Below are 115,343 nucleotides of genomic sequence, written 5' to 3' on the forward strand. Positions count from 1 at the left end.
ATCCAGAAATGAAGTGGACTGGAAATAAGTCCTGGTGCATAGCTCGATTTAGGAAGATCATACGACAGACGATTATTTACAAAATCTGCCATACGCTGTGCAGGAGCTGTCTGTTTGCGGTTTCCCTGCTGCCATGTGTCTCGCTCTAACTGTTCCTGATAACGCAAAATACGCAAAACATCATCGCCTTCAACATCCTCTGGATTTAATTGAACAACCATACCCGAGTTAGACCATTGCGTTCCACGATTGGCAGGACTCATACCATTGGTTACAGTTTGCTCTGGACCAGTTGCTGAAGGAATCACAAAACCACCGGGACACATACAGAAAGAATAGACACCACGACCCTGTGCTTGTGTCACAAAAGAGTACTCTGCTGTTGGAAGATATTTACCCTTTCCATTTTTATTGTGATATTGTATTTGGTCGATTAAGTGAGAAGGATGCTCCAATCGTACTCCAACAGCGATTCCTTTTGCTTCCATCTCAATTCCTGCCTCTGCAAGATAGCGATAGACATCGCGTGCAGAGTGCCCCGTAGCAAGAATGACTGGACCATGAAACTCACGCTTCACACTCACAGCTCCACTGTTATCAACAGCCTCAACACCAACAACTTTATCACCATCGAGTATCAAGGAAGTCATCTTTCTTTGGAAATGAACCTCACCACCACAGTCAAGTATTGTGTTACGCATATTCTCTATGACACGAGGAAGCTTGTCTGTACCTATGTGTGGATGGGCATCAGCGAGGATAGAAGGTGATGCACCATGCTGACAAAAGACATTTAGAATCTTATCAACAGGGCCACGCTTCTTACTTCGTGTATAAAGTTTTCCATCCGAATATGCTCCAGCACCACCTTCACCAAAGCAGTAATTTGACTCAGGATCAACCTCTTGTGTCTTTGAGATTAAAGCCATATCTAACTTACGATCACGTACATTCTTTCCTCGTTCGAGAACTATTGGGCGCAATCCTAATTCTATTAGCTTCAGAGAAGAGAACAAACCTGCAGGACCAGCACCTACCACAACGACCGAAGGACGATTGCTTACGTCTTGGTATTCAGTCTTCACATAAGGGTCGTCTTGTGGAAATTCGTTAATATAAACACGAATTTTCAGATTAACATATATGTCACGATGGCGTGCATCAATAGAACGCTTCAATACTCGAACACGATAAATTGTACGCTCATCCAGCCCCTTTTCTTTTGCAAGATATGCCTTCATGTTGTTTTCATTATAGGCAACTTGGGGCAAAACGCGTAACTGATATTCCTCTGTCATATATAGTATAACTTCTTCTTTTTGCCACAAATTTACTCAAATATATCGAGAAATTCGTTGGCTATTGCAATATTTCTTATTATTTTTGTGGCTAAGTTTTGCACCTCCCCCATTGTAAAGGGGATGCCAAATAATAACAAAATAAACATCAGGAATGAAAGTATTAAAGTTTGGTGGAACATCCGTAGGTTCTGTATCGAGTATTTTAAGTCTACAAAAGATTGTAGAAAAGGAGGCTAAACATCAACCAATTATTGTGGTTGTTAGTGCCTTAGGTGGTATAACAGATCAGCTCATAGCTACTTCTCAACTTGCCTTGAAGGGTGATGAAAGTTGGAAAACAGAGTTCGATTCGATCGTTGCACGACATCATAAGATGATTGATGCGATTATTACCGATCCACATGACCGTGAGATGCTATTCAACAAAGTGGATAGTCTTTTCGAGCAACTTCATTCTATTTATTACGGTGTATTCTTAATTCACGACCTCAGTCATAAGACAGAAGATACTATTGTAAGCTATGGTGAACGTCTAAGTTCAAGAATAGTAGCTACACTTATTCGTGGAGCAAAGTGGTTTGATGCACGTGAGTTTATCAAGACTGAAGAGAAATTGGGCAAAAGAAGTCTCGATTCAGAACTAACCAACAAACTTGTAGTAAATACTTTCTCTGACCTTCCTCGCATCTCTCTTGTACCTGGTTTTATAGCACAAGACCGTGACTCTGGCGATATTACCAATCTTGGGCGTGGTGGAAGTGATTATACGGCATCCATCCTTGCCGCATCTCTAAACGCTGAAGTATTGGAGATATGGACGGATGTTGACGGCTTTATGACAGCTGACCCTCGCGTCATCAAGAGTGCCTATACCATTAATGAACTTTCCTATACGGAGGCTATGGAGCTTTGTAACTTTGGTGCAAAGGTTGTCTATCCTCCAACGATATACCCTGTCTGTGTAAAAAACATCCCAATCAAGGTAAAAAACACATTTAATCCTGATGGACAGGGTACGATTATTAAAGCACACATAGAGAACAATCAAAAACCTATTAAGGGTTTATCATCTATCAAAGGTACTACGGTTATTACCGTGACTGGTCTTTCTATGGTGGGTGTTGTTGGTGTCAACCGTCGTATCTTTAGTTCTCTTGCCAACAATGGTATTAGTGTCTTCCTTGTATCACAGGCAGCCTCAGAGAACAATACCTCTATCGGTGTGAAGGATGAAGATGCCGACAATGCAGTGAAGGTACTTAATGAGGAGTTCCGACTTGAGATAGAAGATGGGCGTATGTTCCCTATGCACGCTGAAAGTGGACTTGCAACAGTGGCGGTCGTTGGTGAGAACATGAGGCGAACACCGGGTATAAGCGGTAAGCTCTTTGAGGTTCTTGGTCGTTCTGGTATTAGTGTTATTGCTATTGCGCAGGGTGCATCTGAGATGAATATCTCATTTGTTGTGAAAGGCTCTGACCTAAGGAAAGCACTGAATGTACTCCATGATTCACTTTTCTTATCGGAATATAAAGTATTGAATCTCTTTATTTGCGGCATTGGTACAGTAGGTGGTAAGCTCATTGAACAGATCAAGAGCCAGTATGAAGAGTTGAAGCAAAATTCTAACTTAAAGTTGAAAGTGGTGGGAATTGCTTCATCTAAGAATGCTATTTTCAATCACGACGGCTTAAATCTTGATAATTATCGTAAAGAACTAAAGGAGAGTGAGCCTTCTAATCCAGAACATTTGCGTGATGTTATCCTAAAGATGAATATCTTTAACTCGGTATTTGTGGATTGTACTGCTTCTAAGGAAGTGGCTGCACTCTATCAGTCTTTATTGGAAAACAATATCTCTGTGATTGCTGCCAACAAGATTGCAGCATCTGGAACATACGATGATTATTACCATTTAAAGCAGACAGCCATTCAACGTGGTGTCAAATTCCGCTTTGAAACAAACGTGGGTGCAGGTCTACCTATCATTGGTACAATCAATGACTTGCGCAATTCGGGTGACAAAATACTTAAGATTGAAGCTGTATTGTCTGGTACACTAAACTTCATCTTTAACGAGATTGGAGCAGATGTTCCTTTCTCTGAGACTGTAAAACGCGCTAAAGAACAAGGTTATAGCGAGCCAGATCCACGCATAGACCTTAGTGGAACGGATGTCGTTCGTAAGTTAGTTATCCTTACACGTGAGGCTGGATACAAGGTGGAACAAGAGGATGTTGAGAAGCATCTATTTGTTCCTGATGATTATTTCCAAGGTTCAGTAGAAGACTTCTGGAGGCGTCTTCCAGAACTTGATGCTAACTTTGAACAACGTCGTCAGCTATTAGCAGAGGAGGGTAAGCGTTGGCGTTTCGTTGCCACTATGGAACATGGTAAGACTAATGTTGCATTAAAGGAGGTGGATTCTAACCATCCTTTCTATAATCTTGAAGGTTCTAATAACATAGTTCTACTGACAACTGATCGTTATAAAGAATACCCTATGCAGATTCAAGGCTATGGTGCTGGTGCATCTGTTACCGCAGCAGGTGTGTTTGCAAACATTATGAGTATTGCGAACATATAATGATACTATAAATCCAAACGAGAAGGGCATACGCAATGTATGCTCTTTTTTTGTTTTTCTCTCGAAATATGAAGTTAATATGCCCCTTTGCTCCCCACACAGCCGATGACTCTATGGACTACGTATCCATAAATAAAACATCCGTTTACACCATGCCTCTGTGTCAGATTTACGTACATTCAATTAGTAAATGCGAATATTCTCGGCAAGAAATATATTTACAAAACATTCAAGGAAAAGGTAGAGAAATGGATAAAATGTGAGTTCTTTTAATATATTTGTAAGTTATTAGTTATCAAAATGTTACAAAGTAAGGCTTTAAAAGGTGCTTAATTGGACTTCAAAAGGGCGTTACTTGGACTTCAAAAGGGCATCTTTTGCAAGCCAATTGGACGTTATTTGCAAGCCGTTTGGTGGTCTTTACAAAATCAACATATGAAAAATACGAACAAAACAGCATCTTTTGAGGTTGGGAGTGATAAGGTTTTTCTTTTGGGTTTAGCATTTGAGAAATAACACACAGAGCATCGTTAAGTTTCTTATTGCAAACTTAGCGTTGCTTTGTGTGCCTTATTCTATAATAGCATTAGCTTACCATTCTATATTTCTAAAGAGCTTTTTTTTATAAGTACAACTAAAAGCTATAATAACAGATTCCATTCAACTTTCTCTGTTTTCATGTCATTCGGCTCTTCATTCAACGTAAAACCCTGTGGCTTTTGTCCTTCTACCCTTATTTCAACGACGGTCATGACATTACGTTTTAACACTAACTGCTTACTTTCTTGTTCGACAGTCCCATCGTCTTTCGTCCATGTTACCTTCACCTCCATCGTCAATTGATATCCATCTTCACACGCTTTTGGAATGTTAGAAAAGGAGTAGACGGAACTATGATCATATTCATTACTACCCTTTGTTAAAGAGATACGCCACCCGATATAGTTAATTACCAGACTACCTTCTTCTGGTGGCGACACCTTGAAATGCAACCCGAACACCGACCTTTTCATATCAATGGTCAGTTCCTTTGATGTTTTTGGACTGAAATCATTGATAGTACCATAGAGTTTCACAAGGCGTGGATATTGAACAGTACGCCCCTTAGCTACAGTCGTTTCGCCTTTTGTTAGACTATTCAAGTTTTCTTCTTTTGAGAATACAAAGCTATTAGTAACTTTTGTAGCCTTATTTGCCCCATGCAAGAAAGGAGCTGAAAACTCATCTTCATTTGCGAAAAGTTCATCATCACCTTCCTCTACAATCAAACACTCTACTTTATAAAGATTGTTCACATTCATCTTTAGTGCAATCTTTGAAAGGCTGGTAAACAAACCATAAGCATACATTGAGTAGTTTTCATCATTAGATTTCTTCTCGTAGACATTCACAGCATAAAACTTCCGTTTCCGGTCTTCGCTAACAGCCCTACTCAAAGGTTGATATTTCGCCCCTATAGCTTCTTCTATCGTTTCTATACGTAATTCTTTGGGGTGAATACGCACGACTCTTGTCAACTTTTGCTTTGCATTATTCGATTTTTTACCATCTTCACCATTGTCTAAAACTGGCTTTTCGCAGGCTGCAAACAATAGTAAGCACAACAAAAGTCCAATCCATGTTACTTGTTTTTTCATATCGGTAATTGTTTAAGTTATAGTCATTCATCCCAATCCGTCTGCGTGTCAGAAAGATTAAAAGCGGAGAAAGAATCTTCTTTTGATAATTGCTGAATACCAGGCCCTGTCTGATTATTAATCAGTCCTTCTTCATTCGTCAATGTATTTGTTCCTTCCCCAGGTGAGCCACCCAGCAAATGACAAGAAGTTAAAACGTGATACTCACTTATTAAAGGCTTGATATATGTTTTCATGTTTACTTATTAAAAATCAATTATTTATCATGGTTTTGTGTACAAGTACAAGAAGGCTTATCTATTAAGATACTTCTTACCATTCACGATTATAATCCCCTTATAATCTTTATCTACTCTTTGCCCTGCAAGGTTATAAATAGGACCATCGAAAGTTGTCTTTTCTCTCACCATAGGACCTTGTATTTCTAATGCTACATCAAAGCCAAGGAAACTCTTTGCGTTTGTAGTCTTTGATGGCGTATAAACGAGATAGGCTTTATGTGCTTCGGTCGTAAAGGCTTTTCCATTTGCTTCTTTCCAATAAAAGCCTACTCCGTTACTGCCTTTTCCAAACACATAGTACACCTCTCCGCCTGACGTTATAGTCGTACTATCCGAGCCACACAACGCATTATGAGGGTCTGTTTCACCTGTCTTACTTGTTTCTTCAAAGATATACTTACCTTTCTTTGCTTCTAAAACAACAGCTGTACCCTTGGGAAGAACATCTCCTTTTTTATATTCCCGACTTCGAGAGAGGATATTACCTTCAATCTTATAGGTACGAGCAACAACCCCTTCAGGAATAATAAACGACCTGTCACTATAATAAAGTGTTGCTCTCTCAGCAGAAGAAACTGCAAGAGAGACGCCCTTAGGCTGAACTTTCTCGTAAGATATTTGTATTGTCATTATATGAAGCCCCCCTGTAGAACAAGGAGTAAAAGAAACTTTAGTACATTCACCTTTCCATTTTCTCTCGACAATTTTCCTATTAAGTTGAGAAATAGTTCGTTTCCCGATTTTACCTACTTCCTCTAAATAGAACTTCAGATCATCCTTATCATCAGCGAGGGTAAACTTTATAGATGTAATTTTACTGTTAAAACTCTCTATAGTTAATATACCTTCTACATCAATTTTTAGACATTTGAGATTATTTACTCTTGTATATTTAGGTTGAGTTACATCTGCTTTAGTAGCACTAAACTTCAAGGAAATACCATCCTTCTCCATCACTGTTGGTACAACATCACCTGGAGAAGAACTTGAGAAATCGAATGTAACGGAATTCTGCGCCCATATCATTACAGGCAATAACAACATTAGGAATAATACAATAAACTTTTTGGTCATAGTTATTAAGTTATACGTTTTATCAATCAAGTTTGTAGCCAACGTTATTCATGTTCCTTCAAGTAGAAAATAGGTTTCTGTAGACTACTCTTTATCAATAAGTTGTTTAGTTCTTAATGGTGCAAAGATAAATAAAAATCAACAAAAACAAACAAATTTAAACAAAGAATATACAAAATACGGATTAAACTCTTTAAAAATAAGATTTACATCTATGGTTCTTTTCTATTCATCACACCCTCTTTACACTTAAAAAGAACTCTATGTAAAAACTCAAACTACCAACGGTAAAACGGTAATAATCCTTATCTATCGAATTATTTTCACGAAAAGAAATAATTATTTACGTGAACAAAAAGATTTCTTTTCATGAAGAAAAATCTTTTTCTTCATGAAAAGAAATCAGAGGTATTGGTATTTAACTAAGAATTAGTCTTTTGAAACAACAGCCTTGAAGCTCATATCAAGTCCTTTAACACTGTGTGTTAGTGCACCAAAGGAAATAAAATCAACACCAGCTTGCGCATAAGGAATCATCGTATCAAAGGTGATTCCTCCACTTGATTCCGTCTCACAGCGTCCAGCAACCATCTCAACTGCTTTGCGAGTATCCTCTGGTGTGAAATTATCAAACATAATACGGTCGCAGCCTTCATTCAATGCTTCTTCCAACTCGGTAAAGTTTCTTACCTCACATTCTATCTTAAGATCATTCTTACCATGGTCTTTACAATACTGCTTTGCCATAGAGATCGCATTATGTACACCACCACAGAAATCAACATGATTATCTTTCAGAAGAATCATATCAAAGAGACCAATGCGATGGTTCATACCACCACCAATCTTCACAGCCTCTTTTTCCAGCATTCTCATACCCGGTGTTGTCTTACGTGTGTCTAAAACGCGTGTCTTTGTACCTGCATCAATGAGTGCTTGCTGATACTTGTTGGTCATTGTTGCAATACCACTCATACGCTGTAAGATGTTAAGCATAAGGCGTTCTGTCTGCAAAAGGCTCTGCGTTCTGCCCTTCACACTCATAACAATATCGCCAGGCTTCACATGAGCACCGTCTTCTACATAGACTTCTACCTGTAGATCAGGGTCAAAAAGATGGAACACCCTTTTAGCAACATTAACTCCTGCCAAGACTCCTTCTTCCTTAATCAGTAATCTACTTTCACCCTTAGCATCAGCAGGGATGCAGCAAAGCGTTGTATGGTCACCATCACCTATATCCTCACTGAAAGCGAGTTCGATAAGTTTATCGTTTAGTTCTTCTACTGACAACATAATAATATATTTAAATTATAAACCTAATCTGTTTGAGATATCCAACATTCTATGAATTGATTTGACAGCCTTCTTTGCCATTTCTGGCTCAACCTCAATAGCAGGCCACTCATACTTCAAGCAATTATACAGCTTCCTCAAAGTAATATATTTCATATACTCACACTCATTACAAGGGCTATCGCTATCATTAGGAGGAGCAGGAATAAAGGTCTTTTGTGGAGCCAATCGCTGCATTTCAACAAGAATACCACTCTCCGTCACCACTATAAACTCCTGAGCATCATTCTCAACACTATACTTCAATAAGGCAGATGTACTTCCAACCTTATCAGCTAAGCAGAGTACAGTAGGTGGACACTCAGGATGAGCCAGTACTTTTGCTGCTGGATGCTCGCGTTTTAACTGCTGAATCTTCTCTACAGAGAATCTATCATGAACTTCACATGCACCATCCCAAAGCAACATCTCACGTCCTGTTTGCTCGCTGATATAATGTCCTAAGTTCCTATCTGGTCCAAAAATGATAGGAGTATCCTTTGGTAAAGATTCAACAATCTGTTTTGCATTACTGCTCGTCACCACAACATCTGTCACAGCTTTGGTTGCTGCAGTTGTATTGACATAGCTTACCACGGTATGATTAGGATGTGCTTTTACAAACTTCTCAAACTCATCGGCTGGACAACTCTCTGCCAACGAACAAGAGGCGTTAAGGTCAGGGACGAGTATTGTCCTCTCGGGACATAAGATTTTATTTGTCTCACCCATGAAATGTACACCGCACATAACGATGATATCGGCATCTGTAGTAGCAGCCTTTTGTGCCAAAGCCAAACTATCTCCTACGAAATCTGCCAACTCCTGAATTACGCCTTCTGTATAATAATGTGCCATGATAAGTGCATTCTTCTCTTTACACATCCTGCGTATTTCAGCCTTTACATCAGTCCCTTCTGGAATAGGTTCATCTATAAACCCCTGTTCCAGCCATTTTTTATCTATCATGTTATTTTGTATTATAAGCTGAGAGTACAATGGTTATTGTGCTTCTCTCATCATCTATCTATACTCTTTTACTACTTCTCGTCATATGCATGCTTCGGATAATCTACCGTGTAGTGCAATCCTCGACTTTCCTTTCGCTCTATGGCTTGTCGTGTTATCAGATAACCGACATTTATCATATTACGGAGTTCGCATATATCCTTCGTTGCCGTCACACGCTTAAAGAGGCTTTCTGTCTCCTCATACAATAAGTCGAGTCTTGCCCAAGCACGCTTCAAACGCAAATCACTTCGAACAATACCGACATAGTTGCTCATGATTTCGCCAACTTCCTTAATACTCTGTGTGATTAAAACATGCTCTTCATTGGTCATTGTGCCTTCATCGTTCCACTCAGGAATATTTGTGTTAAAGTCATAGTTGTCTATCATCCGTAGTGTATGTTCTGCAGCAGACTTAGCATAGACGACTGCTTCTATCAGCGAGTTGCTGGCAAGTCGGTTTCCGCCATGCAATCCCGTACATGAACATTCACCAACGGCATAGAGTCTATGAATAGAACTTTCTGCATTCAAATCGACCTTTATACCCCCACAGATATAGTGAGCACTTGGACAAACAGGGATATATTCTTTTGTTATATCAATCCCAATGCTCAAACATTTCTCATAAATATGTGGAAAATGATGCTTCGTTTCTTCAGCATCTTTATGTGTTACATCAAGACAAACATGATTTAGCCCGTGAATCTTCATTTCATGATCAATAGCTCGAGCAACAATATCACGTGGAGCAAGAGAAAGACGTTTATCATACTTCTGCATGAACTCTTGACCATTCGGAAGTCGCAACACCCCACCATAGCCACGCATAGCCTCAGTAATCAGAAATGCTGGATGCGTCTCAGAAGGATTATAAAGAACCGTCGGATGGAACTGTACGAACTCCATATCCTTTACCGTTCCCTTTGCTCGATAAACCATTGCAATACCATCGCCAGTAGCTATCTCAGGATTAGATGTCATTGCGTAGACTGCCCCCACTCCACCTGTAGCCATGAGTGTTACTTTACTTAAGAAGGTATCTACCTTTTTCGTTTCAGGATTGAGGATATACGCACCATAACATTCTATATCTGGGGTTCTGCGTGTCACCTTTATACCCAAGTGGTGTTGCGTGATAATCTCAACAGCATAGTGATTTTCGAAGACTGTAATATTTGGGTTAGCTCTCACCGCATTCATCAATCCACGCTGTATCTCAAAGCCTGTATCATCAGCATGATGAAGAATACGAAAGTCGCTGTGCCCTCCTTCACGATGTAGGTCGTATGTACCGTCTTTATGCTTATCAAAATTTACACCCCAGTTAACAAGCGCCTTGATAGCTTCTGGCGCATTACACACAACTTGTCTTACAGCTAAAGGGTCAGAAATATAATCACCAGCGACCATAGTATCGTTGATGTGCTTTTCAAAATTGTCAATGGCAAGGTTCGTTACTGCTGCTATTCCTCCTTGTGCTTTAGCCGTATTGGCTTCGTCCAAAGAAGTTTTGCAAACAAGGGCAACCTTTCCCTTACCACTATTTGCCACACTCAGTGCATAACTCATTCCTGCTATACCGCTGCCGATAACCAGGAAATCGAATTTGTGTATCATAATATGATTCCTTCTGATATCAAAAATTAATCGGTACAAAAGTAATAAAAATTACCATAACAATGGTAAGAAAAGAGCATATATATTTGTGCGTGCATGAGAAAAGTTTTTCTTATCCTATCGAACACGAGAACCTTTTTCTCTGAATTAAGTATAAGCAATCCTCTTTCAGCACGTTTCCAATCCCAGTATTGATGCTTTTCATATGCTGTCCGAATACTGCGCACATCATGTGCGGGGGCTTAACACATATAGTGCGAAGGCTTAACACCATTGGTGCGGAGTACTAACACATAATAAGGATTACTATAATTTATGATATACTAACGAGGTTTTCATCTTTACTTTATACAAAATCCTTATCCTTCCACTTCCATATTGAACAAGAAAAAACGCTATTCAATCCCCTTAAAAGAGGAAAGAGTAGCGTTAATATTTAGTGGTTCTGTAAAGAGAAACTTACAGAATAAAGTTTTTACTGCTCGTCTGGAACGATGAGTTTATAACCCTTACCATGGATATTAATAATCTCAATCTGTGGGTCTGGTTTCAAATGCTTACGCAACTTAGTAATGTAAACGTCCATTGAGCGAGCATTAAAGTAGTTATCATCAATCCAAATAGTCTTCAAAGCATAGTCACGCTGAAGAATCTCGTTAGAGTGTGCGCAAAGCAAAGCGAGCAACTCATTCTCCTTTGTCGTAAGCTTAGTAGCCTTCTCTGGATTGTTATCCAGTGTAAGCAACTGCTTCTGTGTATCGAAAGTAAAGCGACCAATGGTGTACATTGTTGACTCCTTAGTCTTCTTTCCTCTTACACGACGGAGGATAGCCTCAATACGGAATACGAGTTCCTCCATAGAGAATGGCTTAGTGATATAATCATCAGCACCAATCTTGAAACCTTCCAAGATATCCTCTTTCAACTGCTTTGCAGTAAGGAAGATGATAGGAACTTCTGCATTTGCCTGACGAATCTCCTGTGCAAGGGTAAAACCATCCTTCTTTGGCATCATAACATCAAGCACACAGATATCATACTTGCTCTTCAAGAAGGCTCTGTAACCAACCTCACCATCAGGGCAGAGGTCAGCCTGAAAGCCTTTTGCCTGCAGATATTCACTCAACAGTGTTCCGAGATTCTCATCGTCTTCACACAACAGAATTTTCAATTTATCATCCATAACTTATACGTATTAAATTGTTTATACTCTTAATTATCTTTTATTCTTCATCCTCCTCATCGCGAATAACGGGGAGTTTTATGACGAATTTTGTTCCTTTACCATATTCGCTCAGCACCTTAATCTCACCTTCATGTAAGTCAACCATTTTCTTTACATATGCCAAGCCTAATCCAAAGCCTTTGACATCGTGGAGATTTCCAGTGTGAACACGATAGAACTTATCAAAGATCTTCTTTAAGTTCTCCTTCTTTATTCCTTGACCAGTATCACGAACAGAGAGATAGAGATTCTCATTCGTATTCCAAGTCTTCAAATAGACATCTAATGGTTGGTCGGGTTTCGCATATTTAACAGCATTATCCAAGAGGTTAAAAATGACATTCTGGAAATGCATTTCATCAACATACATTAGCGAATCAACCGCTTCTATCTCTGTATACACCTTACCGCCAGTATGCTCAACACGTAAACTAAAGGAGTGAGCAATCGTCTCAACCATCTCGTTAAGGTCGGTGTATTTCTTCTTTAGAACAGCCTTTTTGCGGTCGTACATACTCATCTGTAGTACCTTCTCTACAAGGAAACGCAGACGTTTTGACTCATCATTGATAACACCTCCTAAGTGTTCTATCATCTTCGGACTCTTTGTCAACGTCTTATCGTTCATCATCTGAGCTGCCAAAGAGATACTTGCGATAGGCGTCTTAAGCTCATGCGTCATGTTATTGATAAAGTCATTCTTTATCTCACTGTACCGTTTCTGTCGGAAGATGGTTACAATCGTGAAGATAAAGGTAACCAACAGTACGAAAGTAAAGATGATTGACGGAATCATAAACCGTACACTGGAGAAGATGTAGTTGTTCATCTGTGGGAAATGAACCTTTACAACACCCATTCTGTTTACAGGATCGTTACGGAACAACACCTGAGAATAAGTATTCTCCTCACCATCACTTACATAATCAGGACATTTATAGACCTCTCGACCGTCTTGAGTCGTCACCGTGAAATGATAAGGAATATTGATTCCATTGTTCATCATCTCCGCCTTTAAGTCCTGGTCTAAGAGCTTAAAGTTTATTCTATTGCGTAAAGGCTTGTCTGAAGCAGAATAGAGAATATTATAGATAACCTCCTCTAACATAGCTTTCTGATAGACATAACGATTACGAACAATCTCTTGCATATTACGTTTTGTAGCAGACAAAGAACTACTATCACTCCGTAAAATAGAACCTTTCGGAACTAAAGAAGGCTTCGATTGCTTTAGTTTTGCTTCAAAAGAGGTGTAGACATCACCCTGATTATCTGTCGACGGAGCCTGATGTGCAGCAGTAGATGTATCTTTATCAGTGTTCTGCTCATCGTCTTGTGAGCGTTCCTTCTTGTTTACATCATCCTCCAAATAACGAAGAGTCTCATTCAACTCCATATTGCGTGATGCCTGATAGAGGGCACGGTTGACAGATTCGTCAAACTGTTCCTTCTTCATCTCAGCCATCTCTTCAATATAGTTGAGTTGGAGCAGAAGCAAACCAAGGAACGAAAGTCCCATGATTATGGCTATTGTCCAAATTGTTTTCTTCTTCATTACTCTCTGTTTATATTCATACTGGTCATGGAAAGACTCCACTCACAGCACCATATATTTATTTTCGAATGCAAAGATAGGATTTCCTTAAACAATTAACATCTAAAAGTTAAGAAATAACTCATAATTGATTTTCATTAACCAAATATTACTTTTTAATTTAATAATTATCAAGTATAATCTTTAAACATACAGTTTTGATTACTCCAAAAGATATACAAGAAAGTAAAAGAGCTAATAAAACATTTGTTTAGATCCACAAAACAAAAGTAAGTAAGTCTTTCTATAAATCAATAAAAAGCATTAACTGAAAACAAAACGTTTATTTTTTATACAAAAAACACCTAAGAAATATATTATTTTATTATCTTTGTAGAATCATTAAACCTATTGCCTATAAACAAAAATAAATTAATATGCTATCCTGTAAACATCTCTCACATAAGTTAATCTTTCATGTATTACAATATTATAATGATAATAATAACCTAACTTCTCATATTTTACCGATGTGTTGATGCCCAGCACGAGTGGTGTTGATGGTAAACACCAAGCGTGTTGAGTGCTTAGTATACTATAAAAATAGCTATAAATATAACAAACCTCATGACAATTCAAAGATTACAAACAAGACCTTTCGCAACACACATCATCTTAGTTATAACTCTATTGTTACTGAACCCATCTAATCTTATGGCTCAACAGACCGTAACCTTTAGTATCCAACAACAAACAAAGGAACCTATTGATGCAGCAACAATTATCATTTCTGATCAGAAGACAGGAAAAGTAATTGCCAATGGACTAACTGAGACGGACGGAAAGTTTAATTACACCCTTATTGATGGTAGTTATCAACTATACTGCGGAGCTATCGGATGCCGTGATACTACTATTCTTTTCTCCATTCCAAATAACCATTCCATTTATAACATCTATTTATATCCTGACGGTACAGAGCTGAAAGACGTTATTGTCACAGCCCGCAAACAACGCTCACTCATTAAAATGGAAAGTGGGAAGATAAGCATTTCTGTTGCAGAATCCTATCTTGCTAACCTTGGCAACTCTTTAGATGTTCTGCGCCACACCCCAAGTGTAAGGCTTGATAATAAAGGAAATCTATCGCTTTCTGCCCTTGGCAATGCCGCCGTTTACGTGAACGGAAAACGCATACGACTTCAAGGTGAAACGCTTACAGCCTATCTGCGTACTATTCCATCTTCTAACATTGCAAGCATAACTACTTCAACCAACCCTGATGCAAGTTATGATTCAGAAGGGGCAAGTGGTATTATTGACATAAAACTAAAAGACAACAACGAACGAGGACTTTACATTTCGACCTCTCATGGTATGTCTTTTTGGAATCACATACGCCAAAGTTCTGATTTTAGTATGACTTATAACAAACAGACATGGCAGCTGGGCATCAACTATAGTCATAACATTGGACACTATGACATGGAGTATGGTACTGATAGAATGCAAGAAGGAGACCGAAACTTCTCAGAGACCAATGATACAGACAAGCGTAACACTTACGCAGGAGGACTGGCTTTTGTATACCAACCTAACAAGAAACACAAACTTATGCTAAATGCATCAGTTGATGCCTTAACAGGTCCCGGAGTGACAGCAACAACTACTTGGATATATAAAGGTAGAGACACGCTTCATGAAATACTTAAAGCAAGGAATGATTATACCAAGCAAGAGAATACAAAATATACGACAGGCATAGGCTATCAGTTCAATATTACAGAACAGCAGACCATCACTGCAAATGCAGACTGGATTCACGTTGATGTTGCAAGTAATAACAATCAGCCTAATACGTTTTACTCTCCAAATGGAACATTACTAAGGGAAGACAACTATCCAGCTAAATCCAAGAAGAATATAAACATCATATCATCTGCTATTGACTATAAACTGAAGAATAGCCATGACGGAGAGCTCCTTACAGGTATTAAAGTTGCCAAGGTAGAAAGTAACAATCGCTTTGGCTTCTATGCAAAAGGTGTGCTTGACAACACAAGGTCTAACAGGTTTACCTACCAAGAGTCAAACCTTGAAGGCTATATACAATATGCCCAGAAATGGAAACATGTACAGGCAACTGCAGGTATGCGGATTGAATATATGCAGACTATCGGGACTTTAGAATCCTATTTGGACGGAAAACTGATGGAGGAGAATAAGAACAATCACACAAGACTCTTTCCTAATCTTTCTATCAGTTATGATCTTAACAACAAAGCAAAGCTCACACTTGCCTATAGCAAACGACAAGACAAAGCAAGATACGAAGACCTTAACCCCATTGAATATCTGTTAGATGAACTAACCTATTGGAAAGGGAATCCATTTATTCAGCCACAAATAAATCATAGGGTATCTTTAGATTACACAAAGAATAATCTTAGTGTAACGCTCTCTTATAATCAGCTAAACAACTATTTTACGCAGCTTCCCGATGCATACAAGAAAGACTGCATAGTCATGACAACCAAGAATATTGGTAAACAGAAACAGCTGGCACTTGACCTTATCTATAACAAACGTCTCACCTCGTGGTGGGATGTAAGTGCAAACATCGGTGCTTACTACTTTATCAACCATCTTGATTATGAATCTTATAGAGAAGACTACCGGCGCCCCTCATGCAATCTTTCACTTTCAAACGACATACAACTACCTGCAAAAGTTCGTATGGAACTGTCAGCAAGATACGCAAGTAAACGACAAGGCAGAAGTTATGAGGTTTTCAAACCAAGTGGAAGTATAGATATCGGACTAAGTAAACAATTACTCCGAGACAGACTCTCCCTATCTTTGATGATTACCGACCTACTTCACACTGAGCGTTGGGATAGCTATGGACGTAAGGGAGCATTAGAATTAGATATTTGGGGGCACAGCGAAAGCCGTCAAGTTATCTTCCGTGTACATTACAATTTCGGAAGTAGAAAGTTTGAAACAAATAAGAACAAAGTAAAAGAGGCAGAACGTCTGTAGTTATCTGCTACCTTTTTGATTAAAACAGTCAACCTTTTTTGCAAAAAACGTCAACCCTTTCTGTAAAAACAGAAATGGTCGACCATTTTGTTTATGATTATTTTAAGCCCATTCCTTCACTACACAAGTAGATAAAGATTAGAATAAACAGAAAGTTCTTCTACATTACAAGATTTCTATACGCAGGCAAGAAGTGCTCTGTGGGGTCAACTTAAAACGGTCATTGATACGAAGACCGAGGACCCAAAGGATAGTACCTGTAGCATCAAGGAGGACCAACTGGTTACGTTTCTCAAAGCGGTTACGTTTGAGATTGGTGAGAAAATCACTCACAAGTTGAGTACCACGCATGCCAAGAGGAGTAAATCGATCGCCTTCTGCAACCCGTCTTAAGGTCAAAGGAAATCGGATAGAGGATGCATCAAGGTCAACAACAGTAGGAACCTTTGAGAATGAAACGTTTGAAGAAGGTGTCAATACTCGTTCAGTCAGTCGAAGAGACAGTTGCTCATCATAGACATAACGCCCTGTTTCGGGGATAACAAGCTGACGTGGTTCAGCTTCCTCACGAGGTAAAACCATGAAGACACCACGATCGTGTGTAAGTTCATGCGATGGGGAATACCACAGTTGCCCCGTCTGTCCATCAAGATGTGAAACCATCTCTGCAATCTGAGATGATGAAAAACCGAGTGGTTTTAGTATATAAAAGAGGAGAAAAGAAGGAGAAGGAAACGCACGAACAACAGACAAGTCGAGCTGAAATGGTTCGTTACTTAAACTGTTTGAACTAACTTGAGTTGCAGAATTAATAAAGCTAACAGCCTTTCCCAAAGCTGTTTTAAGTGACTCCTGCACAATAGCATCTACCTCAGAGAGATGATTGGAAGTAGTAAGAATAGCATCCGTAACCGATGGGTTAATCTCAGATAACTGTGGAAGGACATTCAAGCGAATCTTATTCCGCACTACATCATCTATTAGGTTAGTGCTATCAGTAACGAAAGAAACAGCGTGTTGATGAAGATAGTCTTCAATTTCTTGGCGTGTTACACAAAGCAAAGGGCGGATAACATCATGATTACGAGGACGAATACCCATCAAACCACTCAGTCCTGTTCCACGAACGAGATTAATGAGAATTGTTTCTACAGAGTCTTCTTTATGATGACCTACGCATACTCCGTCAGCACCTAACGCCTCCTTCAACTGAAAGAAATAACGATAACGCAACTCACGTGCAGCCATCTCAATGCTCACCTTATGCAAATCGGCATAAGCCTGTGTATCGAAATGGACTTTATGGAGTGGGATATTCTCACGTTGACAGAGGTCCTCACAAAACTGTTCATCCCTCAGACTCTCCTCTCCACGTAAATGGAAATTGCAATGAACAGCCTCAACACGATAGCCCAACTCCTTGATACATAGCAAAAGGGCAACACTATCTGCACCACCAGACAGCGCTACTAAATAAAGAGCATCTACCCGTAGCAGATGCTCAGAAACTATGAATCGTTTGATTTTATTCAACATAAAGGACTAATCCCTTCAAATATTCGCCTTCTGGATGATAAATATTAATTGGATGATCAGCAGGCTGATGAATCTGATGCAGGATGCGCACCTTACGTCCAGCTTGTGCAGCAGCGGTGAAGACAGCCTGTCTGAAATTATCTTTAGTGACTACCTGCGAACAACTGAAGGTAAACAAGATTCCTCCCGGCTTAATCTTTTCAAATCCTTTGACGTTCAATCGGGTGTAACCACGCAAACCATTCTTCAATGCGTTACGATGCTTTGCAAAGGCAGGTGGGTCAAGAATGATAAGATCATACTTACCATCGTTATCATCAAGATACTTAAAAGCATCCTCACAGATAGCCTCATGACGTGAATCATTAGGAAAGTTGAGTTCAATATTCTTATTCGTCAGTTCGATAGCCTTAGCCGAACTATCCACAGAATGTACCACTTCAGCCCCACCACGCATAGCATAAACAGAGAAACCACCCGTGTAACAGAACATATTCAGTACACTTCTTCCCTTTGCATAATACTCCAAGAGAGAGCGGTTCTCACGCTGATCGATAAAGAAACCCGTCTTCTGACCTTTCAACCAGTCGATATGAAACTTTAAGCCATTCTCAATCGCAATGTTATTGTCAGTATCTCCATAGATAAAACCATTCTCTTGACCAAGATCTGCCTTATAAGGAAGCGTTGTCTCGCTCTTATAATAGATGCTGTCCAACTTATCGCCCATCACTTTAACAAGAGCTTTCGCAATTACCTCACGGCATACGTGCATACCTACAGAATGGGCTTGCATAACGGCAGTCTTGCCATATATGTCAATAATCAATCCTGGAAGATTGTCGCCCTCACCATGAACAAGACGGTAAGTTGTGTTTGGGAACAGTCCTGTTCCTGTTGATTCTTCTCGAATTACACCAATCGCCTGACGCACTTGAAGAGCCGCTTTCAAACGACTTTCCCAAAACTTATCATCTATCTTCACGTCGTGGAATGAGAGCACACGGATAGCAATAGAACCTATTTGGAAATGACCAACAGCAATAAACTTCTTGTCATGCGTCATAACACGCACAATATCACCTTCCTCAAGTCCTTCTTCTATCTTGTTGATAGCACCTGAGAAGATCCATGGATGGAAGCGAAGAAGACTCTCTTCTTTGCCCCTTTTCAAATATACTTGCTTATACATAAAGTTCCTTTTTAGAGTTTATTGGTTTCCACTTCTTGCCGATTAGCGAATTATTTTCATGAAGATAATTATTTATTTACGTGAAAAGAAATCTTTTTCTTCATGAAAAAAAATATTTATCTTCACGATAATAATTTACATAGAGACGTTATTCTGATGTCACTTCTGGTGTAGGTTTCACCTTTGGAGGAACGACAACGAGTTCGTAATTACCACTATGTTTCAATTCATGCAGACGCTCATAGAGTTTGATACACGTCCAAGCATCTGTAGAAGCATATATTTTCTGCTTATCACTTAATATCTCGTTCTCCCAATTAGATAATTGTTCACGTTTTGTTATACGCTCATGAAAGACATTTGCATAGAGTTTCTGAAGACTCATATCTTCAATACCTAACGACTTAACATAGTCTTGAAGGTCTATAAAATAACCCGGCTTGAAGTCGAGTCGCTGATGCAACATCAACATATCATCGCCCAAAGAGAGTCCCACTTTAGGCACTGTTGTATCTTCAAGAAAACGTTTAATACATTCAGGTACACCTATGAGATTCAATCGAAAGAGGAAACACACTTCATGGTCGCAGGCTTGCAAGAGTGCAACCTTACGACGTTGCCCTTTCTTAAAGACAGGACGTGTTTCCGTATCAATACCGATAATGTCCTTAGAAAGCAAATAATTAACTGCCTTCTCAGCTTCAGCTTCATTTAAGACAACAACAATCTTCCCGGGGAAAGTAACCCTTGGCAACTGTGATATTTTACTCTTATCGAATCTATTGTATAATACTGTACTCATTTCGGATTGCATACTAACTTGCAAAATTAAAAAAAAAGTTTGAAAAACGGCACTTATGTGGCACTAATTTATTACTTTTGCAAGTATAAAAGAATAGCGATAAATGGCAAAGAAGAAAACAGAACATAAAAGAAAGACTTTCACCGAGGCGATCGGACTAAATAACATTATTAACGACAAGACTGGATTTATTGCCGGACTTATCCTTTTATGCGTTGCTATCTATATCTGTGTAGCTTTTTTTAGCTATTTCAGTACAGGTGCAGCAGACCAAAGTTTAGTAACAGACCTTCGTCCTGGAGAGGTAGAAAACACAAGTAGAGTTTTCCAAAATGTATGCGGTTCACTCGGTGCAATCATCTCATACGGACTTATTTCCCGCTGTTTTGGTATTCCAGCCTTTATCATTCCAGCCTTCATTGCACTTTGTGGTCTCCGCATGATGGGAGCCTACAAAAAGCTGAACCTAACGAAATGGTTCATGGGTATGGCTTTGGTAATGATATGGTCGTCTATTACTTTTGCCAAAGCACTTACCCCACTGATGGGTGACCAAGTCTATAATCCAGGAGGAGACCATGGTGCTTTCTGTGTTCAATACATGGAAAACCTTGTTGGTACACCGGGATTAATCGCTATCTTAGTGATTATCATGTTGGCTTACCTCACTTATCTTACTTCCGAAACGATTACTGTCGTACGCAAGATGATTAACCCATTTGGTTATATTCGTGACAAGGTAAAGTTTACGGTGGTACATGATAGTAAGGGAGACAACACTGAAAACGTCTATGATGATGAGGTGGTTATTGAGGAAGAACCTGTAGAGCCAGCAGAATATGTTGACCCTACCCTCGCTGAACCTATCGACTTGCCAACAGAGCCTGCAATCGTTCCACAAGAGCCAGACTCGCTCTATTCACCTAATGGTGGTGACAAGGCTAAGAATACAGCAGAGAAAGAAGGTCCAGGCTTTGAAGTTGAGGAGGAGAAAGTTGAGGAGAAAGCAAATAGCAAGACGCTTGCTAACAACAACCTTCCACTGACTCCTATCAATCCTCGTGAGCCATTTACAAAGTGGAAGTTCCCTTCACTTGACCTATTAAAGGAATATACTTCTGATTCTAAGACCAACTACGTTAGTCAAGAGGAATTAGAAGCAAACAAAGACCGTATCATCAAGGTGTTAAACGACTTTGGTGTACAGATTCGTAGTATTCGCGCAACAGTCGGTCCAACGATTACTCTCTATGAAATTACACCTGCCCAGGGTGTTCGCATCTCTAAGATTAAGAACCTTGAAGATGATATTGCACTGAGTTTGGCGGCTATCGGTATCCGTATCATTGCTCCAATGCCAGGCAAGGGTACGATTGGTATTGAGGTACCAAATGCTAAGCCAAACATTGTGTCAATGTTCTCTATTCTGAACTCACGCAAGTTCCAAGACTCTACAATGGAGTTACCAATCGCATTGGGTAAGACGATTACTAATGAGGTGTACATGGTCGACCTTGCTAAGATTCCTCACCTACTCGTTGCGGGTGCTACCGGACAGGGTAAGTCTGTCGGTCTGAATGCTATTATCACCTCCCTTCTTTATAAAAAGCATCCTAACGAGCTAAAGATTGTACTGGTTGACCCAAAGAAGGTAGAGTTCAGCGTTTACTCTCCTATAGCCAAACCATTCATGGCAGCTGTTGAGGAGAATGAAGATGAACCAATCATCACAGACGTTCAGAAGGTTGTAAAGACGCTGAAAGGTCTTTGTGTATTGATGGATGAGCGTTACGACTTACTGAAGGCGGCTCGTGTTAGAAATATAAAGGAATATAATCAGAAGTTCCTCAGACACGAACTGAACCCAGAAGAAGGCCATGAGTTCATGCCATACATCGTTGTCATCATTGATGAGTTTGGTGACTTGATTCTTACTGCGGGCAAGGAAGTGGAGATGCCTATCACACGTATCGCACAGTTGGCACGTGCTATCGGTATTCACATGATTATTGCAACCCAGCGACCAACAACAACAATTATCACTGGTAACATCAAAGCAAACTTCCCTGGACGTATTGCTTTCCGCGTTGGAGCGATGATGGACTCACGTATCATCCTCGACCGACCAGGTGCACAACAGCTTGTCGGACGTGGTGATATGCTTTATCTCAATGGTGCTGACCCTGTTCGTGTGCAGTGTGCCTTTGTTGATACGCCTGAAGTAGAGAATATTACCAAGTTCATTGCTAATCAACCAGGTCCTGTTCGCCCATTGGAAATCCCAGAACCATTGTCTGAAGACGAAGCTGGAGGAGGTGGTGCACTGGATACTCACAACCTTGATCCATTGTTTGAGGAGGCTGCACGTGCTATTGTTGTCAGCCAACAAGGTTCAACAAGTATGATTCAGCGTCGCCTGTCTATTGGTTACAACCGTGCTGGTCGACTGATGGATCAAATGGAGAAAGCAGGTATCGTTGGTGCAGCAAAGGGTTCAAAACCACGTGAGGTACTGATAAGTGACGAGGTAAGTCTTGATAATATGCTTACTATCCTCCGTGGATAACAAAGAATAAAAGTATAGGAAATCAGAATAAAAACGATAAAACAATGAAACAGATTAAATATTTGCTATTGCTCGTAGCCATCTTTATGGCAAATAGTATTTTCGCACAGAATGCTAATCAGGCTAAGGCTTGTATGGATAAAGCTGCAGCTAACATTTCTAATTTGGGTGGTTTTACGGCTCGCTTTGAACTTTCCAGACCTGGTGCTGTAGGTAGAACTGCAGGTACTATTTCTGTGAAAGGTGTTAAGTTTATTGCCACAACGCCACAGACAACTGTATGGTTTAATGGAACAACACAATGGTCATACATGAAGTCTACTGACGAAGTGAATGTTTCTACACCTACAGAAGCACAGCGTCTTTCAATGAACCCTTACGCATTGATGACATTGTATCGTCAGGGTTACAACCTTTCAATGACAAATGAAGGTGGTTCTTACGTGGTACACATGAAGGCAACCAACCCTAAACGCAATATTCCTGAGGCTTATGTAACTGTAAACAAAGCCTATCAGCTACAAAAGATCAAGATTAAGCAGGCTAATAAGTGGACTACTATCACTGTTTCTGGTATTCAGCGCAAGAACCTTTCAGACAATATCTTTACTTTCAACAAGAAGAACTATCCGTCTGCTGAGGTGATAGACTTGAGATAAATGACTTACTGGGAAGCTATACAAACATTACATAAGCACTTCTGCCTATCGGGTAGAAGAAATAAAATATGGCAAGCCAACAACGTAGCAAAGTACTTTTACTACGTGTTGGCTATTTTTCTTTGTTCTTATTTTGTATGGATAGGATGTGAATTGGCAGACCTCGTTATCGAGGATAATCTTGGCGGTTATCGTTTCATCTATGCCCTAATACCTGTGTTTCTGTTCATTGATTATCTTTTCAGATATACGACAGACCACCGATTACTGATGCATATCCGTCCTTACCTACTCTTACCGCTTCCCAAACATAGCTATACAGATTATCTGATTCTGCGACAACTGATAGTTTTCAAGAATGTAAACCTTCTCTTTATCTGTATTCCCTTTGGTGTTAAAACAGTCATTCCAGAGTTGGGTGCATCGGCTATGATTGGTTATACTGCAGGACTTTATCTCCTTCTACTTATCAATGGACAGTTCTTCCAATTTACACAAGTACTGACTGCACGTGGACTGTGGTATTGGCTCGTACCTATTCTTACCTATTTATTTATCGCCATAATAACTATCTTCTTCCCATCTCCACAAAGTTACCTCCAACGTTGGGCAGAGATTGGTAATGCAATGATAAGAGGAGAAGTGTGGATATATGCTGTAATGATATTGCTTCTAATAGGAATGATATTGCTAAATCGCAACGTCCTTGAGCATCGTATTCTCCAAGAGCAATACACAGCAGCACCAGTGAAACATGACAAAAATAGCATAAACCTTACTTTCTTCGACCGATTCAACCAGATTGGTGAGTATCTTAAGATTGAAGTGTGGGGTATTCTACGCAACAAAAGACTCCGTTTGATCTTCTTTCTCAACACCTTTGGTATCTTTATCTTTAGTCTAATCACAGCCTTTGACCCAGAGAGTGACATGGTTAAGATTAACGGCTTTGTCTACTATAGCTTTATCGTCTACGGACTAAGCTCACTCTCAAGAATCATGTGTTATGAAGGAAATTACTATGAATGCCTACTGATGCAGCGTAATAGTATCCAGAACCTTTTGCTTGCAAAGTATTATTTCTATACTGCCCTACTCTTAATACCGCTGCTCGCTTTCCTCCCTGTAGCTATAATTGGGAAGATAAGCTTTTGGACAATACTATCTTATGCCCTCTTTGCGGCTGGTGTCGCCTATCGTATTCTATTTCAAATGGCAATATATAATAAGGTAACATTCTCTATGCAAGCTACCCACACGGGCAAGAATGCGAATACTAACTATATACAACTCATCGTTACAATCATTACCATCATCAGTCCATTCCCAATTACCGCATTAGGTACATGGTGGCTAAACCAACCGATCCTCTCCAATACTATCCTCTCCCTCCTTGGTATCATCTTCATAACCACTCATCGTCGTTGGATTAGTAGTATCAGTCGAAAGATGAAAGACAACCAATACGAACAACTTGAAGGGTTTCAGAAGAGTAGATAAAGAAAACAACTTTCCGTTAAAACCAAAACTAAAAAAGAGCAGTTAGACTGAGTAATCACTCACAACTTGCATCTTCTTCACCAACTTTTTACATAGTACTAAACATCAGCACCACATGTGTTAAGCATCAGCACCAAATGTGCGCAGCGTAAGCACCATATGTGCGCAGCCTCAACCCCACAATAAAAGTACTAAAAATAAGATGAACTTTAGGGTGAATAGAACCGCCAAATAACAATGAATAAGGTGACAAGAGGAATACTTATAAACCAAGCATAGCCAATATAATCTAAGAAACTCTTCTCTTAACAGGAAAATATCTACAATCATTAGAAAAACAACTATAGTTAATTCAACTCAACACAGAACAAAATAAGTAATATAAATGTTTTTGACTTATAGAAGTTTTTTCGTAACTTTGCTCTCAGAAACAAATTAAAATAAAGATTAGAACGTTATGCTTACATTAAAGCTCATCAGTGAAGAAACTGAACGCGTCATCAAAGGACTGGAGAAGAAACACTTCAAAGGTGCACGTGAGGCAGTTGAGAAAGTATTGGAATATGACCGTTTGCGTCGTGAGACTCAGCAGAAGCTTGACACAAACAAGCAGCAGCAGAATCAGCTCTCGAAGCAGATTGGTGGACTGATGAAAGAAGGAAAGAAAGACGAAGCTGACAAGATAAAGGAAGAGGTAGCATTATTAAAATCTTCTGACAAGGCTCTTCAAGAGATAATGGATATGGCTCAGAAGGATATGACAGACGTGTTACTGACAATTCCTAACATCCCTAACGAGATTGTACCTGAAGGTAAGGATGCTGAGGATAATGTTGTTGTAAAGGAAGGGGGCGAGAAGCCAAACCTACCTGCTGACGCATTGTGCCACTGGGACTTGCTGAAGAAGTTTAACTTGGTAGATTTCGATCTTGGTGTGAAGATTACTGGTGCTGGTTTCCCACTCTATATCGGTAAGATGGCACGCTTCCAACGTGCCTTAGAGGCATTCTTCCTCGATGAAGCTCGTAAGAGTGGCTACTTGGAAGTACAGCCACCATTGGTAGTAAATCAGGAGTCTGGTCAGGCTACTGGTCAGTTGCCAGATAAGGAGGGACAGATGTATCATGCTAATCTTGACGACCTCTATCTCATCCCAACAGCTGAGGTTCCTGTTACAAATATCTTCCGTGACGAGATTCTCAACGAGCAAGACCTGCCTATTAAACGTTGTGCTTACTCTGCTTGTTTCCGTCGTGAGGCTGGTAGCTATGGTAAGGACGTACGTGGTTTGAACCGCTTACACCAGTTTGATAAGGTTGAGATTGTACGTATCGATAAGCCAGAGCACTCTTATCAGTCATTGGATGAGATGTTAGACCACGTTGAAGGTCTTTTAAAGAAGCTTGAATTGCCTTATCACATCCTCCGTCTTTGCGGTGGAGACATTAGCTTCACAGCTGCTCTCTGCTATGACTTTGAGGTGTGGAGTGCTGCACAAGAGCGTTGGTTGGAGGTTTCAAGCGTTTCAAACTTCGAAAGCTATCAGGCAAATCGTCTGCATTGTCGTTTCCGTCATGCCGAAGATAAGAAGATTGAACTCTGCCATACATTGAATGGTTCAGCCCTTGCTCTGCCACGTATCGTTGCAGCTATCATCGAGAACAACCAGACCCCAGAGGGTATTCGTGTACCAAAGGTACTCGTTCCTTACTGTGGTTTCGAGATGCTCGACGACAAGATGGACTAAAAAATACAGCCCCTCCCTTAAAAAGGAGGGGCATCATTACCGCGAACAACTAATAAAACAACAAAAGCTACTTACCCTTATCAATCTTTTATACGACTCTTTACAATAGAAGAACACCCAAAGTATAAAGAACACATAGGGTCAGTACTTTTAATATCTATTACCACTCCATGAACAAGATTATCCGTAAACAACAGTTTTCAGAGAAGGTTTTCTGCTTAGAAGTAGAAGCACCGCTCATTGCACGAAGCTGCCGTCCAGGTAACTTTATCATCGTGCGTGTTGACAACCACAGCGAACGTGTACCTTACACCATTGCGAAATCGGACCCAGTAAGGGGTACGCTCACCATGGTTATCCAAGAGGTAGGACGCTCATCAACAAAGCTTTGCCAGTTGAATGAAGGCGATGAGATTGTTGATATTGTCGGACCACTCGGTACTCCATCCCATATTGAGAACTACGGTACGATTATCTGTGCGGGTGGTGGTATTGGTATCGCTGCCATTCTCCCTATCCTTACAGCACTGAAGCAGGCTGGTAACAGAGTCATCTCTGTCCTCGCCGGTCGTACTAAGGAGTTAGTTATCATGGTAGACGACGTAAAGAAATACTCTGATGAGGTTATCATCATGACCGATGATGGTTCCTACGGAGAGAAAGGTGTCATCACCGTGGGCGTAGAAAAGGTGATACAGCGCGAACACGTAGACAAGGTGTTAGCTATCGGACCTCCTATCATGATGAAGTTCACCTCTCTTTTAGCAAAGAAATACGGCATTCCTAACGATGTTTCACTCAATACTATTATGGTGGACGGAACTGGAATGTGTGGTGCTTGCCGTCTAACGATTGGTGGTAAGACTCGCTTTGTCTGCATTGATGGTCCTGAATTCGATGGCGACCTCGTCGACTGGGATGAGATGTTCAAGCGAATGGGGACGTTTAAGGATATTGAGACCTCCCCCAACCCCTCCGAAGGAGGGGAGTGCCTGGCGGGAAACAAGTCAGAAAAAGAGGCTCAAGGGAAGACAGGAGATAAGAACAACGCAGAAAATGGAGCAGCAAACTGTCAAGAAGAAAACACCTCATCACCTACAGCCCACCTATCAGAAGAAATGGAGGGAGCTGATTGGCGTGCCACATTACGCAAGGAACTTAAGCCAAAGGAGCGCACAGCTATTGAACGTGTGAAGATGCCTGAACTGGATGCCGACTATCGTGCGAAGACCCGTTTAGAGGAGGTAAATATCGGACTAACGCCAGAGATGGCTATGCAAGAGGCTAAACGCTGCCTCGACTGTCCGAAACCTTCTTGCGTAGAGGGCTGTCCTGTAAACATTCACATACCAGACTTCATTAAGAATATAGAGCGTGGCGACTTCCTCGAAGCAGCCAAGATACTCAAGGAAACATCTGCCCTACCAGCCGTATGTGGTCGTGTTTGTCCACAGGAGAAGCAATGTGAGAGCCGTTGTATTCATTTGAAGATGAACTCACCAGCCGTAGCCATCGGCTATCTTGAGCGTTTCGCAGCCGATTATGAGCGTGAAAGCGGACACATGGCATTGCCAGACGTTGCACCATCCAATGGTATCAAGGTAGCTGTTATCGGTTCTGGTCCTGCAGGATTAAGCTTTGCTGGCGACATGGCAAAGCGTGGCTTCGAGGTTTATGTATTTGAGGCACTGCACGAGATTGGCGGTGTTTTGAAATATGGTATCCCTGAGTTCCGTCTACCAAACAAGATTGTTGATGTCGAAATAGATAATCTTCGTCGCATAGGCGTACACTTCCAGACCGATACAATCGTCGGTAAGACCATCAGTATAGAAGACTTAAAGGAGAAAGGCTTCAAGGGTATCTTCGTTGGTTCAGGTGCCGGATTGCCTAACTTCATGGGTATCCCAGGCGAGAACGCTATCAACATCCTTTCAAGTAACGAGTATCTGACACGTGTAAACCTCATGGACGCAGCCAATCCAGAGACCGACACACCAATCATTATGGGTAAGAAAGTCTTGGTTATCGGTGGTGGTAACACGGCTATGGACTCTTGTCGTACTGCCAAACGATTAGGCGCTGACGTCACACTTGTATATCGTCGTTCTGAAGCCGAGATGCCTGCACGTCTTGAAGAGGTGAAACATGCTAAAGAAGAGGGTATCAACTTCCTCACTCTTCATAATCCACAGGAATATAAGGCGGATGAAAAAGGTCGTGTATGTGCTGCTGTCTTAGATGTGATGAAACTCGGAGAACCAGACGCAAGTGGTCGCTGTCGACCAGAATTGACTGGCGAGACTGTCACAGTCGAGTGCGACCAGGTCATCGTTGCCGTAGGTGTATCACCTAACCCATTGGTACCTAAGTCTGTAAAGGGACTTGAGTTAGGTCGTAAAGACACGATTGTTGTCAACGAACAGATGCAGAGTTCACAGCCAGAAATCTTTGCTGGTGGTGACATCGTACGTGGTGGTGCAACGGTTATCCTTGCAATGGGAGACGGAAGAAGAGCTGCTGCAAACATGGCAGAACAACTATTAGCAGCCCACTAATCACCCTGCTTGTTGTTTGTATTGGTTAGTAGCACGTTTTATTAATAACAGTTACTCCCTTTCCAACAACAACAAACAGTGGTGCCAAGCCTTAGCACGAATGGTGTTGTACGTAAGCACCATTCGTGCGAAGCATCAGCACAAGTGCATAGAGGCATAAACAGCTTACTTTCTGTACACATAATAAAGGGCAATATACTCACAAACAATGTATATGAGAAGCGTGTACAGAATAGTACGAAGCCCTATAATCGAAACAGTCGGATTGAGTTCTTCAATCCGACTGTTTTAGTTTTTGAAATTAAGAGGCAAGCAATAATAGGACAATCCTATCAATCCATGCTATAAATCGTCGGGTCCTTCACTCCCGCCGCTTCAAAGGCTTCCTTACGTTCAACGCATGTTCCACACTTACCACAGTGGATATCAGCACCTTTATAACAACTCCAAGTCTTAGAATAGTCTATTCCCAACGCAGCACCACGCGCCACAATCTCAGCCTTAGTAATCTCCGTATAAGGAGCCTCAACACGCACCTTCACAAAGGTTCCAGCCTCCGTAGCACCATTCATCGCATGAATAAACTCAGGACGGCAGTCAGGATAAATCGTATGATCGCCACCATGATTAGCAATATACACACGCTTCAACTCATGACTCTCGGCAATACCCGTCGCTATCGCAAGCATAATGCCATTACGGAAAGGAACAACCGTCGACTTCATATTCTCCTCTTCATAATGACCCTCTGGGATAGCATCAGCCCCATCAAGCAACGAACTCTTAAAATACTGGTGCATAAAAGACAGTGGAATCGTTATATGAGGAATCCCCAACTTCTCACAATGATACTGAGCATAAGGCAGTTCCTTAGCCCCATGGTTCTGACCATAGTCGAAAGAGATTGCTAAAGCGATCGTCTCCGCCTTATCATAAAGCAACGTGATAGAATCAAGTCCACCACTAACAATAATAACCGAATCTTTCATTACAATCTTATTTTTCTGCAAATTTACAAAAAAGATAGTGTTTGATTTCACCAATCCATCAAAAATTAGTATTTTTGCGGATAGGAATATTATAACGTTACAAATAATAAAAAACAAATGAAAATTAACGATTTTAACTTCGCTGGACATAAGGCTATCGTCCGCGTAGACTTCAATGTGCCTTTGGATGAGAATGGTCATGTAACTGACGAGACACGTATCCGTGGTGCTTTGCCAACACTGAAGAAAGTATTGGCTGACGGTGGTGCTCTCATCATGATGAGCCACATGGGTAAGCCAAAGGGCAAAGTGAAGCCAGAGCTTTCATTGAGCCAGATTGTTAAGAACGTAAGCAATGCCCTCGGCGTTGAGGTTAAGTTCGCTAAGGACGCTGGTAACGCTGAAGCTGAGGCTGCTGCATTGAAACCAGGCGAGGCTCTCTTGCTTGAAAACCTCCGTTACTATCCAGAAGAGGAAGGCAAGCCAGTAGGTGTTGAGAAGGGAACTCCAGAGTTCGACGCTGCAAAGGCTGAGATGAAGGAACGTCAGAAGGACTTCGCTAAGAAGCTCGCTTCATACGCTGACGTATATGTAAACGATGCATTCGGTACAGCTCACCGCAAGCACGCATCAACAGCAGTTATCGCTGACTATTTCGATGCTGACCACAAGATGTTGGGTTACCTCATGGAGAAAGAGGTTACAGCTATCGACAACGTATTAAAGAACGCTCAGCATCCTTTCACTGCTATCATCGGTGGTTCAAAGGTAAGCTCTAAGCTCGCTGTAATCAAGAACCTCCTTGACAAGGTTGACAACCTCATCATTGGTGGTGGTATGGGTTATACCTTCATCAAGGCACAGGGCGGTAAGATTGGTAAGTCACTCCACGAGGACGATTTGATGCCAGAGGCATTGAACGTAATTGCTGCAGCTAAGGAGAAGGGCGTAAACCTTTCACTCTCTGTTGCTACTGTTTGTGGTAAGGACTTCTCTAACGATACAGAGCGTAAGGTATTCCCAATCGACCAGATTCCTGATGAGTGGGAAGGTATGGACGCATCAGAGGAGAGCATCGAGGAGTGGAAGAAGATTATCCTCGCTTCTAAGACAATCCTTTGGAATGGTCCTGTAGGCGTATTCGAGTTGGAGAACTTCGCTAAAGGAACTGGTGAGATTGCTAAGGCTGTTGCACAGGCAACTCAGGAGAACGGCGCTTACTCTCTCGTTGGTGGTGGTGACTCTGTTGCAGCTGTTAACAAGTTCGGTCTTGCTGACAAGGTTTCTTACGTATCTACCGGTGGTGGTGCTATGCTCGAGGCTATCGAGGGTAAGGTACTCCCAGGTGTAGCTGCTATCGAGAAGTAAGAGATTTATCTATCTCTCAAATATACACAAGCCGTTGCTTCATCATGAAGTGACGGCTTTCTTTATATAGAGAACTAAACGAGAAAACGAACCATATACGAGAGTAGTATCTAATGATTTACAGAAAACTAATTAACGATTTACAACTTAACAACAGGTTATAATCTTCATCAATCGACACTCTTTTGTAATAAAAACTTCATGCCTACAATTTTAGTAGATGCCTAATCGGAGTTGAATTAACGCCTAATTGGCTTCTAAAAGATGCCCTTTTGCACCCTTACTAACGCCCTTTTGCACCCTTACTAAGCACCTATTGAAAATCGCGCTCACAACTATTTGATAACAAACTACTTACAAAGGCACTAAAATTGTACCCTTATAGAGCTTTTATCTGCATCTTCCCCGCACCTTTTTGTAAACATTTATGCCCTTTAAACCTCATTCCCTTTGAACATTGAAGTTTGAACTTTGAACTTTATGATTTGAACTTTATGTTTTTTCCTTTAAACTTTACCTTTATCGGTAATCATAATTATGGATTGTGAATTATGAATTATAAATTAATGTAGTAATCATAATTATGGATTGTGAATTATGAATTAAAAACTTGCAGTTTCATACACCCTCAGCACCATTTCATCAGCAGGTGGACAAAAGATAAGAGTAGATAAGAGATAAACATTAACTTTGCATCGAGATAATTAAAAGACCCTATCAAAACTATCGCACTTACATGCGCAAAGCTTTGATACATAGAAAAAATAAACAGATGAAAAGAAACAAACAAAGGAAAAAGCAAATCATTCTTTCCACCACCGCTATCATTGCCCTACTTGGAACTATAATCTTATTGTGCAATATTATTGTTGACAAGAATGCAAAAGGTAGAACATTCAATGATATCAATGAAGTTCCCACCATGCAGACAGCCTTACTGCTCGGCACTAACCCAAAGGCAAGAGACGGTAAAAGACCGAGTTCCTTCTATATGGCACGCATCAAAGCGACTACAGAACTTTACAAACATGGAAAGTTCAAACAACTTATTATCAGTGGAGACAAGCGGGAAGGATATGACGAACCGCAAACAATGCGCCACGACCTTATAGAAAGAGGTGTCCCTGATAGTATCATCACAATGGACGGACAGGGTTATCGTACCCTACTGTCTATGAGAAATATCAAACAAAACTTTCGGGTTAACAATATGATTATCATCTCACAAAAGTGGCACAATGAGCGTAGCATCTTCTTGGCAGACAAGATGAATATTAAAGCAGTAGGATATAATGCTGATGACGTACGACATCCAAGGGCTATATGGACACATATAAGGGAGTTATTGGCAAGAGTTAAACTCTTTATTGACTTGTATATTACACATCGAAAAGACTTCTGTGAGTAGCTATCCTAAGCCACTAATAGGGTGCAAGAAATAGATTTTCTATACAAAGCAACAAGAGTATAGCTTTTTATTACTAAATTTGCAGTACTATAACAATTTGTTGACAATAAGTAGTGAAACAGCTGTTAATCATACAAAACGGAAGCACAGAAATGATGCGACTGGCGTTTGACGAGATTCTTTATATCCGATCAGACGGCAACTACTGTGTGATGACGCTTTCAAATGGTGAGGAGATACAGTTATGGATGAACCTCAAAGCCATTACAGAACTCATTGATCAACAGATGAGACAGCAAGAAATTGTATTCGTAAGGGTGGGTAAACAATACGTTCTCAACCTTCACTATATCAGTAGAATTGACACGAAGAAGGACCAGCTGAGCCTGTGGAGAAAAGAACTATCACAGAAGATAGTACTCGACTCTATCTCACACAAAGCGTTGCAGCTCCTTGAAGAGGGTATAAAACAAAAGCAGAATGAGTTATAGTGACGACGATATTCAGTTCTTAGGAGGTACGGAATTCAAACCTTCTCAGCTAACAGACAAGCAGCAACCAGCATCCCGAAGATGGTGGATAGGAATTGTTGCACTTGCTTTTATCGCCCTTTCTGCAGCAACCTTCTACTTCTGGCAGAAAGCAAACAGCCGTACCCTCGCTTTTGATTACCCATTAAGTCGCACGTCAACAGAAATCATTCGTGACTTGGAGAAGATGCCAACAGACTCTTTACAAGGGGTAACGATGAAGGTAGATTCACTCTATGGCGTGAGTATGAGACTATACGAACTGCATGGACTCACACCTACCCTATCTCGCACTGCCCCTTCTGACAGCGACTCTACCGTCTGTCTTGTCACACATGGTTGGGACTTCTATTGGGATGAAAACCATCAATATAAATACATTGGCGACTTTATCTATCATGGTAAGGAGTATGCCAGCAACCATAATAAGGCTGGCTTTGTAGCTATTGTTGGCGACAAGTGGCAAATAGGCATCGGTCAAGACGATTCCATAAAGGAGTATATCAAAGCCCACAATGGAAGTCTGTTCCGCCAATTTGCCCTCGTATCGGCAGGACAAATATGTGAGGAGCAGTTTGCCTTAAAGGGAAAAGTGACACGCTGTGCATTAGCACGTAAGGCAGGCTCTACAACGATTTGGTATGTTGAGACTATACACAAAGAGTCCCTCTACGACTTTGCACAAGCCCTTGCTGACTATGGCTTTACTGATGCCGTTTATCTGACAGGTGGAAACAACGGCAACACCTTCTATCGCACCCCAACAGATAGTATCTGTGGAGTGGCTGACTGGAATGGGTATGAAGATAACTTATTGATATTCAAAAATTAAGAGAACTTCATTCTTATATTCATTAGCTTATAAAACAACAAAACTGGAGGAATTTATATGAACGAACAAATTTCACAATACCTAAATAATTACATGACTAATCCTGACCCACAGTACGCAGTAATGCTTAAAGGTAAATGGGGATGTGGAAAAACATTTTTCATTTCTAACTGGATAAAAGAATATAAGAAAGATTTCCAAGAAGGTGAAAATACACTTGACCCAATATATGTATCTCTATATGGCTTAAACAAGACATCACAAATTACAAAAGCCATAGATAGTGCTTTACATCCCTATTTATATTCAAAAGGTGCAGAGTTTACAAAGAAACTTTTCAAAGTAGCTGGAAAACTTGCATTCAAAACATCGCTTGACTGGAATAATGATGGTAAAGACGACATTTCTTTAGATGCGACTTTGGACTCTTTTTCACTTTTAACATCAGACCTTAAGCAAACCATTGAAACAAAGTTAATAGTATTTGATGATTTAGAACGATGTCTAATAGATATGAAACTTCTATTAGGATATATCAACAATTTTGTAGAACATGGCTCTTGTCATGTAATACTTGTAGGCGATGAAACACACGCGTGTGATAAAACAAAACAGATATTAGTAGAATTCAAAGAAAAAACTGTAGGTCGTGAATTTGAACTTGAACCTGATATTGACACTGCTATTACCCATTTCCTTACTAACGACATCCCTCTATCAAAATGGTTACAAAATCAAAAAGAGCTAATTACAGACATCTTTAACGCTACAAACTGTAACAACCTTCGCATTTTAAGGCAGTGTTTATATGATTTTGACACCTTATTTTTAGAAGTTGGAAAAGAATTAACTGAAATGAATGTCCAATTGATGCAATCAATTTTAGCAACATATATTGCGACTTACTGTGAATATCGTGGTGAGTATCATGACTTATTTACAGAATGGCATTGGAATTATACAACAGCAGTAGCAGGGGATAAAGAAACGCAGGATAGGCTAAGTAATTTACAAAACAAATATAGAGAGGTAGTAGAAAAATATAATTTTGAAATTCTCAATCACAACCATATTAATAACATTGTATATGAAATAGAAACTGGCAATAGTCTTCAAACATACGTTAAGAATTTACTTGAGCAAATACAACATGTAACTACACCACAAAACAAACTATCTGACTTTATTAACATGTCATCTGAAACTTTTGAAACAGAGTGCTCTGCATTAATTGATGATATAGAAAATAATAAAATTCCAAATATGTATATGTGGGGACAATCAGTTTCTCTCCTATCATTCTTTGACGAAGAAGGGCTCTACTGTTTTAAGTCAGAAACTATATCATTAGCTAAAATCTATATTAAAGAAATCTATTCCAATCAGACAAACAAAGAAGAACTTTACGAATTAAGAAATTCATTTTACCAAGGAATACATTATATCAACAACTTAAAAAGATCCAAAATCGAAAATGACTTCTTAGATTTTACAAAAGAAATATTTGAAACATACGAAAAAAATATAAAGGACAAGTTTGAAAATGCACTATTAAATCTCACTGACGAAAATATCGAATCATTAGTAGGATTAAGCCAAGAAGCCACATCCGACCATCAATGTTCTTATGATATGATTTCCGCGTTTAAAAATATTAATGTAGATTGTTTATACAATAATGTTCGCCAATTGAGTAATAAAAGTCTTGCAATATTAGGACGTTTTTTTAGTAAGCATTATATCTTTTATGCTCAATTAGGACAAGGATGCAACAACTATTCAGACGACTTACCTGTTCTTTCTGAACTGAAAAGAAAATTAGAAAAAGAAAGCCAAAGAAGAAAGCCGCTTGATAAATATTGCCTCTGTAGGCTTATGAAATACCTTGATGGCGCGATAAGAAGAGCAAAAGGGGATAATGGAGTAATAGAGATCTCTTAGGCAAGGCTGCACTGTGTTTAAACATAAAAACAACTATTTAAGACTGAAATTTTGCACTATATTAAAGTAATCTACTTTATTCAATGCATTTATTACATAAAAGTAAGAGGGTATCTTACTTTCACAAAAAAATAACTTTCATTATTCTATCAATGCATTGTTACCAAAGACTTGTAATAAAGCTCTCCATTCCAAAATCCTATCCACTATTTATCAAACAAATACAAAACTTAGAATAAAATAAAATATTGCTGTCCGGTAAAAATAAACTGAAAGCTATGTATCTCTTTACCCATCGGTGTTGCAGCCGTTTTACTTATCCAGGAGCTTGGTTTTCACTTTCAAACTGTAAGCATTATAAAATATGCTTATATTGACAAGGAAAGCCCTATAATAACCAGATAAATTAATGAAATCATAAGTTTAAGTTTATTTTAACTAACACAGATAACTCCAAAAAAGTTTTATCGGACACAAAAAAAATAAAAAAGGACACACAACCTGTGCGTCCTTTTTTATATAACTTATTGCAATAAGCCTAAGAATAATAGCCTACTCTCTTAATCGGTACAAACCAATCTCAGAGATAGCAGGTACGGCACGCACCTCACTGATGATAAGGCGTACCTCCTTAGCAGTCTCAACAGGGAACTTAAGCAAACGCTTATGACCAACGGTCGTACCCTCTGTTACTTTCTTCCAGTTGCCCTTAGCATCTTTTACTTCGAGTGAGAACTTCTCCACACGCTGTCCCTTACGGATATCCTCTTGCACAGAAAGGACATTGAAAGTAGCAGGTTTATTCAGTTTGAATGAGAAGACAGCCTTACCATCCTTCATCTTTGGACGCACAGATGTGTCATAATTATCGTCAACAACATTGCGACCCTTACCCTCTGAAAGCGCACAAGTAACCTTTGCCTTTGCCAAGAGATTATCAGTGAAGGTGTTTGCATACAACTGGCGGAAACCACGAAGACTTCTTATATCAGCCTCAGAGAGTTTACCTTCCTTGTTAGGAGGAAGATTCAAGAGGAGTACACCATTCATTCCAACAGATGTGAAATAGATATCCATCAGTTCCTTAGGCGACTTCACCTTGCTATCCTGATCCTCATGATAGAACCATCCTGGACGGATAGATACGTCAATCTCAGCAGGATACCAAATAAGTGACTTTGCCTTTTCAATCTTCTTACGACTACCAAGGTCTTGCCCCATCATATCACCAGCAGGTGCAGTCAGTACTTCCTTCTGTGAGTTCTTTGCAATAGCATCCTGATCAAGATTGTCCTTTGGCACAACACTCCATTCCATCTCACGACCACGACCAGTCTCTGTACCAACCCAACGAACATCAGGTCCCATAACAGCTATCACTGCCTCTGGCTGCAACTTACGAATAAGCTCATACCAACGTACGAAGTCATACACCTGCTTCTTACCATTTGGTCCTTCACCACAAGCACCATCAAACCACACTTCACTTACCTTACCATATTGTGTAAGCAATTCAGTCAACTGTTTAACAAAGAATTCGTTATAAGCTTCTGTTCCATAAAGGTCTGAATTACGATCCCAAGGAGAGAGATAGACACCAAAATCCATACCATACTTCTTGCAGGCATCGCTCACCTCACGTACAACATCACCTTTACCCTTCTTCCATGGAGAGTTCTTAACACTATGTTCTGTATAAGCCGATGGCCACAAACAGAAACCATCATGGTGCTTACAAGTAAGGATAACACACTTAAAGCCTGCTGCCTTCAACTCACGTATCCACTGATCAGCATCAAGGTCAGTAGGATTGAAGATAGCTGGTGACTCCTTACCATCGCCCCACTCTCTACCAGTATAGGTGTTTATACCATAATGCAAGAAAGCAGTAAGTTCCTGACGCTGCCAATTAAACTGACGAGCAGAAGGAACGACATTTGCTGCCTTACGAACAATTTCCGCAGGAGAATCTGTCGGATTGATTATTACAACGTTCTGCTCCTGAGCATGAAGCGATGGAAGAACTACCGGCGAGAATAATAAGCTTGCACAAGCTATCGTTGCCTTAAAAAAATGGGAATAAGAATTCAGCCACATAATTATATAGGTAATGATTTATAAATGTAATTTTAATATTCTACGGCAAATTTAAATATTTTCGTCGAGAAAACCAAATACGTTCACAATAAAACACATTTATAAGCGTTATATATACAATAGTAAGAATTCAAAGAAGTGCGGTTTTCAAAGTTAGAGATTCACTGCATTGGTAAATTAAAGTTAAATAAAACTTTTTTGATAAGTAAAAACCTCTCTTTAACTGTTACTTTCTTTAGAAATCCTATATAAAGAAAATGAGTCTAAACCCTAAGAACCTAAAAGAGGAAAACAAGATGCTGCATAGTCCAGCAACATGGGTTCCTACGCTTTATTTTGCCATGGGTATGCCCTTCGTCGTACTCAATATGGTTTGTACATTAATGTATAAAGGAATGGGAGTATCTGATGGACAGATAGCCTTTTGGACCTCTCTCATCATGCTTCCTTGGACCCTAAAACCATTATGGAGCCCGTTCTTAGAAATTTATAAGACAAAGAAGTTCTTTGTTGTATTGACACAGCTGCTTACAGGTGTGCTTTTTGCCTTAGTAGCCTTTGCCCTTCATCTTCCTTTCTTCTTCCCCGTCACAATAGCGATACTTGCTGTTATCGCGATGAGTGGTGCTACGCATGATATTGCAGCAGACGGAACCTATATGTCTGTGCTCTCAAACGAAGAGCAAGCACGATGGATTGGTTGGCAAGGAGCATTCTATAACATTGCAAAGATTGCTGCGACTGGAGGATTAGTCTACCTTGCAGGTACGTTTATTGAACATTTCGGAGTAACAAAGGCATGGATGTTTATCATGTTTATTATCGCTACAATCATGTTACTGATAGGCTGTTACCACATCATTATACTCCCAAATCCAAAGAAGACTACAACTGATTCTCCTAAAACATTAAAAGAATCGTTAGGTGAACTTGTTGAGGTATTTATCGACTTTTTCAAGAAGAAACACATAGTATATTATATCTTCTTCATCATCCTCTATCGCTTTGCTGAAGGATTTGTAATGAAGATTGTTCCTCTCTTCCTCAAGGCATCACGTGCCGACCAAGGTTTAGGATTGAGTGAACAAGAGATTGGACTTTGCTATGGTACCTTTGGTGCTGCAGCCTTTGTCATCGGTTCAATTCTTGCAGGCTATTATATTGCATGGAGAGGACTGCAAAAGAGTCTCTTCTCACTTGCATTGGTATTCAATATCCCATTCATAGCTTATACATTCTTAGCTATCTATCAGCCAGAGAGCCTTTGGTTGATTGGTGGTGCTATCGTAATGGAATACTTCGGCTATGGCTTCGGCTTTGTTGGACTCTCCCTCTTTATGATGCAACAGATTGCACCTGGCAAACACCAGATGGCACACTACGCTTTCGCAAGTGGTATCATGAACTTGGGCGTAATGTTACCCGGTATGTTGAGTGGTGTTTTCAGCGATTTCTTGGGTTATCGCCAGTTTTTTATCTTCGTATTGGTATGTACTATTCCAGCACTGTTGGTTACATGGTTTGTCCCATTCACCTATACAGATGATACGAAGACAGAAAAACTTGAAGCATAAGAAAAGAATTTTATAACATAATAAACCAAAACATAATAATTAAAAACAAAGATTATGAGATTAATCATAGAACCTAACTACGAAAAGTTATCTAAATGGGCAGCAAACTACGTTATTGAGCGTATTAATGCTGCTAAGAATCAAGACAAGCCTTTTGTACTCGGTTTGCCAACTGGTTCTTCACCAGAGGGCATGTATGCTGAGTTGGTAAAGGCTTATAAAGAAGGTAAGGTAAGCTTTAAGAATGTTGTTACATTCAACATGGATGAGTATGTTGGTTTACCAGAGAGTCACCCACAGAGCTATCACACCTTCATGGCTGAGAACCTCTTTAACCACATCGACTGTCCAAAGGAGAACATTCATATCTTGAATGGTAATGCAGAGAACCTCGAGGCAGAGTGTCAGCATTATGAGGAGATGATTCGTGAGGCAGGTGGTATCGACCTCTTCTTGGGTGGTATCGGTCCTGATGGACACATCGCATTCAACGAACCGGGTTCATCTCTCCGTTCACGTACTCGTATCAAGACATTGACATCAGATACACGTATTGCAAACTCACGTTTCTTTGACAATGATCCTAACAAGGTTCCAGTACATGCACTGACTGTAGGTGTTGGTACAGTAATGGATGCAAAGGAAGTGTTGATTCTTGTAAATGGTCACAACAAGGCAGAAGCTTTGCGTGCAGCTGTAGAAGGCCCACTCACACAGAAGTGGACTATCAGTGCTTTACAGATGCACGAGCATGGTATCATTGTTTGTGATGAAAGCGCAACAGACAAGTTAACTGTAGAAACATACAAATACTTTAAAGACATAGAAAAGGAGAACTTGTAATGAAACTGAATTTAAGTTCACAGATTGTACTCAATCAAATACCTGAGGAGTTTTATCGTCCAGCAACAGCTATTGAACGCTCGGAGATAACACGTTTTGAGAAGGTTCCTACTGATATCTTCCCAACGATTGAAGAAGGAGCTATCGACATTGCTAACCACCTTGAGGCAGACATCAAGAAGAGAGAGCAGGAAGGAAGAAAGTATGTTATGGGCGTAGGCTCTGGTTCTTCCCTCACTCCTATCTTCCACGAACTTATCAAGCGTCATCAAGCTGGCAAGTTGAGTTTCAAGAATGTTGTTGTATTCAATGCATACGAGTACTTCCCACTGAGCGAAGAAAACGTAAATCGTGGTATCAATCAGCTCAAAGAGCGTTTCTTGAATCATATTGATATTGATGTAGAGAACATCTTTACACCAGATGGTACTATTGCTCAGAATGATGTACAGGAGCATTGCCGTCAGTACGAGCAGCATATTAAGGAATTAGGTGGTCTTGATGTTATCCTTTTGGGTATTGGCCGTATGGGTAATATCGCTACCAACGAGCCAGGTTCAAGCATTACATCTGCTTCTCGCCTTATCTTGATTGATGAGACATCACGTGAGGAGATGAAGATGAGCTTCGGTTCTCAGGAGTCAGTTCCTCCATGTTCTATCACTATGGGTGTTAGCACTATCCTCTCTGCACGTAAGATCTTCCTTACAGCATGGGGCGAAGAGAAAGCTGAAATTATCAAGAAGACTGTTGAGGGTAAAGTAAGTGATGCTATTCCAGCATCTTTCTTGCAGACACATAACGACGCACATGTTGTTATTGACCTCTCTGCAGCCGCTAAGTTGACACGTATTCAGCATCCTTGGCTTGTTGCTTCATGCAAATGGACAGATAAGTTAGTACGCTCTGCACTTGTTTGGCTTTGCCAGATTACAGGTAAGCCACTTCTCAAGTTGACCAACAAGGACTATAATGAGAATGGCCTTAGCGAACTCCTTGCGCTCTATGGTTCTGCATACAATGCAAATATCAAAATCTTCAATGATCTCCAGCATACAATTACAGGTTGGCCAGGTGGTAAACCAGATGCTGACGACACCTATCGCCCAGAACGTGCTAAACCATTCCCTAAGAGAGTGATTGTATTCTCTCCACACCCTGACGATGATGTTATCTCAATGGGTGGTACCCTCCGTCGTTTGGTACAGCAGGGACATGACGTTCACGTAGCTTACGAGACATCTGGTAACATCGCTGTAGGTGATGAGGAAGTTGTACGTTTCATGCACTTCATCAATGGCTTCAATCAACTCTTTGCTAATGAGCAAGATGAGGTTATTAAGTCTAAGTACAAAGAGATTAAGGAATTCTTGAAGAATAAGAAAGAAGGTGACATCGATTCACAGGATATCCGTACCATTAAGGGACTTATCCGTCGTGGCGAGGCACGTACTGCTTCAACCTTCAATCAGATTCCTCTCGACCATGTTCACTTCCTCGACCTTCCTTTCTATGAGTCTGGTAAGATTGAGAAACTTCCAATGGGCGAAGCTGATGTGAACATTGTAAGAGAACTCATCACTAAGGTAAAACCTCATCAGATTTATGTAGCTGGCGACTTGGCTGACCCACATGGTACTCACCGTAAGTGTACAGATGCTGTTCTTGCTGCTGTTGACCTTGAGAAGGAAGCTAAGGCGGAGTGGTTGAAGGATTGTCGTGTGTGGATGTATCGTGGTGCATGGGCAGAATGGGAAATTGAGAACATCGAAATGTGTGTTCCTATCAGTCCTGAAGAGCTACGTGCAAAGCGTAACTCTATCCTCAAACACCAGAGTCAGATGGAAAGTGCTCCATTCCTTGGTAATGACGAGCGTCTCTTCTGGCAGCGTTCAGAAGACCGCAATCGTGGTACAGCTAAACTCTATGATGACTTAGGCTTAGCTTGCTATGAGGCTATGGAAGCATTTGTTGAATACAAGTTTTAGTACTTATAAGACAAACAAGAATTAATGTATAAGAAGATCTTATTAACTGTTTCCCTCTGCGCCTCACTCTTACAGGTAGGTGCAGTAGGAACAGAGAAGAGCAACAATATCAAGAACGATGATGGTTTTACCACCATCGTTTTTGATAGGGCAAACAGCCCAGTTCCTTATCGTATCCCAGCAATTACTGAGACACGTAAGGGAACATTGTTAGCTGCTTGCGACTTCCGCCTTAGTCATACTGACGTGGGATGGAACAATAGAAATGGTTTGTGGCAGATAAACATTGTCATGAAGACGAGTAAGGACTTTGGTAAGACTTGGTCTGACACTGTTTGCGTGGCACGCGGTAATGAGCATGCAGCAGACCCAATCCGCACCGCCTTCGGTGACCCAAGTATCATTGCTGACCGCACATCAGACAATGTGTTACTTCATTGTGTGGCGGGTAAGAGTGCCTACCAAACAGCAACCCGTCAGAACCCACAGCATGCTTACTTCTTCCACAGTACTGATGGTGGTAAGACATGGGACAATGGAACAGATCTTACCGAGATGATTCACGGTCTATACGATGGAAAACTACCTAATGGTGGCAACCCAGATGGTATCTTCCTCACATCAGGTAAGATTATGCAGAGCCGTTACATCCGTAATGGCAAGTTCTATCGCCTTTACATCGCACATCCTATCCGTCAGAAAGGTGTTGACCGTTGCGGTACTTTCGTTATCTATTCTGATGACTTCGGTCACACATGGCACGTCTTAGGTACTCCTTCAAAGGCTCCTTCTATTGCACAGGATGAGTCAAAGGTTGAGGAGATGCCAGATGGTAGTGTATTACTTAGCTGCCGTGACGTTTACGGAGGCAGACGCTTCAACATCTATACTTACAAAGATGCAGCGAAGGCTACAGGTAGCTGGGGCGAAGAGGTTATGCCACAGAATATGACTGGCAAGCAGGTAAATGCCTGCAATGGTGGTATTCTGATTGTTCCTGCAAAGCGAGTTGCTGACGGCAAGAAGCTTTTTGTAGCCCTTCAGTCAGTTCCACTCAGCGCACGTCGTGACAGTGTAGGTTTCTTCTATAAGGAGTTGGCAGCTTACGCTGACTATTCTACAGCAAAAGCATTGGGTAGCAACTGGAAGAAAGGTTTGCGCGTAACAGACGAATCTTCATGCTACTCGACAATGGTACTTATGAAAAATCAGCGCATCGGCTTCCTGTATGAGGTACGCGGACAGAATGACGGCTATGACATTGAGTTCAAGAGTCTGTCATTGAAGGCGATTACTAATGGAGAATATGACATTCTTCCTTACGTTGATCGTTCTAAGTACGTGATTGATGCAGCTAAGGCACATCAGACCAAAGCACCACTTGCTGTAAAAAAAAAGCAAGTGAAAAGAAAGAAATAACAGCCTGGAAAGGCGAACGTATCGGACTTGAGTTCCCATTACCAGAATCGGCAAAGGGCAACTTAAAACTATCAATGAGCTGTAGCAATCGACTCCTGTCGACTGCTACAGCTCATTTTCTTTCTGCCGTTATCACTGATGATTTCCAAAACTGTGGTAATCACCCCGACTCCTTGCAGACATGGCTCATGCCCGACATCATTGGTGACGACAGCATAAAGGCTGACGACCCAATGTATGGTAAGTCTGCATGGTGCACAATTGAAATTCCTCAGAACATTAAGGCAGGTAGCTACAAATTAAACTTACTGCTACAACAAGACGGTAAGACAGTAAGCACCATCCCATTCATAATCAAAGTGCTCAATCGCAAGCTTACCCTCTCTGACAACTTCCACCTCAACTTCTGGCAACAACCCTATGCTGCGAGCAGATACTACGGTGTAGCTCCTTGGAGTCAAGCACATCTCGACATCCTCCGTCCTTATATGCAGTTGCTTGCACGTGCTGGACAACGTAACGCTTCAGCCATCCTCTTCTACGAACCTTGGGGCGTACAGAGCAATGACAAGTTCGATGCGATGATTGAAACGACACGAAAGGCAGATGGCACATGGTCGTATGATTATACTGCCTTCGACCGTTGGATTTCATTCCTCGACTCTTGTGGAATCAATGGAGATATCAACTGTTTCTCAATGGTGCCTTGGGACATGACTTTCACCTATTATGATGAAGCCTCGAAAAGCTATAAGGAACTTAAAACGACAACTAACAGCAAAGAGTACAGCGACTTATGGATTCCATTCTTACGTTCCTTTGCTGCCCACCAGAAGGAGAAGGGTTGGTTTGACAGAACAGTCATAGCAATGGACGAACGCGCCCTCGATGCTATGCAAGACGCCTACCGAATTGCACAGGAAGCTGCACCCGGCATTAAGATGTCATTAGCAGGAAACTACCACAAAGAACTTGTCGATAAAATCTATGACTATTGCATTGCTTGGAAGCAGCAGTTTACACAAGAAGACCTTGCTTTGAGAAATTCAAAAGGTTGGATTAGCACCTCCTACACAGCTTGTCCCGATGCCATGCCAAATGTTGGCAGCAACAACGACCCGATAGAAGCAACCTACCTCCCACTCTATTGTATTGCTAATGGCTTCAATGGTTTCCTCCGCTGGGCATGGATGAACTGGACTGATAACCCTATGTATGACAGTCGCTTTAAGTTGTTCACACCAGGAGACACCTATATTGTTTATCCAGGAAACCACTCAAGCCGTCGTTTTGAACATATAATAAGAGGTGTTCAAAACGTTGCAAAGATTGAGACATTACGCAAGGAGTACAAGCAAAAAAGGAATCAGAAAGCCTTCCAGCTGTTAGAAGATGCCCTTTCTCAGTTCAAAAATCCAACACCAAACGAGGCTGAGCTGAGAGAAAGTATATATAAGATTGAGTCACTACTCAATAAGTAAACCTTACGTACTGATAATCCTTCTTTTTACAATAAGAGTATTATATCCTCTGAATATAAATCTCACTAAGCATAGACATCTGCGCTCAGTGAGATTTTTTGCATCCAAAAAATTAGACAATAACTTCATTCATCATGAAAGATACTAATTAGCTATAATTTTACTATTTAACAATTATAGTATCCATCATTATTATTCTGATAGGATATTCCAACTGATACAATGAAGTGCACCACCTTCTTCTGCAATCTCAGCCATTTCAATTTGATGAATACAACAATCCGGGAAAGCTTCTTCTATATACTTAAAAGCAACAGAATCTTCTTCAATTCCGAATATAGGCATAACAATATTCTTCCCTACTTGTAAGAAATTAATGTAAGCCCAATTAAGCTCTTTTTTAGGAGAACATACCTTATTATTGAATCTCATCTCTGTCACTTTAAACCCATACTTTTCAAGTTCACTTCGTATGGCAATAGCTTCATCAGGATATTCATCGCCATGATTACCCATCAATATATGATTACCACCACACCACTTTATGAAACCATCAGAGTGTCCATACTTATCTGTATCTTTTGCATCAAAATCACCATGCATTGTCCAAGGTATAATTATGACTGGGCATCCTAATTCAGATTCAAGTTTAACTTTAAACTCTGCATCATCTTTCTCACATTGATTTTCCACATATACTTTATCAGTCATCACTATATACGGCCCACAAGTAACCATATTACCTCCATCAATAATAAGATAAGTGGATTTATAGCTGATATTCATACCACGCAATACTTTTAAACTATCCGTAATATACTCCTTATCATTTTCGTCTTTACTATTAACAAGGTAGTCTGGATAGTAGCGATACTTTAAGAACTCATCTTTCCCTAATTGAAAAGGCATATAATCGCGTGCCCAATAATCCTTAGTATATTTCAATTCTCGATGTTCAATCCCTATATTTTCCAGTAAATCTTTAAGACGTTGATAAAATATAGGATGACTACTCTTTAATAAGGGAGAAAAATAGACAACATTGGTTTCTACATCGTGCATCAACTTATCACATCGAACATACCTATATGCCCTATCTTTAAATAAAGTAAAGTCACAATATAGTTCTTCTGCTTGTGGGTGCTCTGCGTAATCACCAAGGATATAATTAACCTTCTTTTCTACCGTCTGACCAGCCGTAAGTAGATTAATACGTGGTTTACGAATATAACTCACCATTCCACTGTTATGCTCAATAATTAAAGGTTGGTCAGAGTCATAGCCAGTAGCATCATAGCATCTGAACAATTCTGCACAAGCCCAAGGACCCTCCAGAACATCACCATTTTCTTTGTTCATCAACTGACGTATTAATATTCCACCAAAACAAGCATCACTATTCAAGATGTACTTTTGAGTATTCTTTCCCCTCTTGCCTATATTAGATATGGTATCGATTGTACTACCAAAGTTCAAATCTATCCCACCGAAATTATTTACATACCAACATAAAGAATTGGAAATACGAGGATGAGTGATGATGTCACGATGATTCCTATTATAAAAATAGAATTCAACCTCCTTAAAGAGATAAAGTGTATTTCCTTTCCGAATAGCAAATTTTCCAAACAGTAGTTCTGCTATCTGATTAAAGTATTTCTCAATTTCATCTATTTCAATACAGGTATTAATAGACATCAATTCTTTTAGTTGTTCAATACCACCCATGATAATTATTTATTATACTAAACACGCATCCTATTTAATCAGGTATAACTTTGAAATTAGTCGACAACTGCAAATATAAGTATTTCCTTTGATATTATGACTATCAAGTAAACTTTTTCCACATATAAACTTATATCAAACTGTAATATTATACTTTTAAATCTATAACCAACAACAAAACGAGCAATGAATCATATGCCTACAAAAGGAATGTATAAGTCGAAGTAATTGTAAATAAAAACTCAACACTCAAAAATAAAGAGATGCCTAATTGGATTCGAAAAGACGCCCAATTGGCTTGCAAAAGATGCCCTTTTAAGGTCTTACTAACGCCCTTTTGGAGTCCAATTAAGCACCTTTACAAATACACTCTTATAACTATCTGATTATATGACGATTACAAGAGTGACTAAAACTATCATTTTGAGTATAAGAACAGCATCTCAAAGCGAAGATTTTTGTAAACAAATTTCCGCCAAACTATTGCTAAAATAAACAGAGAAAAACAATCTATCTCTGCCACCACATTTGTGTTGCATAATCGTCAGGACCACCTAAAAGTTCGACAGCCTTGTCGTAATTACTGCGATTATTAATCTGTTGATTCTTATCAAAAGGTATTCTGTTAGGTGTCAACAGCGTATAACCGTTTGTTGCCTGTGGTACAGAGAAGATACGAGGATAACCCGTACGCCGAATCTCGTTCCATGCTTCCTGCCCATTAGGGAACAAGGCTATCCACTTCTGCGTAATCAATCGCTCCATTTTCTCATCCATAGAGGCATTGTCATCCCATTTAATGGTAATCGTAGAAGCCTTTGCAGCTGCTCCACCAAAGCCGCCTAAGGCATCTGCATAGTTAGCTTCTGTCGAGGTGTCATCCAACAAATAGTTTACAACACCATCTGCTCCCCATTGATTGAAAGAAAGTGTTACGCCTCGTTCATAATACTCCTTGGCAGTACCACCGCCCATATTCCAACCACGCAAGACGCCTTCCGCCTTACAAAAAGCCATTTCCGATGCAGTGAGCCATAAACTTGGCGTCGTTTCTTGCACATTGACTGTTGAATAAAGACGCTTAGCAACAATGTTACTCCCTATCGCTGCTCCAGCCCGACAACCAATATATTTACGCTGCCCTGCCGTCATAGGCTGTAGGAAATACATACTCATTCGTGGATCTTTATATCCCGTCATATAGCTTTCAATGTCAGCACAGATACGACTGTCGCCCCATGAAACAGCAGTTGTCCACAAACCCGACTTATTATAACGAATAGCACAATTGTCTTCATTCCCTTCTATGACACCATCTCTCACCGCTTGTTCAGCTAAAGAACGTGCCAACGTTGGTTCTACATTACTGATACGCACAGCAATGCGCAATTTAAGCGAATTAGCAAACTTACGCCACTTATTGAAGTCTCCTTTATATACGAGGTCGTATGGTGCAAAGACTATCATTTCCTTAGCCAGTTGCGTGTCAGATGAGATATAAGCAGTAGCCTCATTTAGGTCCTTTATCAGCTGTAAATAGATATCTCTCTGAGATGTATAAACCACCGTATTATCTGCATTCATACTGAGTGGGAAAGGTCCATAGATATCTGTAAAGCGAAGGAAAGCCTGTGCACGCAGAATCAAAGCCCACGCATAAGAAATATTCTTCTTACCATTCAGTTTGACAACCTCATCAAATGCAGACACCATAGGAGGAGCATAAGAAGCAGGCCAAGCACACCAAGCATTACTTGCATTAAAGAGTATATGGTTCTTAGGTAATTCCTTGGTATAGGTTGTATAACGTCCCAGATAATTACCGACAAAGTCTATCATTGTTTGATAGGCATTCTCCTGTTCTGGAAAAGCAACCCCTTGCATCTGAATCAAGAATGAACCGACAGCGTAGTTATCACGCTTCAACTCCTCTGGTGATAGCTTACTGCCTGGTCGGTTAATATCAACGAATTCACCCGTACAGGAAGAAAAGACTGTCAGCAGACAGAAGAAGAATAACAGTTTCTTTCTACTCAACTTCATAATCTTAGAGTTTTACGTTGATACTAAAGCCCAATGAGCGTTGACTGGGCTGCATGAAATAATCAAATCCCTGATAATATATATCTGTTGAAGGGGTTGCCTCAGGGTCGAAAGGTGCTTTACAATATAGCATCAAGAGGTTTCTTGCTGTCAAAGCGACTGACACCTTTGCGCCACGAATCAGTTTATCAAAGGTATAACCTAAATAAAGTTCCTTAATTCGGGCGTTAGTAGCACTGTAGACATACTCATCCCAAATCGGAGTTTCTCCTCCGACAACTGTATAATACTTCTCCGTAGAAACCAACTGATTGCCAACTGAAACACCACCATTGTTTCTCAGTTCTGCTGTCTTCCTTGAAACGCCATACGAATCCATGAAAGCTTGGGTCTGTGACACGCAGACACCACCCAAACGAGCTGTTATCAACATTCCAAGTTCTATTCCCTTCCATGAGAAATTATTACTCAAACCAAGTTGCGCCTTAGGTAAAACAGAACCAACTAACTTAGGTGAAACTAACTCCATCTGCATCACCTGCCCATCGGAATTGAGCAAAACATTCCCTTGTGCATCACGCTTAAAATCTGTGAATGTATAGAGATCCCCCATCGTACCGCCTTGTGTCAATATCACCTCACACCCATTCAAACCGCCTTGACGCAAAGTTTCATTAGGATTATCAAGTAATCTGATAATTCGGTTACTGTTCGTACTATAAGTCATATTGGTTGACCAACGAAGATTACTCCACTTCTTGTTATAGCCAATGCTCAGTTCTAAACCTCGATTCTGTACGTCTCCTGCTTGTATATACTCACGATTAAACGCCCCACCAAGTGTAATAGAACGAAGGAAGGTTTGATTCTTCGTATCTGATTGGTACAACGTGAACTTTACAGACATAGCTTCTTTAAACAGATGTGCCGTCATTCCCGCTTCCCAAGAGTTCGTACGCTCTGGATAGAAGTTGTCTGGAAACTTATAAGTAACCGTATGATAAGTACCAGTAGAAGGAACATACTCATACCGCCAAGCAGAGGAAATATTAGGAGAAATGGCAGAACCCACTGATGCCCATGAGGTACGGAACTTCAAAAAGTCAACGAACTTCGGCAATTTGAGTATCTTTGAGAGAATAGCCGACATACCCACAGAAGGATAGAAGAAGGACTGTTGGGCTGTATTACTAAGTGAAGAGTCCCAGTCGTTACGCCCTGTCACTGTCAGATAAACACGTTCTTGCCAGCCTAACTCCACACTCCCAAGTACGGAATGAATTGCATGACGCGTGATATCAAAGATTGGACGGTTATCTCCCGACACTCTATTATAATCTATTCCATTAGGAGTAAAGATATTTGAAGGCGCTTTTAAACCTCCTTGAAAGCCTGACACGTCATAGGATGTATGTGAGAAAGCAGTACCAACGTTTGCTACCAACGAGAGAGCACCCCACCGTTTAGTAACGTCAGCCATAACATCTGCATAGAAAGAACGGTCATTTATCTTGCAATAACTATAATATCCGTAAGGCGAATGAGCGAAGATATCAAGCGTTGAAGCGTATCGTTTATCTTCCAATCTATTAACAGCTTCATCCCAACGAAGTCTTCCTTCAAGGGCAAACCAATTCGTAAGATGATACTTCACACCAAGGTCAGTGAGGTATCTGTTACGCTTTGTTGTCTTCAACATACGGTTCGTAACCCAATAAGGGTTTTGCATCTTCAAGTCATCTCCATAGTTCCAGTTCTGCAAATTGATATTGCGTACTACATCATAGGTTTCAAACTCCTTTATAGCATTAAAGTCCTCACCACGCGGAAAAAGATAAACAGAGGTCAGCGGATTAAAGTATTGTCCCTGTGCCAACATATTCTTGTCATTTTCTCTGACGAACTTAAAGGAGAAAGTTAGCCTTAACTTATCCTCCAATGCAGTAAATACGTTTTTAAATGTGAGGTTATAACGTTGGAAATCGTTGTTAGGAATAATACCAGACACCGTCGATGAACCTAAAGATAGGTATACTTGATTACGCTCAGTACCTGCCGTCAGACTTGCATTATTCGTTAAGTTGACTCCCGTACGGAAGAAATCCTTCGGCGTGTAACCACCAGTACCCGACGTATTCTTCGTTCCCCATGACTTCATCTCATTGGCACGATTGCCATACTCATTCTGGAAATCAGGTAAGACGAAGGGAGAAAGGAACTGTGTACTTGTAGAAAACTCCACCAATGTCTTCCCCACTCGACCCGATTTTGTCTTTATCATCACAGCCCCCTGTGCTGCAGCTGACCCATAGAGGGCTGCTGCAGCAGCACCACTAAGCACCGACACACTCTCAATATCATCAGGATTAATATCCGAAATACCCTCTGCACCAGGCTGTATCGAATAGATACCCCCCTTCACATCATCATTACTACGATTGTTAATAGGAATACCATCGACCACATAAAGCGGTTGATTGCTCTGCGCTAAAGACTTCGGACCACGCATTACCACACGTGCTGCACCGCCCATTCCTGCTGCTGACTCATTGACAGAGATACCAGCCATCCTACCCGCCAAAGCATTAGCAATATTAGTTGTCTTCACCTTGTTCAACTCGTCACCATCCATCTGCTTGACATTATAGTTCAAAGCTGTACCCGAACGGCTGATACCCAAAGCTGTTACAAAGACTGCATCTAACTCATAGGGACTCTCCTTCAACACAAACAACTGATTGTTTCTATTCTCTATACGCTTTTCTATCGCATCAAAACCGATACAAGAAATAACCAAAATAGGGTTAGGTGTTTCTGATTTTAGGACAAATCTACCCTCTAAATCAGACATCGCACGTACCTTAGAACTACCCTTTACCATGATGGTTGCACCAATAAGCGGATTACCCTCTACATCTTGCACCTGCCCATTAAAGGTATAGAGCGTTGGCGCAACAGGCTCCTCTCTCTTACGTTGTTGGTAAGCAGTTTCCGTACTATTCGTATATCTATTTTTTATAGCTGGTTTCTCTTTCTTCAGATAGATAATATTATCGATGATTTTATAAGTTATCCCCGTATTTTCAAAGAGTCTATTCAAGACAAAATCTATAGGTAGATTACTTATAGAAACAGCATTAACCTTCTGTTTCCCAAGCGCATCATCATAGAAAAAACGATACTTAGTTTTCGACTTAATTCGTTGTATAACAGTCTTTAAATCAGTTTGGTTTGTTGTTAGTGATACCTGTGCAGAAACACTATGTACACCTATCATCAAAAGAAAGGCACACATAAACGTTCTGAGGGAAAGTAATACTTTCAGACGACCATCTATCACCATGGAATCAGTTTAAATAGTATTATTCTTACAATACACTAACAAAACATTGAGTTTACATACACAAAGATAGTCAATTATCTTTATTTAATAAAGATGCCTCATAGCCATTTCACATAAATTAACCCCTTCATTCCTCTTTACAAGTATAAAAAGTGTATCTTTGTTCATAAATATTGAAATTCTCCTGCTAACAACATTGCAAAAAATAAAGTTGTAGATAGGATAGAACCATAGTAAGCAGGATTAAAGAATAAACAATGACATTACCAGAACAAAGGTTCCGACAGATATTTAGGGCATTATATCCCTCCCTCTCCTTCTATGCTACTCGTCTTGTACAAGACGATGAGGCAGAGGATATCGTACAGGAAGCTTTCATGGAGTTATGGAAACGAAAAGAAGACATTGAAGACGAGAGCCATATCAAGGCTTTCCTCTATCGTATTGTCTATACTCGTGCACTCAATGTCATTAAGCACCGCACCGTTGTCAACAACCATGCTGACAGCGTGAAGAAAGTAACTCAGTTCAAGTTAGACTATTATGACCCAGAGGCTAACGACGTAATGGGCTACATAGAAGGACTGGAGACAAGAAAGCAAATCAACGATGCCATCAGCGAACTTCCTGCTAAATGTCGTGAAGTTTTCATACTGAGTTATCAGCACGATAAGAAAAACAAGGAGATTGCAGAGCAGTTAGGAATCTCGATTCGCACTGTTGAGGTACATTTATACAAGGCTTTGAAGACTTTAAGAACAAGGTTAAAGCGACATACTTAAGGACTTTTCAAAGAAAAAGTATGTGGCAAGAAATTTATAGTGGTTATAAGTGGCATCTCTTAAAAGTTTAAACACAAAAAGTAGACCTTATACTCCAAACCTCAAAACACCTCGCTTTGTCCTAACTTTTCACATATTGCTTTTATAAAGACCACAAAATGGCTTGCAATTAACGCCCTTTAGGCTTGCAAAAGGTGCCCTTTTGAGGTCTTACTAACGCCCTTTTGAAGTCCAATTAACGGGTCAGTCCTAAAACCCAGTTGCAAGCCTATACTCTTAAGCACACAATTTCATAAGCCTATATAAAAAGAAAGGAATATCTGTGACTCCTCTGAACTGCGCCCTGAATGCCTTAACCTTAGCATTGAATGACTCGGCATTTGCATTCGTAGCTCTGTTTACAAAGAAATTGAGTATGGTTTGATAATGATTTTCAAACGTGTCAATCACTGTGTAGAAATTGTCCACTCCCAACTCTTCAACTTCATTAAACCATTTTGCCAACTTCAGCCTTGCAGCATCCTTGATGCTCTTGATGTTATAAATATCGGTAAGTTTCATAGCCAAATCATATGCCTTTTTCAGTGTCGGATAATGTTCAAAGATGATTTCTGCCCTACCTTTCTGTGTTTCAGTCCACTTGGTCTTGTGCTTGGTCAATATGAACTTTGCTCTGGCAAGCAACTGCTTACGCGTGTCACCATTGCTGTATCTAAATGGTATATATTCCTTACCCTTACATTTAGCTTCTTTTATCTCCTCATTCTCTTTATCTCTTGCCATCCATCGGTAAGCGATACGCATGTCATCCAGAGCATCATAATATAGTTTCTGCACATGAAATCTATCATTGGTAATAAGTGCTTTGGGAAAAACAGCACGGGCTATGCGCATCATAGAAGATGATAAGTCGAGTGTTATCTCCTTGACAGTCTTTCGTTTAGAAAGGTTTATCTTCTTGAGAATCTGGATGACGTCCTCTGCCTTGGTCCCTTTAACCACAGCTACCAAAGTCCCTTCTCTGCCCTTTCCTGCCTTGTTGGTCAGAAAAGTATAAACCTCGCCACAGCTTAGACAGGTCTCATCAATACTTAGACTCTCTCCTATGTTATCTTCAAACAATAGCCAGTCTTGAGCATGATCCAACTGATCCCAGCTACGGTAATCACTGAAATGTTCCTTGTACTGTGTGGATAACAGCTTGCCATTTACGCCATAGTGCGAACCAATGCTTGCGATGCTCTCTGCAGTGGACTCAATTCTATTCTTTTAAAAAAGAAACGAACTCGGGAGATAGTCTACTACCCTCAGCCGTCAAATCATCATATGAATAAGTAAATATCTCTCCGTTGGAACTGTCACGCCACTTGCGACGACGAACATGGCGGTAAACTGCTTTGCCACGAAGGGGGAAGTCCTGAATAACACGCTCGCTGGTAAAACCATAACTGCTTACAGTGCCTAACTTATGATCTGACTTTTCCATAAAGTTACGCTCGTCAAGCCAAAAGTCAATCTGCGAAACACTCTCTTGAATATCGACAACATCAAAGTAGTCAGCAAGTACATCTGGAAAGATGCAACGTAATAATTGGTGATTCTTCATGATGCAAAGGTAATAAATACTTATGAAATTATGTGCTTAAGAGTATAGGCTTGCAACTGGGTTTTAGGACTGACCCCAATTAACCACCTTTTAAAATCCTTATTCACAACTATCTGATAGTAAACAACTTACAAATGCACTAAAATAATTCACTTTCATGCTATTTTTCCACCTTTTCTTCGAATATTTTGTCAATATATTTCCTTGCCTTTTTAAAGTAAATATCACACGAAGTCACGGAGATAAAAGCGTATTAATTTAAAGATACGTAATCACAGAGGCACCAATAGTGTAAGAAGTAAAGGAATATAACAACAATATTTATTGAGAAGAATACGCCATCAACCCTTAGTTAGCAATGTAAACACATTATATAATCTGATGATATATCAATCTTTATAACATTTTTTATTAATTCCTATTACGTAAAAAGACGAATTAGGTTGTTATAAGAAGTGAGTAGCAGGAAAACTGCTGACTAAAATATTAAAATACAATACGCCTCAGTTGAAACAAAACAGAATGAGTGAAATAAATAACAAGACCATTAAAGACTATCTTATTGGCAAAGCAACAGCCAAGGAGATGGAGCAGCTGGCTGAATGGCTGGCGGTCTCGGAGGAAAACCAAAAGGAATTCTTCGAGATGGAGTTGGCTTTCCATTTAGGAAAGAACAACTCGTTGGTTACATCTAAGAAAATTGAAGAAGCAGAGACTAAACTATTTGACCAAATCACTGAATACGAAGAACAGAACAGAAATAAGAATAAACTTTATTTCCTCCGCTATGCTGCAGCAATTATTGTTGCCGTATTACTGATTGGAGGAGGACTCTTTGCATATCTTCACCAGTCTGCAGAAACTATCACTGTTGCAGCGATGAACGAGGTAAAGAAAGTCGTTTTACCTGATAATTCTACCGTTTGGCTCAACAAGGGAGCTACAATTAGTTATGCAGGTAACTTTGAGGGCGACGAGCGTAAGGTAAACTTAAAGGGCGAAGCATTGTTCCACGTAACAAAAAATGCTGAAAAACCATTCATTGTAAACAGTGATGGAGCATCAGCAAAGGTATTGGGAACAACCTTCAACTTTAAAGATCAAGCTGCTGATGGAAAAGAAGTTATCAGCTTGATAGAAGGTAGATTGGAAGTAACAGGACTGAATGGAGAAGGAAAGGTTGTCCTTCATCCCAACCAAAAGGCTACTGTCAGCAAGGATTCCAAGACCATTAAGACAGAAAATAGTTATGCACTTGCCGACGCTGTATGGCGTGACGACATAATCCCATTTAACAATATGCGAATCAATGAGATTGCTAAAATCCTTGAGCAGCTCTACGATTACAAGATTATTGTTGACGCTAAGTTAGACCACACAAAAACTTACACAGGTGTTATCAAGAGAAACAAGGATATAAGAAATGTCTTAGACGGACTTTCTTATACCATCTCTTTCCACTACAACATTCACGACAAAGAGATAACCCTCTCAGAATAAGTATCTGAGAGAGCTATCTTTTTGCCACGAAACGTCTAAATCAGTTTCTTAAATTTTCATTACCTAACATAGACATGAGAAAACTTTACGCGCTTCTTATAGGAGCACTCGCCCCTTTATGTTCGTATGCTCAGACCACTTTCCCTGAGTGGCAGAGTCAGTACACCACTGGTTTGAACAAGATTGAGCCACATGCCTACGTCCTTCCTTATAGCTCGGTTGATAAGTTACAACAACCAGGTGGCTATGAACAGTCAGATTATTATATGTCGCTCAATGGCAAATGGAAATTCCATTGGACTAAGAATCCAGATAATAGACCAAAGGATTTCTTCCAAAACGACTTTGCTGTGCAGGGTTGGAATGACATCAACGTACCAGGTAACTGGGAGCGTCAGGGCTATGGGCTGCCTATCTATGTAAACGAAACATACGAATTTGATGACAAACTCTTCCAATTTAAGAAGAATCCTCCCCTCGTTCCATATGCACAGAACGAAGTTGGCTCTTATCGTCGCACCTTTAAGATTCCTTCAACATGGAAGGGTCGTCGTGTAGTTCTTTGTTGCGAGGGTGTTAAGTCATTCTTCTATCTTTGGATAAACGGCACTTACGTTGGTTATAACATGGGTGCTAAGATGCCTTCAGAGTGGGATATTACAAAGTATCTGAACGATGGTGAGAACACTATCGCTATGGAAGTCTATCGTTGGGCATCAGGTTCTTACCTTGAGTGTCAGGACTATTGGCGCATAAGTGGTATCGAGCAGGACGTTTACCTCTACTCTACTCCAACACAATATATCGCTGATTACAATGTAGCAGCAGGTGTTGACAAGCAGGACAACGGCTCTTTCAATGGTAATTTTAGCCTTACTACAAATATTAAAGGTGCAGGAAGCGGTAGTGTAAGCTATGTTCTAACCGACGAAAAGGGCAATACTATCCTCTCAGAAGATAAGGCTGTCAGCGCAAAGAACAATGATGAAATGGTGAATTTCACCACAAAGACCATCCAGAACGTTGCTGCTTGGAGTGCTGAACATCCTAACCTCTATACCCTTCTTATCACTTTAAAAGACAAGAATGGTAATGTTACCGAACAAACTGGTAGTAAGGTAGGATTCAGAACAATTGAAATTAAGAACAAACAGCTCTGCGTGAACGGAACACCTATCCTCGTAAAGGGTGCCAACAGACATGAGCATTCAGAGTTAGGACGCACCGTGAGCAAGGAACTCATGGAACAGGATATCCGCTTAATGAAGCAGAATAACATCAATCTTGTACGTTGTTCTCACTATCCTAACGACTCTTATTGGTACCAACTTTGCGATAAATACGGCTTGTATGTTATCGATGAGGCAAATATTGAGTCTCACGGAATGGGTTATGGCAAGGAGTCTTTGGCAAAGGATAGCACATGGCTGACTGCTCATATGGACAGAACGCGTCGTATGTATGAGCGTTCAAAGAACCACCCAAGTATCATCATCTGGTCATTGGGTAATGAGGCGGGTAATGGTGTGAACTTTGAACACACCTACCGGTGGTTGAAGAATGCTGACAAGACACGTCTTATCCAGTATGAACGTGCTGAGGAGAATTTCAACACAGACATCTATTGTCCTATGTATCAGTCGCTCGACCACATGAAGGCATATGCAAAACGTACCGACATAACACGTCCTTACATCATGTGTGAGTATCTTCATGCTATGGGTAACAGTTGTGGTGGCATGAAAGACTACTGGGATTTGATCGAGTCAGAGCCTATCTTGCAAGGTGGTAGCATATGGGACTGGGTGGATCAGTCTTTCCGTGAGCTTGACAAGAATGGTAACTGGTATTGGAGTTACGGTGGTGACTACGGTCCAAAGGATGTACCAAGCTTCGATAACTTCTGTACAAACGGACTCATCGCTGCTGACCGCACTCCTCATCCACACCTTTCTGAGGTGAAGAAAATCTATCAGAACATCAAGTCTGAGCTCGTTTCAAACGAGAAGGGCATTACAATAAAGGTAAAGAACTGGTTTGATTTCACCGATCTGAATGCTTACCAGCTCAACTGGCAGATTGTTAATGAGAACGGAAAAGTTATTGCGAAGGGAACACAACACGTAGATTGTGCTCCACATGAGACAACAACAATCACACTCCCTGCTGTTTCTGCAACTACAGATAAGGAGCAGTACCTCAACCTTGAGTGGTATCCTGCTAATGATGCATTGATTCTTACAAAGAATGATGTTGTAGCATACGACCAGTTTGTACTGAAGAAAGCAAGCGATTGCACGACCTTCCTCCCACGTGAGAAGCAACGCATGACGTATAAGGTGAACGAGAACACAGGTGAGTTGACCTCGCTGAAGAGTGGCAACCAGGAGTTCCTCGAAGCGCCACTGAGCCTAAGTTTCTACCGCCCAGCTACCGACAACGATGGTCGTGACCAGTTCGGTGTAAGAGTATGGCGCAAGGATGGTATCGATTCTATCAGTCAGAAGGTTACAAAGATTACCCGTACTAAGGACGTGACACGTGCAGAAGCCGACATTATCGGTAAGAAGGGCAATGTAATCGGTAAGGCTGTCTTCACCTATCAGCCACAGAAGAATGGCGCATTGGCAGTGAAGGTTGATTTTACTCCAGACACAGCAGCTGTCAAGGCACTCGCACGTCTGGGGCTTACCTTCTGCGTAAAGGATACATTCGGCAAGGTTGAATACAATGGTCGTGGTGATATTGAGACTTACAACGACCGTAAAGCCGCTGGTTTTATTGGACACTACAAGACAACTGCAGAGGCTATGTTCCATTATTATGTGAAGCCACAGGCAACGGGTAACCGCACGGATGTACGTTGGGTATCAATCTCTGACACACGTAATCGCCTTATGGTTGCTGCAAAGAGTCCATTCCAGTTCTCTGTAACTCCTTTCTCTGACAGCGTTATCGACCGTGCGACGCATATCAACCAGCTCTCACGTGACGGTCTGCTTACCGTACACTTAGATACCAATCAGAGTGGTGTTGGTACCGCTACTTGTGGTCCTGGTGTTGCTGAGAAGTATCGTGTATCTGTTAAGCCAACAAGCTTCGAGTTTGTACTCTACCCTGCTATGGCTAAATAAATAGCACATAGTAAGAAGCTATAACAAAGCCCTGTTCCCTTTGCTTACAATCAGTAAGGCAGAAAGGAACAGGGCTTTTTGCGCTCTATAGACTTCAACTTGAAACGCAATTAGCGGTCAGCACCATTGGTGCTTACCATCCGCACGACATGTGTTAGGCATCAACACATCAGCTAAAGATAGCAAGAAAGGAATATTAAGGTCGTTATAACAAAGAATGTAAGATGCTAACCTCTAACAAAAAAGAGAGAAGTTAACCAGATAACACTTATAAAGAAATAATTATTTACGTAAAAAAGAAACATCTATTTTCACGTAAATAATTATAAACCGACCAGCTAAAGAATATGTGAACCAGTCAAAGCCCAGTAAGCAACACCAAGAACTACCGCTGCAATGATAATACGGAAGATGCAACCAGTTATCTTCTTAATGAGATAGATACCGATAACCAAGACAGCAAGTAAGCCGATAAAATATTGTAAATTCTCCATTGGGTATTATTTGATTACTTAAATAAATGTCTGAACACTTGAGGCACTGGCGTCTCGAACTCCATACGCTGATGTGTAACAGGATGATGAAAACAGAGTACGTATGCATGTAGACAAAGACGATGAAGTGGATCATCACCATTACCATACTTTATGTCACCGCAAACAGGATGTCCCATATCGGCAGAATGTACACGAATCTGATTCTTACGACCTGTCTCTAACTGATACTCAACAAGGCTGTGCGCTACCGTACGATCAAGTACATGGAAATGTGTAACGGCATATTTTCCACCATTATCTACTGGCGAACTATAGGTTACGTATGACTTATTATCCTTTAGCCAATTGGCAATCGTACCTTCATCATGCTCCATCTCACCACTGACTACAGCCACATAACGACGGTCATAAACGATATTATGCCAGTCATGTTCAAGTAACTGCTCCGTCTGTATGTCCTTAGCATAAATCATCAGTCCTGATGTATCACGGTCAAGTCGATGGACAACATGTGCCGTACACTTCTGCTTTGTCTTACGGAAATAATCGTCAAGAACAGTCTTCACATTCAATGAAGAATGCCCAGCAGCCATTGAAAGAATACCAATATTCTTTTCAATCACTACCAAAAATCTGTCTTCATAGACGATCTTCACATAGCGACTACGGAAGAGATCGTTCTTCTTGCTCTTGCTAACAGATATCTTGTCGCCAGCCTTCAGTGGATGGTCAAACTGTGTAACGCACTTACCATTCACCTTGATACCACGATTCTGTAGCGTTGCCTTAACCTTACTCTTACTCTCATTTAGGTTAGCCAGCAACCATTCAAGCAACGGAGCGGGGGCCGTCACCTTATAATGCTTATATTTTTCTTCTGTATATGGGTTCTTTCTTATCATACTACAAAAGTACAAAGAAATAATGATTTAAACTATTACACGCCTAATAAATCATCCGAATGACCTACGACAGAGATAAAACAGCTAATATATTGCTTTCCTATAATAAGGTTGTCAATACGCTCAATACCGTTTTAGAACATCTTAACCCACTCACGAAAGCGTGCAACACCTTCTTCGCCAAACTTGGAAAGACTTGCTATTGCCTGCTCAATCGTCTTCTCTTCATCAAGATGAGACTTAGAAAAAAACTTATCAGCATAACAAATTACCTTCTCTTCCATGGTTTCAGGGAGGAAGTCTTGCTGAGGAAGTGGCAGCTTTTGTGCAATGATTTGGCTACGAGTGATACCCGCTCCTGTATGACGTTCACAAACGCGAGCATGTCGAGGGAAGCCTTCTGCACGCAACATCTCTGCACCAATACGACCATGACAGATATAAGGCTCAGTGCCGAAACATTGTATACCTGGGGCATTGCAACGAACAATACCTATATCATGCAGCATAGCAGCTTCCTCTATAAACTGACGGTCAAGCGATAACTCTGGATGACGATCAGCAATAGCAAGTGCTTTATCCGCTACAGCACGACTGTGAACAAGAAGGATATGACGTAGTTCGTTATCCTCGGGATAGTATTTATTGATAATTACTTGGTAATCCATATCACGAAAAAAGCCACACCTCCTCTCCCAGTCGGCTTACACCGCCATGAATGAGGAGCCGTGGCCCTATCATTTGTAATAATGATTCTTTATTCTTCGTGTGCTCTCTCGATGTAAGCGATAACGTCGCCCTTGTCTACCTTAGCACCCTGCTTAGCGTTGATTTCCACTAACTTACCACCAAGGGCAGCAGGAACAGTTACAAACTCACCCCAAGGAGCCTGAACGTAGCAGAACACATCACCTTCTTTATACTCCTTACCGATGAATGGTTCGATAGCTGGAGCAGCCTCACCATCACCCTGGAATTCCCAGAAGAGCTGACCCTTAACAGGAGAAACAATAGCATCAGCCTTAGCATGCTTGAATGCTGCTGCCTCCTCTGGGCTTACCTTTGCACCGAGTTTAGCATCCTTTGCAGCCTGAAGGTCAGCAAGGAAGTTCTTCTTAGCCTGTCCGCTCTTGTAGTTACGATACTGCTCTGGGTGCATAGCCAACTCGAAGAGTTCCTCATCATCCTGTCCATAATCCCATCCGTTCTCATCCATTTCCTTACGGAAGTCGTCAAGAGCGTTTGCAAGTAAGGTGTGAGGATCGGCATCAGTGAACTCAAGACCTTTCTGCTTAGCAAGGTCTTTCAACTCCTGACATATCTCACCAGGAACACGACCACTCTTACCAAGAATCATACCCCACATAGAATCGTCCATCATTACGAAGCGACCCTTACCCTGCTCAAGGGTGAGGAGGTTCATAAGAGCAATGTTCTTTGTGTATTGTGAGAATGGAGTTACCAATGGAGGATAACCTACGCGTGGCCATACATATGCCACCTCATCGAACAACTTAACGAGCATATCATCTACAGAAAGCTCTGGTTCGCCCTTCTTCTTGCGGAGGTTATTGATAGTTGAACGAATACCACCAAGATCAGCCATCATAGAACCCATCATACCACCTGGCAAACCACACTCAAGAAGCAATGAACTCATAATCTTGTTCTGTGGGTTGATGAAGTAGCCGAGCCACTCATCAATAAACTCCTGAGTCATAGCACGTGCCTTCATGTAGGCATCCATGTTGATTTCTGGTACATCAAAGCCAGCGTTCTTCAACATGCTCTGTACAGAGATCACGTCTGGGTGAACCTTACCCCATGACAATGGCTCAATAGCAACATCAAGAATATCAATACCATTCTTGGCTACCTCAAGCATAGAAGCCATTGACAAACCTGGACCAGAGTGACCGTGATATTCAAGAATAATGTCTGGATGTTTCTCCTTAATGCGACGAGTCAACTCACCAAGGAATGCAGGCTGACCGATACCAGCCATATCCTTCAAACAAAGTTCCTCTGCACCAGCTGCAATTTCCTCATCAGCCAACTTACAGTAGTACTCAATTGTATGAACAGGAGAGGTAGTGATACAGAGTGTTCCCTGTGGAGTCATACCAGCTTCCTTAGCCCACTTCAATGCAGGCGCAATATTACGAATGTCATTCAGACCGTCGAAAAGACGAGTGATATCCACACCCTGAGCATGCTTTACACGATACATCAATGCACGAACATCATCAGGAACAGGATACATACGCAAAGCGTTCAGACCGCGGTCAAGCATGTGCGTCTTGATACCAGCTTCATGCAGAATCTTGGTGTAGGCACGTACAGACTCGTTTGGGTTCTCACCAGCTAAAAGATTAACCTGTTCAAATGCACCACCATTGGTTTCTACACGTGCAAAACAGCCCATCTCAACGAAGACTGGTGCGATACGAACTAACTCATCCTTACGTGGCTGGAACTTACCAGAGCTCTGCCACATGTCTCGATAAATGAGACTGAACTCAATTTTCTTTCCCATATATATTTTCAATATGTTACTAAATGAAGGGATTGCAGCATGCAATCTGACCTGCAAAATTAGATAAAAATTTCCAAAAAACGACTGACCGCTAATATTTTTTGCAATAATTGACTATCTTTGCAGTCTAAAAGTTAGTACATGAAGAAAATGTTTTTCCCTCTCTTCGGCTTTGCACTGCTTTTCCTTACAGCTTGTTACAACCAAGTATCGACTGGAGATCACAGTGCTATCGATGTTGAGGTTCAAATGAAAGGTGATAGTACACGCTACGGATTGGCGTGCGACGGTTGCTCTGATTCTATAATTGTTCTCCTACCAAATGAGGGAGGTGACCCTGTAAAGTTTGACATTGTAACAGCAAAACGCAATGGCATGGTTTATGGTACACCCGAGATAGGTGACGAATTAGCAATTGTTCCTAATCCTATTGACCCTTACGAGGCGGAAATGGTTATTAATCTTGAACAAATGAAAGGTACATGGACTTTCCAAGTCTTGCCAAAGTTAAAGCCTAACCCTACGAAGACAGAGGAGGAAATATTGGCTGGCATGAGCGATTCTATGAAGGCTGCCTTGTTTACACCGCGTGAGTATGGCTTTACACTGAAGAGTTATAACCAAGCTTCGCCAGTGGGTTATGTCATGAAAGCTAACTCTTTGGAAGATGAAAGTCCTGTGGAATATCCTAAGGTGACTGTCTATACGAGCTGGCACATCTTCAACGGTAGACTTTATATCTATAAAGACACACTTGACGAACAGGGACACCGCATCCCACAAGACTCTGTCGGCTTTGACTCTGGTTCTATGCGCTACCTTTCTGAAGACTCTATGGCTGCTCTTTTTGGTAAGAAAGTGATGCAGTATCACCGCAAGAAGAATGCTTTGGAAGCAAACAAAGAAGCTCAAAAAGCAGAAGAGAAGAACGCTATTATACAGAGTTTTAAGAAATAAATATGTTTCTTCCGTTAAATCTATAGATGATTCTTACATAGTTTTAACGGAAGGACTGAAGTAACTTATTAAACAAAATGATAGGATAAAAACTATCAAACTACATATTTTATTTAACTCTCCGACGCAAGATACCTTTTCTTATTAATACCTCAAAGATACGGATAGAGATTTGAAAAATCATTACATAATTTCAAATAAAACATCTATAAATAAGGACAAAAACACATACAAAAGGAAGACTTGTAACCAAAAGGATATCAATTAGTTAGAAAGCAGCATATCAAAAGATGCTTAATTGGACGTCAAAAGGGCGTTAGTAAGGGGCTTAAAGGGCACCTTTTGCAAGCCAAAAGGGCGTCTTTAAGAAGCCTAAAGGGCATGTATTAGACTTAAGTCGTCTGAAAATAGTTTACATATATTGCTTAGTCAAGGAATAAGTTGTTTGTAGAAAACGGTCAGACACCAAATCTATTCACATTTTACCTTGTATTTATTCCCCTTTGTGAAAGCATCTAATTGGGGATAGTTATCGTAAAAATATGAGCGATGTAATCTAATAAACCGATTTAGGTTTAATCTTTTCAAGCACAAGATTTGGCTGTTATTACAATTTTATATACCTTTGCGCAGATAATTATAGAGGTAATTCAGCCGTCATATACATAGGCTAAAAAGCCTTTCACAACCAAGGCAGCAATGCCGTTATAAAAAGGAGACCACTACAGGTTTTAAGAATATGAAGAAATTAATAGCGTTGTTTTCAATCATAACAATACTCTCCTTCTCTTGCTCAACCATCGTTTCTGCACAGGCACCAGCCAAAGCAGCGACCACAGCTACTGCTGACACACTTTCAGATGATGCACTGAACGAGACAGGTGTAGCCGATACAGCAACCGTTAAAACACCAACCGCACAAGATACGGGCATCCACCAATCCTTAAAGCGTAAGTTCATCGAGGGTAATGCTGGCTTCATGTCGTTGGTAGCGTTAGCTTTGGTGTTAGGCTTAGCATTCTGTATTGAACGCATTATCTATCTAAGTCTTTCAGAAATAGACGCCAAACGATTTGTTGGTAAGTTGGAGGATATGATTGTTGCAGGTGAGATTGAACAGGCAAAAGCACTGAGCCGTGACACACGTGGACCAGTAGCTTCCATCTGTTATCAAGGTCTGTTGCGTATAGACGATTCTATAGAAAATATCGAACGTAGCGTTACCTCATACGGTAGTGTTCAGAGTGCTAACCTTGAGAAGGGCTGTTCATGGATTACACTCTTCATTGCAATGGCTCCATCACTCGGTTTCCTTGGAACCGTTATCGGTATGGTTATGGCATTCGATCAGATTCAAGAGGCTGGCGATATTAGTCCAACGATTGTGGCATCAGGTATGAAGGTGGCTTTGATTACAACCATCTTCGGTATCATCGTAGCCCTCGTACTGCAGATATTCTACAACTATATCCTCTCAAAGATTGACCATATCACAGCACAGATGGAAGAATCAGCCATCACATTGTTGGATGCAATCATGAAGTATAAACTTAAATCAATTCATAATTCATAATTCAAAATTCATAATTATGATTACTTATGAGTCACAATACATTAACAAATACTCGAATGGGAGCTTATTAGTAAGAAAGAATTATGATATTCATATTCAACTATTCTTACCAAGTTTCCTTCTGTAACAAACATAGAAGACATCGGTAATCATAATTATGAATTCTGAATTATGAACTATGAATTAAAGAAATAATCATAATTATGAATTATGAATTTTGAATTCTGAATTAAAGAAGTAATCATAATTATGAATTGTGAATTATGAATTCTGAATTAAAAAGTGGTATGATGAAAATAAAAGGTATAGCAAAGATGGACGAGGAACGCATATCACAGCGTGTCCTCTACGTGATAGTAGCCTTATCAGCTATTGTCTTTTTGGCATTCTATCTCATTGGCTATGACACCCCTTTTACAGGCAACACAGCATTCAATGCACCTATGCTTACCGACGTTTTGCTTGGGTTTATGTGGGGATTGCTTGCTATCACAACTACAGCCTCTATCGTTGCCGTAGTTCGAGGCATACGAAGAGCCAACCGAAGTGAAGGAATGACGAATGGTATTCCTGCAAGAAGGATTACCTATACTACATATGGAATAACAGCACTCATCTTACTCTTGACCTTTGTTTTCGGTTCTACGCAGACAATGATGGTCAATGGAGAGAACTTCACAGATAGCTTCTGGCTTCGTATAACAGATATGTTTGTGAACAGTTCACTACTTTTACTTGTTCTTGCAGCAGGAGTAGTAGCCTTTGGAGCGACTCGTTATTACAGAAAGGGACGCGGAAAATGATGTTTCGTAAGAGAGAACGAAGGAAAGTTCCTATACTAAATACGACGTCAACGGCAGATATTTCGTTCATGCTGTTGATATTCTTCCTTGTAGCCTCTTCTATGGACCTCGACAAAGGACTGTCACGTCAGTTGCCTGCTATCGACAAAACAAAGACACCACCTGCTGCCGTTGATAGCAGAAAAGTAATGCGTATTGTTATCGATGCGAAGAATCAAGTGACACTTGATGGAAAGGCTGTGACGATGAAGGAGCTCTTACAGCGTGCAACACAGCTTATTCAAACTAACGGAAAGGGGCATCTTATCCAGTTACAGAGCAGTCGTAACGCTTCATACGATACTTATATCCACGTGCAAAACCAATTAGTTGCAGCGTATAACACCCTTCGCAACCAACGCGCACTCAATCTTTTTGGAAAAGAGTTTGAACTATGTAGCAACGAACAGCAGAAGCAAATAGCCGACGAATTACCTATGCGAATATCAGAGGTGTATACTGTTAGCAAGGCAGACAACACAGAGAAAGGGGGTACAGAATGAAACTCTATCGCGGAAGAAATCATGAGATCCCTGCATTGAACACAGCTTCTATGCCTGATCTTATCTTTTCTATTCTTTTCTTCTTCATGTTAGTTGTACACATGAGGAAAGCAAACGTACACGTAAAGTACCAAGTGCCAATGGCAACAGAGCTTTCACGCATGTATAATAATTCAACTATACAGCACATCTATATTGGTCGTCCCATCAATAGCCTTGGACAAGTAGAAGGAGAGAAGATGGTTGTACAATTAAATGATCATATCACAACGATTCCTGAAATAAGGAAATATCTGATTCAACTCTCTGCTGCTTTACCGCCAGAACAGCGCAAAGAGCTAAGCGTAAGCATCAAAGCAGACCGCCATGCAGATATGGGTACGATTATGGATCTCAAACAAGTGTTGAGAGAGGCTAACGTGTTGAATGTCAACTTTACAGCCACAATGAGTAGGAATAACAAACTGAAGTAGGTTATAAAGTTGTAATTTGTTGTAAAAAACGACTTTTTAACTTGCTTATTAAGAGTTTTTTTAATACCTTTGTAAGCAAAATCAAATTGTAAATAATGGCACATAGAAGTTTAGATCGTCTTGATAAGAAGATTCTGCACCTCATCTCTGAGGATGCAAGAATTCCATTCCTTGAGGTTGCACGTGCATGTAACGTCAGCGGTGCAGCCATTCATCAACGTATTCAGAAGTTAACAAATCTTGGAGTATTAAAGGGTTCACAGTTTATTATAGACCCAGAACGTATTGGTTATGAGACCTGTGCATTCATTGGTTTGAACCTTAAGAATCCTGAGAAATTTGATGATGTTGTTGAAGCTCTGCGTCAGATTCCAGAGATTGTGGAGTGTCACTACACCACAGGTGAGTATGACCTCTTCTTGAAGATTTACGCATACAACAACCATCACCTTATGTCTGTCATTCACGACAAGCTGATGCCACTTGGTCTATCACGCAGCGAGAGTTCAATCTCTTACAATGCTGTTATCGACCGCACCTTACCTATTGAGGGCATGAAGGTTGCTGATGTCGTTCTGGATGATGATGAAGAGGACGAGGAGTAAAAATATTTCTACCTATAATTAATAGCGTAGAATAAACTAATATCCTTTTATAAAGGATGACCAATACAAAGAAACCCGTACAACATTTGTGCGGGTTTCTTCATTTTCATACTCTCCTACCCTATTCAACCAATTTATCTATCGATTTTATCAGCTCTTATCATGTCACTTTTCACACATTATCGAGTGTAAAAAATATTGACACAGAAATCAGTAAAAAGCCTCTTTTTTATGCTCAAAACAAACAAAAGCAGTACCCTTGTAACTTGCTATTAACCAAATAGTTGCACAATAGCATTTCTAAAGGTACTTAACAAGGGTTCAAAAGGGCGTTAGTTAGACCTCAAAAGGGCATCTTTTAAAAGCCAATTGGGCGTTAATTCAAACACTGCTAAGCATCAATTAAAATTGGCTATTTGATTTTTCTTGACAGAACCAATAAATTTAAAGACTTTAAGAAGAACTTAATAAGGAGGTACCGAACTCACAGAAACTTTATCATTTTATAAATAAAAAGTCCTCACAAGCAGAAATGTGCTTGCGAGGACTTTCCAATATAATTTATTTTAAGCTGTACAACAACTTACAGGCGACTCATTACCACTTGAGTACATAGGCTTTCACCCGTTGTCATACAACTATTATTCCTTGATATTTGGCTCTTCCAAACCGAGGTTGCGCTTCTTATCTACTACCTTCAAAGTAAGACCAATGATAAGAGCTATCACACCCAAACCAGCAAGCATAACCAACGGAGCTGTATAGTTGAGCTGTGTTGGGTCAGTAACACCTACGTTTGTCTTGTCGAGAACCTTACCAATAAGGAGTGGGAACAACCACAAACCGATATTCTGAATCCAGAAGATAAGTGCGTAAGCAGAACCGATAATCTTTGCATCTACGAGCTTTGGAACACTTGGCCACAATGAAGCAGGCACAAGTGAGAAAGAAGCACCGAGAACGAGGATGGTTACATAAGCTACGATAACACCACCCACCTGACTTGACTTAAACTGTGGAAGAACAAAGGCAAAGGTGAGGTGACAAACAATCAGAAGCAATGAACCTAAAACGAGCATAGAGGCAGCCTTACCCTTATGGTCAACATAGCTACCAAGGATTGGTGTAATACCTACTGCGAGCAGTGGGAATACAGCAAAGATAGACTCTGCAGACTGACGCATATAACCCATGTAGCAGTAAGCAACAAGGAAGAATATAGAAAAGAAGAGCATAAGATTCTTCAAAGCCTTATTCTTCATGAAGTTGAACATGAATGCAGTAGCAGCAACAACGAGCATGATAACATACTGTATGATAGTCACACTTGATGAAGCCCAGTATGAACCTGAAGGAAGTTCGTGGAAGGTAAGGTTACACTGAAGCATATTTACAGCGTACTTCTGGAATGGGAAGATAGCTGAGTAATAAAGCACACAGAGCAATGCTACGAGCCAGAAGCCCATACTTGAAAGAATCTTACCGAGGTCGCTAATCTTAAATGGATCTTCTTTTTCCTCTGCCTCACCAGTCTGTGAGTCGAGCTTCTTATCCATGAAGAAGTAAACGATGAACATCATCAATGCAATACAGATAAGTACTACACCGAAAGCTACAGAACGAGAAACATTAATATCGCCACCGAGTTTTGCAAAGAATGGCGAGAAAATCATACAGGTAGCAACGCCAAGACGAGCTAAAGCCATCTCTGAACCCATTGCCAATGCCATCTCACGACCCTTGAACCACTTTACAATACCACGAGAAACAGTGATACCTGCCATCTCAACGCCACAACCAAATATCATGAAACCACAAGCTGCAACCTTTGCAGAGGCTGGCATACCCTGATAGAAAGGAGATACACCCAACTGCTCGAAGACAGGAATGTGGTTGAGGTTATTGGTAAACCATACGTCAAGTGCACTACCAGCAAAGCTGTCGCTGATGGCATAGTACTTGATTAAAGCACCAGCTAACATCACTGCACCAGACAAGATAGCAGTGAAACGAACGCCCATCTTATCGAGGATGATACCTGCGAAGATGAGGAAGAACACGAAGACATTAAGGAATGTCTCTGAACCCTGCATAGTACCGAATGCGGTTGAGTCCCAACCTCTCTGCTCCTGCATCAACTCCTTGATTGGAGAAAGGATATCAACAAAGATGTAGGCACAGAACATTGCCAGGGATAAAAGGAGGAGAGCCGTCCAGCGCATCGCTGCTGAATCTCTCAATGATGTTTGAATTTTATCAGTCATGATGATTTTTTTAGTTAACAAGTTTACGAGAGGACAAGTTGACAAGTTTGACAAGTTGACAAGTAAACAAGTTGTTTGTTAGATTATAAGTTGAAAGTGAACGAGTGAACATGTTGACGAGTGAACGAGTGGATACTATCAAGCAACTTGTCTACTTGTAAACTCGTCAACACGTTAACTTGCAAAAGCTACTTCTTCAGCCAGCGGTCGAGCCAATTAAAGAATGTACGCTGCCAGAGAACACTGTTTTGTGGTTTCAATACCCAGTGGTTCTCATCAGGATAGAGAAGTAACTCAGCTGGGATACCACGCAGACGAGCTGCATTGAAAGCACCCATTCCTTGATTAGCATTAATACGATAGTCTTTCTCGCCGTGGATACAAAGGATTGGAGTATCCCACTTATCAACATTCAAATGAGGACTGTTTGCGTAAGTACGCTTTGCAGCTTCGCTCTTGTCCTTATTCCAATATGCATCGTCATACTCCCAGTTGCTGAACCAAGCCTCCTCTGTATCTGTGTACATACTCTCAAGATTGAAAGCACCATCATGAGAGATGAAACACTTGAAGCGCTTGTTGTGAATACCAGCAAGATAATAAACAGAGAAGCCACCAAATGAAGCACCAACAGCACCTAAGCGGTCTTTGTCTACAAATGATAGATTGTTAGCTGCATCGTCAATCGCTGAAAGGTAGTCGTTCATACACTGACCAGTCCAATCGGTACTAACTTCCTCGTTCCATGCACTACCAAAGCCTGGCAAGCCACGACGGTTTGGTGCAATGATGACATAGCCATTGGCTGCCATAATCTGAAAGTTCCAACGATAGCTCCAGAACTGAGAAACAGGACTTTGTGGTCCGCCTTCACAGAAGAGCAATGTAGGGTACTTCTTATTTGGATCGAAGTGTGGAGGAGTAATTACCCATTCCATCATTTCCTTACCATCAGTTGTCTTTACCCAACGAGACTTTACATCACCCAAAGCTAACTGGTCATAGATGTGCTTATTCTCAAAGCTGAGCTGTGTCTGAACGCTTGCTTTCTCCTTCTTAGCAGGAGTTATAGCGAAGATTTCATTAGCTTGAGAGATGCTCTGACGGATAGCAAGCAACTTCTTATCACCAAGGAGTGAGATACTTACATAGTTATGATCGCCTTCTGTCAGCTGCTTTACTTCGCCCTTAAGATTCGTCTGATAGACGTTCACCGTTGCATGCCATACACCAATGAAATAAAGGTCCTTTGAATTAAGGCTCCATGTGTAGTCGTCTACATTTGAATCAAAGCTTTCAGCAACGTATGTCTTCTTGCCTGTTGCCAATTCATAGACACAGAGGCGGTTGCGATCACTCTCATAACCATCGTTCTTCATACTTTGCCATGCAATGTACTTGCCGTCAGGTGAGAACTTAGGGTTAACATCGTAACCTACATTCATATCGCCAGCCTGATGATTTACAGCCTGATTACGCATACTCTTTGTAGCATCAATCTTTGGCTCAACATAGTCGGCTGGCTTGCAGAGATTCTTTGTTTGGCGAGTCTCCACATTATATATATATATGTCGGCATCGGTAGAGATGGCATATTGTGTACCTTCCTTCTTACGGCAGGTATAAGCAATGAACTTAGAATCCTTGCTCCAATCAATCTGCTCAATACCACCAAATGGTGCCAACGGACTCTCGTAAGGTTCGCCTTCGAGTACATCAATACCTGCACCGATACCCTCAGGAGTAACATCTGCAACAAATGGATGTGCATTGGTTGTAACGTAATGGTCCCAGTGACGATAGTTCATATCGGTGATGACCATACCCGTAGCCTTTGGCAAGTCGCTTGGGTTCTGCTTAATAGTGCCATAGTAAGGGATGCTCTTGATGAGAACAACACGCTTACGGTCTGGAGAGAATCGGAAACCTTCGATGTCGATATCCGAGTGTGTCAACTGCTTACGGTTAGTACCGTCTGCATTCATTGTCCACAACTGTCCACCTGTAAGGAATGCCAAGGTGTTGTTGTCGACCCATGCTGCATCACCCTCACTCTTTGCAGAGGTAGTCAGCAGACGGTCGTTCTTACCATCGGCATCCATCACGCGTAGTACCTGGTGTCCTTTGTTTTCTTTGACACTGTAATAACCCACCTGATAGACAATCTTCTTGCCATCAGGTGAGGCTTGTGCAGCACCGATACGTCCCATAGCCCAAAGTGTCTCAGGAGTCATGAGGTCACTTGTCAGCGTAATGTTGCTACGTCCGATGTTCACATCCTGTGCTTGTGCAACGCTACCACTCATCATCAGAGCCGCAGTCATTGCCATGGTTAAGTTTTTGTTCATAGTTATAGACCTTTCTTTTTCTTATTTAGCTCATCTTGCTTGCGTCGAAGTTCTTCTTGCTGCTGCTTCTGTAACTCCTGTAAAGCCTGCATACGAGCGAAGAGTCCACTACCCATATTGTTCTTAGGGTTGTTCTTTCGCTCTTCACGACGTGCTTCAAGGATAGCCAGAAGTTTCTCCTCATTGGTTGTCTTGCGCAATGCCCACATGATAGCAGCTGAGAAGAAGAGAGATATAAAGTAATAGAAGTTCAAACCTGATGAATAGTCATTAAACATGAAGAAGAAGAACAATGGCATACCAAACATCATCCACTGCATCATCTTCATCTGATCAGCCTGCTGTCCAACCATCTGATCCTTCTGCTGCTGCATGGTAAACCATGTGTAAAGCAAGTTAGCACCACAGAAGAGAATACAAGTCAATGAGATATGATCACCAACGAGCCAAACGTCATGGCTCCATGAGAAGATTGGATCGAAAGTACTGAGGTCGTGCATCCAAAGGAAGCTCTGACCACGAAGCTGAATAGCATTCGGTACGAAGTTGAACATCGCAATCCAGATTGGCATCTGTATCAACATAGGAAGACAGCCTGACAAAGGACTCACTCCATACTCAGAATACTTCTGCATCATAGCTTGCTGTTTCTGCATCTGGTCTTCTGGCTTATTGAATTGCTTCGTTGCTTCATCCAACTTTGGCTTCAACACACGCATCTTAGCAGAGCTCATATAGCTCTTCTTCACCATTGGGAAGGTAATAAGCTTTAATAATAAGGTAATGAGAATCAATACAACTCCCATTGGGAACACCTTACTCAACCAATCGAATACATAAAGAGTAAACCAACGGTTGATAATGCGGAACAATGGCCAACCAAGATATACGAGGCGTTCCATGTCAAGTTCCTTTGCAAACTTACTCTCTGTTTCAACAGACTGAAGCAGACGGAAATCGTTAGGACCAAAGTAGAATTCGAACTCTGAAGGGCGCTTACCTGTTGGATCAAAGCCAGCCTTCATGTTAGCCTCATAGTGCTTGAGGTAATGAGAAGACTTCTCAAGTGGTGTACTCTTAAGCTTTGCACCTGTTGCAAAGTTATCCTTTGCAATCATCACAGCAGAGAAGAACTGGTTTTTGAAAGCTACCCAATCCATTGAGTCCTCTGTTGTCTCTTCCTTTTCAGAAGTCTCACTCAAGTAATCAGTACCCCCATCATGCTTCTTATAGGTAAGTGTTGCGTAGCGGTTCTCAAATGTGAAACCACGTTCCTGCTGCTTACAACGCTCCTGCCAGTTAATATCTATCTGGTTATAATTTGGAGCAAAGAGTCCACCCATACCCTCTGCCTGCAAAGACATATTGAGCAAATAGTCCTTACCAAGTGTATAGTTCAAGGTAAGTGTCTTACCCTCTCCTGCCACAGCAGTCAGCGTAACAGTAGAATCTGTCACATTTGAAGGAGTGAAGATAAGGTCTTTTGTCTCAATATTACTATTCTTTGCAGCCAACATAAAGTTAAGGCTCTGGTCGTCACCACTAAACAAAGTAACATTCTTCTGGTCCTGTGAACCATCCTTAACAGCTATATTATGACCGATATAGTTTTTGATAACAGCCTTCTTTACAACACCACCCTTGGTACTCAAAGTCAGCTCAACCTTACTATTTTTCAATATAATATCCTGCGCCTTGCCATTCAAAGCAGCATAAAATAGAGCTGTAGTATCAGTAGCCTGCGCAGCCTTCTGCTGTGCCTGCTTCTCAGCAGCAAGTTTCGCGGTCTGTGCTTTCTTAGCAGAAGCGATAGAATCCTTTACAAATTCAGCTCTCTGCTGTGCTACCTGTTCAGCTGATGGCTGCTGCCACCAAGCAAAACCAAAGAGAATCAGGGCGATAAGTACAAACCCTGTGATAGTTCTTTTATCCATTTATTTGTTTTTCTGATTTTCAATTGAAGTCTTTACGAAGTCGAGGAAGAGCGGATGTGGACCGAGTACAGTTGACTGATACTCTGGGTGGAACTGTGTTCCAATATACCACTTCAAGCCTGGTATCTCAACGATTTCAACCAAGTCGCTCTCTGGGTTGCGACCAACACACATCATACCATGCTTCTCAAACTCCTTTTCATAGTCGTTATTGAACTCATAACGATGACGATGGCGTTCCTGTATATGCTCTTGCTTATAGATATTAAAGGTATGTGAACCCTGACGCAGTACGCACTCATAGGCTCCAAGGCGCATCGTACCACCCATATTGGTGATATTCTTCTGCTCCTCCATAATATCAATCACATTGTGTGTAGTCTTCTCATCAATCTCTCGTGAGTTAGCATCCTTATACCCAAGGACATTACGAGCAAACTCAATCACCATCATCTGCATACCAAGACAGATACCGAAGGTTGGGATATCGTGTGTACGTGTATAGTGAGCAGCAACAATCTTACCCTCAATACCACGCTGACCAAAGCCCGGACAAATCACAATACCATCCTGTCCCTTAAGTTTCTCAGCTACATTCTCCTCTGTCAGTTCCTCAGAATTGATAAAGGTAATAACCGTTTTACGGTCATTATAGGTTCCAGCCTGCAACAAGCCTTCACGAATACTCTTATAAGCATCCTGCAAGTCATATTTACCAACAAGTCCAATGTGTACTTCCTTAGTTGCTTTACGCTGACGATCAAGGAACTCCTTCCAAGGACCGAGTGCAGGCTTAGGACCAACTTCCTCACCGCACTTACGCAGAATAGCAGCATCCAAGCCCTGCTCAAGCATATTCACAGGAACATCATAGATACTTGGGAGGTCCTCACTCTGTACAACGCAGTCGAAATCAACATTACAGAAAGCAGCAACCTTCTTACGGATATCATCATCAAGATGCTTTTCTGTACGCATCACGAGCACATCTGGCTGAATACCTACACTCTGCAATTCCTTTACGCTGTGCTGAGTTGGCTTTGTCTTCAACTCACCTGCAGCCTTAAGATAAGGAACATATGTCAAGTGAAGGTTGATGGCACGCTTACCCAATTCCCACTTCAACTGGCGAATAGCCTCAAGGAATGGAGCTGACTCAATGTCGCCAATAGTACCACCAATCTCAGTAATCACAAAGTCATAGTGATACTTCTGCCCCAAAAGCTTAATATTACGTTTGATTTCGTCCGTAATATGAGGAACAACCTGAATAGTCTTACCCAAGTAGTCGCCACGACGCTCCTTGTCAATAACGCTCTTATAGATACGTCCCGTAGTCATAGAGTTGGCTTTTGTGGTCTTAATACCTGTGAAGCGCTCATAGTGACCGAGGTCGAGGTCGGTCTCCATACCATCCTCTGTTACGTAGCACTCACCATGCTCGTAAGGATTCAGCGTACCTGGGTCAATGTTGATGTACGGATCAAATTTCTGAATGGTAATGTTGTAACCTCTTGCTTGAAGAAGCTTACCGATTGATGACGAGATAATTCCTTTACCAAGTGAAGAAACTACGCCGCCCGTAACGAAAATGTACTTTGTTTCAGCCACGATGTATGTATGTTTAATTATTATCTTCTAAAACGAAAATCGTTGGTTCTAAACTAAAATGCAAAGATACTAATTTTCCATGAATTAGGCGGGATATAAAGATAAAAAAAACATAGTATATTTCATTTAATTGCCACAAGACCTATGAACAGTGCTATCATCTATGATTACAATGAGATTTTATCTACCTTATGGCAGATTTTATTATTACAAAACTAAGAGACATTTTAATAAAATATTTTGCAATAAAACACCCCTTTCACAAGACTAAATCTTATATTTCAAACAGTTACTATTACATAAGAAAACTACAATTTAGCAATAACGAACTAAGAAGAATATCACAAGAGAAGACTACTCTAAAACTTTAAAGAAACTTAAAATCCTCTTTACTGCCGCATTATTGTAAAACTAAAGTTCTATTTTTGCAAACCAATTTGAGGCTAACATATAGACGATATACGTTAGGATTCACAAGGAAAGATGCTCGAGTGGTTGAAGAGGCACGCCTGGAAAGCGTGTATACCCCTAAAGGGTATCGGGGGTTCGAATCCCCCTCTTTCCGCAAGAAAGGTGTAAACCAATGGATTACGTGGCTTGCACCTTTTTCTTTTCTGACAACTTAATATAGAAAGGGAAACATTCTAATAACCACAACTACACATCCTTACACAAAACACGTATTTTCCAATTCATTGCTTGTTATACGGCTTTATTTTCCTAACTTTGCAGAAAGTAAGATTAGGAAACGGATATTGTATCTACGTAATAACATCCAAATTTAACGAAAGAAATGATAGAACTCGATACTACCAATATGTGTTCACACCTGCAGAAGAAGCTCTTTAACGAAGAAGGTGTCTACTATCCTATATGGCAGGCGATGCAGAATGATGATGAGATAACAGCTGTGATTCGTTCACGACAGTTGCATATCTACCGCAATGGTAAAAAAGTTTTGGTGCTTCCCGGCAAGGCTGCACCGAAGATTATTCGCGAAGATAGCCTCAACGAACTCTTACCTAAGGACTTACTGAAATGAAAAAAGCAATCGTCGTAGGCGCCAGCAGCGGTATCGGACATGAAGTAGCACGACTGCTCATCGCAGAGGGATGGGCGGTTGGTGTGGCTGCTCGTCGTATAGACAAGTTGACAGACTTGCAAGCTATGGCACCAGAGCGGGTCTACACAGTCCAAATTGATGTAACTAACGAAGATGCAGAGACTTCCTTACTGCAACTTATAGAACGTATGAACGGCATCGACCTCTATTTTCATGCCGCAGGAATCGGTTGGCAAAACCCAAGTCTTAATGCTGACATAGAACTCAAAACAATGGAAACCAACGCTGTTGGATTCACCCGAATGATTGGCTGTGCCTATCGCTATTTTGCCAATAAGGGAGGTGGACACATCGCTTGTATCACTTCTATCGCAGGAACAAAAGGGCTCGGACCGGCTCCTGCTTATAGTGCAACAAAGGCGATGCAGAACACCTATCTACAAGCGTTGGAACAACTCGCAGCTTGTAAACATCATAACATCCACTTCACAGATATTCGTCCCGGCTTTGTCGACACTCCCCTACTCGCTGGTACCTCTCACCTCCCGATGCTGATGACCACAAAAAAGGTGGCACGCAGTATTATAAAGGCTATTAACAGCCGACGACACATCTGCGTCATCGATAGCCGTTGGTGCGTACTCACCTACTTATGGCGACATATCCCTAACTGGATATGGAGGCGAATGAAGCTATGTTAACCTCTTTTTCATACAAAGAAAACAAACAAGATTTCCACAACAACATAAACAAACACTAATTTCTTTCCTCATAAAATAAACTTTCAGGGTTTTCAATCATCTAAGCATATAAGTCTTAAAACTGTCCATAACGAAAGGGAAGGAAAAGGATAAGTAAAAAAGGAAACAACAGATAAACAAGTAACAAAACAATAATTATTTAGGATATGAGAAAATTCTGTTTAAAGATTCACCGTTGGTTTGCTTTACCATTAGGCGTAATAATGGCTATTTTGTGCTTCAGCGGTCTGGCAATACTGCTAATAAAAGACCTTGCACCCCTCTTTGACATGAATGCCAAAGAGATGCCAATCTATACAATAGTAGTACGACTGCACCGTTGGCTCTTTATGAAACCTGAGAATGCACATGAGGGTGGACAGTCACTTGGACGCATCCTTACAGCCGTGTCAGCAATCTGTATGTCAATCGTATTGTTATCGGGTGTTGTCATCTGGTGGCCAAAGACCAAGAAGGCGTTGAAAAGTCGTTTGACCGTCAGCACTAACAAGGGTTTCCGTCGCTTTGTTTACGACTCTCACGTGTCATTAGGTATCTATGTCTTTATCTTCCTTTTCCTCATGGCACTCACTGGTCCTGTCTTCTCTTTCGGCTGGTACAGAGCGGGAATGTCTAAACTCTTCGGTCAGCCTATGCCACCAAAGGAAATGAAGATGCAACAGCCTAAAGATGGAATGAAGCAGGGCGGAACAAACGACAAAGCTTTTGCACCTACGGACGCAAGTCAGATGAAAGGACAACCACAAGCACACAAGGAGGGAGCAAAAGATATGAAAGGCGATCAGCATGGTAAGAAGCCAAAGGGTGGAAAGCTCTTTAAGCAGTTACACACAGGAACATGGGGCGGATGGTTCTCACGCGTTCTCTATGCTATCGCAGCCCTTATCGGTGGTTTCCTCCCTATTAGTGGTTACTATCTGTGGTGGAAGAGAAGAAGTGCTAAGAAGAAAAAAGCATAAAACATAATCATCATATATCACAAGTCCATTGATTGTATTCGGTTGATTAACCTACAGAATACCATCAATGGGCTTTTACATTTATCCTTCAACGAAGCACTTACCTAAATGTACTGACAAACTCCCAACTACATTCATCCACTCACAGAGGATTAAACAACCAATATTATGTAAAGATTATTCAAACTACTAAAAAACAACTAACGCCCAATTAGACTCGAATTAAGCCTTAATTGGCTTTCAAAAGATGCCCTTTTGAGGTCTAACTAACGCCCTTTAAGAGTCTAAAAGATGCCCTTTTCAAATCGTATTTGTAAGAGTCTGATTATCTGACCGTTACAAAGCCCCATTTTTAGAGCGGTTTTCTATAAACAAAAGGCTTACAGAAAGCGTATTCTGTAATTATTTTTCACAGTCCACAAACCCAATAAACCATAACTAATAATCAAAATTATGTAATCTTTATTAGGGATAAGAAAACCTAATCACACAAAAAATAAACAATAAATTACTTATAAATGAGTATTGCCACCTTAACAAGAAGCCAGTACCTTTGCACTCGAAAAATTTTACAGACCATAATAACAATAATGATGTTATATAGAATATTAAATAAGGTGATAAGTCTGGTGGAAGACTTGACTTGCCGAAAAGTAAATCAGAAATACGTGTTAAAAGAACATATTTGTATTTATTTACATGCGTGTATAAGATGAGAAATAAATAACAAATGATTAGTTTATTTTAACCAAATCGACTTGCTTTTGTTCTTATCAAATAATATATTTGCGACAGATAATCTAATTTGGCGCGAATAAGATAAATACCATCATTTAAAGCTTTTACTCATTTTTAAATACCAGACAAAGAGATTTTTCTCTTTTAAAAAAGTCTAATCAATATTATATTTTATCTAATAAAACCCTTGAAGAGTATGGAATTAAAAAAGACACTCTACTCCCTAATGTTAGGTGGCATTCTTCTTTGCTTGTTCTCATGTGCAAAGGAAGACGAATTTGAAATGCCAACACTGGTGCTTTCTGAAAACAGTATTGCCTTTGATAAAGGCGTAAGTGAAAGAAACATTAGTGTAACAACAAATCAAAACAGCTGGATTGCATCGTCTCCACAGGAAGGCGACTGGCTCTCGCTGGTTCAGGACGGTAACGTACTGAAGGTGAAGGTAACTGAAAACAAGATTGGAACAGAGCGCACAAGCTACGTACTCGTTAATGCCAACGGCGCATCTGGTAAGATTGCTGTGACTCAGAGCGCAGCTGACGTAACGCTTGACGTGGTTCCAAATGCTATCTATCTGCCACAGACAGGTGGTGAGAAGACGATTGACATTACGACGAATTCGTCTGTCTATGACGTAACAACCAGCGAAGAAGTTAGTTGGTTAAAGATTGTCAAGTCGGAGGAAGAAATCAAACTGATAGCTGAGCGTAACGATACCTATCAGAAGCGTGAGGTGAAACTTTACGCCAAGAGCGGTAGTGTTATCCGCGAGATTGTTGTTTCTCAGTCGGGTATTCAACGCTACCTCCTCCCTATTCATCCAGGTGTACCACAGGACGAGCATAAGATTATGGACTTTGAGTTGGGTCGTGGTAGCTACTTGCGCGAGTATCAAGCAGCTATGCCAGCTTACGGCCTTGAGGAGACTTACACCTTTATCACTGCTTCGCCTATCTTTACTTTGATTCAGTATTGTAGCACTGATGGTATTAATCCGTCACAGATTATCATGATTGGCGATGGTAGAAAGGCTATTGATGCCGTGAAGGACAAGGCTTTCGATAAGTTCTTGACTGACAATGGCTATGTGCGCAGCAACTCTCAGTCTGACAGAGAATATACCAATGACAAGGATTTACTCTCTTTGAAGGTTTATATATCAGAAAAGGAGAATAACGAAGGAGTTAACCTCACTTTCACACCTATTATGAAACAGAATGGCGAATACAAGACTTTCAGCAAGTTACCATTCTATCCTCTTGAGCTTCTGCAGAAAGACAACGTGAAGTTGGCACAGATTGAACAATACGAGCAGAAGGCTGGTAGTACAGAAGAAGAGCGTAGCCTCAACGAACATAAGAATACTGAGGTTTCACAGATTCAATATAAACTGAAGGCAAGTACAGACCCTTCTGCAGCCTACGGACGTATTCACATCTTCTACACAACGGATAAGGATGGTGATGCACCAGACAATTTGGGTAGTGTTCAGATTGGTGCATTACTCTTCAAAGACACCAACCTCGGTGTATGGAAGTATGGTACTAAATGGGTTGCAACCAAAGAAATCAAGAAGGTATTGGGTGATGAGGGCTTCTCTTTCCTCCGCACATCAGGCAACAACCACTTCTTTGTACGTGAAAGCGACCACTTGGTTATTGATGTTACCTGCGTGTTAGACAACGCTATGCCAGTACTCGCATTGCTTTACAGCTACGATCCATCCGTATCGGGTGCAAGTAGTAAAGCCATAAAGACACAGGCTAAGATGATTAGAAACTTCGCTGCTGCCAAGAAGGCTTTGAAGTTCTAAGCAAATTGTTATACCTTATTTAAATAATTACATGATATGCGTATAATCAATATACATAAGCTGCTGCAGTTCTCTCTGCTATACCTATTATTAGGTATAGCGGTTGGATGCGCTGAGAATGACAGCTTTGACCAGCCCTATCTGAATGTTTCAGAGAAGGAGATTTCTTTCTCTAATCAGATTGGTGAGAAGACAATTACCGTAAACACGAACTGTAAGGAGTGGATGGCTACTACACCGAAGGCGTGGGTACACCTTTCACAAAGTGGAAACGAGATTGCTGTACACGTTGATCCTAATACAACAGGAATGGAGAGAAGTAGCTATATCCTTGTTGATGGTGGATTGGCAGTGCAGAAAATCATGGTAAGTCAGAGTGCTGCTGACATCACATTAAACTTAAACAATGGTGAGGTAATTCTGCCACAAGCAGGTGGTACGACAACTGTCGACTTGAAGATGGATGCTACTTCCTATGACCTTACACAGAGTGAGCAGCCAGAGTGGATGCAGGTTATCAAGAAAAAGCATGGTTTGAAGTTTATTTCTAAGCCTAATTATAGCACTACGGAAAGAACCACAAAACTGACAATAGCCTTTGCAGGAAAGAATCATGAGGTGGTTGTTAAGCAGCCGGGCGTAGCTACTTTTATCTTGGCTTGTAACCCAGGTAATCCTTATAGCTTGCATAAGATGATGGACTATGAGTATCGCCGTGGTAGTTTCTTGACGGAATACGGCGGCCCTGACGAGGTAAACGGCATCTTTGAAGAGAGTTACTTCTTCAAGACTCCATCGCCTTTGTTCAAAGATGTGGTTTATGTACACGACACAAAGCACTCTGTTCCAACGCGTATCTACACACGTTCACTGACAAGAGAGGGTGTGAACGCTGTTAAGTCGCAGGCTTTCCAAGAGTTTATGAGAGCCAATGGATATACAAGGGACGAGAAAGATACGAATCATTACGTCAATATAAAGGAAGCTTTCACGATGGATGTAGACATTAGAGAGGAGAATAATAGCGTTGTGTTATTCTTCTATCAGATGCACACACAAGACCGTAGCTACCCTACCTTTAGTAGTCTTGACCTTGGTCCTGTTGACCTTTTGAACAAAACTGACAAGAAGATAAGTGATGTCGAAGCTTATGAGACAGGTAAGAACAGTGAGGAAATGAAGCGACAAATGTCTAAGAGTAATGAGGTTGAAGCTATTCTCTACAAGACAAATGATCCTACATTGATTGCTCGTACTTACTTCTTCTATCTTCATAATGATGCCGCTGTACCACAAGAGAAGGCTGGAAGCGTTGAGCAATACAGTTTATTCTACAGCCAACCAAACTTAGGAATATGGCAGTATGGTAATGAATGGTTCGTAACCCATGAGTTCGACAAACTGCTTACTGCAAACAACTTTGAGTTCGTTGGCTACAATGGTAAGCATCATGTCTATGCGCGTCGTTCTGACTATCTGACCTTAGCAATCTCAGGTGGAGAATATGCTGACGTCAACAACGGTAAGGCAGTCATGCAAATTACTGTTCTATACAAGCCAACTGTCTTTGCAGGAAGTAAAGAACAGCGGTTGGCTAAGGTAGAACGTATGCTCAAACAATACAATCCAAAGAAATAAAATAAAGGAACATTGATGAGAAAATCGATTATATATCTATGTGCGTGTGCGCTCTCTGGCATGATGGTTACTACCTCATGCCAGGATAACTTGGACTCGGATGCGGGCGTTTCCAACACACGCTCTGTCAATATTGACAAAGACCTTTTTGCCATAAAAGGCTGTATTAACGTGAAGTTGGCAAAGGGTACAAACCAAGCTATACCTACAACGCGTAGTGGTAGTGTGGAAATGCAGAGCGTCCCATCGGCTATGACTTCTGCAATGCAGTATTCTGGGGCTTATAAAATGGAAAGAGTCTTTAAGCCAGCAGGTATCTATGAAGCACGAACCGTAGCTGAAGGACTCGACCGTTGGTACACAATCTATTTTGATAAGAGCAAAGATGTGGCTGCTGTCTTAGACCAATTCAAGAAGGCTGAGGGTGTTGAATGTGCAGAACAAGTACTACCAATGGCAAGACCAACGGTTAAGATGACTCCTTACAGCCCTTCTGGTGCAAGTATGCAGGCTACAGCAAGTACTTTTGATGACCCTCTCTTGGCTAAACAGTGGCATTACTACAATGACGGTTCAGTAAATGCACGTGCGAAGAAGGGTGCTGACTGTAATGTTAAACCTGTTTGGGAAAAGTACACAACAGGTAAGAAAAACGTTATTGTTGCCGTTGTTGATGGTGGTATTGATATCACTCACGAGGACTTGAAAGACAATCTTTATGTCAACGAAAAGGAGAAGAACGGTCAACCGAACGTCGATGATGACGGCAATGGCTTTGTTGATGACATCTATGGTTACAACTTTGTGACTGCTAAAGACGTCGTTGGCGGTACTATCGAACCCGATGATGGCGGACACGGAACCCACGTTGCGGGTACTGTCGCTGCACGCAATAATAATGGAAAGGGTGTGGCTGGTATCGCAGGTGGCGATGGTTCGCCAGATAGTGGTGTACGCTTGTTGAGCTGTCAGATATTTAGAAACAAAGACGAGCAGGGCGATGCGGCTGCTGCCATTAAGTATGCAGCTGACAACGGGGCTGTTATCTGTCAGAACTCATGGGGATATTCCTCTACTGCAGGTGTCACCTCTATGCCTCAGTTGCTGAAAGAAGCAGTGGACTACTTCATCAAGATGGCTGGTTGTGATGCTAACGGCAACCAACGTCCAGACTCTCCAATGAAGGGTGGTGTGGTAATGTTCGCTGCTGGTAATGAGAACAAAGAGTTCTCTGCTTACCCTGCTTGCTATGCTCCGACGGTTTCTGTCGCTGCAATGGCATGGGACTTCAGTAAGGCAAGTTATAGTAATTACGCTAAATGGGTGACCATTACGGCTCCTGGTGGTGATCAAGACCGCTTCGGAACAGAGGCTGGCGTATTGAGTACTGTACCAAAGAAGAAGGTTGCATCTGGTTATGCTTACTTCCAAGGAACATCAATGGCATGCCCACACGTGTCAGGTATCGCAGCACTCATCGCCTCTTACTTCGGTCGTCAGGGCTTTACAAATGAAGAATTGAAGTCACGTTTGATTACAGCTTATCGCCCTTATAACATCGATGAGCAAAACCCAACCTACAAAGGTAAGTTAGGTAAGGGTTATATTGATGCCGAAGCAGCCTTCGAAACTGATACAAAGATTGCCCCAGAGAAGGTGGGTACACTCACGCTCAAGCCTGATTTCGTGGACATCAATGCGGAGTGGAGCATCGCCAAGGACGAGGATAAGACTGCAGCCTTCTATCGACTCTACATTGCTCAGGGTGAATTGACAGCCGATAAACTCAAGGATATGACCTACAGAGAAATCAATGGCATGGGTCATAGCTTGGGTGAGACACTTAAGTATGACTTTGATGACTTGAAAGACAACACCACCTATAGTGTTGCAGTGGTAGCAGTAGACCGTTGGGGCAACCTTTCTGAGCCAATGATTCAGAAATGTACGACCCGACTCAACCATGCTCCAGAGGCGACAAACTTCCCAACAGAGGCAATAGAGGTCATGGAGAACGATCGTAAATCATTCTCTTTCAACGTTGCTGACCCTGATGGTCACAACTGGGACATCAAGGCTACGGGTGAGACAAAGGGCGTTTCTTACACTGTGAAGGGCAATACTGTGACCGTCAACCTCGTTCCTGTGCTCGAAGCTGGTAGTTACAACTGCACCTTTATACTCTCAGATGACTTAGGAGCAAAGGCAGAGAAGAGTTTTACATTTAAGATTGTAAAGTACATCCCACCACAGCTAACAAAGCCTTTCGAGAACTATATCATTGGATTGGACGAAGGAGTTGTAACTATTCCATTGACAGGTCATTACACACATAGTGGCAATACTCAGCTTACTTACAAAGCCACAGCTGCCAATGGTAGTATTGCTACAGCTACTATCAGCAATGACAACCTTCAGTTGAAGGGAATGGCAAAGGGTGTTACACGTATCAGCATCGCTGCTACAGACGGTCGTGAGACATCTTCTGACGGTTCTTTCCAAGTACGAGTTGTTGAAAAGAAGTCGGCTCCTGTCTATGCCGTCTACCCTATTCCAGTACAGAGAGACATCCATACCCTACTCAATCCAGAGGTGAAACAGGCTGAACTCGTCATCAGTTCTACTGTGGGTGAGCGTCTGATGAAGGCTACTGTGACTCCAGATAAGAACAACGTAGCCACACTTGACCTTTCTAAACTGAATCCTGGAACGTATAAGCTGACCGTATATACCAGTAAGGGCAACCATACCCAGATGTTCATTAAACGATAAACACAACAAGTATGAATACAAAACATATCATTCTCATGGCTTGCGCAGCACTTCTCGGTGCTACGCAGGCTAATGCTCAGGGACAAGATCTCTCGATATTAACAGCAAATACCGATGCCCGAACAGCCGCTATGGGTAATGCTTCGGCTGCTGCTGAGGGCATGTATCTATACAATAATCCTGCTGCTTTCTTCGCAACTGATAAGAAGTTCACCGCAGATGCTTCTGCCTCTCTCTTTGAAAAGGCAGAGGGTGCCGATGGAACCTTCGGTATTTACGCGCTTTCTGCTGGCTATAAATTGGCTAAGCGTCATGCTGTCTTTGTTGGTTTCCGCTATGCTGGAGGACTAAGTCTAAAGGGTTCCGACCTCTTGGGCAATCCAACCAAGGACTATAAGCCTTATAACTGGACCCTCGACTTGGGTTATACCTATTTCTTAGGTAAGGGATTCGCTACCTATGCAACAGGAAGTCTTATCTATAGTCACCTCTCTAAGAATGCTACAGGTGCTGTTTTCAGCGTGGGCGGAGCCTATCAAAACAACGAGTTGACCCTTGCCAACAAACCTGCCAACCTCATGCTCGATGCGAAGGTGGGTGCCATTGGTCCTCAACTCGACTATGGTAACAAGCACAAGACGACGCTCCCAACCTATCTTGCCGTAGGTGGTGCGCTGTCTGTAGAGGTAGCCGAGAAGCATCAAGTTGCTGCAGCCTTGTCTTCTCGTTACTTCTTCCAACCTTCAGAAGCCAAACTCTTTATGCTTGGTGGCGGACTTGAATACACCTATAATAAGATGGTATCAGTGCGTGCAGGCTATGAGTATGGTGACCACGACCTCAGCCATGTCACTATGGGTGCAGGCTTCAAGTACCATGGCTTACGTCTGAACGGAGCTTACAACCTGAAGACAGCAGACACAGGAAGTAGCTACTGTACCATAGGTATTGGCTATGATTTCTAAAACAAGGACAAACAAAACAATTCATTTAATCAAAAGTAACAGTTATGAAAAGAACTTTATTCTCAATTTGTGCATTAGTACTGAGCCTTACAGCTTCCGCTCAGATAATAAAAGACACACCTAAAGGTAAGCTGATTGAAAACCTGTATCGCTCAAGCAAGTCTTGGGTTAAGAAGGGTTGGACAGGTGTTCAGCCAGGTAGATATGAAGGCTTGGTATCTAAGATTGTTATCGGCGAAGATGGCTGTATTTACATTTACAATCCACTATCAGGACTCGACAGCAAGTCATGGTTGAAGCTTGAGAGACAACCTGATGGTAAGTATAGAGCAAAGCTACCACAGGATATCCTTACAGACGACTACGGTGGGGACGATGATGAGGAGGAAAGTAGCGAGCGCACAATCTCTCTTACTCGTTTGGTTTCTTCTGATGATGGAAAGAATTACGAGCCTATTGGTGCAAATAACTACGTAGATTTCACAGTGGAAGGAAGAACACTCAAGATGTCTGGTATGGGTCAGAAAAAGCAAATATGGGGTGCTTCCTTTAATAATAAGTGGGAAAGAAACTATGGTGGCGACTGGGCTCTGACGATTGAACCACTTAAAGAGCAGCTTATTACACCACCAGCTACAGCTACAAAGAGCCAGTACACCGTTACTTCTAAGTCTGATCCTTCACCACGTATTGTTGAAGTAATGACCAATAATAACGATATCTATGTCAAGGGCTTGTTCAAGGCTGAGAAACTTGCAAACGTTTGGGTGAAACTTACCAAGCAAGGCGACAAGGCTGTCATGCCTACTAATCAGTATTTGGGTATTACTAAGAAGACAGACTTTAAGAAATACGATAGCGATAAGTCGGAATATCACACCTTTGCCGCAGCTTTCGAGAGTGAGACCAAGGCTGCAGAGAACCTTGAGTTCAGCATTGATGCAACTGGTAAACTGACTGCTTCTAAGATTCTTAGAACTTCTTTAGGTAGAGCAAGTAATGATAACATTACTGGTGAAGACTATATAGAGAGCTATGAGGGTCTTACCTTGACTCCTTACGTTCAGAAGGAGGTTGGAGCCCCAGCGACACCAGAATACTTCTATTTAACATCTACTCCAAACTACGACAACACGTCTAATGAGATTAAGTTAGCATTCTATGTAAAGAACGCAGATATTAATGGCAACGTTCTCGACCCAGAGAAGATGTACTACAATGTCTATATTAATGGCAGTACAGAACCTTTCAAGTTCAAGAAGAGTGCAAGTCAATACAATGACATGCATGAGGAAGAAATGACTAATATTCCTTTCAACTACAAGGACAAGAGAAATTATGACTTCAAGGTTATCGATAACCTACGTATTCTTCATTTCTATGACAGTTCTATCACACGCCTCAAGGTCGTAATGGTTTATGAGTCTGACGGCAAGAAGTATTCAAGCGAACCAATGGTTGCCTCACTTACTACCGATGGTATCGAGAGTGCAAACTTCAACAAGACTACAACAGAAAAGTATTACACCGTTGATGGTCGACAGATTCAGAAGCTACAGAAGGGTCTTAACATCATCAAGTCTTCTGATGGTACTACACGTAAGGTGGTTGTCAAGTAAACAAGTTGACGAGTAAACAAGTTGCTTGTATAGTTGGCAAGTGAACGAGTTGACGAGTAAACAAGTTGCTTGTGTAGTTGACAAGTGAACAGGTTTACAAGATAATTGTATAGTTGGCAAGTGAACGAGAAAATAGTTATATCTATTATAACTAACAACTCGCTTACTTGCCAACTTTTGTATTTGAGAAAGACTGATATAATTCAGAATTCATAATTATGATTACTGCTTTAATTCAGAATTCATAATTCATAATCCATAATTATGATTACTGCTCTAATTCAGAATTCATAATTCAAAATCCATAATTATGATTACTAATATAATTCAGAATTCAGAATTCAAAATCCATAATTATGATTACTGCTTTAATTCATAATTCATAATCCATAATCCATAATTATGATTACCGACAAAGATAAAGTTTAAAGCTCAATATTCAAATCATAAAGCTCAATATTCAAATCATAAAGTTCAATGTTCAAAACTCAAAGTTCAAAGGTCTAAGAGTTCAAACATCAAAGGTCAAAGGACTAAGAGTTCAAACCTCAAAGGTCAAAGGACTAAGAGTTCAAACCTCAAAGGTCAAAGGCAGAGGGGTATCTCGCTATCTACTCCCCTTCCCTTGGGGGAGGGGTAAGGGGGAGGGGCTTTTTGTCACATTTTTTCGCACATTCCAAATCCAACACATGCTCTTTTAGCTTACAATTAAAGCCCAATTGGCTTGCAAAAGATGCCCTTTTGAGCTCCAACTAACGCCCTTTTGGACCCTTACTAACGCACTTTAAAAAAACAATCTTGCAAGTATTTGATTCTCTGTAAGTTACAAAACCACCAAGATTAGCCCTTTTAAGACCATTTTTCAACCCAAAACACACCGAATTTTGTAAACATATTTCACCCTCACCCTACATTATCAACTGGTTATCTCATCCCCTTCAAAACCTGTTAAACATGTTACCCTGTCTCCTTGTCCCCTTGTTACCCTGTCTCCCCTTACCCTATCCGCAAACAACTCGTTCACTCCTCAACCAGTCAACTCGTCAACTTATCCACAAAACCTAAGGTATTCTTGTATTATTTTAATATCTTTGCATAATCATTAAAGAGTCAATACGCAAAAAGAAAAATAAGACAATGACAAGTACCGAACTTAAAGACCTCGAAGGCCGTCTGTGGCAATCTGCCGACATGTTACGTGCTGGTGCACACCTTGCAGCCAATAAGTATAGCCAACCTATCCTTGGTCTTATCTTCCTCCGTTATGCCGATGTGCTTTTCAAACAGCATAAGGAGGCGATTGATACAGCCTATAACGAGTATAAGGGCACACGCATGGAGCGTAGCTATAAGGACATAGCCATTGAGAAGTGTGGCTTCTTCTTGCCTGAATGTGCTTATTTTGATTACCTCAATGATGCCCCCGACGATGCTCAAAAGGCGTTGTTGGTAAAGGCTGCGATGGAGGCTATTGAGCATGAGAACCCACGCATGGACGGCGTTCTGCCAAAGGAGGTCTACGGACAGTTGGTACCAGAGGAAGAACCGGAGCTACTGAGCCGTATTGTACGCGTATTCAAAGACATCCCTGAGAATATCAGTATTGACATCTTCGGACAGATTTACGAATACTTCCTTGGCAACTTCGCCCTTGCTGAAGGTCAGGGAGGAGGAGCCTTCTATACCCCTGCCAGTGTCGTACAGTATATGGTTGAGGTCTTACAGCCTGCCACTGGCGACAAGAAGTTTCTTGATCCTGCCTGCGGTTCGGGCGGTATGTTCGTTCAGGCAGCACGCTATATGCACCGCCACAATACCTCTAACGAACAGATGATGAACTTCCGTTGCTATGGCGTGGAGAAAGAGCCTGACACGGTGAAGTTAGCAAAGATGAACCTTCTACTCAACAATGTGCGTGGCGAGATTATGGAGGCTAACTCTTTTTATAGCGACCCTTACAATGCTGTCGGACAGTTTGATTATGTCATGGCTAACCCTCCGTTTAATGTCGATGAGGTGGTTGTTGAGAGGGTGACAGACGATGCACGCTTTAACACCTATGGTGTACCACGCAACAAAACAAAGTCTGCAAAGAAGGCTTCTGACAAGAAGGAGACCGTACCTAATGCCAACTATCTATGGATTGGCTATTTTGCCACAGCCCTCAACGAGCAAGGAAAGGCAGCACTTGTCATGGCAAACTCTGCCAGCGATGCAGGAGGCAGCGAACTCGAGATACGTAAGAAGATGATTGAGGACGGCATTATCAGTCAGATGGTGACCCTCCCCAGCAATATGTTCTCTACCGTGACCCTCCCTGCCACACTCTGGTTCTTCAATAAGAAACGACCAAAGAAAGACGAGATTCTCTTTATTGACGCTCGTAACATCTTTACACAGGTAGACCGTGCACACCGTAAGTTCTCTGATGAGCAGGTGAAAAACCTCGGAATCATCTCTCGCCTTTATGAGGGCGACAGCGATGCTTTCTGGGCATTGGTTGAGGAATATAAGGCAGAAGGCAAGCAGAGCGAGGCTGACTGGCTCTTAGAACGCTGGCCAGACGGCAAGTATCAAGACATTGTCGGGCTGTGCAAGGTAGCGAAACTTGAAGGTGAAGATGGCATCATCGACAACGATTATAGCCTTAACGCAGGACGATATGTGGGCGTAGTGATTGAAGACGACGGAATGACCGAAGAGGAATTCCGCACCGAAATGCTATCGCTAAACTCGGAGTTTGCCAAGCTGTCGGCTGAAGCTAAAGACTTGGAGAGTGAGATTGAGAAGAACTTAAAGGAGTTGTTGGGGTAAGGAGAGGAAAAATATGGAATACGTAAAATTTAAGGATGTAATTATAAATAGTCAATATGGTTATACTGCAACAGAGACTTCTCAAACAGAGGGAACATATAAGTACCTCAGAATTACAGATATTGTTCCTTATTACGTAAACTTTGATACAGTTCCTTTTTGCAAGATTACGGAAAAAGATGTTTCAAAATACATTGTAAAAGAGGGGGATATATTAATAGCGCGTACTGGTGCCACAACTGGATATAACTATGTAGTACCAAGTGGGATAAGTAATACTGTCTATGCTTCCTATCTAATTAGGTTTATAGTAGACAAAAAACTTGTACTCCCTTTATTTATGAAGTACGTTCTTAAGACTCAATCATATTATGGCTTTATAAATAACTATATAGGAGGTTCAGCCCAACCAGGAATGAATGCGAAAGTCTTTACGAAGTTCAATATACCTAAATTATCATTAGTAACCCAGCAGAAGATAGCCTCTATCCTCTCCTCCTATGACCGTCTTATCGAGAACAACACTCGTCGTATCCGTCTGTTAGAACAGATGGCAGAGAACCTTTATAAAGAGTGGTTCGTCCGTTTCCGATTCCCTGAACACGAGAATGTAGAAATAGTTAATGGATTGCCTAAAGGGTGGAAAACTATTCATATAAAAGAGTTAGCACAGTTAAAATCTGGATATGCTTTTAAAAGTGAATGGTTTGTAGAAGAAGGAGAAGCTGTAGCTAAAATTAAAGACATTGGGAATATCTTAATGGATACATCAAATTTTTCATATGTAGATAAAGAAAATTGTATCAAAGCTAAAAAGTTTTTATTAACTACAGGCGATTTAACAATAGCGCTAACAGGTGCAACTATTGGTAAAATAAGCATTGTACCTAAACATAAAGGCAATATTTATACAAATCAACGACTTGGAAAGTTCTTCCTTGGAGATAATCCTATGGAAAAGCTACCCTTTCTATATTGTCTTTTCAAGCAAGAATCTATGGTTTCAAATATAGTAAATCTTTCAAACTCAAGTAGTGCTCAACCAAATATAAGCCCTGAACAGATTGAAAAGATTAAGATATTAGGAAATCATGATATTATAAGTATGTATAACAAGACTTGTAATCCATTATTTTCAAACATATTAGCATTATATTCACAAAACCAACTCCTCACTCGCCAACGTGACTTACTCCTTCCACGTTTGATGAGTGGCAAACTTGAAGTTAAATCTTAATCAACCCATTGTATTATGAAATCGTTTATCAGTGAAGACGACATAGAGCAGACCCTTTGTACCCGACTATCGCAACCAGAGTTCGGATGGAAGCGTATTGAGTGTGACCCGAGTGTGGAGGCACAAGACGACGTTAGCAAGACGGGGCGTCGCAATTCGTCAGAGTGTATCTTACCTGCAGTGTTCCTTACTGCCTTAGAACGACTTAACCCACAGATTGACAAGAGCATCTTAGCGCAGGTTGTAGCCGACTTCCGTAAGGACTATACGGGTAAGGACATGATGGACACAAACTATAAGTTTTATAACTATCTGCGCAATGGTATCAATGTAAAGGTGAAGAAGAATGGCAAAGACGACTTTGACATCGTTCGGCTGATAGACTTTGATAATGTAGAGAACAACGACTTCCACTGTGTCAATCAGATGTGGATAAAGGGTAGAATTCGTTATCGTCGTCCCGATGTACTCTTGTTTGTCAATGGACTTCCAATGGTCTTCATCGAATTGAAGAACTCAACCGTAAAGATAAAGGAAGCCTATGAGAAGAATCTCGTTAGCTACCGAGAAGATATACCCAATATCTTTGCACTAAACCAGATATGCGTACTCTCAAATGGTATGCAGACGAAGTTGGGTGCGTGGAACTCTAAGTATGAATTCTTCTTCGACTGGCTAAAGGTCAACGACGAACATGAGAAACTCGACCGTGAGCATATAGCCGAGTATGGTCTTTCAATCATCAACCTCATTGACAGTCTTTTCCGCAAGGAACGCTTGTTAGACTATATCGAAAACTTTATCTTCTTTGACAATAAGCGCAAAAAGATTATCGCTAAGAACCACCAATACTTAGGCGTAAACAACCTCATGAAGAGCGTGGAATGCAGAGAAGAACTAAAAGGAAAGTTAGGTGTGTTCTGGCATACGCAGGGTTCGGGTAAGAGCTATTCGATGGTGATGTTTGTACGAAAGGTAAGACGCAAGCTAAAGGGTAACTTCACCTTCCTCGTCATTACCGACAGAGACGACCTCGACACACAGATACATAAGACCTTCGTGCGCAGTGAGGTCATTGGCGAGAAAGAAGAGTGCCAGCCAAAGAATGCAGCCCAACTACGTGAGTTCCTTAGCGGTAACAAACCGATGGTCTTTACGCTGATACATAAGTTTCAGTATGATAAGACAAAGAAATATCCCCTCCTCTCTGAGCGTAATGACATCTTTGTCTTAGTGGACGAGGCACATAGAACACAGTATAAGCAGTTGGCAGAGAACATGCACACGGGTCTGCCTAATGCCAACTACATCGCCTTTACAGGAACCCCTTTGTTAGGTTCAAAGCGATTGACCAATCAATGGTTTGGCGACTATGTATCAGAATATAACTTTGCACAAGCAATTGAAGACGGTAGTACGGTGCGCCTGTACTATAGCCGTCGAGTGCCAGAGGTGGGATTAGAGAATAACTGGCTTGACTCAGACATTGACAAGATAGTCGAAGAAGAAGAACTCAACGACAGAGAAAGAGAACTCTTAGAGAACTCCTCCTCACGTATCTTAGAGGTAATCAAGCGCGACGGACGTCTTGACCGTATTGCGCAAGACATTGCCCACCACTTCCCAAGACGAGGTTTCTTAGGAAAAGGTATGGTGGTCAGTGTGGATAAATACACGGCTGTGAAGATGTATGAGAAGGTGCAACACTACTGGGGAGAAGAGAAGAAAGCCCTCATCAAGGAGCGCAATGCAGCCAAGACCCAAGAAGAACGTGATGAGCTGACAGCACGATTAGACTATATGAATAAGGTTGAGATGGCTGTCATTATCAGTGAAGAAGCTGACGAAGTAGAGAAGTTCAAGGCACAAGGATTAGACATCACTGTTCATCGCAATAAGATGAACGAGATAACACCAGAGGGAAAAGACATTGAAGACAGATTTAAGGACAAGGATGATCCGCTAAGTTTGGTCTTTGTTTGTGCGATGTGGCTCACAGGCTTTGACGTCCCTTCGCTCTCAACCCTTTATCTTGACAAGCCGATGAAGGGACATACACTGATGCAAGCGATTGCTCGTGCCAACCGTGTGTATCCCGGTAAGAGCTGCGGTATCGTGGTTGACTATGTCAATGTATTTAAGTATATGCAGCAGGCACTGTCTGACTATGCCTCAAATGGTGAGGAAGGTGCAGAGTTCCCAGCAAAAGATATTACGCAGCTAATCGCAACCATTGACGGTTGTATTGAGGAGTGCGACTCGTTCTTACAAGGTTTAGGGATAAGGTTGGATAAGATTATCACCGATGGTGACACATTAGACAAACTGGAGTCTTTGCGATTGGCATACGACAAAATCCTTGAGAAGGACGAGAGTAAAAACAGGTTTAAGGTGATGAGTAACCTCATGATGAACCTGCATGATGCAGCAAAGCCAGAGATATTTGAACTTGGATGGAAGAATGAGAAGTTCTCTCCACTGAGTTATCTCAACGGACTGTTCTGTAACAGAATAGATGATGAGAAACTAAGAAGGGCAAAGGAGAAGATGAGCTACACACTGGACGATAGCGTTACGGTGATGGTTGCAGAAGACAAGCCACAATATAGTATTCATCAGAGTAAGGTGATTGACTTGAGTAAATTAGATATAGAAAGTATTCGTAAGTCTATCAATGCAACTCCTTATAAGTCAATGGAGATTGATAACCTACGCACCTTTATAGAAACAGCTTTGGAACAGTTGATTAATAAGAACTGTACGAGAGTGCCATTCTCTCAAAGATACAAGAATATCATTGATACCTATAATGCAGGTGGTACGGAGAATGAGGATTACTATGAGAAGTTGTTACAGCTGATTGATGAACTCAAGAAAGAGCAGGGACGGTCGGCAGATATGGGATTAAGGGAGGAAGAACTTGAAATCTACGACCTTCTTATCCAAGGTCGGAAGCTAACAAAGGAGGAAGAGAAGGAAGTTATCCTTGCTTCTAAAAACCTTTATAACAAGTTGGTGGAGGAAAAAGAAAGATTGTTGGTGGTTGACTGGTATAAAGACCCACAACCAAAGACAAAGGTGTTGGGACTGATACAACGGTCGCTGGATAAGGATTTGCCAAAGACCTATGATAGGGAGGTGTTTTCGAACAAGACAAACCTGCTGTTAGATCACTTTGTAGATATGGCTGTACAGGGGTATGGTTGGATATCATAATGGTTAGGTCTATGCCATGCCATAATGGTTGGGGCTATGCCTTCTCATTAAGATAAACGAACAGCCTACATATATCTGTACATAGATGTGCCTTGCATTCCTTTCATGAATTGATTACCTTTGCAACGGTAAAGTTCAAACCTCAATGCTCAAAGGATAAAAACTCATATCATAAAGTTCAAAGTTCAAACATCAATGTTCAAAGGATAAAAAACTCATATCATAAAGTTCAAAGTTCAAACATCAATGTTCAAAGGATAAAAGAGTTCAAAGGATAAAACTCATATCATAAAGTTCAAAGTTCAAACCTCAAAGTTCAAAGTAAAAGAAGAGTCGAACAAAAGCTGTCCGACTCTTCTTTATATTATTTATTTAAGGTGAAACCTTATTGAAGATCCTTCATTGTAAGTGGTTGAGCAAGGGTAGTAAACTCAAGACCACCTGTGGTACACTCGATACCCTTAGCAGAATCCTTAATCTTATTGCCATTTACGGTCTCTGATCCATTCAACTTGAAATAGAGTTCCAAGCCGTCAGACTTAGGATCTACACTCAGCATATTCTGCTTAATCTGATTCTCACTACGAGCAACACTCCATACACGAACCTCACTCATATAACCATAGAATGGACGTTCACCCCAAGGGAAGCCAGGGATCTTACCAATGTTGAAACCGACATCAGCGTTAGGATCGAAGCCAGAGATATTCCATGCAGACTCAGCCCACTTCGTACCATTAAGGTACATAACAGTTTTACCAGTTGCCTGATCGTAGGTCAATGCCACATGATACCACTTGTTAATCGAAAGTTTCTCTGGTGCTTCATAGTGCTGTCTACCTGCTGCCTGTAAGATACCAGAAGAAATACCACCACCAACATCACCTACGCGGAAGATCATCAGACCCTCTGAACCCATAATAGTACAGTTGCTGCCCCACCAAATAGAGTGAACCAATGCCTCATAGGTGAAGGACTTAAAGTAGGTTCCTGCTGGGAACTTCACAGAGATATACTTATTATAGAAGTCACCAGCCTTTGTAATCTTAACAGGTTTTGCTAAAATAATATACTCAACATCTTCCCCATCAATAACAGGAGTAGAACTTGAATGTAGCTTGATAGGCAACATATAGTTCTTTCCCTCTGCTAACTGGTCGAGATTGTTAAGCGTCAACGACACCTTATCAGCATAGATACTTCCAGCTGCAATCGTTGAAGAAGCCTTACTGAACGTAACATTCTGATGCTTTAAAGCAACGTAGTCTGTTCCGTACTTGCTATTATAAAGAGCAACCAATGATGAGTCGGCAAGTGAATAAGAGACATCTACTGCCCCATCTTGCTTGTTAGAAAGGCGAGAAGTAATGTCGACACCTAAGGTTGAACCAGAGTCAGGCATTTCGACTTTGTATAGATTGCTATCAAAATAAACTTTCTGCTTCAACAAATCGCTCTCGCTGTCTTGGCAACTCACCACACAGCATGCGGCAAACGCCACAGCAATATGTTTGAAAATATGCTTGTTCATATTTGTATTCTATTAAATTTATAATGTGAGATATGCAATGTTAAGGTTGAGTGGTCTGCCCCATTCTCTCCTTGAACACCTGTTGGTTAATCTGAATTGCCTGACGCATCCACTTGTAGTTAGGAGTATTGTCGTAGTCGTTATCGAAACGATAAGCACCTACTCCACCCTTGTAACCCTTAGAAGGCATACTCTTGGCTTGTCTTAACAGCTGACCACCACTCTTGAAAGAAGACTCAAAGTTATCGGTTGTAATAATTGTCTTTGGATCAACACCGTAGTAATCGAAGTGAGTTGTACGACCGTAAGCCTGATCAATCCAGTAATCAACATATCCATCCAAATCCTCAGTAAGTCCACCAAAGTGGCCATCAATACAGATAAGACGGTGGCCCTTGTGCTCTGGATCACTCTTAGGACCGATGTACTTGTTCATCTCCTTTACCAAGTAAACGAGGTCGGCATTGGTACTGAGTGTACCATCCATATCGAAGACACCACTACCAATCTCCCAGTCGATATCGTAACCGTCCCAGTCATTGGCTACCAATGAGTCGCAGAGAGCCTTTGCAAAACGAGCCAAAGCCTCTTTGTGGTTATCAGAACCAGCAACACCCTCGTAGCCCCAGAACTTCCAACGAGCCTTCTTCTTAGCCTCTTCAACGCGAGCTTGGTCGTTTGCCCAACCCTCTTTTTCAGCCTGCTTCTCAACAGCAGTATAGACAGAGTCAGGAGTTCTACCCTTACCAATGTAAGACAAGAGTGTAACTTCCAAGAGTTTTGTACCCTTCACCTTCTGCACAAACTCCTTGTCCTTCTTCTGCTCAGGTGTAATATTAAAGCGGTTAGGTGCACCACTCCACATGGAAACGACGTCCATACTATCTGGCATAGAGGTAAGATAGCCACGGCGATAGGTACCTGCTGGCGACCAGTTAGAATACCAACCAAAAGCAACAGGACGACCATAGTTAACGGCTTGCTGCTTATAAGCTCTCAAATCGGCATAATACTTCTCGCTCTCAGCATTGTTCATCGTATTATATCCACCGATATGATCGTAAGGTTCGTTCTCTACCTCTGTCATCTTGCTACATCCACAGAAAAGGACTCCTGCACAGAGCAATACCAACGAACTGATATATTTAAAGTTTTTCATATTCAAAATGCTTGATATTAATGATTCTTATTGTCCCACCACAAACGTGTACCAGCCTTATCCAGACCGCCACGAAGTAGCTTGCGTGCACTCTCTAAGTTAGCAATATCCTCTGCCGATGTAGACTTATTAGTTGGGAAACGCATACGGCGGATGCCTACCTCGCTATCAATCTCACCGTTGCTATAGTTTGTAACCACACTATGCAACTTAGGATAACCTGTACGACGATACTCTGTCCAAGCCTCTTGTCCGTTAGGATAGAGTGCAATCCACTTCTGTATCATAATCTTCTCAAGTTTCTCCTCATCGGTTCCACTCCATGCCGTAGTAGCCTCTGTTACTGCTGGTACGTCAACATTCACACCTGGATTGGTGAGATGAAAACTGTAAGCAGATGGCTTGAGACCAGACGACATATAGTCTGCTACCTCAGAACTTGCAATACCATTCTCTTCAAATGACATCTCGATACCCTTCTCATAAAGTGACTCAGCAGTGCCACCCACAGCGAATCCATGCAGAGCAGCCTCAGCCAAGAGGAAATAAACCTCAGAAGCACGCATCCAATAAGTTGGAGTTGTACTTGTGATAGCTGGGCGTGAAGAATCCCTGAAAGCATCGTTAGAGCTTACGTCATGACCTGTTGGTACACCAGAATACTTTCCGTATGTGCCCACAGTCACTGCCTGAGAAACAGTACTTGTATTGAAGTACTTTGGCAAACGTGGGTCTTGATAACCGCCTAAGTAAGCCAACATAGAAGAACCCATACGGCACTCGTTATACTGATTGATAAGAACATCGAGGTTGTTCTTGAACTCCAAGCTTGCGCCTCTCTCCATCTTAGCCTCATCATCCTTGGTCTTCATCACGCCATAAGAATGATTGACAGCCTGTAAAGCATACTTCTTTGAGAGTGCAGCATCAGCATAATAAACACGCATAGCAAGACGTAACATCAAAGAGTTAGCATAGACAACCCACTTGTGAACGTCGCCTGCATAGACAGCATCAGCATTTGGCAAGAGTTTGCTATTACCATTATCAGCGTACTTTGTCAACACTTCTATAGCATCAGAGAGTTCTTTGAACATTGCCTTATACACTTCTTCCTGACTATCGTATGGCACAGTGATGAGTCCTTTACCTGCCTCCTTATAAGGGATAGGTCCGAACATATCGGTAGCCTTATGCCAAGCAGAGATCTTTAGAATCTGTGCTAAGGCGAAAACCTCTGGGAACTGAGTCTCAGTCTTACCCTTTAAGTCTTGCCACAAAGGTACAACCGTTGAGTAAGACTCGGTGTAAGACGATGCTACCCAACCATCCTTGAGGAAATAGTTGAGGTTATTAGGACCGCCCCAGTTATTGTTCTGACCGAAATAACCACTCCAACAATCTGCTGCAAGGTTATAGGCTGTTTGATATCTATTAGCAACACTGGTACCATCTGCCTGTGTTCCTACTGGGAAGACGCATTTCTGCATGGCAGTTATAGGACCACCAATAGAAATACCATCCATCAATCCCTCCTCTGGGAGGAGTTCAAATTCGTTAGTGTTTACCTTTTGGAAGTCACAAGCCGTAAACAAGGACAGCGCAAGGACACCTACGATATATTTATATGCTTTTGTCTTCATGTTCAATTAGAATTTGAATTTAACACTGAAACCATAACTCTTCAGACTTGGCTGCATGAAATAATCATTGCCCTGTCCGTATGTACCTGTTGAAGCAGTAAGCTCTGGATCGAAAGGTGCTTTACAATAAATCATCCATGGATTTGTAGCCACAAATGAAAGTGTCAAATCCTTAATGACATTATTAAACAGCTTTGAATTAAACTTATAGCTCAAAGTAAGTTCCTGCAAACGAACGTTTGTTGCGCTGTAGGTATAGTAACCTGCGAGGTCGTTCTCACCTGTAGCAACAAGTGTATAATACTTCTTTGCATCATACAAGCCCTGATTTGGAATCATCACGCCACCAGCATCTCTTGCATCAGCTGATGCCTTAGACACACCGAAGCGGTCTAATAATGCCTGTGTTGAAGAAGTAACAATACCGCCAACACGTGCATTAATCAAGAAACTAAGCCCGAAGTTCTTGTAAGTGAAGTTGTTGTTCCAACCCATTGTGAAGTCTGGGGTAGTCTTACCTAAGTAGATAGGCTCAACAGTCTCTAAGTTCATACCACCTGATGGACTAACATTTACAAAGCCTTGATTGTCCTTTGCCAATACCTTTCTTGCATAAATATCATTGATAGAACCGCCCACCTTAAGCAGAACACGGCCATTATCCTTTGATACTTCAGGGATATTGATCGGCTTTGGACTCAATGGGTGATGGTAGTCCTTCACCATCTCCTTAATCTCATTGACGTTCTTAGAGTAAACCAATGATGAGTTCCATTGCAAACCACCAAAGTTATCGCTATAGCCTAATGCCATCTCGACACCACGGTTCTCTACATTACCTGCCTGCAAGTAAACAGCCTTGTAACCAGAGCTCTCTGGCAACTCACCGATAAATGTCTGATTGTAAGTATTAGACTTGTACCAAGTGAAGTCGAATGATAACTTCTTCCAGAAACGAGCAGTCAAACCGAACTCGTATGACTTTGTACGCTCTGCCTTATAATCAGTAAATGGATAGATATCAGTAGATTTCAAGCTACCACCCACGATTGGAGTTGTAATAGTACCTGGTGTCATACCTGAACGTGAAACAGGAGAACCAACCTCAGTGTAAGAACCACGAACCTTCAAATAAGAAATGAATGAAGGGAGTTTTGTCATCTCTGAGATAATACCAGATAAACCAACTGATGGATAGAAGAATGATTCCTCAGATGAGTTTACAAGACGTGAGTTCCAATCGTTACGACCTGTCAAAGTAAGATAAACCATACTTCTCCAACCCAATTCGGCACTTGCAAAAGCAGCAACGTTACGTACCTTTGAGTCACCACCAGCCTCACGAATCTTGCTATCAGTTGGATTTATGTTATTCAAAGAGAACTTATTTGGAACTAACACTAAGTTACCACCATAACCACGGGTGAGAGATGCATAGTCAGAATAGCTATAACCAACGTTGGCAGCAAGACTGAACTTACCAAAGGTTTTATTAATATTGGCAATAGCGTCAATATAAGTCTGATGATCCTTATAATCATAGTAATCATAAGCGCCCTTCTCCTTGGCAAAGTAATTGAATGAAGAAGCATAAATCTTACGCTCACTTGTGATAAACGTCTTGTCGAGACGAATACGACCTGCTACACTCAACCAATCAAAGATATTATAAGTAAGACCAGCATTGAACATGAAGCGATCCTTATCGTCTGGTGCTAAGTTACGATAAGCCGTCCAATAAGGGTTCTGATTAGCAAAACGGCTATCACTGATTGGCCAATACTGAGTTGGGAAGTTTCTCACGTTATCGTAACGCTCAAAGGTCTTGATTCCCTCAAATGACTCACCGCGTGGGAAGAGATAAGCTGCGACGATTGGGTTCCAGTACTCACCCTGTGACACCATGTTATTGTCTTTCTGCTTGATATAAGATGCACCAAGGTCGAGTTGCACCCTATTCTTAAACATACGCGTAGTGTTACGGATGGTGAAGTTGTAACGATCGTAAGTATTATTTGGTACGATACCACGTGAATTGGTGGTTGCTACAGAGGCAAAAGTCTGATTAAACTCATTACCCATATTCAATGTCAAAGCATTGATGAAGTTCGTTCCTGTACGGAAAAAGTCCTTCTTGGGATCGTATGAACTTGGTGTTGCGAGTTTCTCACCCCAACTCTCATAAGAACCAAGCTTGTTGCCATACGTATTCTGAAACTTTGGCATCAACAATGGTGAGCTAAAGTCTGCAGAACTTGAGAAAGAAATGTCTACACGTCCTTCTTTACCCTTCTTTGTGGTGATGAGGATAGCACCATTAGCAGCATTACTACCATAGAGGGCTGCAGCAGAAGGACCAGCCAAGACGCTAATGCTCTCGATATCCTCTGGGTTGAGGTCGGCAATACCTTCACTGCTTACACGGCCTTCTCCCATGATACCGCTATCGCGTCCACCACTGAAATTGAAGATTGGAATACCATCAATAACATACAATACGTTGTTATCACCTTCGATAGACTTGGCACCACGCATGATTACACGTGTTGCACCACCGACACCACTGGCACTCTTAGAAATGCTAACACCAGCTACTTTTCCGTTTAATGAGTTCACAAAGTTAGCATCTTTGTTACGTGTCAACTCATTTGAGCCTACTGACTGTACATTGTAACTCAAAGCTTTCTCAGCACGTTTAATACCCAAGGCTGTCACAACAACCTCATTCATTGTGTTTGCAACTTCTTTAAGCGTAACATCGATGGTGGTTTTGTCGCCCACAGGGATTGTCTGGGTAGTATAGCCAACATAAGAGATAACCAACTTTGCCTTTGACGTGGTATTGATAGTAAAGTTACCATCAATATCCGTTACAGCACCTTCTTTGGTTCCTTCCACCATAATAGTGGCACCAATCAGTGGCTCACCAGCAGAGTCAACAACGCGACCAGTTACCTTGTGATTGCCGTTTTGTTGCACAGCCTGAGGCATAGAAGCATCAGGTGAGCCTACGGGATTTCCTACTGCATAAACACTCGTTGGAGCTAACGCAATAGAAAGGGCAAAAGCGACTGAGAAATACAGATGCTTCTGCTTTGTTTCATGAATCATTCTCATTAGGTTCAGGGTTTAAATATTTATATTTTAGGTTCCTAATTGTTACTTATTAATAACAGCTGCATGAACAACTGCATTACAACACTATCACCTTATTATAGTAAGGTAATGATGAATAAAGAAACATTTTTTATTTACACAGGTTGTTTAACGTATAAACGTAAAGATTATTAATGAATAATAGGTTAGGTCAATTAACTCATAATAACGAGTGCAAAAGTATAAAATAAATTTGTAAACAGCCCTCCTTTTTATAAAAAAAAGTAAATAATATATTTGTTATTGCAAAAAATAGAGATATACGCCAACACGTATATCTCTATTTTTTTTATATATAAACACGTAAATGCCGTTTACCCGTTCTTTACATCAACTATCTTTGTTGGAGCCTGTTCCTTATTGCGACGATTGACAACAGTGACTACACTCTGCGCAAGACTGAGAAACGACTGACCTGTAATGGTGTCAACCTGTGACGCTGCTGGTGTTCCGTTATCACCATTCTCGCAAATACTCTGTACAATTGGAATCTGAGCAAGTAGCGGACATCCAAGTTCTTTTGCTAAGTTCTTGCAACCATCTTTTCCAAAAATGTAATATTTATTCTCAGGAAGTTCAGCTGGAGTAAACCATGCCATATTCTCAACCAAACCGAGAATTGGGATATTCACCTTGTCATTACGATACATATCAATACCCTTACGTGCATCTGCCAATGCAACATTCTGAGGAGTTGACACGATTACTGCACCCGTAATAGCAAGTGTCTGCATGAGTGTCAGGTGAATATCGCTGGTTCCTGGTGGTGTATCGAGGATAAAGTAATCGAGTTCGCCCCAATCAGCATCAGCAATAAGCTGCTTAAGAGCTGAGGTTGCCATACTTCCTCGCCAAAGGGTTGCTGTGTCTGGATTGACAAAGAAACCGATAGAAAGCAACTTCACACCATACTTCTCCACAGGTTCGATAAGCTGGCGTCCATCCTTTTCTACTCCGTATGGACGAGCATCTTCTACACCGAACATCTTTGGCATACTTGGACCGAAGATATCGGTATCGAGCAAACCTACCTTATAACCAAGGCGTGCCAAGGCTATAGCGAGGTTAGCTGAGACGGTGCTCTTTCCTACTCCACCCTTTCCTGAACTAACAGCAATGATATTCTTCACCTGAGGCAACAACTTACCCACCTCTGGGCGTGGCGCATTCTTAAACTCTGTTGTAATGGTTACTTCAACTTCCTTACCAACAGAATAGTGAATCTGAGCCTCAGCAGCCTTAATAGTAGACTTGAGGAATGGGTCGGTCTCACGTGGGAAAATAAGCGTGAAACTTACTTTATTACCATTGATGCTGGGTGTATCTGCCAACATCTCACTTTCAATAATATTCTTTTTCGTTCCTGGATAAATTACTTTCTCCAGTGCATCTGTAATGAGTTTCGGATATAATGTCATTGTTTTATTATTTTATAATCTTTGGAGAATGAAGCTATCTCACTGCTATAAAAGCTTATATTCCTTCTTATTAGAATTTCACTTACTTCTTTAAGTTAACAAAAAGAATGCCACAAAATAATCGGACACATTAGTTACCGTTATTTTGCGAGTTCTCCCATTCTTCCCATTCCTTTGCAACAGCTTTCCAGTCGGTCATCTCTCCCGCTTCAATGGCTTGCTGCTCACGTGTAGCCTCATCACGCGCCTTATCACGCGCACGCTTTGCCTTCATATCAGCGATAGTGGCATCATCAAGAATCTGAATAGCTCCTCGTTGGATAGCACCCTGTAACTCCTCTTCACCGAAAGCCTTACCGGGCTCATTGAAGTCAGAGATATTAAATTCATAAATTGTACGGAGGTCATGACGAACCAATTTCTGTTTCGCCCGATTACCCGCATTCTTCAGTCGGAGTAGCTTTGCTATTTCTTTTATCTCGTCTTCTGCGAATTTATTTCTTCCCATGTTTTGATTCTTATTCAGATGCCATTGATGGCTTTCGTGTCTGCGAAGATAGCAACAAAATCCCAATACTGCAAGTTTTTTCTTAAGGAATACATTACGTAAAGTATGATAAATTGGCTTCATTCGTTAAACCTAAATCTGTCATTAGTCCACAAAATGTATAGTTTTTATTACTATGGTATTGTTTCCTAACATCTTTTATTTTTTCGGTATCGCCGCTCTTTGTATCTTTGATACCTCCATGATATGGTTCTTCCGAAATATGGAGTGATAAACTAAAAGTCTTATATTATAAGGCACACAGAGTCACGGAGAGGACGGAGGTAACGCAATGGCACGGAGGTGTAGCATACAGATTCTTGATAACTATTCTGGGATAAACGCTTTGTATATAAATTGCTAATAGAATTGGCTAACAAGCTCCGTCGCTCTATGCCCGACGGTGCCTCCGTGACTTCCATTGCTTTGTTTTAATAATCCTCCGTCCTCTCCGTGTCTCCGTGTGACATTTCTTCAGAAACCTAACCTTAAATAACAAACCTTATCACTCCAAAATCCAGAAGAACCCATGATATTACGTTTACCTCTGTCTCTCTATGTCTCCGTGTGCCTTATTAGATAAGAACTTTAGCCTATTATTCTATCTTAGGAAGCGACCTCTTTTTACACAACCCACCTATATTTGTAAAATTGTTTCAAACGCTTAATTATCAATACATACTCTTTAAGCTTCTTAAAGATGCCTAATTAGCTTCCAATAGGTGCCCTTTAGAAGGCTTACTAACGCCCTTTTGAAGTCCAATTAAGCATCTTTTAAAACACTTCATTATAACAAACTGACTTACTGACAGTTACAAACCATCTGGTTATACTTATTTTTCTCCTTTATTTTAAGGCTCTTATTCAAAAACATGTAAGTATTTTTCGCAAACCAATACACGCCCAACAACCTACTCTTTTCAAGGTATCAACTCATTAAGTTACAAACAATGTTATAGATTGGCTGCCCGATAGTTGACATGGTAGGTTTTCCTTTCTATTGATTCCTTGGCACTATCCACAACTATCTCCGCATGAAAAACACTTTTGGGCAGCAATAAACAGGGACGTCAGAGCGTTATTGTTGACAGAATAGGTTACGACAAAAGACGGTCATACGACCTATACGAAGCTTGGTAATGGCACCGAGACTACCTATACATATGACGAGCAGCGTGAACGTCTGCAGGTGATGAACCTTACAGCAGGCGGTCAGACTGCAATGGAGAACTGATATTAATCCAGAGTAGATTAGCATAATTCTCAAAAAATAGTAGTAATAAAGAAAACAGATAAGAAATTATGAGGCAGGCTATATCGATTATTGTCCTATATGCTTTGATAAATATTCTATCATTGTTATTCAATATAATTTCTTTTTCTACTGATGGGAAGATAGATATTGGCTTCCCTTTTATTTTTATCCATTTAACGAGTGCAAAGTATGATCCTACTTTTCCATACAATAAATTACTCATAGAGCCTTTTTTATGGGATATTATTTTTTTATTTACGATAGTTTGTTTATATTTGTGCTGCCTAAAATTTATCAAAAGGATTCGTGATTGAGAAAACCTAAGAATGAAAAATAAATGATGACCTACGATGCGGTGAGCAACCTCACGGCATAGTTGAGAAAGTCTATCGCTAAGAAGGAGTTTGCATACGCATGAGTATGATAATTTGAACACCCTTATCCATGCAAACGGTAAGGCGAACTGTTATACATCCAACACTGCTGGCGAACGCATCATGAAGAAATGCAAATATTAGGAGATAAATATGAGTTGCAGGCATAGAGAAAGCCAGATGTCTTCTTCCCTGCATTTACTGAGCTTAAACAAACGATTTATGATTATAGCACATCGACTGACAAAGAACATCATGATTTAATACAAAAGTACCCTAATTTACAGGGAACTAAGTTGTATAGAGCAATTAAATCCGAGTTAATTGAACAAAACAGTAATTAAAAAAACATTTGATCATGATTTTAAGGAATACAAAAAGAATTATTAATTATTGTGTGTTGATGATAGGGCTTGGCGTATGGGGATCATGTAACTCTAAATCACAACATGTTTTACTCCCTGTAGATAATGTCAAATCTTATAAAATATGTGAGAATAATGACACAACAACAATTTTCGAAGAAAGAGAAGAAGAGTCTGAAGAAGTAATTAAATTTTATAAAGAGGGCAGTGAAATTTTTACTTCCGACTATGGTGGACGCAAAGAATTACTGATGTCCACAACAGAGATGCTGGATACTGTATATTCAGGAAACACTTATTGTAGGGAGCATCGAATTCTGATAAAAAAAGAAAATTCCAATCTGTTTTCTACATCTATATATAATATTATTATACACCCTGTATTGGTCTTAACGATTTATTATGACCATTCATATAATATAAAAGCTATTCGTAATTGGTTTGCATTTACGACTTATGAATCGGAACACATTAGTATCCCGCTAATATCGAGACCAGTTAAATATTAATCAAATAACCCCGGAAAGAGAGGACAATCGAGTTCTCTCTTGCAAAAGACTGTAGTTCAATTAATTCAAAGAGCTATTAGTCCTCTTTAACGGGACAGTAGTAATCGGAACATGAAGAAAAAGAGCTCTTTTGACAATGGACTCAGACTCCGCATCCTAACACGACACCAGGCACCAGCCTTGGGTGCGCCACTCTCCATATTATCTACTGGAAAGATGGATGTAAGACAAGGTGTAAATTTGAAACTATCTGGTGTAGAACGGAAATGCCGATTGCATACTGTTTTCGATTTTGCTGTCATTCCTGTCACTTCACTTTTGACATTAACCTACTATCTATAAACCCATTACACGAAGTGTTAAAAGTGACAGCAACTAAAAATAAAACTAAATTAGAGGTTTTACCCAATTCGGTCATTAGAGCCTAAACATTTTTGGTTTTAGTATCGAGTAGATTGTTTGGCTTTGGAACGCAGGCGTAGCGGGCTACGTCAAGTTACAAAGACAGACAAAATGTCGATAAAAAAGATGTTAGGAAACAATACCATACTATCGTAAGAATGTACATATTGTAGTCTAATGATCGATTTAGGTTAAATGATTCCCTCTTGGTTACATTTACACATACAATACCCTCCATCTTTTCTCCTTTTCCCATGTTTTTAAGACCCTTTTACAAAATAAAGTTGTATATTTGCCTTTGAAATTGCTATGCTCGATATGACTGTTCTTTCCAAAAAGAGACTAATCCTGAAAAGTATAGCCACAACATAACACATAACAAAGGACGTCTGCAGGCACAAGACCTCACAGTGGATGTCGGGTTGTGGTGTAGGAAAACTTCTCCTCAATGCTGTAATGAACGGCAAAGAAGGGGAATAATGTCCCTGCCTAACATACATTTCCTACCCACACATTATTCCTATTCTCACCACTGAATTCCGATACCGTCTCTTACAGACAGTTCAAAAAAGCATCAACCAACGTTTAAAATGAAAATAAAGAATATTTTAGCTGTTTTTATAATAGTAGGCGGCATATCTTATGCTCTTTACTTTTCATTAGTTACAGATGTTTTATTAAAGTATGGTGAAACAATTCACACAAAGGCTATTATTGAAGAGAGATTAACAGGAAAGACTTCCGATCCAGTGCTGCGCTATAGATTCTTATATGAAAATCAAGCTTATATCGGTTTTGTGTCAGAAACATCACGTTTACATGTGTCTGATACTATTAATATTGTATTCTTAAAAAGTAGACCGTCTATAAACAAACCATTAATAAAATAAATTTTATATGAAAAAGAACTTGTTATTCTCATTTGATGATGAGATTACGACTGGGGTTTATTATGACATTGATGGTCATAAAATTGTAGTTTATTTTGCGGCTTATTATGATAATGGGAGGTTCGTAGAGAAGAAATGCCAACTTATTATTGAGAAATGGGAGTATGCAAAAAGTAAATTATCAGTGGATAACCGATATAAAGATTTAGAAGATCATATTGGAATTATAAGTATGATTTTAGATATGCATATTGCAGATAAAAAATTGTTTTTAACGGTGAATACATTAGATGGTCAATATGTGGATTTACTGTTTTATAATTGCAATGTTAAAATAGAAGATATTTCTTAAGTAGGACTTGTATAATACAAAATGTGACCTTATGAATTTAAAAATAAAACCGACTCATAGTACCCTTTTGAAAAAGATAAGATGACACCTTCAAGGTTTCTTATGGTTATACAACTTATAAAAGGTTTACTTCTAATGGCAAAAGATTTTAATATATATACATATCCTACCTTTTTTTCATTGTTACTGATAATGCTAATACCATTTGCATTATCAGTAGATGATATTATGAATAATCACCAAAGCAATATGAAAATAATACTTTGGATTTCAGTATTTATAATCATCATTCTTGTTTATGGATTAATAAAAACTCGCAAAAGAAAAATAGTCATAAATGAGTTAGGCTTACTAATTACAGAAAAGGAAGGAAATATAAAGATTCCATGGGAGGATATATCGCACATATTTTTTTGTTCAACACCAATTTGGGGGCTATATGTAAAAATAACTTTTACTAATCGAAGGAATCCTTTAATTATTGACTTTGGGAAAAGCAGTTTGTGGAGTGTCAATTTTTATCGTTTTCGGATAGCCATATTGGCGTTTTCACATAAAAAGGATATAATAGTTGTAAAATCCAATCAATGGTATCTAAAGCTAATATAAAAATAAATACACAGATAGAGAAAAGGCCACATGTCTATATTTGGCAACAGCAAGACAAGCTGCTACACCTATAACACAGGTGGTCAGTGCATCATGAAGTGTTATGGTACGATGGAGGGTGTCTTTACCAATGGAGCATCATAGGGTATTGCCTTCTAAGAGTAACAAGAAGAGGTATGAAGGCGATTCTCGTTATAGAACAATAATAATCATTCAAGAAATGAAAAAGAAACTCATTTTTATTCAGCTCTGTATTGTATTGATTTTATTTTGTATAAATGTAAAAGGGCAGAATGCTTCTCTAAACAAAGCATTGGAAATCTCATACTATAATTTCTTAAGAACAGTACCTGACAGGTGGAAAGATAAATTTGACAGAAAAGATTTCTATCTCGTCAATAATTATAATCCATATGGTTTTAATGTTCAAAGAATAAAGGGCTGGAATAATTTACACCTTAAGAACGGTAAACTTATAATAGGAAAGAATCTTGTAGGATATCCGCTTTTACAAATGATAGGCAGGGATACACTGCTAATAGAGATAGGGCAGATCTTTTGCAGACAAGATAAAATGTGGGCTTTTACAGACGGATATACATCACTCTTTAATGTGGATAATAAAACTTTTAAGGCAATAAAAATCTCTCAGAAAGACTTATATTACAAGCCTGATAATGCTAAGAAGCAAGGAAAACTTATAGACTTTGACAGTATTTATGATAAGGCCGTTAATAGAGCGATTGGCTATTTGGAAAGATCAGGAGTCCCTCGGCATTTAATATATATAAATAAGGAATATTTTCCAAGTTGGTTTTTCAAAAACCAACAAGAGAATGTCATTGAAGGTTCTGAATATAAAAAATACATCAAAAAGAATTATTACGTTATCGGTTGGCCTATTTTATTTATAAAAAAAGGGAATATAATCGTCAGGTTGCATTGTTCATACAAATCTGGTATAAGAAAGAAAATTATTTCAGAAGTCCAATATACATTTGACGAAAAGAAAAATAAATGGACACTTCATAATGAAAATTCCACTACTATGTCTATTAAAATGAAATTAGTTGATGAGCATAGTAGCAGTGAGGACCTGCCATATAAGTTCAATGGCAAACAGGTCGATGAGAAAACAGGTCTGTACTATTATGGTGCAAGATAACACCTTCAATGTTTTCTTACGTTAAACAATTTATAAAAGGTTTACTTCTAATGGCAAAAGATTTTAATATACAGACATATCCTACATTCTTCTTATTGTTATTGATAATGTTAATACCATTCGCATTATCAGTAGATGATATTATGAATAATGATCAAAGCAATATGAAAATAATACTTTTGATTTCAGTATTTATAATCATCATTCTGGTTTATGGATTAGTAAAAACTCGCAAAAGAAAAATAGTCATAAATGAGTTGGGCTTACTAATTACAGAAAAGGAAGGAAATATGAAGATTTCATGGGAGGAGATATCGCACATATTTTTTTGTTCAACACCAATTTGGGGGCTATATGTAAAAATAACTTTTACTAATCGAAGGGATCCTTTAATTATTGACTTTGGGAAAAGCAGTTTGTGGAGTGTCAATTTTTATCGTTTTCGGATAGCCATATTAGCGTTTTCACATAAAAAGGATATAATCGTTGTAAAATCTAATCAATGGTATCTAAAACTAATATAAAAATAGGTAGTTCAATTGTTGTTCAAGGTGCTTCGTTAAAAGCTAATAAAATAATTTGGTTTGGCTTTACAACATTGTAACTTTACATCTGATGGTCAATAGCTACACGAAAACAAAGGATTACAACCATGAAACCATTTAGTGTTCAAACGGCAGAGAAACATCTTATCAATATAATTTATTCGGTCGAAAGCTTATATTCTTTTAGAGAATCATGGTTAGGATAAGGAGGAGTAAAACATTTAATTTAAAAAAGTAAGCTATGTTAGAATATAAAAGATATCAAATTTTGAACCTAAATTTTATTAATGAACTTGATACTGTCATTTTAGATTCAAAGCTTAAATATATTTCTGATTTTATTTTCCGTCAAGTACAAGGAAAATCTGTTTTCCTTTTTGAGATGAAGCCAACGAAGACATCAATTCTCTATGATATAGACCCAGAAAGCAAATATCATAGTATTAACTCAAGAAAAATAATTTATACTAAGAATTTAAATCTAAGCAAAAAGGTAATTTCTATGATAGTTGAAGATGAAAGCTTCTATTTGGGACATCTTTTAATTATTATAGGGACTTTCTCAAAAAGTAAGATTTCTAATATTTCAAACATGTGGGAAAATTTATTAGAAACAGGAATAGAGTATTTTAAGATGGGAAATGATGGAGAATCTTTTTATTGGTGCAACCCTCAGATAAATTCAGCAGAGGAAGAGTTCAAATTATTTATTAATGAATTGAACACCTTTGCCAATGGTATCAAACATATTAATAATGAAAACGGATAAGAATATTATTGGGGTTATAGCATTACATGTAATAACTTTTACATTTGTTATAATTTCGTGGAATCATTCATTTAATAGCATAGGTTTTAATATAGTCTCTGGTATTTCATGTATGTTATTGGGAGGCAGTTATTTACATCTCGAATTATCGAAATATTCTGAAGAAGGGAAGGTGACATGGTTCAGTATTACGCATACGATTATACCTTTAATCTTCTTGTTATTCTGGGCTGGTATTGCTCTTATATTTTATCATTATATCGTAATAATGTCTTTATTACAATGTCTGGTCACAAGTTTAATTCCCCTCAGTTTTTTGTACCTTAGGAGTAAGCGTAAAGAAAATAAATATATAACGCTATTACTCATAATTATAAGCGGCATCTTCATAGTTCTACCCTTTATAGTTTTATCTATTTTGTAACTATTCAGCGGTATCGATCAGTCTGTATTCTCTCTTCTAAAATCTTCGTATAAAGACTATAAAGATGCTTATTTTTCTTGCGTATTTCAGATTTTCTTTGTACCTTTATACCTATGAAAGAGCAAGTTACGGACATATCAAAAGTATTACAAGGCATAACGGAAGATATGCGATTGTTGCGTGAAACTATCAATCAGCAGTATACTGAGATTATCAAATCGAACCGTAACATAAATGCTCTGAACCTTGAAATTCGCAAGAAAGATACGAAACTTATAAACTTACGGAGTGTGCTTGATTATGTGACGCAGGTTATTTCCATTCCAGAGTTGAAGCCCGTAATCAAGGAAATCCGACACTATGTGATGATATGCAAGAACTGTGGTGAACGTATTCGGACGGTACTGAGACGGCGGTCAAACAACGTGGTATATGATTCAAGCGTAAAGACCTTAGTGGTTTATCTGAGTGTCGTTCAATTTCTTCCTTACGGGTCGCATAGCAAGTTTTTTGCGTGAGGTATTTGGACTCACTCCAAGCGAAGGTTCGCTGGTGAACTGGGTAAATGAGGCTAAGAGAAATGCGCAACCTGTGATTGATAAGATTAAAGAATATATCAAGTCATCAGCAGTTGTTGGTTTCGATAAGAGCGGCTTGTACTGTAACAAAAGACTCGACTGGGCATGGATTGCACAGACTGTTTATTACACATTGCTTTTCCGTGCTGATGGAAGAGGATCGAAGGTATTAGCAGACAAATTTGGCGATAGCTTGGAACGAATGACTGCCGTTACCGACCGCCATAGCGCATACTTTGCACTCCATTTTGGGACTTGCAGCCCTAAATGCCTTAACTTTAGCATTGAATGACTCGGCATTTGCATTCGTAGCTCTGTTTACAAAGAAATTGAGTATGGTTTGATAATGATTTTCAAACGTGTCAATCACCGTGTAGAAATTGTCCACTCCTAACTCTTTAACCTCATTAAACCATTTAGCCAGCTTCAGCCTTGCAGCATCCTTGATGCTCTTGATGTTATAAATATCGGTAAGTTTCATAGCCAAATCATATGCCTTTTTCAGTGTCGGATAATGTTCAAAGATGATTTGTGCCCTACCTTTCTGTGTTTCAGTCCACTTGGTCTTGTGCTTGGTCAATATGAACTTTGCTCTGGCGAGCAACTGCTTACGCGTGTCACCATTGCTGTATCTAAAGGGTATATATTCCTTACCCTTACTTTTAGCTTCTTTTATCTCCTCATTCTCTTTATCTCTTGCCATCCATCGGTAAGCGATACGCATGTCATCCAGAGCATCATAATATAGTTTCTGCACATGAAATCTATCATTGGTAATAAGCGCTTTGGGAAAAACAGAGTGGGCTATGCGCATCATAGAAGATGACAAATCGAGTGTTATCTCCTTGACAGTCTTCCGTTTAGAAAGGTTTATCTTCTTGAGAACCTGAATAACGTCCTCTGCCTTGGTCCCTTTAACCACAGCTACCAAAGTCCCTTTTCTGCCCTTCCCCGCCTTGTTGGTCAGAAAAGTATAAACCTCGCCACTGCTTAGACAGGTTTCATCAATACTTAGACTCTCACCTATGTTATCTTCAAACAATAGCCAGTCTTGAGCATGTCCCAACTGATCCCAGCTACGGTAATCACTGAAATACTCCTTGTACTGTGTGGATAACAGCTTGCCATTTACGCCATAGTGAGCACCGATACTTGCGATGCTCTCTGCGGTGGACTCTATTCTATTCTTTTAAAAAA

General features: G+C 40.6%; 79 protein-coding genes, 1 tRNA gene and 3 pseudogenes (2 of these 83 running past the window's edge). 48 read left to right on the plus strand and 35 right to left on the minus strand.

Going from position 1 to position 115,343, the window contains the following annotated elements; genetic code table 11:
• Positions 1-1,298, minus strand: partial view of an NAD(P)/FAD-dependent oxidoreductase gene (locus HMPREF0659_RS09775; protein WP_013265758.1) — the 5' portion only. Its footprint begins 277 nt before the window's first position; the window shows 1,298 of its 1,575 coding nt (coding positions 1-1,298); the start codon lies at positions 1,296-1,298; the stop codon falls past the left edge of the window.
• Between the two features lie 154 nt (positions 1,299-1,452).
• Between HMPREF0659_RS09775 and thrA the strand changes: the two genes are divergently transcribed.
• Entirely contained in the window at positions 1,453-3,888 is a 2,436-nt protein-coding gene (gene thrA, locus HMPREF0659_RS09780; protein ID WP_013265893.1) for a bifunctional aspartate kinase/homoserine dehydrogenase I, read from the plus strand.
• 641 nt (positions 3,889-4,529) lie between these two features.
• On the opposite strand, the gene HMPREF0659_RS09790 is transcribed toward thrA, so the two are convergent.
• The 8 genes from HMPREF0659_RS09790 to HMPREF0659_RS09825 all read right to left on the minus strand — a co-directional run bounded on the left by HMPREF0659_RS09790 (position 4,530) and on the right by HMPREF0659_RS09825 (position 13,625).
• A complete protein-coding gene (locus HMPREF0659_RS09790) occupies positions 4,530-5,525 on the minus strand; it encodes a hypothetical protein (RefSeq protein ID WP_013265874.1) in 996 nt (331 codons plus the stop codon).
• Positions 5,526-5,548: 23 nt separating this feature from the next.
• A complete protein-coding gene (locus tag HMPREF0659_RS09795) occupies positions 5,549-5,761 on the minus strand; it encodes a hypothetical protein (protein WP_013265759.1) in 213 nt (70 codons plus the stop codon).
• 57 nt (positions 5,762-5,818) lie between these two features.
• Complete coding sequence (locus HMPREF0659_RS09800; protein WP_108235561.1) at positions 5,819-6,880, minus strand: hypothetical protein; 1,062 nt, start codon at positions 6,878-6,880, stop codon at positions 5,819-5,821.
• A 429-nt stretch (positions 6,881-7,309) separates the two neighbouring features.
• Entirely contained in the window at positions 7,310-8,176 is an 867-nt protein-coding gene (gene nadC, locus HMPREF0659_RS09805) for a carboxylating nicotinate-nucleotide diphosphorylase (RefSeq protein WP_013265034.1), read from the minus strand.
• Between the two features lie 15 nt (positions 8,177-8,191).
• Positions 8,192-9,184, minus strand: a complete 993-nt coding sequence (gene nadA / locus HMPREF0659_RS09810; RefSeq protein WP_013265792.1) for a quinolinate synthase NadA — start codon at positions 9,182-9,184, stop codon at positions 8,192-8,194.
• A 71-nt stretch (positions 9,185-9,255) separates the two neighbouring features.
• Positions 9,256-10,845: an L-aspartate oxidase gene (gene nadB, locus HMPREF0659_RS09815; protein WP_013265877.1), complete on the minus strand. Its 1,590-nt coding sequence runs from the start codon at positions 10,843-10,845 to the stop codon at positions 9,256-9,258.
• 475 nt (positions 10,846-11,320) lie between these two features.
• Positions 11,321-12,028, minus strand: coding sequence for a response regulator transcription factor RprY (rprY, locus tag HMPREF0659_RS09820; protein ID WP_013265491.1), 708 nt, complete (start codon positions 12,026-12,028; stop codon positions 11,321-11,323).
• 40 nt (positions 12,029-12,068) lie between these two features.
• Positions 12,069-13,625 carry a sensor histidine kinase gene (locus HMPREF0659_RS09825; RefSeq protein ID WP_013265313.1) on the minus strand — a complete coding sequence of 519 codons (1,557 nt, stop codon included), beginning with the start codon at positions 13,623-13,625 and terminating at the stop codon, positions 12,069-12,071.
• A 693-nt stretch (positions 13,626-14,318) separates the two neighbouring features.
• On the opposite strand from HMPREF0659_RS09825, the gene HMPREF0659_RS09830 reads away from it, so the two are divergent.
• On the plus strand, positions 14,319-16,646 hold the full coding sequence (locus tag HMPREF0659_RS09830) for an outer membrane beta-barrel family protein (protein ID WP_013265518.1): 2,328 nt from the start codon (positions 14,319-14,321) through the stop codon (positions 16,644-16,646).
• Positions 16,647-16,811: 165 nt separating this feature from the next.
• On the opposite strand, the gene tilS is transcribed toward HMPREF0659_RS09830, so the two are convergent.
• The 3 genes from tilS to HMPREF0659_RS09845 form a co-directional block, all read right to left on the minus strand.
• Entirely contained in the window at positions 16,812-18,182 is a 1,371-nt protein-coding gene (gene tilS / locus HMPREF0659_RS09835) for a tRNA lysidine(34) synthetase TilS (RefSeq protein WP_013265179.1), read from the minus strand.
• Positions 18,172-19,374 (minus strand): class I SAM-dependent rRNA methyltransferase, encoded by a 1,203-nt coding sequence (locus HMPREF0659_RS09840; protein WP_013265373.1) that lies wholly within the window; start codon positions 19,372-19,374, stop codon positions 18,172-18,174. Before HMPREF0659_RS09840 ends, tilS begins: the two co-directional genes overlap by 11 nt.
• A gap of 148 nt (positions 19,375-19,522) precedes the next feature.
• A complete protein-coding gene (locus HMPREF0659_RS09845; protein WP_013265347.1) occupies positions 19,523-20,176 on the minus strand; it encodes a 3'-5' exonuclease in 654 nt (217 codons plus the stop codon).
• 103 nt (positions 20,177-20,279) lie between these two features.
• Between HMPREF0659_RS09845 and HMPREF0659_RS09850 the strand changes: the two genes are divergently transcribed.
• From HMPREF0659_RS09850 to HMPREF0659_RS09870, 5 genes are all read left to right on the plus strand, one after another.
• The gene (locus tag HMPREF0659_RS09850; protein ID WP_013265261.1) at positions 20,280-22,742 is read left to right on the plus strand and encodes an FtsK/SpoIIIE family DNA translocase; all 2,463 of its coding nucleotides are present in this window, start codon (positions 20,280-20,282) and stop codon (positions 22,740-22,742) included.
• 44 nt (positions 22,743-22,786) lie between these two features.
• Positions 22,787-23,401 carry a LolA-like putative outer membrane lipoprotein chaperone gene (locus HMPREF0659_RS09855; RefSeq protein ID WP_013265419.1) on the plus strand — a complete coding sequence of 205 codons (615 nt, stop codon included), beginning with the start codon at positions 22,787-22,789 and terminating at the stop codon, positions 23,399-23,401.
• On the plus strand, positions 23,402-24,901 hold the full coding sequence (locus HMPREF0659_RS09860; RefSeq protein ID WP_013265786.1) for a DUF5687 family protein: 1,500 nt from the start codon (positions 23,402-23,404) through the stop codon (positions 24,899-24,901).
• Between the two features lie 457 nt (positions 24,902-25,358).
• Positions 25,359-26,648 carry a serine--tRNA ligase gene (gene serS, locus HMPREF0659_RS09865; protein WP_013265275.1) on the plus strand — a complete coding sequence of 430 codons (1,290 nt, stop codon included), beginning with the start codon at positions 25,359-25,361 and terminating at the stop codon, positions 26,646-26,648.
• Between the two features lie 170 nt (positions 26,649-26,818).
• The gene (locus HMPREF0659_RS09870) at positions 26,819-29,206 is read left to right on the plus strand and encodes a bifunctional dihydroorotate dehydrogenase B NAD binding subunit/NADPH-dependent glutamate synthase (protein WP_013265252.1); all 2,388 of its coding nucleotides are present in this window, start codon (positions 26,819-26,821) and stop codon (positions 29,204-29,206) included.
• A gap of 332 nt (positions 29,207-29,538) precedes the next feature.
• Here the strand turns inward: HMPREF0659_RS09870 and queC are convergent, their stop codons facing one another.
• On the minus strand, positions 29,539-30,195 hold the full coding sequence (gene queC, locus HMPREF0659_RS09875) for a 7-cyano-7-deazaguanine synthase QueC (protein WP_013265362.1): 657 nt from the start codon (positions 30,193-30,195) through the stop codon (positions 29,539-29,541).
• Between the two features lie 117 nt (positions 30,196-30,312).
• On the opposite strand from queC, the gene HMPREF0659_RS09880 reads away from it, so the two are divergent.
• From HMPREF0659_RS09880 to HMPREF0659_RS09900, 5 genes are all read left to right on the plus strand, one after another.
• Positions 30,313-31,563 (plus strand): phosphoglycerate kinase, encoded by a 1,251-nt coding sequence (locus HMPREF0659_RS09880; RefSeq protein ID WP_013265062.1) that lies wholly within the window; start codon positions 30,313-30,315, stop codon positions 31,561-31,563.
• A 772-nt stretch (positions 31,564-32,335) separates the two neighbouring features.
• Positions 32,336-32,971 (plus strand): SanA/YdcF family protein, encoded by a 636-nt coding sequence (locus tag HMPREF0659_RS09885; protein ID WP_044046192.1) that lies wholly within the window; start codon positions 32,336-32,338, stop codon positions 32,969-32,971.
• A gap of 113 nt (positions 32,972-33,084) precedes the next feature.
• Positions 33,085-33,462 carry a LytTR family DNA-binding domain-containing protein gene (locus HMPREF0659_RS09890; protein ID WP_226893203.1) on the plus strand — a complete coding sequence of 126 codons (378 nt, stop codon included), beginning with the start codon at positions 33,085-33,087 and terminating at the stop codon, positions 33,460-33,462.
• On the plus strand, positions 33,452-34,333 hold the full coding sequence (locus tag HMPREF0659_RS09895; protein ID WP_013265203.1) for a hypothetical protein: 882 nt from the start codon (positions 33,452-33,454) through the stop codon (positions 34,331-34,333). Before HMPREF0659_RS09890 ends, HMPREF0659_RS09895 begins: the two co-directional genes overlap by 11 nt.
• A gap of 57 nt (positions 34,334-34,390) precedes the next feature.
• On the plus strand, positions 34,391-36,274 hold the full coding sequence (locus HMPREF0659_RS09900) for a KAP family P-loop domain protein (RefSeq protein ID WP_013265210.1): 1,884 nt from the start codon (positions 34,391-34,393) through the stop codon (positions 36,272-36,274).
• Positions 36,275-36,826: 552 nt separating this feature from the next.
• On the opposite strand, the gene HMPREF0659_RS09905 is transcribed toward HMPREF0659_RS09900, so the two are convergent.
• Positions 36,827-38,371, minus strand: coding sequence for an alpha-L-fucosidase (locus HMPREF0659_RS09905; RefSeq protein ID WP_013265654.1), 1,545 nt, complete (start codon positions 38,369-38,371; stop codon positions 36,827-36,829).
• A gap of 257 nt (positions 38,372-38,628) precedes the next feature.
• Here HMPREF0659_RS09905 and HMPREF0659_RS09910 point away from each other — a divergent pair, with 257 nt between their 5' ends.
• Genes HMPREF0659_RS09910 through HMPREF0659_RS09930 form a run of 5 tightly spaced genes read left to right on the plus strand, consistent with a single transcriptional unit; the run spans position 38,629 to position 45,676 of the window.
• Positions 38,629-39,945 carry an MFS transporter gene (locus HMPREF0659_RS09910; protein ID WP_013265298.1) on the plus strand — a complete coding sequence of 439 codons (1,317 nt, stop codon included), beginning with the start codon at positions 38,629-38,631 and terminating at the stop codon, positions 39,943-39,945.
• Positions 39,946-39,999: 54 nt separating this feature from the next.
• Positions 40,000-40,788: a glucosamine-6-phosphate deaminase gene (nagB, locus tag HMPREF0659_RS09915; protein ID WP_013265450.1), complete on the plus strand. Its 789-nt coding sequence runs from the start codon at positions 40,000-40,002 to the stop codon at positions 40,786-40,788.
• A complete protein-coding gene (locus HMPREF0659_RS09920) occupies positions 40,788-42,776 on the plus strand; it encodes a glucosamine-6-phosphate deaminase (RefSeq protein ID WP_013265136.1) in 1,989 nt (662 codons plus the stop codon). Before nagB ends, HMPREF0659_RS09920 begins: the two co-directional genes overlap by 1 nt.
• Positions 42,777-42,800: 24 nt before the next feature.
• On the plus strand, positions 42,801-44,195 hold the full coding sequence (locus HMPREF0659_RS09925; protein WP_013265251.1) for a sialidase family protein: 1,395 nt from the start codon (positions 42,801-42,803) through the stop codon (positions 44,193-44,195).
• 20 nt (positions 44,196-44,215) lie between these two features.
• Entirely contained in the window at positions 44,216-45,676 is a 1,461-nt protein-coding gene (locus tag HMPREF0659_RS09930) for a DUF4091 domain-containing protein (RefSeq protein ID WP_394330201.1), read from the plus strand.
• Positions 45,677-45,868: 192 nt separating this feature from the next.
• On the opposite strand, the gene HMPREF0659_RS09935 is transcribed toward HMPREF0659_RS09930, so the two are convergent.
• The 3 genes from HMPREF0659_RS09935 to HMPREF0659_RS09945 all read right to left on the minus strand — a co-directional run bounded on the left by HMPREF0659_RS09935 (position 45,869) and on the right by HMPREF0659_RS09945 (position 52,790).
• On the minus strand, positions 45,869-47,404 hold the full coding sequence (locus HMPREF0659_RS09935; RefSeq protein ID WP_013265317.1) for an agmatine deiminase family protein: 1,536 nt from the start codon (positions 47,402-47,404) through the stop codon (positions 45,869-45,871).
• A 510-nt stretch (positions 47,405-47,914) separates the two neighbouring features.
• Positions 47,915-49,447, minus strand: coding sequence for a RagB/SusD family nutrient uptake outer membrane protein (locus HMPREF0659_RS09940; protein ID WP_013265914.1), 1,533 nt, complete (start codon positions 49,445-49,447; stop codon positions 47,915-47,917).
• Positions 49,448-49,451: 4 nt separating this feature from the next.
• Positions 49,452-52,790, minus strand: coding sequence for a SusC/RagA family TonB-linked outer membrane protein (locus HMPREF0659_RS09945; protein WP_013265056.1), 3,339 nt, complete (start codon positions 52,788-52,790; stop codon positions 49,452-49,454).
• Positions 52,791-53,047: 257 nt separating this feature from the next.
• Here HMPREF0659_RS09945 and HMPREF0659_RS09950 point away from each other — a divergent pair, with 257 nt between their 5' ends.
• Positions 53,048-53,572, plus strand: coding sequence for an RNA polymerase sigma-70 factor (locus HMPREF0659_RS09950; protein WP_013265866.1), 525 nt, complete (start codon positions 53,048-53,050; stop codon positions 53,570-53,572).
• Between the two features lie 276 nt (positions 53,573-53,848).
• Here the strand turns inward: HMPREF0659_RS09950 and HMPREF0659_RS09955 are convergent, their stop codons facing one another.
• Positions 53,849-54,832, minus strand: a complete 984-nt coding sequence (locus tag HMPREF0659_RS09955) for an ISAon1 family transposase (RefSeq protein ID WP_458692618.1) — start codon at positions 54,830-54,832, stop codon at positions 53,849-53,851.
• A gap of 1 nt (position 54,833) precedes the next feature.
• Complete coding sequence (locus HMPREF0659_RS09960; RefSeq protein WP_013265111.1) at positions 54,834-55,178, minus strand: ISAon1 family transposase N-terminal region protein; 345 nt, start codon at positions 55,176-55,178, stop codon at positions 54,834-54,836.
• Positions 55,179-55,700: 522 nt separating this feature from the next.
• Here HMPREF0659_RS09960 and HMPREF0659_RS09965 point away from each other — a divergent pair.
• Together HMPREF0659_RS09965 and HMPREF0659_RS09970 are read left to right on the plus strand one after the other, a co-directional pair.
• Positions 55,701-56,678 (plus strand): FecR family protein, encoded by a 978-nt coding sequence (locus HMPREF0659_RS09965; protein WP_013265302.1) that lies wholly within the window; start codon positions 55,701-55,703, stop codon positions 56,676-56,678.
• Between the two features lie 74 nt (positions 56,679-56,752).
• Positions 56,753-59,812: a glycoside hydrolase family 2 TIM barrel-domain containing protein gene (locus HMPREF0659_RS09970; RefSeq protein ID WP_013265622.1), complete on the plus strand. Its 3,060-nt coding sequence runs from the start codon at positions 56,753-56,755 to the stop codon at positions 59,810-59,812.
• Between the two features lie 338 nt (positions 59,813-60,150).
• On the opposite strand, the gene HMPREF0659_RS12770 is transcribed toward HMPREF0659_RS09970, so the two are convergent.
• From HMPREF0659_RS12770 to HMPREF0659_RS09985, 4 genes are all read right to left on the minus strand, one after another.
• Entirely contained in the window at positions 60,151-60,306 is a 156-nt protein-coding gene (locus HMPREF0659_RS12770; protein WP_013265282.1) for a hypothetical protein, read from the minus strand.
• Positions 60,307-60,320: 14 nt separating this feature from the next.
• Positions 60,321-61,211, minus strand: coding sequence for an RluA family pseudouridine synthase (locus tag HMPREF0659_RS09975; protein ID WP_013265825.1), 891 nt, complete (start codon positions 61,209-61,211; stop codon positions 60,321-60,323).
• 134 nt (positions 61,212-61,345) lie between these two features.
• Complete coding sequence (locus HMPREF0659_RS09980) at positions 61,346-61,879, minus strand: HD domain-containing protein (RefSeq protein ID WP_013265566.1); 534 nt, start codon at positions 61,877-61,879, stop codon at positions 61,346-61,348.
• An 89-nt stretch (positions 61,880-61,968) separates the two neighbouring features.
• Positions 61,969-63,747, minus strand: a complete 1,779-nt coding sequence (locus HMPREF0659_RS09985) for a biotin/lipoyl-binding protein (protein ID WP_013265665.1) — start codon at positions 63,745-63,747, stop codon at positions 61,969-61,971.
• 141 nt (positions 63,748-63,888) lie between these two features.
• Between HMPREF0659_RS09985 and HMPREF0659_RS09990 the strand changes: the two genes are divergently transcribed.
• From HMPREF0659_RS09990 to HMPREF0659_RS10015, 6 genes are all read left to right on the plus strand, one after another.
• The gene (locus HMPREF0659_RS09990) at positions 63,889-64,704 is read left to right on the plus strand and encodes a hypothetical protein (RefSeq protein ID WP_013265170.1); all 816 of its coding nucleotides are present in this window, start codon (positions 63,889-63,891) and stop codon (positions 64,702-64,704) included.
• Positions 64,705-65,443: 739 nt separating this feature from the next.
• Entirely contained in the window at positions 65,444-66,277 is an 834-nt protein-coding gene (locus tag HMPREF0659_RS09995; RefSeq protein ID WP_013265262.1) for a MotA/TolQ/ExbB proton channel family protein, read from the plus strand.
• Positions 66,278-66,564: 287 nt separating this feature from the next.
• Positions 66,565-67,080, plus strand: a complete 516-nt coding sequence (locus HMPREF0659_RS10000) for a hypothetical protein (protein WP_044046193.1) — start codon at positions 66,565-66,567, stop codon at positions 67,078-67,080.
• On the plus strand, positions 67,077-67,622 hold the full coding sequence (locus HMPREF0659_RS10005) for an ExbD/TolR family protein (protein ID WP_013265174.1): 546 nt from the start codon (positions 67,077-67,079) through the stop codon (positions 67,620-67,622). The genes HMPREF0659_RS10000 and HMPREF0659_RS10005 overlap by 4 nt, the downstream gene beginning before the upstream one ends.
• A complete protein-coding gene (locus HMPREF0659_RS10010; RefSeq protein ID WP_013265350.1) occupies positions 67,619-68,095 on the plus strand; it encodes an ExbD/TolR family protein in 477 nt (158 codons plus the stop codon). The genes HMPREF0659_RS10005 and HMPREF0659_RS10010 overlap by 4 nt, the downstream gene beginning before the upstream one ends.
• A gap of 95 nt (positions 68,096-68,190) precedes the next feature.
• On the plus strand, positions 68,191-68,700 hold the full coding sequence (locus HMPREF0659_RS10015; RefSeq protein WP_004359634.1) for an Lrp/AsnC family transcriptional regulator: 510 nt from the start codon (positions 68,191-68,193) through the stop codon (positions 68,698-68,700).
• Between the two features lie 641 nt (positions 68,701-69,341).
• On the opposite strand, the gene HMPREF0659_RS10020 is transcribed toward HMPREF0659_RS10015, so the two are convergent.
• The 4 genes from HMPREF0659_RS10020 to HMPREF0659_RS10035 all read right to left on the minus strand — a co-directional run bounded on the left by HMPREF0659_RS10020 (position 69,342) and on the right by HMPREF0659_RS10035 (position 76,857).
• On the minus strand, positions 69,342-70,964 hold the full coding sequence (locus tag HMPREF0659_RS10020; protein ID WP_013265713.1) for an MFS transporter: 1,623 nt from the start codon (positions 70,962-70,964) through the stop codon (positions 69,342-69,344).
• 188 nt (positions 70,965-71,152) lie between these two features.
• Positions 71,153-73,312, minus strand: a complete 2,160-nt coding sequence (locus tag HMPREF0659_RS10025) for a S9 family peptidase (RefSeq protein ID WP_044046076.1) — start codon at positions 73,310-73,312, stop codon at positions 71,153-71,155.
• Positions 73,313-73,314: 2 nt separating this feature from the next.
• Positions 73,315-75,246 carry a membrane protein insertase YidC gene (gene yidC, locus HMPREF0659_RS10030; RefSeq protein WP_013265155.1) on the minus strand — a complete coding sequence of 644 codons (1,932 nt, stop codon included), beginning with the start codon at positions 75,244-75,246 and terminating at the stop codon, positions 73,315-73,317.
• The gene (locus tag HMPREF0659_RS10035) at positions 75,247-76,857 is read right to left on the minus strand and encodes a CTP synthase (RefSeq protein WP_013265730.1); all 1,611 of its coding nucleotides are present in this window, start codon (positions 76,855-76,857) and stop codon (positions 75,247-75,249) included. It abuts the gene before it with no gap.
• 477 nt (positions 76,858-77,334) lie between these two features.
• On the opposite strand from HMPREF0659_RS10035, the gene HMPREF0659_RS10040 reads away from it, so the two are divergent.
• From HMPREF0659_RS10040 to HMPREF0659_RS10095, 12 genes are all read left to right on the plus strand, one after another.
• A tRNA-Ser gene (locus HMPREF0659_RS10040) sits at positions 77,335-77,422 on the plus strand.
• Between the two features lie 228 nt (positions 77,423-77,650).
• Entirely contained in the window at positions 77,651-77,899 is a 249-nt protein-coding gene (locus HMPREF0659_RS10045; protein WP_013265352.1) for a hypothetical protein, read from the plus strand.
• On the plus strand, positions 77,896-78,621 hold the full coding sequence (locus tag HMPREF0659_RS10050) for an SDR family NAD(P)-dependent oxidoreductase (protein WP_013265441.1): 726 nt from the start codon (positions 77,896-77,898) through the stop codon (positions 78,619-78,621). Before HMPREF0659_RS10045 ends, HMPREF0659_RS10050 begins: the two co-directional genes overlap by 4 nt.
• Positions 78,622-78,827: 206 nt before the next feature.
• On the plus strand, positions 78,828-79,640 hold the full coding sequence (locus HMPREF0659_RS10055) for a PepSY-associated TM helix domain-containing protein (protein ID WP_013265714.1): 813 nt from the start codon (positions 78,828-78,830) through the stop codon (positions 79,638-79,640).
• A gap of 934 nt (positions 79,641-80,574) precedes the next feature.
• Positions 80,575-82,194 carry a BACON domain-containing protein gene (locus HMPREF0659_RS10060; protein WP_013265545.1) on the plus strand — a complete coding sequence of 540 codons (1,620 nt, stop codon included), beginning with the start codon at positions 80,575-80,577 and terminating at the stop codon, positions 82,192-82,194.
• Positions 82,195-82,230: 36 nt separating this feature from the next.
• Positions 82,231-83,832 carry a BACON domain-containing protein gene (locus tag HMPREF0659_RS10065; protein WP_013265519.1) on the plus strand — a complete coding sequence of 534 codons (1,602 nt, stop codon included), beginning with the start codon at positions 82,231-82,233 and terminating at the stop codon, positions 83,830-83,832.
• 15 nt (positions 83,833-83,847) lie between these two features.
• The gene (locus tag HMPREF0659_RS10070) at positions 83,848-86,604 is read left to right on the plus strand and encodes a S8 family serine peptidase (RefSeq protein WP_013265837.1); all 2,757 of its coding nucleotides are present in this window, start codon (positions 83,848-83,850) and stop codon (positions 86,602-86,604) included.
• Between the two features lie 11 nt (positions 86,605-86,615).
• Complete coding sequence (locus HMPREF0659_RS10075; RefSeq protein ID WP_044046077.1) at positions 86,616-87,569, plus strand: PorV/PorQ family protein; 954 nt, start codon at positions 86,616-86,618, stop codon at positions 87,567-87,569.
• Positions 87,570-87,613: 44 nt separating this feature from the next.
• The gene (locus HMPREF0659_RS10080; protein ID WP_013265887.1) at positions 87,614-89,188 is read left to right on the plus strand and encodes a hypothetical protein; all 1,575 of its coding nucleotides are present in this window, start codon (positions 87,614-87,616) and stop codon (positions 89,186-89,188) included.
• Between the two features lie 1,137 nt (positions 89,189-90,325).
• Positions 90,326-92,002: a class I SAM-dependent DNA methyltransferase gene (locus HMPREF0659_RS10085; protein WP_013265123.1), complete on the plus strand. Its 1,677-nt coding sequence runs from the start codon at positions 90,326-90,328 to the stop codon at positions 92,000-92,002.
• A 13-nt stretch (positions 92,003-92,015) separates the two neighbouring features.
• The gene (locus HMPREF0659_RS10090; RefSeq protein ID WP_013265449.1) at positions 92,016-93,239 is read left to right on the plus strand and encodes a restriction endonuclease subunit S; all 1,224 of its coding nucleotides are present in this window, start codon (positions 92,016-92,018) and stop codon (positions 93,237-93,239) included.
• Positions 93,240-93,254: 15 nt separating this feature from the next.
• A complete protein-coding gene (locus tag HMPREF0659_RS10095; RefSeq protein WP_013265602.1) occupies positions 93,255-96,455 on the plus strand; it encodes a type I restriction endonuclease subunit R in 3,201 nt (1,066 codons plus the stop codon).
• 385 nt (positions 96,456-96,840) lie between these two features.
• Here HMPREF0659_RS10095 and HMPREF0659_RS10100 read toward each other — a convergent pair whose 3' ends face one another.
• From HMPREF0659_RS10100 to HMPREF0659_RS10125, 6 genes are all read right to left on the minus strand, one after another.
• On the minus strand, positions 96,841-97,986 hold the full coding sequence (locus HMPREF0659_RS10100; protein ID WP_013265601.1) for a DUF1735 and LamG domain-containing protein: 1,146 nt from the start codon (positions 97,984-97,986) through the stop codon (positions 96,841-96,843).
• 40 nt (positions 97,987-98,026) lie between these two features.
• Complete coding sequence (locus HMPREF0659_RS10105) at positions 98,027-99,145, minus strand: glycoside hydrolase family 18 (protein ID WP_013265322.1); 1,119 nt, start codon at positions 99,143-99,145, stop codon at positions 98,027-98,029.
• 17 nt (positions 99,146-99,162) lie between these two features.
• Positions 99,163-100,788 (minus strand): RagB/SusD family nutrient uptake outer membrane protein, encoded by a 1,626-nt coding sequence (locus HMPREF0659_RS10110; RefSeq protein WP_013265381.1) that lies wholly within the window; start codon positions 100,786-100,788, stop codon positions 99,163-99,165.
• Positions 100,789-100,794: 6 nt separating this feature from the next.
• The gene (locus HMPREF0659_RS10115) at positions 100,795-103,905 is read right to left on the minus strand and encodes a SusC/RagA family TonB-linked outer membrane protein (RefSeq protein WP_013265872.1); all 3,111 of its coding nucleotides are present in this window, start codon (positions 103,903-103,905) and stop codon (positions 100,795-100,797) included.
• Between the two features lie 353 nt (positions 103,906-104,258).
• Positions 104,259-105,362: an Mrp/NBP35 family ATP-binding protein gene (locus tag HMPREF0659_RS10120; RefSeq protein ID WP_004359657.1), complete on the minus strand. Its 1,104-nt coding sequence runs from the start codon at positions 105,360-105,362 to the stop codon at positions 104,259-104,261.
• Positions 105,363-105,492: 130 nt separating this feature from the next.
• Positions 105,493-105,870, minus strand: a complete 378-nt coding sequence (locus tag HMPREF0659_RS10125; protein ID WP_013265397.1) for a hypothetical protein — start codon at positions 105,868-105,870, stop codon at positions 105,493-105,495.
• Positions 105,871-106,956: 1,086 nt separating this feature from the next.
• Here HMPREF0659_RS10125 and HMPREF0659_RS13045 point away from each other — a divergent pair.
• The 10 genes and pseudogenes from HMPREF0659_RS13045 to HMPREF0659_RS13075 all read left to right on the plus strand — a co-directional run.
• Positions 106,957-107,140, plus strand: a pseudogene (locus tag HMPREF0659_RS13045) (hypothetical protein); the annotation flags it as partial.
• Between the two features lie 756 nt (positions 107,141-107,896).
• On the plus strand, positions 107,897-108,412 hold the full coding sequence (locus HMPREF0659_RS10135) for a hypothetical protein (protein WP_044046079.1): 516 nt from the start codon (positions 107,897-107,899) through the stop codon (positions 108,410-108,412).
• Positions 108,413-108,523: 111 nt separating this feature from the next.
• Positions 108,524-108,754 (plus strand): hypothetical protein, encoded by a 231-nt coding sequence (locus HMPREF0659_RS12660; RefSeq protein ID WP_146160291.1) that lies wholly within the window; start codon positions 108,524-108,526, stop codon positions 108,752-108,754.
• Between the two features lie 650 nt (positions 108,755-109,404).
• Positions 109,405-109,704, plus strand: a complete 300-nt coding sequence (locus HMPREF0659_RS10140) for a hypothetical protein (protein ID WP_036925686.1) — start codon at positions 109,405-109,407, stop codon at positions 109,702-109,704.
• Between the two features lie 7 nt (positions 109,705-109,711).
• Complete coding sequence (locus tag HMPREF0659_RS10145) at positions 109,712-110,056, plus strand: hypothetical protein (protein ID WP_013265120.1); 345 nt, start codon at positions 109,712-109,714, stop codon at positions 110,054-110,056.
• Positions 110,057-110,191: 135 nt separating this feature from the next.
• On the plus strand, positions 110,192-110,665 hold the full coding sequence (locus tag HMPREF0659_RS10150) for a hypothetical protein (RefSeq protein WP_013265804.1): 474 nt from the start codon (positions 110,192-110,194) through the stop codon (positions 110,663-110,665).
• Between the two features lie 1,066 nt (positions 110,666-111,731).
• A pseudogene (locus HMPREF0659_RS13050) lies at positions 111,732-111,830 on the plus strand (RHS repeat domain-containing protein); the annotation flags it as partial.
• A gap of 50 nt (positions 111,831-111,880) precedes the next feature.
• Positions 111,881-112,354, plus strand: coding sequence for a hypothetical protein (locus HMPREF0659_RS10160; protein ID WP_013265216.1), 474 nt, complete (start codon positions 111,881-111,883; stop codon positions 112,352-112,354).
• 262 nt (positions 112,355-112,616) lie between these two features.
• Positions 112,617-113,144 carry a hypothetical protein gene (locus tag HMPREF0659_RS10165; protein WP_044046080.1) on the plus strand — a complete coding sequence of 176 codons (528 nt, stop codon included), beginning with the start codon at positions 112,617-112,619 and terminating at the stop codon, positions 113,142-113,144.
• A gap of 537 nt (positions 113,145-113,681) precedes the next feature.
• Positions 113,682-114,396, plus strand: a pseudogene (locus HMPREF0659_RS13075) (IS66 family transposase); the annotation flags it as partial.
• Here HMPREF0659_RS13075 and HMPREF0659_RS10180 read toward each other — a convergent pair.
• Both HMPREF0659_RS10180 and HMPREF0659_RS10185 read right to left on the minus strand, forming a co-directional pair.
• Entirely contained in the window at positions 114,316-115,326 is a 1,011-nt protein-coding gene (locus HMPREF0659_RS10180; protein ID WP_458692620.1) for an ISAon1 family transposase, read from the minus strand. The pseudogene HMPREF0659_RS13075 and the gene HMPREF0659_RS10180 overlap by 81 nt on opposite strands.
• A 1-nt stretch (position 115,327) precedes the next feature.
• Positions 115,328-115,343 carry the 3' end of an ISAon1 family transposase N-terminal region protein gene (locus HMPREF0659_RS10185; RefSeq protein WP_013265355.1) on the minus strand. It continues 329 nt past the right edge of the window, so the window shows 16 of its 345 coding nt (coding positions 330-345); its start codon lies beyond the right edge, outside the window; it ends in the stop codon at positions 115,328-115,330.

Origin of the sequence: Prevotella melaninogenica ATCC 25845, from assembly GCF_000144405.1 — a bacterium.
GTDB lineage: Bacteria > Bacteroidota > Bacteroidia > Bacteroidales > Bacteroidaceae > Prevotella > Prevotella melaninogenica.

What these genes read in the sequence shown, in the direction of transcription:
- HMPREF0659_RS10115 (WP_013265872.1), bottom strand. Translation starts at nt 103,905, where the DNA reads ATGAGAATGATTCATGAAACAAAGCAGAAGCATCTGTATTTCTCAGTC.
- HMPREF0659_RS12660 (WP_146160291.1), top strand. Translation starts at nt 108,524, where the DNA reads ATGAAGAAAAAGAGCTCTTTTGACAATGGACTCAGACTCCGCATCCTA.
- HMPREF0659_RS10120 (WP_004359657.1), bottom strand. Translation starts at nt 105,362, where the DNA reads ATGACATTATATCCGAAACTCATTACAGATGCACTGGAGAAAGTAATT.
- HMPREF0659_RS09980 (WP_013265566.1), bottom strand. Translation starts at nt 61,879, where the DNA reads ATGGATTACCAAGTAATTATCAATAAATACTATCCCGAGGATAACGAA.
- HMPREF0659_RS09905 (WP_013265654.1), bottom strand. Translation starts at nt 38,371, where the DNA reads ATGTGGCTGAATTCTTATTCCCATTTTTTTAAGGCAACGATAGCTTGT.
- HMPREF0659_RS10065 (WP_013265519.1), top strand. Translation starts at nt 82,231, where the DNA reads ATGCGTATAATCAATATACATAAGCTGCTGCAGTTCTCTCTGCTATAC.
- HMPREF0659_RS09965 (WP_013265302.1), top strand. Translation starts at nt 55,701, where the DNA reads ATGAGTGAAATAAATAACAAGACCATTAAAGACTATCTTATTGGCAAA.
- HMPREF0659_RS09925 (WP_013265251.1), top strand. Translation starts at nt 42,801, where the DNA reads ATGTATAAGAAGATCTTATTAACTGTTTCCCTCTGCGCCTCACTCTTA.
- thrA (WP_013265893.1), top strand. Translation starts at nt 1,453, where the DNA reads ATGAAAGTATTAAAGTTTGGTGGAACATCCGTAGGTTCTGTATCGAGT.
- HMPREF0659_RS09990 (WP_013265170.1), top strand. Translation starts at nt 63,889, where the DNA reads ATGAAGAAAATGTTTTTCCCTCTCTTCGGCTTTGCACTGCTTTTCCTT.
- HMPREF0659_RS10015 (WP_004359634.1), top strand. Translation starts at nt 68,191, where the DNA reads ATGGCACATAGAAGTTTAGATCGTCTTGATAAGAAGATTCTGCACCTC.
- HMPREF0659_RS10110 (WP_013265381.1), bottom strand. Translation starts at nt 100,788, where the DNA reads ATGAAGACAAAAGCATATAAATATATCGTAGGTGTCCTTGCGCTGTCC.
- HMPREF0659_RS10145 (WP_013265120.1), top strand. Translation starts at nt 109,712, where the DNA reads ATGAAAAAGAACTTGTTATTCTCATTTGATGATGAGATTACGACTGGG.
- nadA (WP_013265792.1), bottom strand. Translation starts at nt 9,184, where the DNA reads ATGATAGATAAAAAATGGCTGGAACAGGGGTTTATAGATGAACCTATT.
- HMPREF0659_RS09995 (WP_013265262.1), top strand. Translation starts at nt 65,444, where the DNA reads ATGAAGAAATTAATAGCGTTGTTTTCAATCATAACAATACTCTCCTTC.
- HMPREF0659_RS10070 (WP_013265837.1), top strand. Translation starts at nt 83,848, where the DNA reads ATGAGAAAATCGATTATATATCTATGTGCGTGTGCGCTCTCTGGCATG.
- rprY (WP_013265491.1), bottom strand. Translation starts at nt 12,028, where the DNA reads ATGGATGATAAATTGAAAATTCTGTTGTGTGAAGACGATGAGAATCTC.
- HMPREF0659_RS09880 (WP_013265062.1), top strand. Translation starts at nt 30,313, where the DNA reads ATGAAAATTAACGATTTTAACTTCGCTGGACATAAGGCTATCGTCCGC.
- HMPREF0659_RS09825 (WP_013265313.1), bottom strand. Translation starts at nt 13,625, where the DNA reads ATGAAGAAGAAAACAATTTGGACAATAGCCATAATCATGGGACTTTCG.
- nagB (WP_013265450.1), top strand. Translation starts at nt 40,000, where the DNA reads ATGAGATTAATCATAGAACCTAACTACGAAAAGTTATCTAAATGGGCA.
- HMPREF0659_RS10005 (WP_013265174.1), top strand. Translation starts at nt 67,077, where the DNA reads ATGATGTTTCGTAAGAGAGAACGAAGGAAAGTTCCTATACTAAATACG.
- HMPREF0659_RS10085 (WP_013265123.1), top strand. Translation starts at nt 90,326, where the DNA reads ATGACAAGTACCGAACTTAAAGACCTCGAAGGCCGTCTGTGGCAATCT.
- HMPREF0659_RS10045 (WP_013265352.1), top strand. Translation starts at nt 77,651, where the DNA reads ATGATAGAACTCGATACTACCAATATGTGTTCACACCTGCAGAAGAAG.
- HMPREF0659_RS09885 (WP_044046192.1), top strand. Translation starts at nt 32,336, where the DNA reads ATGAAAAGAAACAAACAAAGGAAAAAGCAAATCATTCTTTCCACCACC.
- HMPREF0659_RS10055 (WP_013265714.1), top strand. Translation starts at nt 78,828, where the DNA reads ATGAGAAAATTCTGTTTAAAGATTCACCGTTGGTTTGCTTTACCATTA.
- HMPREF0659_RS10135 (WP_044046079.1), top strand. Translation starts at nt 107,897, where the DNA reads ATGATTTTAAGGAATACAAAAAGAATTATTAATTATTGTGTGTTGATG.
- HMPREF0659_RS10025 (WP_044046076.1), bottom strand. Translation starts at nt 73,312, where the DNA reads ATGAACAAAAACTTAACCATGGCAATGACTGCGGCTCTGATGATGAGT.
- HMPREF0659_RS09800 (WP_108235561.1), bottom strand. Translation starts at nt 6,880, where the DNA reads ATGACCAAAAAGTTTATTGTATTATTCCTAATGTTGTTATTGCCTGTA.
- HMPREF0659_RS09960 (WP_013265111.1), bottom strand. Translation starts at nt 55,178, where the DNA reads ATGAAGAATCACCAATTATTACGTTGCATCTTTCCAGATGTACTTGCT.
- HMPREF0659_RS09840 (WP_013265373.1), bottom strand. Translation starts at nt 19,374, where the DNA reads ATGTATAAGCAAGTATATTTGAAAAGGGGCAAAGAAGAGAGTCTTCTT.
- HMPREF0659_RS10020 (WP_013265713.1), bottom strand. Translation starts at nt 70,964, where the DNA reads ATGACTGATAAAATTCAAACATCATTGAGAGATTCAGCAGCGATGCGC.
- HMPREF0659_RS10000 (WP_044046193.1), top strand. Translation starts at nt 66,565, where the DNA reads ATGATGAAAATAAAAGGTATAGCAAAGATGGACGAGGAACGCATATCA.
- HMPREF0659_RS12770 (WP_013265282.1), bottom strand. Translation starts at nt 60,306, where the DNA reads ATGGAGAATTTACAATATTTTATCGGCTTACTTGCTGTCTTGGTTATC.
- serS (WP_013265275.1), top strand. Translation starts at nt 25,359, where the DNA reads ATGCTTACATTAAAGCTCATCAGTGAAGAAACTGAACGCGTCATCAAA.
- HMPREF0659_RS09910 (WP_013265298.1), top strand. Translation starts at nt 38,629, where the DNA reads ATGAGTCTAAACCCTAAGAACCTAAAAGAGGAAAACAAGATGCTGCAT.
- HMPREF0659_RS10050 (WP_013265441.1), top strand. Translation starts at nt 77,896, where the DNA reads ATGAAAAAAGCAATCGTCGTAGGCGCCAGCAGCGGTATCGGACATGAA.
- HMPREF0659_RS10010 (WP_013265350.1), top strand. Translation starts at nt 67,619, where the DNA reads ATGAAACTCTATCGCGGAAGAAATCATGAGATCCCTGCATTGAACACA.
- HMPREF0659_RS10100 (WP_013265601.1), bottom strand. Translation starts at nt 97,986, where the DNA reads ATGAACAAGCATATTTTCAAACATATTGCTGTGGCGTTTGCCGCATGC.
- HMPREF0659_RS10075 (WP_044046077.1), top strand. Translation starts at nt 86,616, where the DNA reads ATGAATACAAAACATATCATTCTCATGGCTTGCGCAGCACTTCTCGGT.
- HMPREF0659_RS09850 (WP_013265261.1), top strand. Translation starts at nt 20,280, where the DNA reads ATGGCAAAGAAGAAAACAGAACATAAAAGAAAGACTTTCACCGAGGCG.
- HMPREF0659_RS09870 (WP_013265252.1), top strand. Translation starts at nt 26,819, where the DNA reads ATGAACAAGATTATCCGTAAACAACAGTTTTCAGAGAAGGTTTTCTGC.
- HMPREF0659_RS09945 (WP_013265056.1), bottom strand. Translation starts at nt 52,790, where the DNA reads ATGGTGATAGATGGTCGTCTGAAAGTATTACTTTCCCTCAGAACGTTT.
- HMPREF0659_RS09895 (WP_013265203.1), top strand. Translation starts at nt 33,452, where the DNA reads ATGAGTTATAGTGACGACGATATTCAGTTCTTAGGAGGTACGGAATTC.
- HMPREF0659_RS10165 (WP_044046080.1), top strand. Translation starts at nt 112,617, where the DNA reads ATGTTAGAATATAAAAGATATCAAATTTTGAACCTAAATTTTATTAAT.
- nadC (WP_013265034.1), bottom strand. Translation starts at nt 8,176, where the DNA reads ATGTTGTCAGTAGAAGAACTAAACGATAAACTTATCGAACTCGCTTTC.
- yidC (WP_013265155.1), bottom strand. Translation starts at nt 75,246, where the DNA reads ATGGATAAAAGAACTATCACAGGGTTTGTACTTATCGCCCTGATTCTC.
- HMPREF0659_RS09860 (WP_013265786.1), top strand. Translation starts at nt 23,402, where the DNA reads ATGACTTACTGGGAAGCTATACAAACATTACATAAGCACTTCTGCCTA.
- tilS (WP_013265179.1), bottom strand. Translation starts at nt 18,182, where the DNA reads ATGTTGAATAAAATCAAACGATTCATAGTTTCTGAGCATCTGCTACGG.
- HMPREF0659_RS09940 (WP_013265914.1), bottom strand. Translation starts at nt 49,447, where the DNA reads ATGAAGTTGAGTAGAAAGAAACTGTTATTCTTCTTCTGTCTGCTGACA.
- HMPREF0659_RS10150 (WP_013265804.1), top strand. Translation starts at nt 110,192, where the DNA reads ATGGCAAAAGATTTTAATATATATACATATCCTACCTTTTTTTCATTG.
- queC (WP_013265362.1), bottom strand. Translation starts at nt 30,195, where the DNA reads ATGAAAGATTCGGTTATTATTGTTAGTGGTGGACTTGATTCTATCACG.
- HMPREF0659_RS09830 (WP_013265518.1), top strand. Translation starts at nt 14,319, where the DNA reads ATGGCTCAACAGACCGTAACCTTTAGTATCCAACAACAAACAAAGGAA.
- HMPREF0659_RS09920 (WP_013265136.1), top strand. Translation starts at nt 40,788, where the DNA reads ATGAAACTGAATTTAAGTTCACAGATTGTACTCAATCAAATACCTGAG.
- HMPREF0659_RS09975 (WP_013265825.1), bottom strand. Translation starts at nt 61,211, where the DNA reads ATGATAAGAAAGAACCCATATACAGAAGAAAAATATAAGCATTATAAG.
- HMPREF0659_RS10160 (WP_013265216.1), top strand. Translation starts at nt 111,881, where the DNA reads ATGGCAAAAGATTTTAATATACAGACATATCCTACATTCTTCTTATTG.
- HMPREF0659_RS10125 (WP_013265397.1), bottom strand. Translation starts at nt 105,870, where the DNA reads ATGGGAAGAAATAAATTCGCAGAAGACGAGATAAAAGAAATAGCAAAG.
- HMPREF0659_RS10090 (WP_013265449.1), top strand. Translation starts at nt 92,016, where the DNA reads ATGGAATACGTAAAATTTAAGGATGTAATTATAAATAGTCAATATGGT.
- HMPREF0659_RS09855 (WP_013265419.1), top strand. Translation starts at nt 22,787, where the DNA reads ATGAAACAGATTAAATATTTGCTATTGCTCGTAGCCATCTTTATGGCA.
- HMPREF0659_RS09985 (WP_013265665.1), bottom strand. Translation starts at nt 63,747, where the DNA reads ATGGGAAAGAAAATTGAGTTCAGTCTCATTTATCGAGACATGTGGCAG.
- HMPREF0659_RS09935 (WP_013265317.1), bottom strand. Translation starts at nt 47,404, where the DNA reads ATGGGTGGTATTGAACAACTAAAAGAATTGATGTCTATTAATACCTGT.
- HMPREF0659_RS10080 (WP_013265887.1), top strand. Translation starts at nt 87,614, where the DNA reads ATGAAAAGAACTTTATTCTCAATTTGTGCATTAGTACTGAGCCTTACA.
- HMPREF0659_RS09790 (WP_013265874.1), bottom strand. Translation starts at nt 5,525, where the DNA reads ATGAAAAAACAAGTAACATGGATTGGACTTTTGTTGTGCTTACTATTG.
- HMPREF0659_RS10060 (WP_013265545.1), top strand. Translation starts at nt 80,575, where the DNA reads ATGGAATTAAAAAAGACACTCTACTCCCTAATGTTAGGTGGCATTCTT.
- HMPREF0659_RS10105 (WP_013265322.1), bottom strand. Translation starts at nt 99,145, where the DNA reads ATGAAAAACTTTAAATATATCAGTTCGTTGGTATTGCTCTGTGCAGGA.
- HMPREF0659_RS09845 (WP_013265347.1), bottom strand. Translation starts at nt 20,176, where the DNA reads ATGAGTACAGTATTATACAATAGATTCGATAAGAGTAAAATATCACAG.
- HMPREF0659_RS09795 (WP_013265759.1), bottom strand. Translation starts at nt 5,761, where the DNA reads ATGAAAACATATATCAAGCCTTTAATAAGTGAGTATCACGTTTTAACT.
- HMPREF0659_RS10140 (WP_036925686.1), top strand. Translation starts at nt 109,405, where the DNA reads ATGAAAATAAAGAATATTTTAGCTGTTTTTATAATAGTAGGCGGCATA.
- HMPREF0659_RS09970 (WP_013265622.1), top strand. Translation starts at nt 56,753, where the DNA reads ATGAGAAAACTTTACGCGCTTCTTATAGGAGCACTCGCCCCTTTATGT.
- nadB (WP_013265877.1), bottom strand. Translation starts at nt 10,845, where the DNA reads ATGATACACAAATTCGATTTCCTGGTTATCGGCAGCGGTATAGCAGGA.
- HMPREF0659_RS10095 (WP_013265602.1), top strand. Translation starts at nt 93,255, where the DNA reads ATGAAATCGTTTATCAGTGAAGACGACATAGAGCAGACCCTTTGTACC.
- HMPREF0659_RS09950 (WP_013265866.1), top strand. Translation starts at nt 53,048, where the DNA reads ATGACATTACCAGAACAAAGGTTCCGACAGATATTTAGGGCATTATAT.
- HMPREF0659_RS09900 (WP_013265210.1), top strand. Translation starts at nt 34,391, where the DNA reads ATGAACGAACAAATTTCACAATACCTAAATAATTACATGACTAATCCT.